Here is an 88,407-nt window from a genome sequence, read left to right on the forward strand (position 1 = left end):
ATCCAGTTCCCTCCCCTTTACAAGGGGAGGGTTAGGGTGGGGTAAAAAATATTTGATACATCAACCATAACTTTTCAAACACCCTCTTAGGATTGATAATAAAAACAAGTAGGGATATAGCATAACTGTATCCCTCATCAAAAATCGGATGGATAAGGATAGTCAAAATGTGATTATAATTATCTGCTTCTGATAAACCTGAAATCTCTCAAGTGATAAAAGAAGCAAATAGACTATTAATTTAACATCAATAATCCCAAAAATCATCAAAATCCTAAAAATCACAGTTTAGACATTTTATCTAACAAAACACTAACCTTTTTAGCCCTTTCTGGTTGACGCTGTTTTTGCAATAATTCCTTTGCTTGAACTAAATTACTTTTCGCTTCTACTTCCTGTTGTTCCTGCATGAGAATATTCGCTAAACGTAAATAAGCATCAGGATTTTTGGGACTACTATCAATTACTCCACAAAATAACGCTTTTGCTTCGGCAATTTGTCCCTTCTGATTTAAAATGTCTCCTAACAGCAAACGTACCATATCATTGGTAGAGTTGATAGCAATGACTTTCCTCAAAGCTATTTCAGCATTTTCAAAATCTTTAGCTTGATAAAAATTGATGCCTTTTTGAAATAAATTAGAAGTAATCAATGTTTTGATACTCAAATAACCAAGAATACTAAGACCAAAAATGACTACAGAAATAGCGATAATATTGGAAGTGGGAAATGTTTCTAACATGAGTTTAAGCTAATAAACAGGAAACAGGAAAAATTAGATATTCAATGAAAAACAATTTCCAGATAAATTGATAGAAATTAGTAATGGCTTGTTTGTCTTGTAAATCAACTCCAGCACCTTGCCACCACATCACAATTAAAGCTACTGTATGAGTGATTAAGATGAAGATAGTGTTAACTTCCGCAAGATTGAATAACGCTACTAAAATCATACCTCCATAACAGATTGTTAATACCCAAAGTGCGAGATTAAATACTTTTTGTTGTCCGAGTTGGAGGGTGAAAGTTGTGATATTATAAAATCTATCTCCTTCCATATCAGGAATATCTTTGAAAATAGCGATCGCAAATGTAAATACCAAGATAAACACCGTTAAAGCCCAAACTGCACCCGGAATCCCTTGGCTTCTTTGCAATACCCAACTAAAATGCAAAAATAAACCTAAATTAACAATCGTTCCCCGCACCGAAAAAATACACAAAGCAGCCCAAAATGGAAACTGTTTTAACCGAATTGGTGGTAAAGAATAAGCCGTACCAATTGCTAAACTTATCGTTACCATACCCATTAAAAATGGTCCCGTTAGCCATGCTAAAGCCAAAGCCACAATACCAGTAATAATAACAATTAATTGTCCTTGTCCTCTGGTAAATTCTCCCGACGCTAAAGGTAAATCTGGTTTATTGATTTTATCAATGTCAATATCTTCCAATTGATTCAAACCAACAATATAAATATTGCCACAGATACAAGCAATCCATGTTGCTAAAATTTGACTAATATGCAAACCAGAAAACTTTGTCGAAGTGACACCCAGGGTAATTAAATATAAACCCAAAACACTCAAAGTTGTTCCCATAATTGTATGGGGACGGGAAAACTTCCAAAAAGAATAAAACCAACTTCCTGGAAAAATAGCAGAACTTTGTTTATAAAATTGATTCATTTTTTGCTCTTTTTTGTTCGTAAGCACCTAAAGGAATTGAACTTATACCATTTCTTTATGAAACTGCGCCGAATTTCCTAACCTTATCTTTTTCTTCTCTGTGTCCTCTGTGCCTCTGTGGTTCGTTTATCCTTAAATTGAGTACATCTTTAAACAGAATTGGACTTATTTTGTCCCGCGTAATAATCCAAATCTAACTAATCCAGTTTCGTAACCTCGACGCATTAAGCCTAAAGATAATGCCCCCTGAATTGTAGTCCAACCAGCCATTAATAAACCGATAAATGCTTGGGGTGTAAACGCTGAATCAATGACAACATTCCAAAAAGGTGCAACTGCGGTTGACCAATCAGCCGTGCGAATATTATTTAATGGTAATTGCCAAGCGATCGCTTCATACTCCGCTAAAGAAATCACATAAGGTAAACAATAGACTCGATAAATATCCTCTAAGTGCTTTTGCTCATCCGTTGTTAGTGGTGACTTATCCGTATTCCGATGACACCATGTCACCATAATCAAAGTTCCACCGGGCTTTAACACGCGATAACACTCTTGTAAAAATTTAGTTTTATCTGGCATATGTTCACCGCTTTCCAGTGACCACACCAAATCAAAAGAATTATCATCAAAGGGCATTTCTTGGGCATTGGCAACCATGAACCTAGTCTTTTGACTCAAACTCATTGCCAAAGACCTTTCGGTGGCTCTAGCAGCTTGTACAGGACTCAATGTAATTCCCGTGGCATTGGACTCAAACTTATCAGCCAAGTATAAAGAACTACCACCAATTCCACAGCCGACATCAAGGATATTTTCAGCACCTTTAACATCTGCCCATTTTAGCAACTCTTCAATTAAATCAATTTGTGCCTGACGGCGTTCTTTTACCTGTTTACCATCTACACCATAATAACCGTGGTGCATATGTTCTCCCCAAATCTGTTCCCACAGACTGGAAGAAGCATCGTAAAATTCCTGAATTTGTTTGTAAAGTATTTGACTCATGAATTTAATAATTAAAAAATGACAGGAAATTGGAAAAAAACTTATTCTTAGGCTACCATCTATGTTTTTAATTAGATAGGGATATTTTTCTGCCTGGGAATAACTCATTAATTCTACCTTGGTAAGATGTCAAAATAGCCTAATTGCACAAAGTTTATTTATTTTTCATTTTTAATTACTTATGACTGTTGCGCGGACAATTTGTTTGGGCTTTGTCGCTGTCATTCTCTTGGGAGCAATTCTCTTGACAATGCCTTTCTCTACTGGTAATGGTAATTGGAATGACCCCATTGTTGCCCTATTTACTTCAACTTCGGCGGTTTGTGTCACAGGTTTAGCAGTGGTAGATACTGGCACTGAATTTTCCTTTTTAGGTCAGTTGTTTATTGCCTTATTAGCCCAAATTGGTGGTTTAGGTTATATGACAACTACCACATTTTTAATGTTATTAATTGGCAGAAAATTTGACCTGCGACAAAAAGTAGCAATTCAACAAGCTTTAGACCGTCCAGGCATGAGTGGTAGCAGTCAAATTATCCGTTCTATTATTGCGACTACCTTATTATTTGAACTCACGGGAGTATTTTTATTAATGATAGTCTTTGTTCCCGAAAAAGGTTGGCAAGAAGGAACTTGGTTAGCGATTTTTCATAGTGTTAGTGCTTGGAATAATGCTGGATTTAGTTTATTCAAAGATAATTTAATTGGTTATCAATCTTCTCCTTTAGTGATTATCACAATTGGCTGTTTAATTATCTTTGGAGGTATTGGTTATCAAGTAATTCTGGATATGTATTTGTGGTTACGTGACCGCATAGTCAAAAAAACAAGTTATTTAGTATTCTCTCTAGATTTCAAAGTTGCTACTAGCACAACTTTAATATTATTAGTGCTAGGAACAATTGCAATTCTCTTTGTAGAAATTAGAAACGATAGCGTCTTTGGACAATTAAGTTTATCTGATAAAATATTAGCCGCTTGGTTTCAGTCAGTTAGTACCAGAACCGCTGGTTTTAATAGCATTGACATTGGGAAAATGACTAATGCCGGATTATTCATTATGATTGCTTTGATGTTTATTGGTGCAAGTCCTGGAGGTACAGGAGGAGGAATCAAAACAACTACTTTACGAGTGCTTACCAGTTGTACAAATGCAATTCTTCAAGGCAAAGAAGAGGTATTATTATATAATCGCAAAATTGCCATCTCATTAATTTTAAAAGCTGTTGGAGTGGTGTTTGGTTCACTAGCAACAGTGATTGTAGCTACGGTTTTAATTAGTATTACCGACCCCAAATTGGCTTTTATTCAAATTCTTTTTGAAGTAGTATCAGCCTTTGGTACAGTCGGACTTTCTACAGGAATTACAGGGACTGTTTCTATTGCAGCAAAATTGATTTTAATTCTCACAATGTATATTGGTCGAGTTGGTGTTTTACTATTAATGTCATCTATATTAGGTGATCCTCGTCCTACCAGAATCCACTATCCCGAAGAAAATCTCCTTGTTGGATAATCACCAATTACCAATTAATATCGAATAATGTAGGGGCGAAGCATTCGGACAATTAATTATCGGTTTTTACCCAAGACTATCATCCGAATGCTTCGCCCTTACTGTGGTCTAAAGACATGAAAACTGCTGTAACGTCATCACAAAACCTTCAAAAACCTATTCAGGAAATATCATTTTTATGTCAGTGATTACCATTCGAGAACAACAGCAAATAGCAACAGGATTTGCAGCCAGTCTCAGTTTTGGTGACGGTGAATATGACATTACTATTACTGATCCTTTCACTCCCCAGGAAGAAGAGGATCTAGAATGGTACTTTGAAGAATGGCTGGTTTGTCCCATGATGAATACAGTCAAAGCCGAAAGGGCAAAAAACAGTGTTAAAACCTACGGTGAAAAGCTATTTGAACAAGTTTTTCAGGATAAGAAAGCATACAGCAAATATCAACAATTTAAAAATAATCTCGGTCAAGTACAAATAGAAATAGTTAGTAAAACGCCGGAATTTCAAGGACTGCATTGGGAAGCATTGCAAGACCCTGATTTTCCCCGACCTTTAGCCGTAGATTGTGTAATGCTGCGGAAAAGCGTTAACTCTGCTGTTGGGTCTGTAAATTTGCCACCTTCCCCAGTTATTAACTTGCTGGTAGTTGTAGCGCGTCCTGACGAAGAAAAGGATGTGGGTTATCGGACAATTTCCCGTCCTCTGTTGGAATTAATCGAAAATGGTCAATTGCGGGTAAAGGTGGAATTGCTGCGTCCAGGTACATATCAGGCATTATCCCAGCATTTGGAGGCAAAGGGCGCGAATTTTTATCATATTATCCATTTGGATATGCACGGGGCGTTATTGACTTGTGAACAGGTGCAAAAACCCAGTGCAGTCAATCGTTATTTGTTCAAAGGACGCTATGGACGGGATGACTTGCAGCCTTTTGAGGGTGTGAAGGCGTTTTTGGCCTTTGAGGGGGAGAATCAGGGGAAAGTTGATTTGGTGGAAGCGTCGGAATTAGCGGCTTTGCTGACTGGTAAGGGTATTCCTGTGTGTATTCTCAATGCTTGTCAGTCGGGTAAACAGGTGAAATCACCTCAAAATAATGTAGAGACGTTCCATGAAACGTCTTTACAAAACACAACAACATCTCTACAAAATACAGAGGAAGAGGTCAGAGAAACCAGTTTAGGAAGTCGGTTGATGAGTGCGGGAATGGAGATGGTGGTAGCAATGGGTTATTCTGTCACTGTGACTGCGGCTAAGTTGATGATGGAACATTTATATAAACATTTATTTGCTGATAAACCTATCACGGAAGCTATTAGATTAAGTCGGCGAGAATTGTTTAATGATAAGGAACGGAAAGCCTATTTTAATAAGTTAATTAAATTAGAAGATTGGTTATTACCTGTGGTTTATTATAACCAGTCGGTGAATTTTAATTTACGTCAGTTTACACCAGAAGAAGAAGAGAAATATTTTGAAACTGTTGGTAGTGAATATCGGTTTCCTTTACCGACTTATGGCTTTGTGGGGCGAGATTTGGAAATTCTCAAAATTGAGAAGGCGTTGTTAAAACACAATGTTTTACTGTTGCAGGGAATGGGAGGAACTGGAAAAACAACACTGTTAAATTATCTGCGGGAATGGTGGCAGAAAACCAACTTTGTTAAAAATGCCTTTTATTTTGGCTACGATGAAAAAGCCTGGACACTCGACCAAATTTTATTTTTTATTGGACAGCAAATATATGAAAAGTATGAATTTGCCAGATATCAAGTAATGAGTCAAAGGGCGCAAATAGAGAAATTAGTCGCCAAATTGCGGGCTGAAAAATACGCTGTGATTTTAGATAATTTAGAATCAGTTACAGGACAACAATTAGCAATACAAAATACATTACCAGAAGCAGAAGGTCATCAAATCCGCGATTTTATTGGGCGCTTGGTTGGTGGTCAAACTTTGGTGGTTTTGGGTTCACGCAGTCGGGAAGAATGGTTACAGCAGCAAACTTTTAAATTCAATCTTTATGAATTACAAGGATTAGATCGAGAAGCGCGGACGGAGTTAGCTGAGAAGATTTTAGAAACAAATATACCTACACACAAAATTGAGAAAATTCGCCAAGATGGGGATTTTCAGAAGTTAATGAAATTGTTAGCTGGTTATCCCTTAGCAATGGAAGTTGTGTTAGCAAATTTGCGAAAGCAAACACCACAGGAAATTTTACAGGGTTTGCAAGGGGCGGATGTAAATTTAGATGTTGCTAGTGAGGATAAGACTAAGAGTATTTTAAAATGTGTGGAATATTCCCACAGTAATTTATCACCAGAAGCACAAAAGTTGCTGATTTGTTTAGCTCCTTTTAGTGGGTTTATATTTCGTGAAAAGATGCCTGATTATATTAAGGAGTTGCAGAAATTAGAACCTTTTCAAAATTACCAGTTTGATAAATTTGATGATGCTATAAAAGAAGCAATTAACTGGGGTTTATTATCACCTCATTTACATTTACCTGGGTTGCTGACAATTCAACCTATTTTACCGTACTTTTTAAAGAGTAAGCTAAATATTGTTGATGAAAAAATTCGTTATTCTTTGTGCGAAGGATTTAAAAACTACTATCAAAATTTGGCTGAGAATTACGAGAAATTTTTGTCTTGCCATAACGCACAAGAGCAAGAATTAGCGAGGTTTTTCTGTAAAATAGAATATGAAAACCTTTATAATGCCTTAGAGATTTGTTTAAAAAATAAAGAAAGCATTAGTATATTTTTCTGCTTAGATAAATATTTAAATATTATCAATGATAATCAAAACAACCTTAAACTAGCAGATAAAGTGTTCCAGTGTTTGAACAAGTATCCATCTGAGTTTATAGAAACCGAATTGGGCTATCAGATATCAATGGCACTTGACAGACTAGCTAGATGCTACTTACAAACTAAACAGTATCAGCAAGCTAGATTAGCTTATCAACAAAAACTAGACATCTTTCCAAGACTGAGCTATTTAGATCAGAGAACAAAGCAGCTTGCAATTGCTGGCATTTACCATAATTTAGGATCTGTTTCCCACGGATTACGGGACTTTGCAAAGGCGAGGGATTATTATCAAAAAGCTTTAGCTATCAAAATCGAATATAGTGATCGCAATTCTCAAGCTGGGACTTATCACCAACTAGGATATGTTTATCAAGAATTACGGGACTTTGCAGAGGCGCGGCGTAACTATAAAATAGCTTTAGAAATTTTCGACGAATTTGGTGATCGCAATTCTCAAGCTGACACATACCATAATTTAGGAAATATTGCCTATCTATTGGAAGAATTCCCAAAGGCTAAGGATTATTATCAGCAAGCTTTGTACATATATATCGAGTTTAATAATCGTTATGAACAAGCTGGAACTTACCATCAATTGGGAAATATTGCCTATCTATTGGGAGAATTGTTACAAGCACGATGCAATTATCAAAAGGCTTTGGAAGTTTTTATCGAATATAAAGATAGCTCTGGACAAAGAAAAATATACCACGAGTTTGGAAGATTGTCAGAAGAATTGGGTGAATATAAGGAAGCACGCGGATATTATGAAAAAGCTTTAGTTATCACAATCAAAGATGAAGATAGATATTCTTTAGCTTTAACTTACCAGTGTTTAGCTATACTGGCAGAAGCACAGGAAGATTATACAGAAGCTAGAACAAATTTACAAAAAGCGTTAGAGATATATGTTGAATATAAAGAGGAATATTGGGGGAATATTGTGAGGGAGATTTTAGAGAGATTACCAGAGTGATGCTAAAAAATAGAGTTCTCAGATTCATTCAGACGCTATCTTTGTGGGATTAACAGCTATTATTTCCGAGTAACGAGCAAAATCCTTGGTGTTAAATGTCAGAATGTGAGTTATCCCATGAACAAGCATTGCAGCTACAAGTCTCGCATCATGCACATTGATACCAATAACAGAATGAGTAATAACAAGTCCTTCCCATTCGGAATAAACTGCTTCGGTGTCTAAAGAAAGATGAAAAATAGTTTTTAATCGTTTTATTTCTACTTCTGCTTCTATTGCTGTACGTCCTAATCCATTTCTCTCAATGGGACGAGTGTAAACATTCCAAAACTCAATTAAGTTTTGCGGGACGATATGTAATGTTTCGCCCTGACCTAACAATTTATTGATAGCATTGACAGCATCACTATTCATGGGATGAGATAACTCAACGCTACGTAATAATATGTTTGTATCTATAAGATAAGACATTTAACCCCTGTCACCATAAATACTTTCTCGGCTGATTGCTTCATCAGAAAGGTTTGGTAAATTAAGATTTCTGTGACTCTCTACCCATGCTTGAAATTCAGCTATCCGTTTTTCTGGAGTAGCATTTTCACCAACTGGTCGTTCTTGTTGAGGTTCTACCAATTGAGTCAGTATTATATTTAGGTAGGGTTGAATTTCTTCAGGATTACGGTTAGTTATATCAGCCAAAATTTGAGTGATTGTTTCCAAATCCTGTTTATGTGATTCTTGGAAAAAATGCAAAACTTCTGTATTCATAACTTCAGTTATTTGTTAGTAAATCTGTGAGGACGGGGAAACCCCGTCCCTACATCATAAACTATTTGGCTGGGGGTAAAGTTCCACCATTAGCAGCCGGGGGTTCAGTGTAATCACAAAAGATATTTACCCCTATTTTGAGGATATATAAAACTATCACAGTGGCGATCGCAGGATCAAGAGGTAAACCACTAGATGAAGCTAAACCCACTAAGGAAACTATAACACCAGTGAGTAAAGGAGAACTGCCCGGATTTCTGGTATATTCTCTAAGTTGACCACGAAACCCGTCATCACCACAAAGTTCATTTCGCAAGGCTTTGAGGGTGATTTGCAAAAATGACTTATCTCCCCCCATCATAGCTTGACCATTTTTTGCTTGCCATAAATCTTGAAAAGCCGTTTCCATGTCGCCATTGTGCTTTTCTAAATGATCCATTGCTTCCAGTCCGGGGGTATAATCAGGCATTAATTCCCGCATAGCTTTGATTTCGCTGTTAGTTATTTGCATAGCTAATTTAGGTGGTTTACTTAGTAGTATCAAAATCAACTACATTATGGACAGGGATTATTCATTCCGTATTTAGTGTACCAATTACCAATTACCAATTACCAATCACCAATTATGAATCTTTCATCATTAAAATTTCTTCGCAGTTTACGTAAAGATAACCACCAATTTGCTGTAATTGGGTTAGGTCGTTTTGGTCGTTCCGTTTGTTCAACACTGCATAATTTAGGTTATCAAGTGTTAGCTACAGATGTTGATGAAAAACGGGTTTCCGAAGCCTTAAATGAAGAAATAGTTGGTCATGCTTTACAACTTGATTCAACCGAACCAGCAGCACTAAAAGAAGCCGGAATTTTTGAATTTGATACCGTCATTGTTGCTATTGGTAATTACGTTCAGGAAAGTATTATTACTACTTTAAATGTCAAAGAAGGTGGTGTACCTCACGTAGTTGCAAAAGCCTCTAGCGAAGTTCACCGCAAATTATTAAACCGAGTAGGAGCAGATCATGTAGTGTTTCCTGAATACGAAGCTGGTTGTGCTTTAGCACGCACACTTACTAAACCGGGAATTTTAGAAAGATTTGATCTTGACCCAGATAATAGTATTGTTGAATTAATTGTTCCTGATGAATTTCATGGAAAAACCATTGCTGAACTTCAACTTCGTAACCGCTATGGTTTAAATATGTTAGCTGTGAGTCATGATAGTAAATTTATCATTAATCCCGAACCAACTAAACGTTTAGAAAAAGGTTCTGCAATGGTAGTAATTGGTTGCAATAAAGATATAAATCGTTTACCAATATAGGGAATAGGGAACAGGGAACAGGGAATAGGGAACAGGGAATAGGGAATAGGGAATAGGGAATAGGGAACAGGGAACAGGGAATAATAATTTGTTCAATTAAGTAGGTGAACGGAAAAAAACCGTAGACGCTCCGCGGCTTCTCGAAGAGTAATATGTAACGAAAAGTAAAAAGTCATACTGAATCTAATCTAAATTAGATGATCCATTACTTCATCAAAAATTCATAATTTAATGCTTTTCCCTTCTGGTAATATCAGCATGGCATCACCAAAAGAATAAAAGCGGTATTCAGAAGTAATTGCTTCTTGATAAAGATCCAACAATCTTTCTCTACCAATCAAAGCACTAACGAGCATCAATAAACTAGAACGGGGTAAATGGAAATTGGTGATTAAACCCTCCACAACCTGCCATTTATACCCAGGATAAATAAACAAATTTGTCTTCCCCACAAATGGCTGTAAATCTCCCAATTGTGCTGCACCCTCCAAAGCCCTTACCGCTGTTGTTCCCACCGCAATAATTCGCCCCCCAGCAGCCTGAGTAGCCCGAATTTGCTCAACGGTATCAGCAGGAACTTCAATCCATTCTTCGTGCATAGCATGGGTAGTAACATCTTTTACTTCTACTGGGCGAAAAGTACCGATACCCACATGAAGAGTAATAAAAGCCTGATTAATGCCACAACTACGCAATTTTTCTAGTAATTCCGGTGTAAAATGTAATCCTGCTGTTGGGGCGGCGATCGCTCCTTCTTCAGCCGCATACACTGTCTGATACTGTTCATCAGCAGCCGTAGAAGCCGTGATATAAGGTGGTAGAGGAATTTGTCCAAATGTCCCCAACACCTGCAATAAAGGAACTTGCTCCGGTAACTCAAACTGTAATAATCGCCCCCCAGTTTCCGAATCTGACTCAACCACTGTCGCCTTTAATGTTTGTTTATTTCCCTGTTCCCCCGATGTAAAAATAATCTCATTGCCTATCTTAAACTGCTTTCCTGGCTTCACCAAAGCCAACCAGCAATTATGTCGCCGTTCCTCTACCAGTAACACCTCCACACTCCCACTCGTAGACGTATAGCCATACAACCGAGCGGGAATAACTTTAGTATTATTCATCACTAGCAAATCTCCCGGCTTTAACAGTTCCGGCAAATTACGGAAAATGTGATGTAGTGGTGGTATAGTCTTAGCGGTTTCAGGAGAATTTACCACCAATAACTTAGAACTATCTCTAGGAACAGCAGGGTTTTGGGCAATTCGTCCCGGTGGAAGTTCGTATTCATAACCAGACAACGAACAATCTAAATTGATATCTTGTGATTCTGCTTGTAGTATTTTTTGCTTCATATTAATTGAGTAATTGAGTAATTGGTAATTGGGAAAATTATTTCTCCCTGCCCCCTGCCTTCTGCCTTCTGCCCAGATTGGGTAAATCTCCCCATAAAAGAACGGGTGCTTTTACCCTACCGGGAACTCCACCCCATTAACGAAGATAGATAGGTAGAACTAATTTTAATCCCATAACATGATGATGGAATACTTATACTATCTAGGCAATGCCACCCTCACCCTGAGAATCGTTCAATACCTACATGGTAGACCACAACTTCCCCTATCCTTTGTGAGCGTGATTCATCAAATTGATGGTTGGGTAGTCAGAATTAAATTCAAAGAAACAGTCTCAGATCAACAAGACGGCGATTTTCGAGCTTTCTTGAGTGAATTGGGAATTAGCTATCAACCACCAATGAGAGTCCAAATGGCGTTTTGGAGTTTAGAAGCCGGACAAACACCCGTAGACGTAATGCGTCGTTACCAAGTAGCAGTTGTTTCTCATGGTAGGCCGGAAAGGGAAGAAATTGAAGCATTTAGACAACAGTTTGTTCGAGGTTTAGGATATTGTCCAGAAACACTCGCTTAAACAGTTCTAAATTAAGTATCGCAAAGTAAAAATAATTTCGCCATAGCAGTTATTACTTATCAAAAGCTGCCTCAATGTATTGTTGCAGTTTAAACTCATATCCAGATATAGATAAACGCTCTAAAAATTTGTCCCCAATAATTTTTCTAGTTTCTGGTTGATAGTGAACCAGTGCTACATCAAAGCGACAAGCATAATCAGCTTTTTGTGGATATTCAGCTAAAAATATTTCCGCCGTCCGCCAAATTTTTGCTTGTTTTTGGGGAGTAATGGCATTTTTTCCCCCCTCATCCCAATTACCAGAACTGCGGGTTTTCACTTCAACAAACGCCACAATTGAGTCTTGATATTGAGCGATAATATCAATTTCTCCCCAAGGACACCAAAAGCGCCGCTGCAAAACTTCCCAACCTGTAGATTGTAACCATTTGGCTACCAGGTCTTCACCTATGTTACCAATATCTGCATAATTAAATGGAGAAGGATTAGCCATTAATTAACAATACCATGAATACTAAACATCGCAATTGGATAAGCATACTCAGTTTATTACTTTGGGCAATCATTTCCACCACAGCTTTAGCAAGTTTTGTCCCTACTGCTGTAGCACTGGAATATAACAAAGAAATTCTGATCAGTGCTGATTTTTCTGGACGTGATTTAACAGACTCCAGTTTTACTAAATCAAATCTTCGTTACAGTAATTTTAGTAACTCTAATTTAAGTGGTGTGAGTTTCTTCGCCGCCAATTTAGAATCAGCAAATTTACAGGGAGCAAACCTAACTAATACTACATTAGATTCAGCGCGATTGATTAACGCCGATTTAACCAACGCCATATTAGAAGGAGCATTTGCCGCTAACGCCAGATTTGATGGTGCTATAATAGATGGTGCAGATTTTACCGATGTACTACTGCGTCAAGATGAACAAAAGAAACTATGTAAGTTGGCAAAAGGTACTAATCCCGTGACAAAAAGGGATACAAGAGATACTTTATATTGTTCTTAGATCAGATCAGATCCCCGACTTCTCAAACAAGTCGGGGATCTGACGCTTACAGTATTTATATATTTTGTAAAATTTGTGAAAGTGTTAATTTGAGTTCTGGAAATAATGGCGATATAATTAAATCATTACCTCTAAATTGATTAACTATGTATTCATCATCAACTAAAGAATAAATAGAAATAGTCGGTTGTTTAGGATTACCAATAAATCTTTTACCACCGAAAGCACCATAATCAACTATCCAATATTCAGGAATACCCATTGATTCATAATCATTGGTTTTCTGAGTATAATCTGTTTGCCAATTACTGCTAACAATTTCTATCACTAAAGGAACTGAAGCAGCTTGAGTAATGGTTGATTCTTTTTTCCACAAAGGTTCATTAGGTAAGTTATTTCTATTCAATAATAATAAATCAGGTGCATAAGCTGATAAACTATTAGGTGTTTTAATTAAAGCTGTTTTGGGGATAAAATAAGGAAGTTTAAGTTTTTTATATTCTGTAACTATTTCTTCCAATAAAAATCCGATAATTTCTTCATGATCTCCTACTGGTGGGTTCATTTCTACAATTTCTCCATTGTGTAATTCATAACGTGATCCTGTTTCTGGATAGGATTGGATAAACTCCTCAAAGCTGACTGATTTGGTTAAGGTTTGAACCATGATTCACCTCTTGAATGGTGATAATTTGCTGATTTCAATTATACTATATAGAAATCTGATATTACCAAAAATTATTAATTTTACCCAACTAATTTATGATATAAAATTGTTAGTTATCTCCTATAAAATATGCACCAGCAAGAAATTCGACTGAAACCCGGTACATTATGGACAAGTCTTAAAAAAACCACCGAACTCGCTTTAAAATCTGGAGCTTTAAAATCTATTCCCACAGAGTTGGAAATTTTTGAAAAAGATGGAATCAAGTTTGTTATCAGAATTTTAGAAAATATCAACCGCAAAAACGCTGATAAGGCTAAAAAAGATCAAGAAGCGACTAAAACTGGTAAAGAATTTAATCCTTTTTTACCCTACGAAGAAGATTTATTTGTCACAGATATCTCTAATACTCATGTTTGTATTTTAAATAAATTCAATGTTGTTGATTATCACTTATTAATAATCACCCGCGCTTTTGAACCACAGGAAAGCCTACTTACCCTAGAAGACTTAACAGCAGTATGGGCTTGTTTAGCAGAATTTAATGGGTTAGTATTTTATAACGGTGGTAAACTTGCCGGTGCGAGTCAACCACATAAACATTTGCAAATTGTTCCTTTTGCAGAAACAGATATTCCCATTTCATCACTTTTGAAAACAGCAAAATTAGAAAATGATCTGGGAACTATTCCAGAATTTCCCTTTTTACACGCTTTCACTACGCTTAAAATGGGAGAAAGTGCAGAAGTAACCTTAGAAAAATATCATACTTTATTGCGAACTGTGGGAATTAAACCTCTAGAAAATAATATGCAATCAGGAGCATATAATCTTTTATTTACGCGAGAATGGATGTTAATTGTCCCCCGCAAACAAGAAGAATTTGAGAAAATTTCTGTCAACTCACTAGGATTTGCGGGGGCATTATTAGTTAAAAATCAACAACAAATGCAATTACTAAAAAATATCAACCCTATTAACCTTTTAAATAATGTTGCTTTTCCTAGACAACAGAATTGAATCTTAGACTACAATATGAGTTATTGTATTTCCTTTGCGTCTTTGCTCCTTAGCGTCTCTGCGCGAAACAAAAATCATAAAAAAGAGGAAAAATCATGGAATCTTTAGACATAAAATGGATTCGTTCCCAGTTTCCCGCACTCACACAAACAATCAACGGAAAACCAGCAATTTTCTTTGATGGACCCGGTGGCACACAAGTACCCGGTGGAGTATTAGACGCAATTAGTGATTATTTAGTCAGATCAAATGCCAATGCTCACGGGGCTTTTGCTACCAGTATGCGAACCGATGCCTTGATTATTTCTGCCAGGTCAGCGATCGCCGACTTCCTAGGATGCGATCATGATGAAGTAGTATTTGGCGCAAATATGACCACCCTCACCTTCTCCGTGAGTCGCGCTATTGGTAGAGAACTACAACCAGGTGATGAAATAATTGTTACAGACTTAGACCATGCTGCCAATATTTCTCCCTGGTATGCTTTAGAAGAAAAAGGTGTCATTATTCGGACTGTTGATATTAATATCGCCGACTGTACTTTAGATTTAAACGATTTAGAAAAAAAGATAAATTCCCGCACCAAACTAGTAGCAGTAACTTACGCTTCCAACGCCGTTGGCACAATTAATGATATTGCTAAAATAGTCAAACTCGCCCATAAATTCGGGGCTTTAGTATATGTTGATGCCGTTCATTATGCCCCCCATGCACCGATAAATGTTCATCATTTAGACTGTGATTTTCTCGCCTGTTCCGCCTATAAATTCTTTGCCCCCCATTTAGGAATCCTCTACGGAAAAAGAGAACATTTAACCAAATTTTCTCCCTATAAAGTTAAACCAGCATCAGAAGAAGTCCCTTCCAGATGGGAAACAGGAACATTAAATCATGAAGGTTTAGCCGGATTAGTAGCAGCAATTAATTATTTAACAAAATTAGGTTGTCATGTTTCCCCAATCTTAGATAACGAATTACTTTCATCCTTAATAGAAGCAGATAGAGAAGGCTTAATAACCTTCCATTGTCCTCGCTTTCTAACTGAACAAAAACAACCAAACCATGAATTAGCATCAGCTTATCATAGCCGACGAGCCGCATTATTAGTAGCAATGTCAGCCATCCAACAATATGAAAGAGAATTAAGCAAAAAGCTAATTTCCGGATTATTAAAAATCCCCGGTTTAAGCCTTTATGGTATTACCGAACCCAGCCAATTTACATGGCGGACACCAACCGTCTCTATTCGCATAGAAGGAAAAACACCAGAAACAATCGCCAAAATATTAGGAGAACAGGGAATATTTGCTTGGTACGGCAACTTCTACGCAGTTAACCTCACCAAAAAACTAGACGTAGAAACATCAGGTGGCTTATTACGCATAGGACTAGCCCACTACAACACAGCCGCAGAAATTGATCAACTGCTGCAAACCTTAAATGAAATCGTCTAAAACCTTTAAATTACAGCTATCTTCTTCCTTTGCGCCTTTGCTCCTTAGCGCCTTTGCGCGAAACAAAATTGAAAATAGCTGTAAACCCCACTAACCGCAGTCCTCAACCTCACAAACCCGACGAATATTGAGAATATCACTCATTTTCTTGAGTTGCACAAATAAATGTTCCAACTGAGAACAATCGCGGACATCAATACCCAAATTCATCAAAGCGGGTTGTCCCAAAGAAGTTTTCACTTGAGCATGACGGACATTGATCCCCTGGTCACTCAAGCGTGACAAAACATCTTTTAATACTCCCACCCTATCCATAGCCTCAATCTGTATATTAATAGGATAAGTATGAGTACGACTGCGGTTTTCCATAGCTAAATTCCAGCGGACTGGGACTAAACGCTCATACTCAACAGGATCTACATTATGACAGCCTTGGCGATGGATAGAAATTCCTCTTACTCGCGTCACCACACCCACAATCGCTTCCCCAGGAATGGGAGTACAACAGCCAGCGATATGATGAACCAAACCCTCCATACCAGTAATTGGGGAATCACTAGCACGGGAACTAGTGGTTAACATATCCCGTGAAGTTTTTGGCGTTGGTTCTTTGGGAATAAATGGAACAACATCACTTACAGGTTGTCTAGCTTTGACAATTTCCCGCCACCGGTTCAGTGCTAAGTTTGAGGTAATTTCCCCATAACCCAAACCGGCGAGTAAATCTTCCACACTGTGATAATTACATTTTTCCGCCACAGTTTGCATAGCGTCTGATTTGAGCAAATTCTCAAAACCAGTTTTCCCCAATTCCTTCTCTAATAAATCCCGTCCCCTAGCAACATTTTCTTCCCGGCGCGATCGCTTGTACCATTGTTTAATTCTATACTTCGCAGCCGAAGTGCTAACAAAATTTAACCAATCTAAGCTGGGATGACAATTCTTTTGGGTAATAATATCCACAATATCGCCATTATGGAGACGCGTGGATAAAGGAACAATCCGCCCATTGACTCGCGCCCCCGCACAGTGATTTCCGACTTCCGTATGAATCCGATAGGCAAAATCTATACTTGTAGAACCGGGACTTAAAGGAACAACATCCCCCTTTGGGGTGAAGACATAAACGTCATCTTCAAATAGATTGTCTTTAACACTATCTAAGTATTCCTGAGCATCCTTTAAATCACTTTGCCAATCTAGCAACTGCCGTAACCAAGTAAACTTTTCATCAGTGCTTGTCACAGGAGTATTTTCAGAACCCCCAGTTTCCTTATACTTCCAATGGGCAGCAATACCATATTCCGCGATATGGTGCATTTCCAAAGTCCGAATTTGCACTTCCAACGGGCGGCCAGTCAAGCCAATTACTCCAGTATGCAAAGACTGATAATGGTTTGGTTTAGGCAAGCCAATGTAATCTTTAAATCTACCAGGAATGGGACGAAAAGAATCATGAACCACTGCCAAAGCCCGATAACATTCTTCATTGGTTTGAACAATAATTCGTAGCGCTGCCAAATCGTAAATTTCATGAAATTCCTTTTGCTGCCGCTGCATTTTTTGATAAATGCTATAAAGGTGTTTAGGACGACCACTAATTTCCAGACAATTAACACCAGCTTTGAGTAATCGACGGCGCAAAGTATCCGTAGCTTTGAGTAATTTTTCTTCCCGTGCCGTGCGTTTTTCCGCGACACATTGCTGAGTTTCTCGATAAGCCTCTGGTTCTAAATATTTAAATGCTAAATCTTCTAATTCCCATTTAATTTGCCAAATCCCTAAGCGATTTGCCAAAGGTGCGAAAATATCTCGTGTTTCCTGGGCGCTGCGTTGACGACTAGCTTCGGACATATATTGAAGGGTTCGCATATTATGCAAACGGTCTGCCAGTTTTACCACAATTACGCGAATATCTTGCGCCATAGCCAAAAACATTCGCCGGAAATTTTCCGCTTGACTTTCGGTTTTGCTAGTAAAATTTATTTTCGACAGTTTGGTAACACCTTCTACCAATAGCCGCACTTCTGCTCCAAACCGGGCTTCTATATCTTCACTTGTAACTTCTGTATCTTCAACTACATCATGGAGTAAGCCTGCTGCTATCATAGCCGGACTACCACCTAATTCACGGAGTATTTCAGCTACGGCAACAGGATGGGCAATATACGGTTCTCCTGATTTCCGAATTTGACCCCCATGCAGTTCATATGCAAACTGAAAAGCCCGACAAATTAAGGCATTACCGTTATACGTTCGGTCTTCTTCTTCTGTAAGTATTGGCGCTGGTGGTGCAATTAAACATTTGTTAAGCCAATCTGGGAGAATGACATCAACAGGGGGTTTGACAGCTACACTACTCATAAAATAAACAGGTAATTTGTGGATAGGTTAAGAGAAAAGCAAAATTGACCAAAGATAACGGGATACAAGCCCCGTCCTGGAAGGACGGCTTTATGTTAAAATTTGGGCATAGTCGCCATAGGGCATTGGGAGACTTTAAACGGACATGGAGGGACGATAAGACCACTTGTGGCGTGTTCTGGCGAAGTGTCAAGGAATCCTCGCTTCTTGAGGACGAGGAGGTATGTCAAAGCACCCCTCTAGAATAGATGCTGTTGCCTGAAGGCTTAGAGATGATGCCCTAATTGCTTGTAGTCATCATCCATAGTAGCTTGCCTGCAAAGATCATAAAAAATACCTATTGACGGCAAACCAAGCCTTAAATCTGATTTTAAGGCTTGTAATTTTGATAATAAACAAAAGAAATTTCGGTTGTATGAGAAAATTTTCTTGACATTAATACTATCTTAACTAGCAACAGATGTCTTTTAATTGTGATAAATATCAGGAATTGGCAACATTTCTAGATGAGTTTCGAGCTAATGTAACGGCAGGTAAACTTAATTTACAGGAATTAAAGCAAAATTTAGCCCAGTTGCAGGGATTTTTTATCCAGCAAATTGTGCCTTTGGTTGATGCTAACTCGCGGGAACAATCCTATAAAACGGAAATAAATAAGCAGTTGCGACTATTGGAAGTAGATATGATGTTTCTCCAAGGGGCAAAGCAATTAACAACATTACAATCTAGGTTGAAAACTATTGAGGAGCGTATTGATACTTTAATTAGATATTGTCAAGCTATTATTCAGCCAATAGAAGAAAAGGAATAATTTAGCTACAAATATACTAAAATTCGATGATTTTTTTCACGCAGAGGCGCAGAGGCGCAGAGAAGAACGCAGAAGGTATTGTTTTTACAACATATTTATAAACCTCATTTATACAATTTGTCATAATTAAATTTACTTATTTGATAAATTTACAGAGGTAGATGGTAAAAAGCGAAGGCGGACTTCGTTTTTGTAGCCCCAGACTTATAGTCTGAGGGCTATCTGCCAAAAGTGGATGCTCCCGTCATTTATTTATACCACACTCTTGATTTCTCTCTGTGACTCTGCGCCTCTGCGTGAGACAAAAAAAGTGAAGTCAACTAAAAATGCTCTAAAATAAACAAGTAACCAGAAAATGGTAAATTAATTTCAGTTGTAACTATTCTGAATCCTGCTTATATGTTTACCAGAATACGCCGTCTTTCAAATCAATTTTTTAATAACTCTCGAACAGTCAATAATGAACCACTCAATAAAGTGAGTTTGATTGTCATTATTTTAGTTGATATTTTCATTTTAATTAACGTTTTTACAGGTTTAAATAATATTAGTGAATGGCATCTCAGCCCAACTCAAGCTTATCCATGTTATTCAGAATGGAACAATTACAAAACCCAAACTACAAAAAATAAAGATTATGAATTTTTGAGAAGTTCATTACCTTACGGTAGCAATCAGCAAAAAATTCGGCAAACATATCAAAACGCAGAAGTTGGACATTTGGGTAAAGTTTCGGAAATATGTTTGAACTACGGTGAATCTAAAGATAAACTGAATAATCCTCAAAATCAGAAAATTCTCACCACGATAAATCAGACTCAAGATAAAATTAGTCGTCTTGAACAAGCAAATGCTACCATTCGTCAACAATATGATTCAACCTTATTAGAAAAAATTGCTGGTCAGTCTTCAGGTAATTCCATTAATCAAGTTCGCGCAGAAAAAGCTAAACAAGAGTTAACGCAAAATAGCGAAAAGATTTCCACGTTGAAACAGGAAATTGCTAATCTACAAAATCAACTGCTGACAAAACCTGAAAGTATTAATTTCCTGTCTTTTATCAAAGAGGAAACTAAATTTAATCAAGTTAAAAAAGGTTATAAAGACGCATCATTTTGGTATCCTAGTATTCAACTGGTTTTTCAGGCTATCTTTTTACTCCCGTTAATTCTCATTGCCTTATTAGTTAATAACTTCAGCCAAGGCAAGGGATATGGATTAATAGCATTAATTAGCTGGCATTTGCTAGTTATATTTATCATTCCCCTAATTCTAAAAGTATTTGAATTTCTGCAAGTTGGTGCAATATTCCAATTCTTCTTTAATATCATTAGTTTCTTCTTTGGTGGTTTAGTTTTCCTCATTAGTTACGCTTATATTTTGCTAATTCCTTTAGTTGGTTTTGGCATGATTAAATTCTTTCAAACCGTTGTATTTAATCCTAAAATTCAAGCAGTTAACAGAATCCAAAAATCACAATGTATTCGGTGTGCCAAGAAAATTCGTCCTCAAGATAGCCACTGTCCCCACTGCGGTTATTATCAATATGTTGAATGCCATAACTGTCATAATTTGACTTATAAAGAATTACCTTATTGTCATCATTGTGGTGCTGATCAAAATCATGCTAGTTTAGGGCAAAATTAATAACTCAAATTGTGTTAAAATATCAATCAATTTAAGCAATTATCATAAATGTTGGGTTTCACTCTCGTTCAACCCAACCTACATTGCAATATAAGAAAATTAGGAAAATTAAACTTATCAACATATTTTTACGCCTATTGATTAGATATTATTGAATTATTGACTTTAAATCTAGGCAGACAATTTATGTCATCAATTACCAATGTCACTGAAGCCACATTTAAGCAAGAAGTATTAGAAAGTACAACTCCTGTTTTAGTTGATTTTTGGGCCCCTTGGTGTGGTCCTTGTAAAATGCTGACTCCTGTAGTGGAAGAAGTGGCTGCGGAATACGAAGGACAGGTAAAAGTGGTAAAGTTGAATACTGATCAAAATCCTACTGTTGCTAGTCATTACGGGATTCGCAGTATTCCTACTTTGATGATATTTAAGGGGGGACGACAAATTAAAACAGTTGTTGGTGCTGTTCCTAAAACTACATTATCTGCTACCTTAGACAAGTATATTGCTGCAAAATCATAGTTAAAAACACTGGGAATTTCTGTAATAAATCTGCCTACAAAGGATTAAAACTCCGTATTTACCTCCTCCGTGCCTCCGCGCCTCTGCGTGAGAAAAAAAATTAATCAATAACCAACGAACTGCGTACAAAAAAGCGTTACCCTAAGCGGATAGGATAAAACAGAGGAGAATAGCGTGACTGCAAACACCCAAATCCCAGCATTAGACGTACCCAGCGCCATAGTACAACGTCGTTCCATCAAAACCTTCAAACCAGACCCCATCTCCCCAGAATTGCTCAAGCAACTGGTAGAATTAACCGTAGCTGCACCCAGTAGTTTTAACGTCCAATCGTGGAGAATCGTTTTAGTTGAAGACGAAGCTCAAAAAGCAGCGTTATGTGCTGCTTCTTGGAATCAAAAGCAAATTATCCAAGCGCCTGTTACCTTTGTTTTTGCTGCTGACGCTGCTGCGGGAGAAAAAGATATCACACCCATTTTAGAACAAGGTGCAGCCACTGGGGCTTGGAATGAGGGGACAGTTAATTACTTTAGAGGTGCGATTCCGCAATTTCAAGCTAGTTTAGGAGACAAGCGCCGGGAATACGCTATTAAAGATGCGATGATAGCCGCTACAAATTTAGTATTAGCAGCTGAAAGCTTGGGTTTATCCACCTGCTTTATGAATGGTTGGATTGAAGAACAGGTTAAAGCTATAATTGGGGCTGAGAATGATCCTGATATCGCTATTGCTGTTTTAGTACCTGTAGGTTATGCGGCTGAACCCCGGTTAAATCCCGGTCGTTTACCATTGTCGGTTAATGTTTCTATTGATAGACTCGATAACCCCTATCAAGGTTAATTAGGGATTTGGGGATTTGGTGGGTATGAATGCAGATATCAGGTAAGTGAAATATATTTTTGTTTCGCGCAGAGGCGCTAAGGAGCAAAGACGCAAAGAAAAAATGTTGCACAGAATCATGAAATTCATTAATTCATCCGTCTTTATCTGCGTTTATCTGCGTTCATCTGCGTTCAATTATTCTTAAAATATTATTCTATCCAGCTTCATTTTCATCCTACCTACTATAAAAGTTATATATTTCGGTTTTTTAAATCACAAAGTGATAATTTTTTATTGTACATCAATAAACATAAAAATATTTGGTTTTGATTTAAAAATATTGTAATAGAGCCAAGATTAAAATCTGCTTTTGGCTCTGTAGATTAATTCTAGAAGTTCTGCTTTTAGTTTTTTTGACAATTCATAAAAATTTACGTCTAGTAAATTCAACCTCTAACAGTGATTTAGTTTAGCTACATCCATAATTACTGTTGTGACTATGAAGAAATCACTTGACGGTTATACATTGCAGCAAACTCACACCATATTTATCAAATAATTTTTTGGTATCAGTGAGTGAGTATCTAGCAATTATTTAAGTTTGGCTAAGGAGTAGTAAATCAGTCTAGGAGAATTTAATGCTGGATTTTTTCACTTCATTGAATGAGCATAATTTACCATATCCAGATCCTTTACATCCTATCGTGGTTCACTTTGTAATTGCGATGGTGCTATTTTCTGTTTTTTGTGATTTTGCTGGTTATGTAACTGGTAAAACTACTTTGTTTGAGGTGAGTTGGTGGAATATGTGTATTGCCACGGTAGCTATTTTTGTGGCAATTATTTTTGGTCAATTTGAGGCTGGTTTAGCAAAACCCTACGAACTCGCTAAATCAGTTTTAAATATTCATACTCTCATCGGTTGGTCACTTTCAGGTATTATTGCCGCTATTACTGCTTGGCGTTATGTTTTGCGGAGTCGTGATCCGAAAAAACTCCCTTTTCATTATATAGCTGTGGCAGTTTTATTAACAGCCTTGGTTGGTTTTCAAGTATATCTTGGTGATGAACTGGTATGGGTGTATGGCTTACATACCGTACCTGTTGTGGAAGCGGTAAAGGATGGAATCTTGCCATGAACTCAGAATTATTAGACCAAATTAGTCACATAATGGGTGAAAATGGTTTACCTTATGCCATTCCGATTCATCCTAATTTGGTACACCTCACATTAGGTTTATTCATCATTGCCATTATCTTTGATATTTTAGGTGTGTTCTTCCCTTTGGAAAAATGGCTATTCAATTTTTTGGGAATTAAGGTTGAACGTTCTCAATTATTTGATGTCGGTTGGTACAACATTTTTGCTGCATCTGTGATTACATTTTTCACGGTTGGTGCAGGTTTTTATGAAATGTTATTAGCAGCCCCACCAGCAGATATCAAAAGTCCTTGGGGAATGCTGGCAATGCCCACAATGATGTGGCATGGTGTGGGTGGTGTATTCCTATTAGCGATGATGGTTGGCATGACCTTTTGGCGAGGTTGGCAACGTTACGTTATCGGCAAACATGAAGAGAGAGAAGTGCAAATTTCTTATCTGGTTGTCGGTGTAATTATTATGTTGCTGATGTATTTTCATGGAACATTAGGAGCGCACCTAGCCGCAGATTTTGGTGTTCACAATACAGCCGATAAATTACTACGAGCAGGACAAGACATCAATCAAATATTTGGTAATAGGTAATAGGTAATTGGTGATTGGTGATTGGTAATTGGTAATTGGTGATTGGTGATTGGTGTAAAAATTCTTGTCTAACAATTCACAACTGACCATTAACAAATGACCACTGACCACTGACCACTGACAACTAACAACTGACCATTATGAAAATTCGGCACTTTCTCGACTTTTTGACCATAGTTACTGGGGCAGTTGCGGTAACTCTTACTAGTCTCTGGATTGGTAAACAGGCTTATTCTTGGCTTCCTCCCCAAGGGGCTGCTGAATCTCATCTGATTGATGATTTATTTAGCTTTTTGGTAACATTAGGATCTTTAATTTTCCTGGGAGTAACTGCTACTCTTTTCTATTCTATTTGTTTCCATCGGGCAAAAGCTACAGATTTAGGTGATGGGCCTCACATTGAAGGTAATGTAACTTTAGAAGTAATTTGGACAGCAATCCCAATTATGTTGGTGTTGTGGATTGCGGGTTATAGTTACCAAGTTTACGAAGAAATGGGTATCCAGGGACCATCTCACCAGATCCACTTACATAATCCGATGAAGATGGAAACTGCTGAAGCTGCGCCAGATCAGGCTTCAGAAGCCGCAGTAGCTGAGGATGTAGAACATATTGATGTATCCGCTAAACAGTGGGCTTGGGTGTTTCATTACCCCCAAAGCAATGTTACCAGTACAGAATTGCATTTACCAAGCGATCGCCGTGTCCGTCTAAATCTGCATTCGGAAGATGTACTTCACGGCTTTTTTATCCCCGCTTTCCGCCTCAAACAAGACATTATTCCTGGTAACGACCTCGACTTTGAATTTACTCCCATTCGCCCCGGTGCGTATGATTTAACCGACTCTCAGTATAGCGGTACATACTTTGCCACTATGCGAGCCAAGGTCATTGTGGAATCACCTAGCAACTATCAGCAGTGGTTAAGCAAAGCTGCCAGTCAAACACCCAGCCCAGCCCCTAACCAAGCGGCTTCCGAATATGCCCTGAAAATAGAAAACGGCATTGACAGCGGTTGGAAAACCGTTGAACCTGCTACACCTCCATTAGTCAATTTCCCAGGTTAACTTCGTTATTTTCATGACCACTGACAACTAACAACTGACAAATGACTAATATCCCCATTCATGTTGCTGGTGAATCACATCACCACGAACCACCCCAAACCTGGAAAACATACTTCAGCTTTAGTACAGATCATAAAGTTATCGGTATTCAATACCTCGTTACTTCCTTTATCTTCTTTCTCGTTGGCGGTATCTTCGCCATGATTCTGCGGGGAGAACTCATTACCCCTGAAGCTGATTTAATTGACCGCACAGTATACAACGGAATGTTCACTATGCACGGAACAGTGATGCTGTTTCTGTGGACATTTCCCTCTCTCGTTGGTATGGCTAATTACCTCGTTCCCTTGATGATTGGGGCGCGAGATATGGCATTCCCCCGCTTGAACGCCGTCGCTTTTTGGATGGTTCCTGTGGTGGGTATTCTCCTCATGTCCAGCTTCTTTGTCCCCGGTGGCCCTGCTCAATCTGGTTGGTGGGCATATCCCCCCGTCAGTACCCAAAACCCCACGGGAAACTTGATTAACGGTCAAGTTCTGTGGTTATTAGCGGTGGCTATTTCCGGTGTCTCTTCCATTATGGGTGCGGTGAATTTTGTCACCACCATTGTGAAAATGCGATCGCCGGGAATGGGTTTCTTTAGAATGCCTCTCTTTGTTTGGGCAGTATTTAGCGCTCAAATTATCCAATTATTTGGACTGCCAGCTTTAACAGCCGGGGCTGTAATGTTACTTCTTGATATTACAGTGGGAACTTCCTTTTTTGATCCTACTAAAGGCGGAAATCCGGTGATGTTCCAGCATTATTTCTGGTTCTATTCTCACCCTGCGGTATATGTCATCATTTTGCCTATCTTCGGGATTTTCTCGGAAATCTTTCCCGTTTATTCTCGCAAACCTTTATTTGGTTACAAAGTCGTTGCTGTTTCTTCCATGTTAATTGCTGTAGTTAGCGGCATTGTTTGGGTACACCATATGTATGTGAGTGGTACTCCTGGTTGGCTACGGTTATTTTTCATGGTGACAACCATGTTTGTATCTATTCCCACAGGGATTAAGGTATTTGCTTGGGTGGCAACTATTTGGGGCGGTAAAATTCGCTTAACTACACCCATGTTATTTGCTTTGGGTGGTTTGGTAATGTTTGTATTTGCTGGGATTACAGGAATTATGCTTTCTTCTGTTCCAGTGGATGTTCATGTTAACAATACTTATTTTGTTGTTGGTCATTTCCATTATGTTCTCTATGGAACTGTAACTATGGGAATGTATGCCGCTATCTATCATTGGTTTCCTAAAATGACGGGGAGAATGTTCCATGAAGGTTGGGGCAAAATCCATTTTTGGTTAGCATTTATCGGCACAAATTTGAATTTCTTACCCATGCACCCTTTAGGTTTGCAAGGGATGTTACGCCGTGCTGCTTCTTATGCACCTGAATTAGTTGGTTGGAATATTGTTGCTAGTTTGGGTTCTTTTCTGTTAGGAATGTCTACTCTTCCTTTCATCTTTAATATGTTGATTTCTTGGATGGATGGAGAAAAAGCTTCTGCTAATCCTTGGAGAGCAATTGGTTTGGAATGGACTGTTTCTTCTCCTCCTCCTGTTGAGAATTTTGAAGAAATTCCGATTGTCACTTGTGAGCCTTATGGTTATGGTAAGTCTGAATTAATTGCATCTTCTGAACATGAGTAATTTGTCAATATTTAGATCCCCGACTTCTTTTTGATTTTGTTAATAAGTTAGGAAGTTATAACAGAAGTCGGGGATCTTATTTCTCATTAATCTATTCAATTGGAAATTATGATGAATAGTTCTGTTTCTCCTGATCATTTAGATCATGTTAGTCATGAGCATGAACATGATGAAGAAGGCAATAAAATGTTTGGTTTTATTGTTTTTCTGTTATCGGAAAGTGTCATTTTCTTGAGTTTCTTTGCTGGCTATATTATCTACAAAACTTCTGCTGTTAATTGGTTGCCACCTGGTGTTTCTGGTTTAGAAATTAAAGAACCTAGCATTAATACTGTGGTTTTAGTTGCTAGTAGTTTTGTGATTTATTTTGCAGAAAAAGCTCTGGAAAGACATGATTTAAAGACTTATCGTCTATTGTTATTTTTAACAATGGCTATGGGTGGTTATTTCCTCTATGGACAAGCGGTGGAATGGAGTCAACTGGAATTTGGCTTTACTTCTGGTACTTTCGGAGGAATGTTTTATCTATTAACTGGTTTTCACGGTTTGCACGTTTTTACGGGTATTCTGTTACAGTTAATTGTCTTGTTGCGTTCTTTCATTCCTGGTAATTTTGATAATGGCCATTTTGGCATAAATGCCACTTCTTTGTTTTGGCACTTTGTTGATGTTATCTGGATTGTTTTATTTCTACTTATCTACGTTTGGCAGTAAGGATATTTTATTTTTCTGGTATAATACTGAGGGTGGGTTTTACTCACCCTTTTTCAATATCGTTGTTTAACTTGTAGGTTGAAATTCGGCTAATAGATCAATTACTTAATTAAAGCTAAAATCATGAATTTTACAATCAAAAACTCTTTAATTAGCGTTACAGGTAGTTACATAACTACAGATGTGCAGATTATAGATGGTAAAATCGCCGCGATTGCTCCTAATTTAGAGATAATTGGCACGGTAATTAATGGGGAAAATAAACTTTTATTACCTGGGTTTTTCAATGCCCATACCCATTCTTCAGAAATGTGGCAACGAGGAGTAATTCCACCTTTACCACTAGAATTATGGTTAGCACATCTCTATGATTTTACTCCTTTAGATACAGAACAAGTTTATCTCAGTGCCTTGGGAACAGCAGTAGAAACTTTACTTTCTGGGGGGACAAGCGTTGTTGATCATTTAGTATTAATTCCTGGACAAGAATTAGAAACTATTGCCACAGTAGTTCGGGCTTATCAAAGAGTAGGAATTCGCGCTTTTATTGCTCCTTTAATTCAAGATGAATCTTTGAGTGCGGGCATACCAAATGGAGAATCGCAACCAGATCATGAACTTTATTTTCGTTCTACTGGGGAAACTTTAGCCATTATTGAAGCGGCAGTTAAGCAATTTCATCAACCGGAAAAAGGAATTAATATTTTAGTTGCACCCACGGGAATTCAGTTATGCAGCGATGATTTATTCAGAGGATGTATTGAATTAAGTAATAAGTACAATCTTTGTCGTCATGCCCATTTATTAGAAACAAAAGCTCAAGAGAAACTTGCTGAAGAAAAATATGGTTGTACTGCGGTAAAACATTTACAGAAACTCGGTTTTTTGAACAGTTGTACAACTTTAGCACATTGTGTTTGGTTGAATGAATCTGATATTAATATTCTCGCTCAAACAAAATCTACAGTCGTTCATAATCCTTTGAGTAACCTCCGTTTAGGCAGTGGTATAGCCCCAATTATTAAATATATTCAAGCTGGAGTAAATGTGACTTTTGGTTGTGATGGAGCTTCTAGTAATGACTCTCAAGACTTGTTAGAAGCAATTAAAATTGGTTCGATTTTACATAATATTACAGAACCAGATTATCAACATTGGATTACCCCACTCCAAGCCGTAGAAATGGCATCTTTAGGAGGTGCAAAAGGGTTAAATGTAGAAAATTTACTTGGTTCTATTACTGTTGGTAAACAAGCTGATTTAGTTTTATATGATCTCAATAATTTATCATTACTTCCCTGTACAGATCCCATTGGTTTATTAGTTTTAGGTCGCCCTGTCAATGTTGTGCATAGTGCTTGGGTAAATGGTAAGCAAATTATTAATAATGGCAAAATTACCACAATCAATGTTGATGAATTGCAACAAGAATTGTTGAATCGTAGTCATTGGGAAACACCATCTCAATCAACAAATGTCGTTAAATTAGCTCCTCATTATCGGCAAGTAATGGGACTAGATTAAGTAAGTTTATGGAGGTTGGGTTGAGGAACAAAAACCAACATTTACCGATATTTGTTGGGTTTAACTTCGGTTTACCCAACCTACAATTTTCTCAACTAAGCTGCATTATATTATATAATATATTGATCATAATAATAAATTAGAAAAACAATAATGATCAATAATCAACCTATTTGCATTTCCCTATTTACAGGTGCTTATGGCTTAGATTTAGGACTAGAAAAAGCAGGATTTCATACTGTTAGTGTAGTTGAAAAAGATAAAGATGCAGTCAAAACAATTGCTCTGAATAGACCTTATCTCCAAGAAAGTGCTATTCCCAGAGAATTAGAAAAAGTTACTTCCCAAGAATTACTAGAAGAAGGAGGAAGAGTTTTAAATTTAGGTCGCGCTTTACTTCCAGGAGAAATAGATTTAGTCACGGGTGGTCCCCCTTGTCAGCCATTTAGTACCGCAGGAAAACGCGGTTCAGTTATGGACCCACGCGGGAGTTTATTTATGGATTTTATCCGCATTGTCAAAGAAGTCCAACCCCGATTTTTCTTAATGGAAAATGTTAGAGGTTTACTTTCTGCTTCTTTGCGTCATCGTCCTATTAATCAAAGAGGAAAAGATTATCCAGCTTTAGAACTTGATGAAATGAATGGTGCAGCTTTAAAAGTAGTTTTAGCGGAAATGAAGGAATTAGGATATAACGTAGTTTATAACCTATTAGAAGCCGCAGATTATGGTGTTCCTCAAAATAGATCACGTGTAGTTTTTATTGGTTCTAGAGATGGTGAAACTGCTACATTTCCTCTCGCTAAATATAGTAAAGATGGTAAATTTTTACCAAAGTGGAAAACTTTAAAAGATGCGTTAACAGATTTTGTGGATGTTCAACCAGAATTTATTAATTATTCAGAAAATAGGCTCAAGTTTTTAAGATTATTACAAGCGGGACAAAATTGGCGAAATTTACCAGAAGAATTACAAAGAGAAGCAATGGGAGGTGCTTATAATTCTGGTGGGGGAAAAGTTGGTTTTTACAGAAGACTATCTTGGGATAAACCTTCACCAACTATCACAACCAGTCCTCAACAAAAAGCTACAGATATGTGTCACCCTGTAGAACTTCGTCCTTTAACTGTGCGCGAGTCTGCTAAAATTCAAACTTTTCCTGATGATTGGATTTTTCATGGTTCGATAAGTTCTAAATACAAACAAATTGGTAATGCAGTTCCGGTATTACTTGCTAAAGAACTTGGTGAATATCTGATTAATTCAATGCAGGGAAATCAACCAAAAGGGAAAGAAGTTACTGAACAACTCTCTCTATTTTCTTTATAGAATTTATTTTGCAGCTAACTCAGCAAATTCATGATCAATTCTCTGTAACATATTTCTGATATGGTTCTCAATTAACTCATATTCAAGATGAATCATATCCCAAAATTCTTTACCAGCTATGCGAGGAATTTTAGAGTCGTTAAATGTCCATGAACCTAAATCAAAAGCAGATATAAATAAGGGATTTTCATGAATCCCTAATTCTTTTTTTGCTCTATTTGTTTGTGAACCAGTTAAAGTACCTTTTAAAGTTTTTAACTGTGCAAACCTAATTGTTGAGCCTGTTAGTATAACAATATCTATTCCCTTAATTTTGATGCCAAATTCAAATTCAGGTACAATTACATAAGGGCTAATATCAGCTATTTCTTCCCAAAGTTGCCCCATTTTTGTACTAAGGCTTCTTGTAACTGAGTTGCTAGTAACTAATAACTTTGCTCCACATAGTTCAAAAAGATTACGTGGATTAGGATGATGCTCAAGTATTGCACTTTTATTTTTAAAGTCTGCTCGTAACCATTCAATAAAATCATCTGCAAACTGCTCAGTTTTATTGCTAATTAAATTAGATTGAGTCTCTAATTCTAGAGCAGAGTAATTTCGATTATCTTTTTCAACTTGATATTCAAAATATGTTGATCCTATTGAGGAAATAATTTTCCCATATTGATATGCTATATGTAAATCTTCATCTATTATATTAGTACAATCTATCAATGAAGCATGATATAAAATTAATTCTTTTCGTTCTTTTGTAGAAAGTGGTATGAGAGTTTCAGCAGCTAAATTAATAAACATAAAATACTTGCATTAAACTATTTAAACAAAACTTAGCAAATAGATATATTTATAAACTTGATATTTTCAGTCAATATTCGTATACCTAATTTAAACACTAAATATATTCCGGTTACTATATCATAGAAGAGAAGCATAGATATTAAATTAATATGAAATCTGGTATTAATCCTAAACAACTGGAATTTTTTTAACCTATCACTATCATAGGCAACACAACCAAACTTAACTTCATAGATGTCTATAAAATCTATCATTTGGCTAAATCTGTACTGAAAATTATCCCAAAATGAAATATCTAACTCATCACAGCGATCGCCCAACTTGTACAATATAAAGATAGATTGTTGCGAATTGTATAGTTAAGGATTATAGCTGTTATGGCTGCTGCCGTTTTCATCGAAAATCTCAAAAAAAGCTACGGTAATGTAGTTGTAGTTCAGGATGTCTCCTTTCAAGTCCAACCTGGAGAAATATTTGGTTTACTAGGACCCAATGGGGCTGGAAAAACAACCACTCTCCGGGCTTTGTGTACCCTGACAACCCCTGATGCTGGCAAAATTGAAGTTTCCGGCATTTCGGTCTTAGATCACCCCAAATTAGCCCGACAAAAGCTAGGTTATGTCGCCCAGGAAGTAGCTTTAGATAAAGTCCTAACTGGCCGGGAGTTACTACAATTACAAGCCGCTCTTTATCATCTTCCCGGTGCGCTGATTAAACAGCGAATTAACACTATTTTGGATTTACTGGGTTTACAAGAATACGCAGATAAAAAAACTGGCACTTATTCCGGTGGTTTACGCAAGCGGCTAGATTTGGCTGCTGGTTTACTCCACGCGCCCGATGTTTTAGTATTAGATGAACCAACGGTAGGATTAGATATTGAAAGCCGGGTTGTGGTGTGGGATTTCTTGCGTCAATTACGCACTGCGGGAACTACCGTTGTGATTACCAGCCATTATTTAGAAGAAGTTGACGCTTTAGCCGATAGGGTGGCAATTATTGATAGAGGTTTGGTTATTGCTAATGGTACACCATCTCAGTTAAAAGATCAGGTAGGTGGCGATCGCATCACTTTAAGAATCCGCGAATTTTCCCCCAGTGAAGAGGCCGAAACCGCAAAAAACCTCTTAGCAGCCTTACCTTTTGTCCAAGAAATCATCATCAACAGCGCCCAAGGTAACTCCCTAAATTTAGTAGTCACCCCCCAAAATGACGTTTTAATCACGATTCAGCAAGCTTTAAATAATGCCAGTTTACCAATTTTTGGCATCGCCCAATCTCGTCCTAGTTTAGATGATGTTTACCTAGCAGCCACCGGAAAAACCTTAATGGATGCCGAATTAGCCGCTGTAGCCAATCGTGATCCTAAAGCTGAAAAGAAGCAAAATATGAGATAGAGGGAACAGGGATTTTCTCGTTCCCATACTCTGTATGGGAATGAATTCCAGAAGGCTCTGTCTTCCATATTTAGACGAAAAAGCCAAACAGCTAAATGCTAATTTTGAAGCAAGTGAGGTTATCGGCATCTGGTTTGTCATAGTCCTGAATTTGAGAAAGTTTATGTAAAATTAACTCTTCCTTATTCAAAACTTAACTTTTTCGCTGTTCACTGAAATTAAATTCACTTTTTGCTGCAACATTAAAATTCCCCCCATTACCTTGAAGTGAAAAGGCTTGGGGGATTATTTGTTAAAATATCCTAAATTTAGGAATAAATCCTTTGACCAGCAAAAATCCCCAACAATTAAGTAATATTAGTTACTCTCGCGTTATCCATCTCAGTCATCAAATTGATATAAGTATACCCACATGGACTGGTGATCCTTCCGTAGAATTTACCAGTGTTGCAAAAATTCAAGATGATGGTTATTATTTACGACGCTTTGCATTGGGAGAACATAGTGCCACTCATATTAATGCCCCCAATAGTTTTTATAGTAACGGTACAAGTATTGACCAGTATCCAGCATCATCCTTAATATTACCTGCTGTAGTTATCAATATTTGCGAACAAGCGGCAGTGAATGCTGATTATGTCTTGACTATTAGCGATATCCACACTTGGGAAACTGAATTTGGGGAAATTCCCCCAGGTAGTTTAGTGATACTATATACTGGTTGGCAAGAAAAATGGTTAAATCAAAAAGCGTTTTTTAACCAAGATAAATATGGCAAAATGCACTTTCCCGGTTTTAGCTATGATGCAACTGAGTTTTTAATTACACATAAGCAAATTACCGGAGTGGGCATTGATACTCACGGTGTAGATTCTGGGCAGGATACCAATTTTACTATTAATCGTTTGCTGTTGGAGCGATCGCTAATTGTGATCGAAAATCTCACCAATTTAGATCAGTTACCACCCCAAGGTACTACCTTAATCATTGGGATTCTTAGGTTGAGCGGAGGTTCTGGTTCTCCCGCTGGGATAATGGCATTATTTTAAATTTCTATGCACTTCTGAACAAATAAAGGGGATCTAGTTTTAGATCCCCTTTATTGTTTCTAACATAATGCAACTTATTACTAATTTTTAGCAATACTGCAAGTTAGATTTTGAACTGATTGAGAATTACTGAATGGGAAGTTGCTATTTTTTTAGTCAAGAGTAGAAATTTGATAAATCACACAACTACCCTTGCAACTAACTTTAGCTTGAGAACTGGAGGCTTGAGACTTTGAATTTTAGACTCTTGCCAGCAGTTTTAGATTTCACCATTAACCTGCATTTGATGAACTTGATCTGCCAATTCTTGACAATTTTGGTCATCTAACTTATCAATTGCCAACATTCCCATGAGAATAACTTCTTTTAAAGTTAAGCGAGTTGAATGTGCCTGTTTTTGCACAATCTCCTTAATGATGGGAGATACACCGATTGCTGTACTAGCTCTAGCCACGTTATAAAAGGAAACATTAAAGACTTCGGATAAATCTTAGCACTTTTTGCAAGGTTATTCTACATCCCCGGAATTGATCTACTTTAGTTTCGATAAATCTTTATATGTCTAATCCAGACTATAAATAGCAAACAGACTCAATAATTCTGCAAATCTAACTTTTAAACTACGAGCATAACCCTTATGTAGCAAGCATTTCACAGCTTACTTACTTTGCTGCACATAGTCATGTTACTAAAATCACGCAATAAAATTACGTATTTTTTATTTGTGTTAATAGTAAAATATTTTCATAAGTATGTATAAATAAACATATTTATGAAAAAAAATAATATGCTATTTTAATCTTATCCAGTAGACTTTCTAGCGTTTTACTTCTATTTTTTTATGAACAAAAATTGATGCTGATATAATTATTTATTAATTTTCCTTACAACTTACATCACAAACCATTCATAATTGTCATCTACCAAAAGTATGAGACTCAAAATTTAGTGGCTCATCAAGGGATAAGACATTGAAAAATGATGTTACAAAGGAATATGCAAAAAGCTGTAAAGCTTATACAGCAAGCTGTGTAAATTCAATAATCCCAAATTTTAGTGTTGATTAATCCTGACGGGAGAATATTTTTAACGATTAATAGGATTTAATAGCGTTGTATTGCTTAATAATATTAAATATTGTGAACTAGCAAAATAGACAGAAATCGAAATCTTCCTGAATTCACTTAGTTAACGCTGTCATCAGAAAAAGTAGTGAATACGCACAAGGAACAAAACAACGATAAGTGAAATTACGTATATTAATGGTAACTTGCATTCTGAATTAACTACAGATGGATTACATTTATCCCTAGCAGGATATCAAGTGTGGCAATTTGCACTTGAGCAAATAGAATATAGAGTTGGTCAAATTCACATTGATATATGCAAATTGAATGTATATTTAAATTGCTAGTTGGAAAAAGGCAAGAGGTAAAAGGGAAGAGAGAATAGGCAAAAAGGCAAAAGTAGTTACCAATTACCTTTTTCCCTGCCTAAAATTAGATAACTAGCAACTTGGGTTATGTTATTTCACAGGTCAGGGTGTAAGAGCTATCACTAAATATCAAATGGTAGATCGGATAAATGATATCGCTTGGCAAGCTCATCAGGGTAGCGTTGCGGCAATTATTCAAGTCTTGAATGAAAGGCTAGTTATGTCTAGTGTCAGAACTAGAGCAGTTTTTGTGAATGGTGTTTTACAACTTTTGTGCGAAGCAGCCACGGTAGAGCAACTGGAGCAATCTACCTTAGTGCCAAAAATTCAACAAATTTTGGACTCGCTTGCACCACGTCACATTCGCCGAGTTAACATCAATAGTCGCATTGTTAAAGAAGAACAATTGCTGTGGTTAGAGGAAATTCACCGTGATACTGATAACCAATTATTATGGTCACAGGAAATTACAGTATCCCAACCAGATTTGTTTAAGTGGTTAATTCCAGATTTAACTGAAGCTGATACCAAATCAAGAAAACCTATTTTAGCGAAACCCCAATCTTTACTCAAGAATCCAGATCAAGGGAAAATTTCGATCAAAACTTTAGTGATCGGGGTTTCTGGTTTATCTTCAGTAATTTTACTAGCTTGGCTGCTAGATTCTTGGTTAGGTAATCCGCTGAAAGATCTCTCACCATTCACAGGTTCTCAATCTTCCCAAACAGCAAACCAAAGTCCACCACAATTGTTGAATCGTCCTCCTAGCCAAAGTTTTTCTATTCCATCTGATGATCCATTTGTAGCCTCTGTGCGACTAGCTAACCAAGCTACTACGGCTGGTAAAACAGCAATAACTTCAACTCAGTGGTTGGAATTAGCTGCTAATTGGCAACGGGCTTCTGATTTAATGAGTCAGGTGTCACCTAGTCACAGCCGCTATCAAGAAGCACGGATTAGAACTAAGTTGTATAAAAAGTTTAGTGAAGCAGCCCAGAAGGCAGCGGAAAAGGGTAAATCGTAAGTTAAATTTTTAACTTCAACTACACACTCATTTCTAACATCCGTTGCATTGGTCCTAGTGCTGCTGTGCGGAGTTCTTCTGGTAAGGTAATTTCTGGGGTGCGATTTTTCATGGCTAAATACAGTTTTTCTAAAGTGTTTAGTCGCATAAATGGACATTCGTTACAGTTACAATCACTTTGCGGGGGTGCGGGAATAAAGTGTTTGCCAGGTGCTAATTTTTGCATCTGGTGAATGATTCCCGGCTCTGTAGCCACGATGAATTCCTGGCTAGGGCTGGTTTGACAATAACTAAGTAAGGCGGCTGTAGAGCCAATAAAGCTGGCGTGACGCAATACGCTGGTTTCACATTCGGGGTGGGCGATCGCTTCCGCGTGAGGATGTGTAATTTTTAACTGTACTATTTTCTTTTCCGAAAAAGTCTCATGGACAATACAGCTACCTTGCCATAACAGCATTTCCCGTCCGGTTTGTTCCATCACATACCGTCCCAAGTTCCGATCTGGGGCAAAAATAATCGGCTGTTCTTGGGGTATTTGCTGCACAATTTTCACAGCATTGGAACTGGTACAGATAATATCGCTCATGGCCTTGATTTCGGCAGAGCAATTAATATAGGAAATAACTAAATGATTTGGGTGTGCGTCTTTGAACTCCGCAAATTCTTGGGGAGGACAACTATCTGCTAAAGAACAACCTGCATTGATATCCGGTAACAACACCAATTTATCAGGGTTGAGGATTTTGGCGGTTTCGGCCATGAAGTGAACACCGGCAAAGACAATGACATCGGCTTTGGTATTGGCTGCGGCTTTAGCTAATTGTAAGGAATCACCAATAAAGTCTGCAATATCTTGAATATCGGGATCTTGATAGTAGTGGGCTAAGATCACGGCGTTGAGTTCTGTTTTCAGATCCGTAATAGCCGCAAATAAATCTAATGGTAGATTACCTGATTTTGGTTGAGTAAGTGTAGTTGTAAACACAATTAAAAACTGCTTTTAATTACAAATTATTACCTTGTGAATTTAATTATAGTAGTTTTTACCAAAAATAGTGAGGGATTGATCCTAGCAATTTATGTCCAAATCCGGTAGAGTTTCATAAAACCTCGCGGTAAGTGGCAAACGAGCGCGGCTTTAGCTCTGAGAGGCAAGCGACTCCGGCGATTTTAATCGTATTGGTTTTTTATAAGAGCATCCGGTAAGCGTAAAACGAGCGCGGCTTGGCTCCCTGAGATATAAGCGACACGAGGGATTTTAATCCCTGTGGTATGTTAGAATCAAATTGTGAGTAAGAACAAAAAACATCTATGTGTTGAAGCATCCTAGTACGGAGAAATCCCGGCTCCTATGAAACAACGGTTAGGTTCAAGTCCTAACGGCAGTATTGACAAGAAAGAGCGAGTAATGGCAGGGTGTGGAGCGTACCGAGTCTTGGCTTAGTCATGGATTCACAAAAACACTGAAAACAATAAAAGTAAGCGCAATTTCGACACCTTGATTGGCAGTTGTTTTGAGCGTCTAGGCGGCGTTTGGCGGTCGCAGCGAGATTGGATTGGGCTAAACCCTTCATCTAAATCTGTCCGCAAAATCTCAGTGGCTTTAGCCATGAAAGTGTCAAATCCTGGAGATATACGGCTTTTTAAAGTGGCATGACCAGTCAGAAAACTCCATCAAAACCTATCAAAATTGCTGTAATTGGCGATGTTCACGACCAATGGGAAGTGGAAGACGGCATAGCGCTCAAGCACCTGGGTGTGGACTTAGTGCTGTTTGTCGGAGATTTCGGGAATGAGTCAGTGGAAGTGGTAAAAGCGATCGCTTCCCTGGATCTTCCCAAAGCAGCGGTAATGGGCAATCACGATGCCTGGTACTCGGCCACTGAATGGGGACGCAAAAAATGTCCTTATGACCGCACCAAGGAAGACTGGGTACAGGAACAATTAGATTTATTGGGATCTGCCCAAGTCGGTTATGGTAAGTTGGATTTTCCGGCTTGGAATTTAACTGTGGTGGGTGGTCGTCCTTTTACCTGGGGAGGACCGGAATGGAGATTTGCCCAAATGTGTCAAGAACGGTATGGTGTCTCTAGTTTGGAGGAATCCGCAGATAAAATCGTCAAAGTAGTAAAAAGTGTTACTTGTGATCATATTATTTTTCTAGGACACAATGGACCAAGTGGTTTAGGCGATCGCGCTGAGGACCCTTGTGGCAAAGATTGGCATCCCATTGGCGGTGATTTTGGTGATCCTGATTTAGCGTCAGCAATTTCTCAAAGTCTCAACCTGAAGAAAACTGTTTCTTTAGTCGCTTTTGGTCATATGCACCGAACTCTGCGCCATACTAAAAAGCTGCAAAGGAAGGCTGTATTTAGAAGTCCAGAAGGAACTATTTACTTAAATGCTGCCACTGTCCCCCGGATTATTCAGCAAGATGGTGTGAAATTACGGAATTTTTCTCTAGTTTCTTTGGAGGGGGGTGTAGTAACAAAAGCTGCTCTGGTTTGGGTGGGTAAAGACTTCCAAATTGCTACTGAGGAAGTTTTTTATGATTCTTCAGTTTCAGTAGTGCAAATTTTGTAATTATAGGTTATAATGTTATTTGTCAGTTTTTGTATTCCACAATCCTGGCAAATAATTTGGAGAGGTGGCAGAGTGGTCGATTGCGCCTGACTTGAAATCAGGTGAAGTGAAAGCTTCCGGGAGTTCGAATCTCCCCCTCTCCGTTTTTTTTGGGAAAATAGAGACGTTTGATTAAACGTCCCTACATTTCGATTTTAATTTCTGATTAGGTTGCTTGAGGCTGAAGTAAATTTTCTATGCCTTGAACAACGGTTGCTGATTCAATTTTGTCACCAGCTTTAAGTTTATCTAAAATCTCTCTACCTTCAGTCAGATAACCAAAAACAGCATAACGACCATCTAAAAGATTCCGTCCCGCTGGAGTAAGTTCTGGTTCAAACAAAAAGAAAAAAACCTGGGAAGAACCACCATTAACTTCATTTTCTGGCCGGGCCATCACTAAAGCACCAAAAGACGAAAACGGTAAAACAGGCATATCTAAATAACGCCCAGCTTCTTCGAGAGTAGTGCCATAGGTTGGTTCTTTTTCACCTGCGACTAAAATTTCTAGGGGAACAGCCCGGTATTTGCCAGTTTGAGGATCAATAAAACCGACTTCCTTACCTACAGGATCTCCGGTTTGGAGAAAGTAAGATTCTTCCGAACGGGTGAATTCTAAACCATTATAAAAACCTCGTTGGACCAAATCTACAAAGTTACCAGCGGTTACAGGGGCGCTATAGCCATCTACAACTACAGTAAGATCGCCTTTATTGGTTTTAAAAGCAATCCTAGCTCGTCCTTTGAGTTGGGGTAAGTTACTGTATTCAGCCGGAACTTCAAAGGGGAATTTCGTCACCATTGATTCTTCTAACAAACTAACAAGATTCAGTAATTTAGCTCTGCCCTCAAGAATGGGTTCTTTTTGTTTAGTTTTAACAAGTTCTTGCAGTTCTATGATGCCAGATTTCAATTCAGTCATCCAAGCTTGGGCTTGAGGTTGGCGTTCTTCCGGAACGCTTGCTAATATTTGGGAAGGTTTATCGAGTATCCGCAATGCCTGTTTGAGGTCATTATTAACTGCACCCCATCGTTTATTTGCCCGCAGTTGGTTAGAAATGTCTTCTAAACTAGCTTGTAGTTTACGTACAGGTTGATTATCTATCGGCAGTGCATAGCGTAACAGAGCCTTCCCGTCGGTAATTGCGTTTCCCGCTGGTAGTCCAGCGTTACTAGTGGGAGTCCACCCAGCCGTACCTGTGCCTAAAAATATTGTTAATAGCAATATTACCTTTAGGCCGTTCTTCACCCAGGACTTAAATAAGTTCAACATGAAATTTCCCTTTCTTCAGCATCAAAGTGTTGACTGGAAGTAATTCATTGATTATCTTCCCATATTGCGGGACTGGGGATGGAGGAGGCAGGGGAAGTGGGAAGTAGGGGAAGTAGGGGAAGTAGGGGAGGCAGGGGAAGAAATATTAATTTTGCCTATTACCTGTTGCTTCTTTCCTGACAACTGACAACTGACCACTGACAATTAACAACTAACAACTTATGGCGCGGGAAGGGTACAATAAATGCCGATTGTCTTGCAAAATTTGAAAGTTTCATGATCTCTAGTAACGACTTTCGACCTGGTGTTTCAATTGTATTAGATGGTTCGGTTTGGCGCGTGATAGATTTTCTTCACGTTAAGCCAGGCAAGGGTTCTGCCTTCGTACGGACAACATTAAAAAGTGTTCAAACTGGGAAACAGTTAGAAAAAACTTTTCGGGCTGGGGAAAGCGTTCCTCAAGCGACTTTGGAAAAAGTGACGATGCAATATACCTATAAGGACGGTGATGAGTTTGTCTTTATGGATATGGAGACTTATGAAGAAGGTAAATTAACTACATTGCAAATTGGCGATCGCGTCAAGTACCTAAAGGAAGGTATGGAAGTTAACGTGATTCGCTGGGGCGAACAAGTTCTAGAAGTAGAACTACCTAATTCTGTAGTTTTGGAAATTGTGCAAACAGATCCTGGTGTTAAAGGTGATACTGCCACAGGTGGTACTAAACCCGCAATTCTCGAAACTGGTGCAACTATCATGGTTCCTTTGTTTATTGCCCAAGGGGAACGCATAAAAATTGATACCAGGGAAGATAAGTATTTAGGCAGGGAATAATTTTCCTATTTTTTTGATACCAACTGGGAATAGTCAGGAATAAAATCGTTCAACTGAGCGAAGTCCAAAATCTCAAGTTGGTGCTAATGATTTCAATCCCTTTTTTATAGAGGGATTAAATCCCTGCCTTAATTAGAATTTTAATTTAACAGTTAGGTGGAGGTAAAATAATTGTGACATTAGACTTTAATGAAATCCGTCAGCTATTAGTAACTATTGCCCAAACAGATATTGCGGAAGTTACTCTCAAAAATAATGAATTTGAGCTAACAGTCCGAAAAGCTGTCAGCTTTAGCAATAATGCCCAAGGAACGGTTAGTGCTGTAGGGAGTGCCAGTGTAACCCAGTTGCTATCTACAGCCTTACCAAGTTCAATGTCTGAGGGGGGTGTAATCAATAAAGTTATTGATAATTCATTAGCACAACCTCCTCATTCTTCTTCACCAATTAATCAAAAATTGGTTGAAGTCCCATCACCAATGGTAGGGACATTTTACCGCTCCCCAGCCCCAGGAGAAGCAGCGTTCGTGGAAGTAGGCGATCGCGTTAAAGCTGGTCAAAGTGTCTGTATAATTGAAGCAATGAAGTTGATGAACGAAATTGAAGCCGAAGTCTCTGGACAAGTAATGGAAATTTTAGTTCAAAATGGCGAACCCGTAGAATATGGTCAGCCTTTAATGAGAATTAACCCTGATTAAGTATTAAATAGGGAACAGGGAAATTGGGGAAGTTAGGGAAGTTAGGGAAGTTGGGGAAGTTGGGGAAGTTGGGGAAGTTGGGGAAGTTGGGGAAGAGAAAGAATTTTCCCAATGACAACTGACAACTGACAACTAACAACTGACAACTGACAACTGAGAACTGACAACTAACAACTGACAACTGACAACTAACAACTGACTAAAGCGGATAATTTTTCTGAAAACTTTCGCGGGTGAGTGGTTGTTGTAATTCCACACCTTCACCCCCTAAAACCTCTAAGGGTTTCCCATTGACTTCAATATATACTTTGGCTTTAGGGTTTAAACTAGTAGCAGTATATACAACTTGTCCCACACGCCCCATCATGGAAGTGCTACCTCCACCAGTGGTAAAGTTTGCGGATAAATTCACATGAATATCATTGTTTTCGGCTTTTAGTCCCAATAGTTGAGTCCCCTGGGGAATAGTAGTAGAATCTGTGCCTTCACCAGGACCTGCTAATAAGGTTTTAAATGCTGCCTCTAAAACTTGGTTGGGTTGGGTAGCTGCAACTTTAAAAGGTTGGGGAACTAAATCCAGCCGATTTTCCTGGGATCTGAGCCAATATATACTAGCAGTCTGTTCATTACCTTGTTGGGTTGTTGATTGCTTGACTGGCTGCTTAATAGTTTGCGAAGAATTGGTAGGTGTGGGAGTATCTGGAGTCTGTCCAGAAAACCAAGCCACACCACCGCTTACTGCTACTACGGCTGCGGAAATAGCTGCTACCGCACCGGCAGAAATACCGTTAGTTCTTTGTTGGTTATTCATATATAAAACCTACTGGATTCAGAATGGAAATAGTAGTAAGATAAGTAGCCTGTTTATAAAGGTTATATCTTAAATAGATGCTTTGATTTGTATATAAACTGCTATTGTTAATCACTCCCCCTTCTCACTCCAATTGTAGAGTTATCTTTTCAAGTCCGTCAGCTTTCCCTTTATCTAAATCCTATGGTTTCTGGAAAAACTTTCAACAAACCTCTGCATCCTTCCTATCTGCCCTGGAACGTGCCAGACTATCAATAGCATCCCCTAAGGCTGTAGTCAGACCTTTGCGGGTTTGAGCGTGATTTTCTTGCTCTAGTTTCAAAGCTTGTAATAAATAATCACGTTCTTGAATAACTTCTAATAATTGAGTTTGTAACTCTTCTATAGAATTAAATTGGGAAATTTGTTGCTGAATAGCTGTGGTGCTGTCAGTACCTATTTCAGTATTGACACCTAAAAATTTTTGTTCTTCAGCTTTTACAGATGCTATGGCTTCCTGGTGCATTTTCGTATCTGCACGTCGTTGCTCTGCTTCGGTATTATAAAGTTGTCGCCATTTTTGCGAACTTTCCCAAGCTTCATCTCGTTCACGCTGAAATTTCGTCATCTGTTGTGTCAGAGACTGAATTTCGGCTAACCATTTTTGTGTTAAATGGGTGGAGTTATCAATATTTTCGGTCATTATTTTAGTTAAGTGTAGTTAATACCTCAGGAGGATGAGCAGGACGGGAAGGAGTTGCTTTAGGAACAGTTGTTTATCAAAATACAGGCAAAATAATGTAGAATATACCCCATCTACCTATAAAAAATTATCTAATTCATGATTAAGGCACTAAAACTACCCCAAAAATTAATGCTGCTTGGTTCAGGTGAACTAGGAAAAGAATTTGTAATTGCTGCTCAACGTTTAGGCAATTATATCATTGCTGTGGACAGATATGCTGATGCTCCGGCGATGCAGGTGGCTGATTGTGCAGAAGTTATCTCTATGCTGAGTGCTGATGATTTAGAAGCAGTCGTAAATAAACATCAGCCCGATTTTATTATTCCTGAAATTGAAGCAATTAGAACTGAAAAATTACAAGAATTTGAGCAAAGAGGAATTACAGTTATTCCCACAGCAGCGGCGACTAACTACACAATGAACCGCGACAGAATTAGAGAATTAGCACATCAAGAATTAGGAATTAGAACTGCTAAATATGGTTATGCAGTTACTTTAGAAGAATTAATTATCATTTCCGAAGAAATTGGTTTTCCTAATGTTGTAAAACCTGTGATGTCATCTTCTGGAAAAGGTCAATCTGTAGTTAATGACAGCAGCGAAGTCGTAAAAGCTTGGAATTATGCTATTTCTAATTCTCGTGGTGATAGCCAAAAGGTAATTGTTGAAGAATTCATTAATTTTGAAATTGAAATTACTTTACTGACAATTAAACAATGGAACGCACCCACAATTTTTTGTAATCCCATTGGCCACCGTCAAGAAAGAGGAGATTATCAAGAATCTTGGCAACCCGCAGCTATTTCTGAAGATAAAATTTTAGCATCTCAAGAAATTGCCAAAAAAGTTACTGATGCTTTGGGTGGTGCGGGAATTTTTGGTGTTGAGTTTTTCATTACTAAAGATGAGGTGATTTTTTCGGAACTGTCTCCTCGACCCCATGATACAGGAATGGTGACATTAATTTCTCAGAATTTGAATGAATTTGAATTACATCTCCGAGCCATTTTAGGTTTACCAATTCCCCATATTGAACAGTTAGGATTTTCAGCAAGTGCGGTAATTTTAGCTTCCGAAAAGTCTGATTCTATTACTTTTACTGGTGTAGCTGAAGCTTTAGCCGAAAAAGATGTAGATATTAAGTTATTTGGTAAACCTACGGCTCATCCTTATCGTCGTATGGGGGTAGCTTTAGCAAAAGGTGGGGATATTTCCGAAGCTAGAGAAAAGGCTACAAAAGCAGCTAGTCAGGTGAAAATAAATTGATATATTTATTTTTAATATTTAAACTCTATCATGACAACAAACAAAACTTTCGTCCCTGTTGCTTTAACAATTGCCGGTTCTGATAGTGGTGGGGGTGCGGGAATTCAAACCGATTTACGGACTTTTGCTTTTCACTGCGTCCACGGAACAAGTGCTATTACCTGCATTACAGCCCAAAATACTGTAGGAGTCAGAAGGGTTGATGCGATCGCATCCGAAGTTGTTGTCGCCCAAATTCAGGCGGTTGTAGAGGACATTGGCGTACAAGCTGCAAAAACGGGAATGTTACTTAACCAAGAAATTATCTTGGCTGTAGCCCAGCAAATAGCAGCTTATAAAATTAATAATTTAGTAGTTGATCCTGTGATGGTATCACGCACAGGAGCGCAATTAATTGATGATAATGCCGTGCAAACTTTACGGAATACTCTGATTCCCTTAGCATCTATTATTACTCCAAATCGCTATGAAGCGCAGATTTTAAGCGGGTTAGAAATTACTTCCTTAGCAGATATGCAAGCAGCAGCGGCAATTATGCACAGGGAATTGGGAGTAAAGGCTGTTTTAGTCAAGGGTGGAGGAATGTCTGGAAATTTGCGGGGTGTTGATGTTTGGTTTAATGGAGAAAAATTGCAGATTTTGAGAACGAAACAGGTAGAGACAAAAAATACTCATGGCACAGGTTGTACTTTATCAGCGGCCATTGCTGCTAACCTAGCTTTAGGTAAAGACCTCTGGACAGCAGTACAAGCAGCAAAAGAATATGTGACAAATGCTCTTACCTATTCTCTAGATATTGGCAAAGGACAAGGACCAGTAGGCCACTTTTTCCCATTATTGATCAAATAAACCAATTTTTTTAAAAGTTGTATTAATCACATATAATTAGTTACTATACTGATAAGTTTAATTATTTAATCCCAGAAATACGCAGAAAAATAGTTACTGTCCAATCTTGGACTTTTGGGCATTTTTCCCTTATTTTTGGGCATAATTTCATAAATAACTATATTCTGCTCCTGATTATCCTTACTCTAACTACTGTATTTTGATACTAAAATATCCATGGAAACAACTACAGGATCTAATTATAGTCAACCACCTAACAACTACCCTCCCTCTGTTCCCCTTTGGGTTTACCGAGAATTGACAGCGGAGTTACAAGCAGTACAATCTAAACTAAATGTAGTTACCAGTCATAATCAAAAATTATCCCAGGAAAATCAACAACTGCGTCAAGAAATAACTAAAGTTATTGAATCTTGCTTAGAACTAAAAAAATTAGTTGAGACTTCAGCACCCAGCCCTCCCGCACCACCGTGTCCTCATAACGAGGAAGAATATCTACCTCAACCTACACCCCGTAATCATCAGGAGGTGAGATATACAAATAAGCCAACCGTGACAACAGCACCTCCACGACAACAGCCTATTACCCCTCGTCGAAAAGCAGTAATAAAAGCTACACCTCCCCAAAACGGTCGTCAGGAGTCTGTTACACCAACAAAAGATGTTAATTTTCCAGTATCAGAAAAAGTATTGATAGAAGAAAAGAAAGTCCGTTATTCTCCTAATCCTCAGTCTCAGACAAAAGGATTAAATGGGTTATGGCTAGTAATTACTATTATATTCATTATGCTAACTGGTTTTGGGGCTGGATATTTAATTGTCCGTCCTTTATTCCAAAATCAGATTCAACCTGCAACAATTAAAAATTAAAAAAAAATTAACTAGTTTAGTCATCTAAAGATGAATCAACCTATTAGTAAGAAACTTATATTTGTACCGAGATTTGAACTTTTACGAAATCACGAAAAACCTAGATGTGTAGGGGTTTAGCACTGCTAAACCCCTACCTATGAAAATTGACAGGTCTATTACCTATCAACAGAACCCATAATTACGTCAATACTACCAAGAATAACAACAATATCCGCAACCTTCATTCCCCGCAGTAAATGAGGAAGAATTTGCAAATTGTTGAAATCTGCGGCGCGGATTTTCCAGCGCCAAGGGAAAACATTATTATCACCTACTAAATAAATTCCCAATTCTCCCTTACCACTTTCAACGCGGGAGTAAATTTCACCTTGGGGAACTTTGAAAGTAGGAGAAACTTTTTTAGCAACGTATTGATAATCAAAAGCATCCCATTCGGATTTTTTCCCAGCCATTATCCGTTTTGCTTCCAGGTTTTCGTAGGGACCACCGGGTAAGCCAGCAATAGCTTGACGAATGATTTTTACAGATTCGCGCATTTCTCGCATCCGTACCATGTAACGAGCAAGACAATCACCAACGGTTTCCCACTGGACATCCCAATCGAAATCGTCGTAACATTCGTAGTGGTCAACTTTCCGTAAATCCCATTTCACCCCAGAAGCGCGTAACATTGGTCCAGAAAGTCCCCAGTTAATCGCTTCTTCACGGGTAATAGTTCCCAAACCCTCAATGCGGCGGCGGAAAATCGGGTTATTGGTAACTAAACGTTCATATTCATCAACTTTAGGGATAAAATAGTCGCAGAAATCTAAACACTTATCTACCCAACCATAGGGTAAATCAGCAGCAACACCACCCACGCGGAAATAGTTGTGATTTACCATGCGGTAGCCAGTGGCGGCTTCCCACAGATCATAAATCATTTCCCGTTCCCGGAATTGGTAGAAAAAGGGTGTTTGCGCCCCCACGTCAGCGAGGAATGGCCCAAACCATAATAGGTGGTTAGCAATGCGGTTTAGTTCCAGCATAATCACGCGGATATAGCTGGCGCGTTTGGGTACGGTGATACCTGCTAATTTTTCCGGTGCGTTGACTGTCACCGCCTCATTAAACATCCCCGCAGCGTAGTCCCAACGGCTGACGTAGGGGACGTACATGATTGTAGAACGGTTTTCGGCAATTTTCTCCATTCCCCGGTGTAGGTAGCCTATGACTGGTTCACAGTCAACGACATCTTCACCATCTAGTGTCATAATTAGACGTAAAACCCCGTGCATTGATGGGTGATGAGGTCCCATATTTAGCACCATTGGTTCGGTGCGGGTTTCTATTCTACTCATAGATTTGCTGTTCTCCTGTTGTGGATGTTGTAAATTGACCCGCTAAGATTAACCTGCTGCGATTGTTATTGTCTGCCAAAATTTAGCTTATAGGGATAATTTCTAGATTATCTCTACAGGGTGACGTTGGAGAGAGAATAGCAGAGTTGGTTTTGGACTTGATGTTTTATTTTGTGCCGCTACTTCAATTATTATAGGGAAGCTTGATATATCAGGGATTGAGAATCTGGATTTTTTTCATGTACCTGGGGGGTGTGGGAATGGGGAGAAATCTTCGCGGTTTGGATGACTAAACTAAAATTGTATCAAGGTCTTGGTGATTTTGCTGATTTTATCCTCGTAGCAACATAGATTTAATTTATAATTACCCTAATTAATATCTATGGCTAAAAAATTACTCATAGAAGTATTTTGTCAATTCAACTAACGATTCCTGAATAAATTGTCTAATATTCCAGCATCTAACCCCAATCAACCTAATGATGAAATTTATCTTACAGATAGATGGTCACATCTGAATAAACTTGAGAAAAAATATCTCAAAGAAGCTATGAAAGCTTATGATAGAATTATAGAATCAAAAGATGATATTCTCAAAATAGCCAATCGGTATCAATTAAATTTTGAGGATATTGAAAGAGCTAAACAGTATGCTTTTGGTAAGGGAGTATTACAAAATCAATTTATCCCTGATTTACGTATGGCTCAAAGTTGGGAAAGAATGACACTAGGAGAAGAAATTGATAGTGATGAGGTTTTACTAAAGCACGAAATTTTGGAATCTGACTTGGTAATGAATCAAGGTTTAAATCAATTAGACGCTCATAAAATAGCTCAAAATGAATACCCTTGGTCTATAATTATAACTAAAGGAGATAAGCAAAAATGAACAAAACATCTGAACAAAAGTTTGTTGAAGCCTTAGATATCTGTCAATCATTGATTGATTTTAAATATCGTCCTACAAATTTAACCTATCAAGCAATAGAGTTATTTTGTGAAATCGGTAAAAATCCTTTTGAATTATCAGAATTATGTCATAAATATTCTAGTAGAATTGAAAAAATCTGTGATATTATTCATGAATATGGAACAAGTATAGATAATTTGCGTGTTGATTGTCCACTTGGTTTTGGTGCAAAAGATCATTGTAGTTTTTTGAGTTTTTTTCTCAATCTTAATTTTGGCAAATTTGAATATTTCACAGATAATTTTACAACACCTGAACAAATTGCTGAATTATTTAAAGATTGGAAAGAAATTGATTTTAATCCTGTCATTGAAAAGCAAAAAGCACTTACATTTTAATTAATCAACTAATAATGCAATCAGATTTACAAACAACCCTAGATTTAGAAGAAGTTACATTTTCTCATATTCCCGTTCTCAGTCAAGAAGTGATTACAGGTTTAAATATCCAACCTGGTGGAAATTATTTAGATTTAACTGTTGGTGGTGGTGGTCACAGTCGCTTAATACTAGAAACTGCTGAAGATGTAAAAGTAACTTGTGTTGACCAAGATGAGGATGCTTTAAAAGCCGCAAAAGAGAATTTAGCAGAATTTGGAGATAGAGTCAAATTTATTCATAGCAACTTTGCCAATTACCAATTTATCGAAAATAGTTATGATGGAATTTTAGCCGATTTAGGAGTAAGTTCCTATCATTTAGATCATCCAGAACGAGGTTTTAGTTTTAGAAATACCGCAAACTTAGATATGCGAATGAACCAACAACAATCCCTCACCGCTGGAGATATTATAAATGAATGGGACGAAAAAGAATTAGCAGATATATTCTTTAAATATGGTGAAGAGAGACTTTCTCGCAGAATAGCCAGAAGAATTATTGAGAAACGCCCATTTGATACTACTACAGAATTAGCAAATGCGATCGCATACTCCGTCCCCCCTAAATACCGACATGGGAGAATTCACCCCGCAACTCGTGTTTTTCAAGCCTTACGAATTGCTGTCAACGACGAATTAAAAGCCCTAGAAACCCTCATAGAAAAAGCCCCAAACGCCCTGATTCCTGGGGGAAGAATCGCCATAATCAGCTTTCACAGCTTAGAAGACAGACCAGTTAAACATGGCTTGAGAAATTCGCCATTATTGAGGATATTGACAAAAAAACCCATAATGGCCACAGAAGAAGAAATAAAACAAAACCCCCGTTCCCGTTCTGCTAAATTAAGAATAGCAGAAAAGAAAAACATAGATAATTGACACCCTTAAACTCCTTCTTCCTTAGCGCCTTTGCTCCTTAGCGCCTTTGCGCGAAACCTTAATCTAGATTTCCCATGCAAACCACCCTCCGTCACCGTCGCCTAAAACTAGCAGAAATCATAGACTTTCCCGCCATTCTTTGGTCAGGTAGTAGCAGTCCCCGCAACTTCCCAGCCAATACCTTCCCCCACCGCGCTAACAGCCATTTCCTTTATTTCGCCGGAATTCCCCTCGAAAATGCCGCCATTCGCCTAGAAAGTGGCAAACTACAACTATTTATAGATGACCCCCACCCCAGTAGCGCCCTGTGGCATGGAGAAACCCCCAGCCGTGAAGAAATCGCCGCCAAAATAGGCGCTGATGAAGCCAAAACAATGACAGAATTAGGAAATTATTTAGAAAATGCGGCCACTCTTCACGTTCAAGATGCTACTACTTGGACACAGCAAACACAACTTTTAAATCGCCGGGTTTTACCAAAAAATCAACTAGAAGGAATTGATTTAGAACTAGCAAAAGCCATTGTTTCTCTGCGGCTTACCCATGACGCAGCAGCCTTAGTAGAATTACGTAAAGCAGCAGCAGTTAGTGTAACAACACACAAAGCAGGAATGGCGGCAACACCTTCAGCTAAACTCGAAGCCGAAGTCCGTGCCGCAATGGAAGCAGTAATTATGGGTGAGAATATGACCACTGCCTACACCAGTATTGTGACAGTTCATGGTGAAGTTTTACACAATAATCATTATTACCACTCTCTACAACCAGGAGATTTACTTTTAGCTGACGTGGGCGCGGAAACCCAGACAGGTTGGGCTGCGGATATTACTCGCACTTGGCCTGTTTCTGGTAAGTTTTCATCTACTCAAAGAGATATTTATGATATTGTTTTAGCTGCCCATGATGCTTGTATTCAAAACATAGCTCCTGGTGTAGAATATGCAGAAATTCATCTATTAGCAGCAACTGTAATTGCTCAAGGTTTGGTAGATTTAGGAATTTTACGAGGTAAACCAGAAGATTTAGTAAAAATGGATCTTCATGCTTTATTTTTTCCCCACGGAATTGGGCATCTTTTAGGTTTAGATGTTCATGATATGGAAGATTTGGGAGACATTGCCGGCTATGATCAAGGAAGAAGCCGAAGTAGTCGTTTTGGTTTAAGTTATTTACGGTTAAATCGTCCCTTGCGTGCAGGAATGTTAGTGACAATTGAACCAGGATTTTATCAAGTTCCCGCAATTTTAAATGATCCAAAAACTCGTTCTCAATATCAATATTTAGTCAATTGGGAACGATTAGCACAATTTTCAGATGTGCGGGGAATTCGCATTGAAGATGATGTATTAGTTACAGAATCAGGCAGTGAGGTTTTAACAGCCGCATTACCAAATCAAGCCAGTGCTATTGAAGATTTAGTTGCTTGTTAAATATGGTATGCTAAAAAACGTGAATTTATTAACTGACAATTCTTTGTAGGTTGGGTAAAGCCACAGCGCAACCCAATATTAGATTACATAAATTAAAAGTTATACTTTATTTAATTCACATTCCTAAATCTTGACATTTTCAATAATTTTAAAATCATGAACAAAAACCCGATAGCATTCATATTTAGCGGTATTATTATCAGCTTAGGATTTTTACCGTCCTTAGCACAAGCAAAACAGCCTGTTTCTGATACCCAAGTTGCAGCAATGGTAGAAGCTTTGCGACTAGCTGCACCCCAGACAAAAAAGCGCAATGATGGATATTACAGCGCATGGCAAGTTAAACCAGAAACTCTCAAAGGTTGGACGAAAACTTGTCTCAAGAAGGAATTAACACCAACTCAGTTTGAAAATGATCCCAAAATAGCTCGTCAAGTTATTTCTTGTATCACCAACCGAGAATTAAATAAGCAATTTCTAGCCACTAATAACAATGAAAATAGTGCTGTGCGTGGTGTTGCTTGTTGGTGGATGACTGGTAGCTATACAGGCTGTGAGAAAGGCTTTACTGCTGATTATGTGCTGAAGGTAGTTCGCTTTTATAAGCAAGAAATTGCCAAACCAGCAGCAGTAACTTCTCCCACAAAGAAAAGTAGCCATTGAAATCATTTAAAATGAGGGATTATGCTCATAATCCCAACATTTATTATCTCGCCAAACTTCATTTTTTGACTCACACTTTTCCTTCTCTTTAGTACCAGGAATTGAGGTAGTTTGAATCATGTTTAAGCTGGATATAAGATATGAAATCATGAACGAACCTGTAGAGAAACCACAAAAGATTAAAGTTCCAAAAAAAAACGTAACGCTGACAAATCTTACAGCAGGTATGACGGAAAAATTACGTTTTTTCCCATAGGGTTGATAGCGCATACATTTCCTCAAAATGGTGTTTATGGCAGATAACACCCTGGGAATGTTTACGCGCTGATAATATAATATCAACTTGCAAAATTATTTATAACAAAATATCACGCAGATTTCTGTTAGCTAATAGACTAAGCTAATTTTCGTTATATTAATGACGGAGTATCTTTTAGACTCATTCCCTGTGCCGATTTGTGACAACATCTGTATAATAATTTTTTAGTGGGAGTTGCAAAACTAACCAAGCCCTAGTTACAATAAGTAAGTGAACAAAATAAAAATGAGGGGTATTGCGTTTTGTAAAATGGCTGAAACTCAATCAGAATATCGCATTGAGACAACTTTACATATCGTTACATACCTTTAAATTTTCCTGTTCACCTACTTAATAGCTACAATAGTTACAACAGAACGCAATAAACAAAGGAAAAATCAATGGGTGTTAAAAGTTACCGTTACAAATCTGTCTACAACTCTGTCGTCGACTCCTCCCTTAACGATATTCAGTTTGTTAAGGATGTTTCTGATTATCTGCGTGTCGGACTAAACTACTACCAGACAAGGACATCCGACAACAAGCCGTCAACAGCAATATTACCCGGACCTCTCAACGCTGTGGGGGCGAAACCCACCAGCGGTTTCCGAAGCCTCAAAGCCAGTCTGCTTCCCTATGTGAGTTGGCGAGATTTTGACAACGACCTGCTACACCCCAACTCCCGTGACAGGATATTTGGCGAGACCGGCTCTGATGATATAAATGGCCAAGCTGGCAATGATCAGCTTTTTGGTGGGGACGACGTTGATACGCTCAAAGGTGGAGAGGGCAATGTTAAGCTTTACGGTGAAGCAGGATCTGACGTACTGACGGGTGGAATGGGCAATGACAGCTTCTACTTCGATCAGCTACTTGCAACAACTGGTATTGATAGAATCACTGATTTCTCGCCTGGCCTTGACAAGCTGGTTCTCAGCAGTGTCCTCTACTCTCAGCTTTCGATTGTCAACCAATTTGAATCTATTGCTGGTTCAAGCACGGCCAATGTTATTGCGGAGGCCACAAGGAGCAATACCAGAATTGTCTACAACAGCAACAATGGAGCGCTCTCGTACGATATAGATGGCACTGGCACGTCCCCAGGTGTACAAATTGCCACACTCAGCAAGTTGAACGCCTATTTTCCTTCCGACCCGCTCTCGCCCCAGGATCTTTTTCCCGCGTTAACCGCATCCGATTTCAACATCGGCTGATGGTTGATTGCACACTCACTTCGGACCCTCCATGGGAGCCGAACTTGACGTGAAACTGAGATAGGTGTAAAAAGCTGCAAGATGGCCTGAAAACCTTTGTCCTATATGGTTTTGATACTTTGATACATTAGTGCCAAAAAAGCCGTGTTAGGTAGGGAGAAATCAGGACTTTTGAGGTCATCTTGCAGGAAAAAACACATCGGCTCAATGCCTTGACGGAATTGCCAACAAAGTCAAAACAAGATATTTTTGGATTATTTTCTTACTGCCATACTTACTAAAAAACAAAAGTGGTTCAACTTGCGTTAAACCACTTGTTTGTAAATGCTGTTTAAAAAGCCCGTGACGAGGATTGAACTCGTGACCTCACCCTTACCAAGGGTGTGCTCTACCACTGAGCCACACGGGCGAAATAGAAACCAAAAATAAGACTTACAATGCTGTGCATTTATTTATAGCACAGCATTTATAATTCTTAATTTCTGTAGGATATGGGCCGAGCTGGATTTGAACCAGCGTAGGCGTAAACCAACGGATTTACAGTCCGTCTCCATTAACCACTCGGACATCGACCCGTTTGTGTCCCACGCTTAACTATAATAGCAGTAGTCTCTGGGTTTGGCAAGGGGTTGGAGAAAATATTTTTGGTAAAGTCTGAATCCTTTACTCCAAAGTAGTTTCCGAGATTTACACGATTAGTTCTCCATTTTTTTTGTAGAGAGTATAAGCGGGTTAGAAGTTCAGCTTGGGGGAAAAAATTCTAGCCGATACCGATATAAAGCCACTGGTTGAGAACCTGCGGTAAAATAATCAGGATCTTGGGGTGCAAGGTAGACAGCGGTTACTTGATTTGCTGTAATGGCTGGAGATGACGGAGAAAGTTTTTGATAAGCGGTAGTTGATTCTACAGTATTCAAATATGGACGAGAACTACCTTTAAATAATTGTTGGAAAACTTCAGAAGTAATGAATTGATCATCTGCTGTTGTTTCTGTGGCGCGATCGCTGATAATAGAAATTAATTGCCGTTCACCCCGCAAAAATGTAATTTGACGATTGGGAGATTGAGGATCTACTTTGGATGATAAAACAGCCTCATTCCCTAAATAAGCTCTGGATAGGTTTAAACTATTAAATTCTCTATCTGCAACTAATATTGATGCTTGCTTTTGGAAGTTAGCAAAAATTTTTAAACCCGAATTAGTTGGTTTAACTTTTATGAATTTAACTAAAAAACTAATTGGTTGATTTAATTGACTACGATTACCTTCAAATCCTGGTGTAACTATATCCGGTGCTAAAGGTGCGGCTAAATCTACTAATGTGCTGGTAACTTTCCAAGTCCCAGACATCCATTCAGGGTAAACTAAATCTCCTACTGCTGGTTTGACTGATGTTAATTTTTCCCATTGGGGGAATTTGGCTAAATGTTCTGCTAATTCTCCAGCTTGGGCTTGATTATTTCCTAAGAACAAAAAAAGCATTAAGCAAAAGCTAATAATTATTTTTATCACCATATTCAACAATTAATAATATTCATTTAGTTTAGATACCCGACTTCTTTGAGAAGTCGGGTATCTAGGGATTTCAAAATTATAAGGTTTCTAGGGCTAAAGGTTGCCAAATTTCCCCATACTTTTCTTTTAAAGTTTGCCAAGCTTCTACTTGTCCTAGTTCGTATTCTCCTGGTTTACCCCATTGCAAAAAGAGGCTTAATGCAGGTTTTTCTTCTGCATCTAAAAACCGAATTGCATAGGTTGTAAAATTCCCTCTTTTAGCTTCACCTGTTTCAAATTTTACTTGTTGAATCATATCCATATTCAAATGAAATTCAAAGCCTTCGGTGTGCATATTCGCATATTTACCTTTTGGTAATTCGGCGTAATATAGCTTTTCTATTTTTCCTCTAGCTTCTAAAACAGCGGCGCTACTGGTGACAATTAGGCGCAAAGTTCCCAAGGTTTCACAAGCTTCTAAAAATTCTTTCAATGTTGTTGTCATATTTGTTGATTGTTTAGTTGTTAGTGTTTCATTTCAGATTTATGACCAATTTAAATGTACTACGTTTCGTATTTCTCATAAGCAGCAACAATTCGTTGCACTAAAGGATGACGCACCACATCTTTTTGGGAAAATTCGCAAATCGCAATTCCTTCCACGTTTCTAAGAATTTGCAAAGCTACATCTAAACCTGATTTTTGATAATGTGGTAAATCAGTTTGGGTAACATCACCTGTAATCACCATGCGGGAGTTAAAACCCAATCGGGTTAAAACCATTTTCATTTGCGCTGGTGTGGTATTTTGAGCTTCGTCAACGATGATAAAGGCGTTATTTAATGTCCGTCCTCGCATATAAGCTAGTGGTGCGACTTCGATGATTTCCCGTTCAATTAAATTGGGGACTTTTTCGGGATCTATGAATTCATTAATGGCATCATAAAGAGGACGTAAATAGGGATTGACTTTTTGCTGTAAGTCTCCTGGTAAAAAGCCGAGTTTTTCCCCTGCTTCCACTGCGGGACGGGTTAAAATCAGCCGTTCAAATTGATTACTGAGTAGGGATTGAACGGCGATAACTACCGCGAGATAGGTTTTTCCTGTTCCCGCAGGACCAATACAAAAGGTTAAATCCCGTCTGCGGAGTGCGTCTATATATTGGCGTTGGTGAAAGGTTTTAGCGCGAATTTCAAAACCTCGGCGAGTTTTGGCGAGGATATCGCGCTGTAGGTCTTGTAATTGGTCTTCTGTATTTGTGTCCAGGGCTTGACGGGCTGTGAGAATATCAGCACTAGAGATATTATTACCTTTACTCCACAAATTTTCTAGCGATCGCACTAATCGCTTTACTAATTCTACCTGTTTAGGTGTTCCCGAAATTAATAGTTCTTGTCCCCGCAGAACTAAGTTAGCTCCTGTTTGTTGGCATAATAGCTTGATATTTGCCTCACCATATCCAGCTAGAGCGATCGCACTGGACATATTCGGCAGTTCAATTATGGAATCATCTGCCATATTATTGCTGAATTGGGTAAAAAGTAGCTGTTAACAAAATTAATATTTTCCGATTAAGTAGGTTGGCGTTAAAAATTGTCGTTGGGGCAAGGGAACTCTTAACTGGGAACAGGGAACAGGAAGAGAGTTTTGGGCGATTTTACTTAAATTTTTCAGTTCACCTACTTAAATGTAAATTGAGAATTCTATAATTTTCTGTTAATTAGTATTTGTTTGACACTCTCAGGGCTGAAGCCTCTTACCAAATCACTAATTAAATTATTTATGCAATTTAGACTCTGACTATCTTACTTAATTTTTGCAAAATTGCCTACAAATTTAGACTTTATTTGTGATTATTTCTCGTTTTATAGATTTTACGAATCTCTGAGTACGTAACCTACACCGCGTATAGTTTGAATTAAGCGTTTTTGACCTTCTTCTTCAATTTTGAGCCGGAGGTAACGAATATATACTTCAATGACATTGGACTCACCCGTAAAGTCGTAACCCCAAACATTTTCTAAAATCTGTTCACGAGTTAATACTTCACGGGGATGTTCCATTAGGAACTTTAAGAGTTCAAATTCCTTCATGGTTAAGTCAATGGCCTTACTCTTGTAAAAAGCCCGACGGGTTCCTATATCTAAAATCAGATCCCCAAAGCGTAATTGCTCTGCGGTATCAATATCAGGTTTGAGATACAGACGAATCAGCCTTAAAAAATCTTCCGAACGGTAAGGCTTGAGGATGTAATCATCAGCACCAGCGTCTAAACAAGCTATCCGATCATCTACTGTGTCTCTGGCCATCAGAACCAGTATAGGAGAACGATTGCCGATATTTCTGAGATTTTTACACAAAGATAGTCCTGATTCACCGACGAGCATTCGGTCTACAACAATTAAAGCAGGTTGGCGATGACTTTGATTGCTGGAAGCATCACTACAGTATTTTAATCCATTGGCTGCATCATGGGTCACAATGGCATCATAGCCAGCTTCTTGCAAATCAAAAGCTAATTGATTAGCCAAGGTTTCATCTGGTTCAATCACCAAAACAAAAACAGCGGGATTGTGGGTACCTATCATAGCAGTTGGAGATTGGTAATTGGTAATTGCTAATATGAGTTATGAGTAAATACGGAAAATCAATCTACTGAGGTAATTAAGATATGGGCGCTCGTTTAAGGGTATTTTTAACTCGTGAGCAAGATAAAACCCTGTTGAACCTAAGAACAAGGGATTTACCACAAAAAGTCAATGATTGGTATGTAGAAAAAATAGCTGCTCATTATTCATCATTCCAAATTTCTTCCTTAACTCTCACAGGCAGTTTTGCCAAATCAGGCAACTCTATCGCTTCCACATCCGTTATTTTATCTTTAATATTAATGGGTATATTAACTGGTTGACGTTCTTCCAGCCAGCAACTAGCCACAGGCAAAGTTTCCTCCAACTCATCTAATGGCCGAGGAATCACCATAACTGCATTTAACTCACCAATGCGTTCCGCTTCAAACATACCTGCTTCCACAGCTACAGCCACATTAGCCACCGAACCGCGAATAATTGCCGTACACAAACCAGCACCAATCTTTTCATAGGATGCTAATTGCACATCAGCAGCTTTAAGCATAGCATCACAAGCGCCAACCATAGCGGGAAATCCGCGAGTTTCCACCAACCCAATGGCTTGATTACTCAAACGGCTGTATCCACCACCATCTCCCATAAATCGAGTCAGACGGTTAATAGGTAGAATTATATCTAAATTAGGATAAGGACGCGCAATCACCAAACTAGAAACCAACTGGCCAAACTGTTCAGCCGTTTGTACACCAGCTTCCACAGCCAAGCGGACATCAGCAATGCCACCTCGGACAATTGCTGTACAATGACCACTACCAATTTTTTCATAACCAACCAAGTGGACTCCAGCCGACTTTAACATCATGTCAGCCGTGCCAACTATAGCGGGGAAACTGAGGGTTGACACCATACCCAAAGCAGTATCTCTGAGGCTATCACGGCGACTTGCTGCGTGAATCGTACTCAAAGCGTTTTGATTATATGTTTCCATTTAAATTTTCCAGGATAAGGTTCATATAGCGTCTTCAATCATAGAAGAATGAAAACTAGCATTTCAATATGGACTTAAGTTCACACTTCATACTTAACACTTAACCTGAAGAATTGTTAGAGTTTTCGTTGCCCAAAGATTGTCTATGGGGAAATAATGTACTCAGCAGCCTATTTATGCTACCTTGTCCATAAATTTGCGTGCCAAAAATATTGTGAGTTTCCAGATCAGACTCGCTGGGTTCTATGTCCTCAGTGGTAGTTTCTGTAGACTCTGGGAGCGTAGTTTCAACCGACGTAGCATCACCCACCACAGCCGTTTCTGACTCTGGTGGAGACTGGCTTTTCGGTGTAGGTGAAGGTGGAGATACAGGCGTAGATTGATGTTTAAACTCCAGACAAGCCGCAACCGAGAGTTGAGTTGAGGAAAATACTTTTTCCTGTTTCTCTGGTTTCTCTGGTTGAGAATGAGGAGATTCAAGTTTTTCGGCTGATTCCTCTGGTTTGTCTGGGGGAGGATTGGTAGATTCTAGTTGTACCGCTGAAGGTTCAACAATCTGCCGACTATTATCTCCCAAAATTGAACCAGAGGGAATAACTTGACCTGGTGCTACGGAACAGTTAAAAACCGTTGTCGCTGCACCAATACAAGCATTAGCCCCAATTTTGCCTTCACCAACCATCAAGAAACCGGCTCCCAGGTTTGCTCCTGCTTCTATTTCTAGAATACCCTCACTTACTTGGAGAATTGACCCCATACCCAGGCATACACCAGCACCAATCACAATTTTACTATTAGTAGCTGCTTGCAAAACTACCCCAGGAGCTATGACCGCACTGGGATGAATAATCACATCGCCATGAATATGAGCATCAAATCTATCGCCCAGGCGTAGCAGCGATACAGACATGGAATTTATTACCTCGGAAGCCGGAAGTGGTCAGTTGTCAGTAGGGGCGAAGCATTTGGAAGATAAATTATCGCTCATTGCCAAAAATAGTTCTCCAAATGCTTCGCCCGTACAGTGAAGGAAAAAAATGTTCTCCCCTACTCTCTGCACCCTGCACCCTGCCTCTTTATGGACGTTGGATAATTGCTTCTAATACGCGGCGTTTGGCTTTGGGGTCAGTACCAACTAAACGCACATATTCGCCTGGATATTCAGAAACATATCCTTCTAAAGCAGCGATCGCTTCTCTTTCAGATGTAGCCTGAATTTGACCCGCAACTGTCCAAGTACCTGTGCGGAAGCGGCGTTGATCTACGTGTTCAATTGCAATTTTTGCCCCACTGGACAACAGTTGACGCAATTGATCTACTATTTCGGTACTTAAACGGGTGCTGGTAGCTGTTGCGGTTGCGGTTGCAGTTCCAGAACTGGTACTGGTAAATGATTTGGTGCTACCAGAAGATGCTACTTGTCCGTTTGGTCTTTGGATAATTGCTTCTAATACGCGGCGTTTAGCTTTGGTATCAATACCAATCAAACGTACATACTCACCTTGATGTGTTTCAATACATTCTTCCAAAGCAGCTACAACTGCTTGAGCCGAATTAGATTGAATTGGTTCACAACTGTTCCAAGAACCAGTTCGGAAGCGGCGCTCGTCTACGTGTTCTGTCCCAATTTTGTAACCACCAGCCAAAAGTTGCCGGATTTGTTCTACAGTTTCCGCACTCAGTTTGGCACTACCAACTGCATTACCGTTACCATTACCATTACCGTTGTAACTGCCAGCAGATGCAGCAGCAGGGGCTTTAAAGATAGATGTACCAGCAACAACACCTTCAGGACGTTGAACAATAGTTTCTAATACTCGTCTTCTGCCGTTATCAATACCAAATAAACGCACATATTCGCCGCTGTGATCTCTCAAACAAGACTCTACAGCAGAAACAGCTTCACCTAAAGACCGAGTTGCAATGGCTTGACAACTTTGCCAAGAACCTGTCCGAAACCGTCTTTGGTCTACGTGTTCTGTACCAATTTTAAATCCTTGTTCTAGTAGATAACGTAATTGATCTACTGTTTCTGCACCTAAGCTATAGCTCGCCACGTCACTGCTCCTTTCTAACTCTTCGACTTCAATGCTTGTATAAGATTTAGCTACGGAAAGATTTAGTTCATCCCGAATGGGTGCAATACACTTGCTATCCGCAGCACAGTGATAACCAGCCCGCAAAGCCTGATTAATCCCGACTACATGGTGAGCAAATTCTTGATCCTGCACTTGGACATCTGGCAATCTATCCGCTTGCTGCTGGGTCGTAATTACTGATCCAGAAGCTACGTATTTACCCGGTGGAATTTCTACATCTTGAATTAAGGCGTGCATCATGACAATGCAACCTGCACCCACCTTGGCATTAAATACCGTAGAACGAAAGCCAATAAAACAACTATCGCCAACGTAAGCAGGTCCATGAATCAGTGCCATGTGGGTAATGGAGGCACTTTTCCCAACCCATACTGAGTATTCCTTGCCATCGTCACCAATGACTCGGCCTTGCTCTAACCCATGAATAACGACACCATCTTGAATATTGGTATTTTCACCAACACTAAAAGGTGTTCCTTCATCTGCTCTAATTGCAGTCCCCGGAGCAACAATTACATTTGCACCTATATTGACATCACCAATGAGGTTACAAGAAGAGTGGACAAATGCAGTTTCATGGATCTTTGGTTCTGCTAAACTCCTTGACCACGGGGTTGGGGGTGCCGCCGTGCTGCGGACTACCATTGCGAGATTCCTCCTGAAATAAGCTTTTTGTCAGTGGTCATTGGTCATTGGTCATTGGTCATTGGTCATTGGTCATTGGTAAGTTTTCACCTATCACCCATTACCCATCACCTATTACCCATTACCTCTTCACTGACTATCTATACTGGTCTTTTTTGCTGTAAATTACACGATCTTCAACGTAAATGGTGTCTATAATTGCCACTACTGCTGCGTCTAACGGTCGTTGTTCATTACCTGATAATTGACGAGCAGCACTGCCACGACTGACAAGTACCCACTCATCCACTCCTGCCCCTACACTGTTATCGGCTGCTACCTCGTATACTGGCAGGAGATTGCCATTTTCATCTATTAATTGCAACATTAGTAGCTTTACACCCCGCAGACTGGGATCTTTTTGGGTGCTAGTTACTGTGCCACGAACTCTGGCAATTTGCATTATTAATTATGGTCTTCTACCGAAAGGACGAATTGTGTTAACACCTTCCCGGAATTGTTCTACATCTTCGGTATAGCGAATGGGGAGGACATATTCCAAGTTTTCGTGGGGACGAGCAATGATGTGGGTAGATAGCACTTGTCCACCATTGACGCGCTTGACTGATTCCACTCCCGCACCTACGGAAGCTTGAACTTCGGAAACGTCACCACGCACGATAACTGTTACCCGACCACTACCGATTTTTTCATAGCCCACCAAGGTAACACGAGCAGCTTTTACCATGGCATCAGCAGCTTCGACTACGGCTGGAAAGCCTAGAGTTTCTACCATTCCTACAGCAATTGACATTTGTTTTTGTCCTTAAATTAAATTTTTACTTGTACCAGATTTAAACTAAGCGCGGAACTGTTCTACTGCTTCTGTATAACGAATTGGCAAAACGTATTCTAAGTTTTCGTGGGGACGAGCAATGATGTGGGTAGATACCACTTCACCACCGTTGACTCTTTTAACTGCTTCAACGCCAGCAGCCACTGAAGCTTGGACTTCAGAAACATCTCCCCTGACAATCACTGTAACGCGAGCGCTACCAATTTTTTCATATCCTACTAAAGTCACACGGGCGGCTTTGACCATCGCGTCAGCAGCTTCTACTATTGCGGGAAAGCCTTTAGTTTCAATCATTCCAACTGCAATTGGCATCGCAGATACTCCTAAAAAATTAATCGAATTAGAACTATGGGTGGAAATTTTGGACGGGGATGCTCATCCTACATCCCAAAATACCGCCACATTTAAGCATAGGAAAGATTGGCATTCCTGGCAACATAAATTACTATAATAGTTTGTAATAAAATATATTAAAAAAAGTTAACAAAACTTTATAGGGTCTTTTGTGACATTAAAGTTTACTGATCCCTACAGTGACAACTTATGCTTTATAATTTCTTTATCAGTTTGAGAATTACTATAGTTCATAGCCCAAGCTAATTCTTTGATGAGGAGGATTGGTGAGTGCTATATATGGGATAGACGAGCTACTGGCTATATCTTTCCTGTGATTAGCTATTACCATAAACAGTGGGTAAAAATCTGCAAATTTTACCAATGTATCTAAAAAACAAATTTAAAAAAAGCAGAAAAATAAAAAATGTTGTTCAACAATTATTAGAATATCTAAAATGTTAAATTATATTTAATAGCTCAACAATAGGCTAATCTAAAGTAAATGTGCTTAGGCATATTGAGCTAAGAAAAGTTAAGAAAACATAGATTTTCTCAAAGATATTGTTTTTTGAGCAAATGATTATTTAAAGGCTGTTTAAGAGAATCGGAAATGAGTTGTCAAGGAAAATATTAGATGAATGAGTTTCTATTTTTAACAAGTTGGTTCGTGCCTCTTTATAGCTTACTAGGGGCAATTTTAACTTTGCCTTGGAGCATAGGAATCATCCAACGTACAGGACCAAGACCTGCGGCCTACTTGAACTTATTGACTACCATCTTAGGTTTTGTCCATAGTTTATTAGTATTTAAAGATATCTGGAATCGGGATCAAGAAAATTTAGTAATTACTTGGTTTCAAGCTGCTGATTTTCAATTATCTTTTGCTTTAGAAATTTCCGTAGTCAGTGTGGGGGCGACAGTTTTAATTACTGGATTAAGTCTGTTGGCGCAAATTTACGCACTAGGCTACATGGAAAAAGATTGGTCCTTAGCCCGGTTTTTTGGTCTGGTGGGATTTTTTGAAGCCGCCCTCAGTGGTCTAGCAATTAGTGATTCCTTGTTTCTCAGCTATGCTTTACTGGAAGTTCTCACCCTTTCTACTTATTTACTGGTCGGATTTTGGTATGCTCAACCCTTGGTAGTGACCGCAGCGCGAGATGCCTTTTTAACGAAGCGGGTAGGAGATTTGTTGCTATTGATGGCTGTAGTGACTCTTTCTACTTTAGCCGGCAGCTTAAATTTTTCGGATTTGTATGAGTGGGCGCAAACTGCTGATTTAAATCCAGTCACATCAACTTTACTCTGTTTAGGTTTAATTGCTGGTCCTGCGGGTAAGTGCGCCCAATTTCCCCTGCACCTGTGGTTAGACGAAGCGATGGAAGGACCGAACCCAGCTTCGGTGATGCGAAACTCTCTAGTGGTAGGTGGGGGTGCTTATTTTCTCTACAAAGTTCAACCATTATTATCTTTGTCCCCCATTGCCTTAAATACTTTAGTGGTGCTGGGGATAATGACAGCATTGGGAGCAACATTGGTATCTATTGCCCAAATTGATATTAAGCGATCGCTCTCCCATTCCACCAGTGCTTACATGGGATTGGTATTTTTAGCGGTAGGCTTGGAACAGGGTGGAGTGGCGTTAATGTTACTTCTGAGTCATGCTATTGCCAAAGCCTTGTTATTCATGAGTTCTGGTTCAGTTATCTACACTACCCAAACTCAAGACTTGACAGAAATGGGGGGTTTGTGGTCAAAAATGCCAGCCACAACCACGGCTTTTGTCGTCGGTTCAGCAGGTATGGTAACACTACTACCACTCGGCAGTTTTTGGGCAATGATAGCATGGGCTGATGGCTTAGTCAAAATTAGCCCTTGGGTAATTGTGGTTTTAATCTTAGTTAATGGCTTAACGGCTTTGAATTTAACTAGGGTATTCCGGTTAGTTTTTTGGGGACAACCCCAACCAAAAACCCGTCGCGCTCCAGAAGTTGCCTGGCCAATGGCATTACCAATGGTGACTTTAACTATACTCACTCTATTATTACCGCTGATGCTACAGCAATGGTATTTATTACCTAGTTGGGAAAGCCTCGATTGGTATATAGTTGGATCTTTAGTCGCTTCTACGGTTGCTGGAGTAACTATTGGCGCAACAATTCATCTCCACAAAGCCTGGTCAAGGTCGAGAATTTTGGTTTGGAGATTTATCCAAGATTTATTAGGCTATGATTTTTACATAGACCGCATTTATCGCTTAACGATTGTAAGTGCTGTGGCGTTGTTATCGAGGATATCCGCGTGGAGCGATCGCTTTTTGGTAGATGGTCTAGTCAACTTAATCGGCTTTGCTGCGATTTTTAGCGGACAAAGTTTGAAATACAGCATTTCTGGTCAATCCCAAGGCTATATGCTAACAATCCTCATTGTCATTAGCATCCTCGGTTTTGCCATTAGTTTCTCATTAGGTTTATTCGACAAATTGCCTTTTTAGGTAATGGGTAATTGGTAATGGGTAATTGGTAATGGGTAATTGGTAATGGGTAATTGGTAATATTCTTCCCCAACCTCCCCAACCTCCCCAACCTCCCCAACCTCCCCAACCTCCCCAACCTCCCCAACCTCCCCAACCTCCCCAACCTCTCCAACCTCCCCAACCTCCCCAACCTCTATGCTGAGTACATTGATTTTACTGCCGTTAATTGGTGCGGCTTTTATTGGTTTCTATCCTTTTACCATCTCTGGTAAACTATCCCGAATCATTGCTTTCTTCTTTAGCGGGATTATTTTCGCATGGAGTATTTTCCTAGCAACTCAGTTTAACCCTGGAGAAATTGGTCAACAATTTGCTGAATCCTTACCTTGGGTAGATGCTATTGGCTTAAACTACAATCTGGGGATAGATGGTTTATCACTACCTTTATTAATCCTCAATGGATTATTAACCTGTATTGCTATTTATAGCAGCGATGAATCCCAACAACGTCCGAGATTTTACTACTCTCTAATTCTGCTATTAAATGCTGGGGTGATAGGAGCATTTTTAGCACAGGATTTATTATTATTCTTCCTGTTTTATGAATTGGAATTAATACCTCTATATCTGCTAATTGCGATTTGGGGAGGTGAAAAACGAGGTTATGCAGCCACAAAATTTCTGATTTATACAGCTTTTTCAGGAATCGTTATTTTAGCCAGTTTCTTAGGAATGGTTTGGTTGAGTGGTTCTCCCAGTTTTGGACTAGCAACCTTAAATTGCCAATCTCTACCCTTAGCAACGCAAATTTTACTCCTTGTCGGCATTTTAGTAGGATTTGGCATTAAAATCCCCCTCGTTCCCTTCCATACTTGGCTACCAGATGCCCACGTGGAAGCCTCCACACCCATATCTGTGCTGTTGGCTGGGATATTATTAAAATTAGGGACTTATGGCTTACTGCGATTTGGCATGAATTTATTACCAGATGCTTGGGCTTATGCAGCACCTTGGTTAGCCACATGGGCAGTAATTAGCGTCTTGTTTGGGGCATCATGTGCGATCGCACAAACAGACATGAAAAAAATGGTGGCTTATAGTTCTATCGGCCACATGGGCTATGTCTTGTTAGCAGCAGCCGCATCCACACCCCTCAGCGTCTTGGGGGCAGTTATGCAAATGATTAGTCACGGATTAATATCCGCTATGTTATTCCTGTTGGTGGGAGTTGTCTATAAAAAAGCTGGTAGTCGAGATTTAAATGTGATTCGGGGACTACTTAACCCAGAACGAGGTTTACCAGTTATTGGTAGTTTAATGATTTTTGCCGTCATGGCCAGTGCAGGTATACCGGGAATGGTGGGATTTATTTCCGAATTTATTGTTTTTCGGGGCAGTTTTGCAGTTTTTCCGGTACAAACATTGTTAGCAATGCTCGGAAATGGTTTAACTGCGGTTTACTTCCTAATTCTCCTGAATCGTGCCTTTTTTGGGCGGTTATCAGCAGCAGTGATGAACTTACCTCGTGTGTATTGGAGCGATCGCATCCCTGCCATCATTCTAGCAGTAGCGATCGTTATTTTCGGCATTCAACCTAATTGGTTAGTCCATTATACCCAAGCCACAATTACTACAATGGTAAAAACGAATAATCATCATCTAGTAGCAAGTCGGGAACTATTGGATTCTTAACTTTCCGAGAAAAATAATCACCACAACCAGATCATCAACCAAATCAAAAAAATCCCAAAAATCATAGTTAAGACAGTTGAATTCCAGGAGAATTGACATCATGAAAACTCAAAAAAATCCCCCTTACAACCCCCTAGCTGAATATATTCAACGCTTACAAACTGGAGAAGCATTACTCAAAGATAGTCCCGAAAACGTTTTAGAAGTTGTTGGCATTCTTAAAAGTTATGGAGTGGTTTTAGATGCTTATTCTAAAAATCTTATCTACATTGCTGAACATCAATTTTTAGTATTTTTTCCCTTCTTTAAATATTTTGATGGTGATATTTCCTTTGCTAAATTAATCCGTCATTTATGGCATGATCGGATTAATTTTGAATATGCCGAATATTGCATGAAAACCATGATGTGGCATGGTGGTGGTGGTTTAGACGCATATTTAGATACTAAAGAATTTCAAGATAGATCTAAAGCTGTTATTGCTGCTAAATTTAAATATAATCCCCTGATTTTGGGACTTAATGAACTGTTTCCCGAATTCTTAATAGAACAGTTACGAGTTTCGGCTTATTACACTGGATTAGGTCAATTTTGGCGAGTCATGGCGGATATGTTTTTGAGTCTATCAGATCGCTATGACAACGGACAAATTAAATCAATTCCCCAAGTTGTAGAACATATTAAACTGGCTTTAGTTGCAGATGCAATGACACCAATTACATACAGTGTCAAAATTGGCGATAAAGTCTATGATCTGATTCCCAAATCAGTTGGTTTAACCTTCCTTGCAGATACCGCAGTTCCTTATGTAGAAGCCGTATTTTTTAGAGGAACACCATTTTTAGGAACAGTGTCTTTAAACGCTCAAGCATATCAAGTTCCTCCAGATCAATCTCGATTCCAATATGGTGCATTATACGCAGATCCTTTACCTATTGGTGGTGCAGGAATTCCTCCCACATTATTAATGCAAGATATGCGTCATTATTTGCCAGAATACTTACATAATATTTATCGTCGCAGTCTCAGAAGTGAAGATGATTTGCGAATACAAATTTGTATGAGTTTCCAAAAGTCGATGTTTTGTGTAACCACAGCCGCGATTTTAGGACTTTTACCTTATCCATTGGATACTCAAGATTCATCTGAGAAAAAAAATAATCAAATTTATTTAGAAAAGTGGCTGTCAAGATTAGAAAACTCCCAGTTATTAGCAGTAAATAAATAGGATAATATGGCTTCGCCACATGATCAGATTTCAAAAACATTATTTTTTCGCGTTCAAAAGAAGGAAATCTATTGACACGAACTGAAAACCGTGTTATCATAGTTTTGACGAGGAAGAACTATCTTCACTGCATAAGCAATTTTAAATCCTATTAAATAAAACAAGACTAATTGAAAATTAGTTATAGATGACTCTTCTGGTTTCTGTGTTGTCTGTGTCTGGAGTGGTTAGTTAAAAACCCCTTCAAGACTAAAATTGGTGTAGTATCAGCAGTTGCCACAAATACGTAGTATGAGTTATCATACTAATATTGTCTTTAAAAGTATTATTACCAGCTTGGATTTTTAAATTCCAGATTGGATCTGAATAACACTATATTTTCGGAAATACCATCAATATTCAGTCAATTAATTTTAATTCTTGTTAAGGAGCTTGCTTTTTTTTTCAATTGGTAGTATAATTTTGGTTATTACTCCTTCCTAACTTGTCGTTAAGGAATCAACATATATAACCAAATGTAAATTCAACAAATAGCTTATAAATAGGTTATTTCAGTGTTTTTACAGAAGCATTTATGTTGATTTTATCGTGAAGACTTGCTGATTCATGATAATTAGTTTTTCAGCCAACCCCAAATAGTGTTCATCTAAGTAACGCCCGCTACAACTAACTTACATTCATAATTACAATGAAAACATTTCCCATTAAACTGTTTCAGATTGTTACTCTAGCTGGTTTCTCTGCTTCTTTTTTATTAGCGGCCAATCCTGCCTCAGCCATCAATTTGATCAAAAATGGTAGCTTTGAAAATTCATCATTAGGTAGTAATTTTAGTTTTACCAACGTACCTACTAATTCGACTGCCATTGGTTATTGGACAGTTGCCCGTGGAAATATTGATTATATCAACAAACTTTGGAAGAGTTCCGACGGTAGTTTTAGTGTAGATTTAAGTGGTTCGCAAGCTGGGAGTATCGAGCAAACTTTTGCGACTCGGACGGGAAATCCGTATTCAGTTAGCTTCGATTTGGCTGGTAATGTGGAAGGTGGTCCAACAGTTAAAATATTAAGGCTGTCGGCTGGGGGAAGTTCTCGGGATTTTACCTTTGATGTTACGGGGCAAAGTTCCACGAATATGGGATGGTCGTCCCAAACCTTTGATTTTGTAGCCACTAGTAATATTACTACCCTTTCCTTTGCCAGTCTCGATCAAACCATCTTTGGTTCTGCTTTGGATAATGTCGTTGTTACAGAAGTTCCCTGGGAAACCGACGCGCTCCCTGTTGTTGGTAGCACTGTTCTCTTCGGGTTTGGCTTGTGGTGGAAAAACAAGCTTTCTCAAAACAGATGCAAAAGCCTTTAATTGCTGTTCTCGATTCAACAATTCATCTCTCTGAACAATAAAACAGAGATTTTATCTTGAATCTTTTACCAAATGATTGTTTAGGTTACTATCAATTAGTAACCTAATTTTTATCTCTATTAATTTAATTTTTATCAGATAATGAGCTAATTTAATATGAAGATCAAAAAGCAAGTTAACCATTTTGCGATCGCCAGGCTAAGTCCGCAGGTATCGCCAACTACCTCAAAAACAATATGAATACACCACCAGTAGATAGATTAGACCGGATAGAAGCAATATTAGAGCGCGTGGCAGTTCAACAGGAAACTACGGCGGTTAACCTGACGGAACTGATATATAAGGTTGATGACTTTATAGGAACTGCTACCAGCGTTTTGGGTAGAAATGCCATCCTTAACGATGTGGTAGTAGGACTAAATGACACGGTAGGAAGATTAGATACTAACCTTGCTACTCTCCAAAGCAATTTTGAAGAGAATCAAAAATCAACTAATGCTGCTTTAGAAAGATTAGAAGCGATTTTGATAAAGCTGATGGATAGTTAGTTGATTGTGTTGTTTATTGTCAGGAGTATTTGCTGGTAGTGACGTGACCAATAAAGTGTTTATTCCGCACTTCGTGCCGCTTCGCTAACACCGACCAACATTGTTTTTCAAATCACCGACTTCTAATATTGATTATTTGTTGAATAGAAAAATCGTAGGTAGTTTACAAGATAGCACTTGTTGATACCCAGATCCCCGACTTCTTAAAGAAGTCGGGGATCTTATATTTACTAAACTTCCACAAAGCTGGGAATATTTACCGTCATATCCTCTGCTTTCTCCCGAATTTCCTCAGAAAAATGCTTATCTATCAAAGTAGGAACTTGTTCAGCTTGAATTTTACTATAACGAGTTTTATCGGGCATCACTAAATTAGGACCGGCTTTACAGTTCTTCATACAGCCAGTACCTTTAATAGTGACTGAATTTTCTAAACCGTTATTTATTAACTCCGACTCCAAAGCTTGACACAAAGTTTTACCACCACGCTTCATACAATCAGATTTTTGACAAACTAGAATTGTTTGGGATTTAGCTGGTTTCGTCTTAGCTGGACTTTGCGCTGCAACTGTTCCCATATCAGCACTTGCAGCCATAACTCGTTCTGCTACCAGAGTTACCTGATCTTTTTTCGCATTGTATTGTTTTGTCCCCACAACTTGCAGCCAAGTCCCTTGAGGTAAACGCAAATCAAAAGCACTCCGTAAATGCTTGGCTAATTTTATATAACATTCACCCTCAGAAGTTCCCAATAACAAACCTTTCAGCTTATATCCATCCTTGATCACAAAATCCAGAAATCTGCCTTCAAAACAAAATTCTGTCACTGCTGAATTAGTAGATATACTCATTTTTTTAACCTATTTGTCTAACTAAAATCTTTGGTAACGACAACGCCAACAATTTTCAATATTTCCAATCAAGTCTTGACGAGAAGCAGTGAATTGTTGAATTACACTCCAAAGTTGTATAGCTGCGGTGGGGTTATTTATTTCTACAGTTAAAGGCTGGTTAGTCTCACAAACACAAATTATATCTAATTCTTGTAAGCGTTGATAAACCTGCCAACGATCTGCCCAACTTATATCAATAACGTGCTTTTTATCTGTGTCCGAGCTAGAAGATTTCAAGCGAGTAGCCCTCAAAATGCCATAAAATTGCAGTAAAACTAGAAACCCACAGCCTAAATTTGCGAGTCAGTCGGAGTTTAGCTTCTTTCTTTAGAATACACTAACTGCAAAATATTGTCATTAATTTTGAGAAAAAATCTCATATTTTATTTATAGAGAGATATGCACACTTTGAGAATCAAGTCAAGATAAATACCAAATATATATCTTTAAGCACAGATATAGGCAAGAAATTAATACTTATGATTGGTAATAATGCCAAAATTTTTTAGATTTAGTAGCCTTGATTTTATTTTGAAAATGCTAAGATGTTAAAAGTAAGCAGTTAAAAATTATAACTGTTAAAAAGAGAGAAAAACCATGTCTGATACGCAAACTATATTACACAATTTTGGTCAGGTTTACGACAATCCTGTATTACTAGATCACAGTGTTACCGCCCCAGTTGTTGAAGGATTTAATGTCGTATTAGCTAGTTTTCAGGCATTGTACTTACAATACCAAAAACATCATTTTGTAGTTGAAGGTGCAGAATTCAATTCACTGCATGAATTCTTTAACGCCAGCTACAGAGAAGTACAAGATCACATCCATGAAATCGGCGAGCGCTTAAATGGTTTGGGCGGAATACCCGCAGCAAGTTTTAGTAAATTAGCTGAATTATGCTGTTTTGAACCAGAAGCAGATGGCGTGTTTTCTGCTCGGAAGATGGTAGAAAATAACCTAATTGCCGAACAAGCATTAATTGGAGTAATTCGCCGTCAAGCCGCACAGGCAGAGAGTTTAGGTGATAGAGGCACACGCTACTTATACGAAAAAATCCTCTTAAAAACTGAAGAAAGAGCTTATCACTTAGCTCATTTCCTAGCTAAAGATAGCTTAACCTTGGGTTTTGTGCAACTTGCTCAAAATTAAACTTCTCATAATCTCAATTTAACAAAATCAAGACAGAGAAAATTTTAGTAATTGAGAATTTTACAAAATTAATCCTTTTGGCAGAAAAGAGTAAATTACCATTTCTGCCATTTTCTATATCAGGCATTTAAAAGCAATTATTTTTATTGCCTATTTTATATATCTAACAATAAATAATTGAACGCAGATGAACGGAGATAAACGCAGATAAAGAAAGATGAATTAATTATCTGTGCAGCTTTATTGTCATAATCCATAACGAATAAATAAACAATTAGATTCTCTGGAGTGCCTCTGCGCCTCTGCGTGAGAAAAAAAACGTAAAAACCATTACGAAAAATCCCCCATTCCCATAAATTCTTCCCCTTAACGCAACCGCTACCCGGAAAAGTTGATAATGAGGACATAAAGACCCTTAAAATAGTCAAGATTTGTATTTTTGTAATCTAAGGTAAAAACTATGCCCCGTCGTCAAGACCTCAAAAAAATACTCCTGTTAGGTTCAGGTCCAATAGTGATTGGCCAAGCCTGTGAATTTGACTACTCTGGAACTCAAGCCTGTAAAGCCTTGCGAGAAGAAGGCTATGAAGTCGTGCTGGTAAACTCTAACCCAGCGACAATCATGACCGACCCGGAAACAGCCGACCGCACCTATATTGAACCGCTGACACCGGAAATAGTCGAAAAAGTTATTGCCAAAGAACGACCAGATGCTTTATTGCCAACAATGGGAGGACAAACCGCCCTTAACTTGGCTGTAGCGTTAGCCAAAAATGGCGTTTTAGACAAATATAATGTCGAGTTAATTGGTGCAAAATTACCCGCAATTGAAAAAGCCGAAGACAGAAAACTGTTTAACGAAGCAATGGCTAAAATTGGGGTTGCAGTATGTCCCAGTGGTACAGCTTCAACTTTAGATGAATCAAAAGCGATCGCTCTCCAAATTGGTACATATCCCCTAATTATCCGTCCAGCCTTTACAATGGGGGGGACTGGTGGGGGTATCGCCTATAATCAAGAAGAATTTGAAGAAATGGCGCAAGTAGGGATTGACGCTAGTCCCGTTTCCCAAATTCTCATTGACCAATCTTTATTGGGTTGGAAAGAGTATGAACTAGAAGTCATGCGGGATTTAGCCGATAACGTCGTGATTATCTGTTCTATCGAAAATCTCGACCCTATGGGGATTCATACCGGAGATTCTATCACCGTTGCCCCAGCCCAAACCCTCACCGATAAAGAATATCAACGGTTACGGGATATGGCCATTAAAATTATCCGCGAAATTGGTGTCGAAACCGGCGGTTCTAATATCCAGTTTGCCGTAAATCCCGTTAATGGTGACGTGGTGGTAATTGAAATGAATCCTCGTGTATCTCGTAGTTCGGCTTTATCTTCTAAAGCGACAGGTTTTCCCATTGCGAAAATCGCGGCTAAGTTAGCTGTAGGTTACACTTTGGATGAATTGCAAAACGATATCACCAAAAAAACTCCCGCTTGCTTTGAACCAACAATTGACTATGTTGTTACGAAAATTCCCCGGTTTGCGTTTGAAAAATTCCCTGGTTCAGAAGCGGTTTTAACTACCCAAATGAAGTCAGTGGGAGAAGCAATGGCTATTGGACGGACATTTAATGAGTCTTTTCAAAAGGCTTTGCGTTCCCTAGAAACCGGTCGTGCTGGTTGGGGTTGTGATAAAGCCGAAAAATTGCCCAGTGGGGAACAAATTCGCGCTCAATTACGGACTCCTAACCCAGAACGCATCTTTTCTGTGCGTCATGCTATGCAGTTGGGAATGAGTAATGAGGAAATTTATGAACTAACGGCAATTGACCCTTGGTTTTTAGATAAATTACAAGAACTGCTAGAAATAGAAAAGTTTCTCAAGCGGACTCCTCTAAAGCAGTTGACAAAAGCGCAAATGTATGATGTCAAAAGAAATGGTTTTAGCGATCGCCAAATAGCCTATGCTACAAAAACCAAAGAAGATGAAGTTCGCACCTATCGCAAACAGCTAGAAGTTATCCCCGTTTACAAAACCGTTGATACCTGTGCGGCTGAATTTGAGGCGCTGACTCCCTACTACTATTCTACCTACGAAGAAGAAACGGAAGTATTACCAACAGATAAACCCAAGGTGATGATTTTGGGTGGTGGACCAAACCGTATTGGTCAAGGAATTGAGTTCGATTATTGTTGTTGTCATGCTGCGTATTCTTTACATGATGCCGGGTATGAAACAATTATGGTCAATTCTAACCCAGAAACTGTTTCTACAGATTACGATACCAGCGATCGCCTGTATTTTGAACCATTAACTAAAGAAGACGTTCTCAACATCATCGAAGCCGAAAACCCCGTGGGGATAATTGTCCAATTCGGTGGACAAACACCATTAAAATTAGCCATTCCCCTGCAAGAATATTTACAAAACTCCAATAGTATCACCAAGATTTGGGGAACATCTCCCGATTCTATAGATATGGCGGAAAATCGGGAACGCTTTGAAAAGATTCTTCAAGAATTGAATATCGCTCAACCGCCTAATGGTATGGCGAGAAGTTATGAAGATGCTTTGATTGTTGCCAAGCGCATTGGTTATCCTGTGGTAGTGCGTCCTAGCTATGTATTGGGAGGACGAGCGATGGAAATCGTTTATTCTGATACTGAGTTAGAACGCTACATGAACTTTGCTGTGCAAGTAGAACCAGATCACCCGATTTTAATTGATAAGTTCTTAGAAAACGCCATTGAAGTGGATGTAGATGCGATCGCCGATCATACTGGTAATGTTGTCATCGGTGGCATCATGGAACACATTGAACAGGCGGGAATTCACTCCGGTGACTCAGCTTGTTCCTTACCTTCCATTTCCCTTTCTCCCGCAGTCCTCAACCAAATCCGGTTATGGACAGTTCAACTAGCACAAGCTCTATCTGTAGTGGGATTAATGAATATTCAATTTGCTGTAGTTGGTGCAAATGGTTATTCTCCCCAAGTGTATATTTTGGAAGCTAACCCCAGAGCATCACGGACAGTTCCCTTTGTATCTAAAGCTACGGGCGTACAATTAGCCAAACTCGCATCCTTAATTATGTCGGGGAAAACCTTAGAGGAAGTGAAATTTACAAAAGAAGTCATTCCCTCTCATATTGCCGTCAAAGAAGCGGTTTTACCATTTAGTAAGTTCCCCGGTACAGATACCATTTTGGGTCCCGAAATGCGCTCAACTGGCGAAGTTATGGGTATTGATAGCGATTTCGGTCGCGCCTTTGCTAAAGCAGAATTAGGTGCTGGAGAAAAATTACCGCTTGAGGGGACTGTATTTGTGTCTATGAGTGACAGAGACAAACCTCTCGCAGCAGATGTAGTCAAGGAGTTTATTAAGTTAGGCTTTACAATCATGGCTACCCAAGGAACGCGTCAAGTTCTTCAGGAACAAGGGTTAGAAATTCAATCTGTCCTCAAACTCCATGAAGGTCGTCCCCACGTCCTGGATGCGATTAAAAATCAAAAAATTCAACTCATCATCAATACACCCTCTGGAGAAGAAGCTCATACCGATTCTAAGCTAATTCGTCGCACGGCTTTAGGCTACAAAATCCCCATTATTACCACTATTGCAGGTGCTAGAGCCACAGCCGCTGCTATCTATTCTCTACAAAACACAACTTTGGATGTCAAGGTAATCCAAGAATACTGTCCCATGAGTTAATTGTCCTTTGTCAGTTGTCAATGGTCAGTAGTCAGTGGCTAGGAAAAACAAAGAACAACTGACAACTGACAACTGACAAAACGTTAAGCAATTGTTACAAAAGAATAATTATGGTTATCATTGAGATATTTTAACAAATATGAGGAAGCTATTTCCGCGCTAGAGAATTGATCGTTATCCCAGTAAATGTATGCTATTCAGTAATTTCAGCGTCTGAGGTGATCTCAAATTACGGCCAAAGTGCGGGTTTCCCTATAGTCAAATTATTCTCATAAATGTTACAATTATTAATATTCCCGAAAACACAAAAAATGTTTGACTTGCTACTGTGTATCTAACTATAGATACTTGTGGAAACAACGAGATAAGTGTAACCTTTAGCAGTAAAGTACCTAATTTCCCAAATAAGAGTAACCTGAGTTGATCGGGTGTGACCAACTCAAAACATTATTCCGTTAACGACCCTATCAGCAAACCCACCATTACCCAAGAGTAGCGCCATGAAAACCGCTCAATCAGCCACCGACCTCGTGCGTACTTACCTGCGTGAGATTGGCCGTGTGCCACTCCTCACCCACGAAGAAGAGATTTTTTATGGCAAACAGGTGCAACGATCTACTGCTTTGCATGAGATCAAGGAAGGTCTTGCTACCCGGTTAGGTCATGAACCCAGTGTAGAAGAATGGGCAACAGCCGCCGATATAGAAGTATCAGAATTAAATCAGGCGATCGCTGTTGGTGAAATAGCCAAACGGAAAATGGTAGAAGCCAATCTCCGTTTAGTCGTGTCCGTTGCCAAAAAGTACATTAAACGCAATGTTGATTTACTTGACCTCATTCAAGAAGGCAGCATCGGAATGCAACGAGGTGTAGAAAAATTTGACCCCACCAAAGGGTACAGATTTTCTACCTATGCCTATTGGTGGATACGTCAAGCTATTACTCGGGCGATCGCCGAAAAAGCCCGGACTATTCGCTTGCCCATTCATATTACGGAAAAACTCAACAAAATTAAAAAAGCCCAGCGGCAACTGTCCCAAGGTCTAGGACGTGCGCCCACAGTAGCGGAATTATCCCAAGAGTTAGATTTAACACCTAAACAGGTGCGAGAATACTTAGAAAAAGCCCGTCTGCCATTATCTCTAGACTTGCGGTTAGGAGATAACTATGACACCGAACTGGGAGAAATGTTAGAAGACACAGGGGCAACACCGGAAGATTTTGTCATGCAAACTTCCCTCTCCTATGACTTAGAACGGATCATGTCAGAACTCACTCCCCAACAAAAGGAAGTCATTACCCTGCGTTTTGGGTTAGTAGATGGACAATCTTTAACTCTGGCTAAAATTGGTGAAGTCTTGAATATTAGCCGGGAAAGAGTCCGCCAAATTGAACGCGAAGCTTTAAACAAACTTCGCAAATCTAAAGCCACTATGAATGAGTACCTTGCCAGTTAGTCGGTTGTTATTACTCAATGGTCAGTTATTTTTTGCTTTGTGGGTGGAGTTTCCCCACCCATACTCACTAAATAGGTGAAAAACACTCCCATTTTAGTACGGTTAAACCGACTCCCTCGAAAGGAATAAACTGTTAGATTGGTTGACATGAATTATATAATAGTTAGCTAAATAGAATCAGCAATAACTACCAGTTATTCCAGTCACAAACACCGTCGTTAGTAGTGGCAGTACAGGAGGTCAAAGGTGAGTAACAAATCTAATCGAGTATCAGAATTTTTTAATAGTGAGTCGGAAACAAGTAATTTATTATGGCAATACGTTAAATCATTAAGTCCAGAAACAGTTAACCAATTATCTAAACCTACTTCTACGGAAGTTTTGCAGGTAATGGAACGGAATATCATCGGACTTTTAGGAAATTTACCTTCTGAACAGTTCGGGATTACTATTTCTACTAATCGGGAAAATTTAGGTCGCTTATTGGCATCTGCGATGATTAGTGGTTATTTTTTGCGAAATGCAGAACAAAGAATGGGTTTTGATACGGTTATGCAAAGCACAGAAACTAATAATAGCGAAGTTGATTAACACTTTCAGGGCTGAAGTCACTGGGTTTTTCGCTTACCAAGTGTTTCTCTAAAAATTTTGTAAATAAATTTATATTTACTTTACAAAATAGCTAATAAACGAAAATCTGGCTGTTTATTTTCGATAGAATCTCTGTAAATAGTTTGTAGATAAGAATTTCAGCCTCTTATCCCCAAACTTTATTCTCGCTGGTAAGTTGAATTATCTCTGACTCTATCTCTAGAATTACAACTAAAAATCATCGCTAAATTTATAAACTCGATGTTATGGTAAATGTATATGAAAATTTTGTTCATAATATCTCGCGGTAAGTGAGAAACTCAGGGGCTTGGCTCCCTGAAAGGGATGGTTCGACATGGCTCACCAGCCGCGACAGGAGGGATTTTAATCCCCGTGGTATAAACCCCATCCACATAATATAAAAAGCAAATTTTATGCAGTGCAGTTTTCGCTTTCAATCTGATTGCTAACGGCAAAAATTTTTGCACACCACAAAACAACTGAAATGTCAGAGATAATGCTGGTATAACTCTCTTTTCCTCAACTACGGCAAGCATTACAGTTTAAATACGTATGAACGCAAATAAAATCCTCTACGTTCGCCTTCCCTGTAACCCCATCTTTCCCATTGGTGTTGTCTATCTTGCAGATCATGTTCACAAGCTATTTCCCCATGCAGAACAGCGGATTTTTGACTTAGGCACAATCCCCCCACTAGATTATACTTCTGCCTTAGACAGATCTATTGACGAGTTTCAACCCACATTGCTCGTCTTTTCTTGGCGGGATATTCAAATTTATGCGCCAGTAGGTGGACGGGGCGGTAATCCTCTCCAAAACGCCTTTGAATTTTACTACGCAAAAAATCCCTTGATTAAATTGCGTGGTGCTTTTGGCGGATTACGAATTTTTATTGCTTATTATGTAGAATTATGGCGTAATTTAGGATTAGTTAAACGGGGTTTAAAACGCGCCCAAAAATATCAATCTCAAGCCCGTGTAGTCTTAGGTGGCGGTGCAGTTAGCGTCTTTTATGAACAGTTGGGTAAAAGCTCACCGCCCGGAACGATTATTTCTGTAGGTGAAGGAGAAACCCTGCTGACAAAACTACTTAATGGTGAAGATTTTAGAGATGAGCGCTGTTATGTAGTGGGAGAAAATCAACCCCGTCAACGCCTAATTCACGAACAACCTACACCCCTAGAAAAAACAGTTTGTAATTACGATTACATCGAAACCATTTGGCCAGAATTTAATTATTACCTGCAAGAACAGGATTTTTATATTGGTGTCCAAACCAAACGTGGTTGTCCTCATAATTGCTGTTATTGTGTTTATACAGTAGTCGAGGGTAAACAAGTCCGCATTAACCCTAGTGACGAAGTTGTTGCGGAAATTCGAGAATTATACAATCGAGGAATTCGTAACTTTTGGTTTACAGATGCTCAATTTATTCCCGCCCGTAAATTCATTGATGATGCTGTAGAACTTCTCCAGAAAATCGTTGATTCGGGAATGTCAGATATTCATTGGGCAGCATACATTAGAGCCGACAACTTAACACCCGAATTGTGTGAGTTGATGGTAAAAACAGGCATGAATTATTTTGAAATCGGCATTACAAGCGGTTCTCAAGAACTGGTTCGCAAAATGCGAATGGGTTATAACTTACGAACTGTTTTACAAAATTGTCGTGATTTAAAATCCGCCGGTTTCAATGATGTAGTTTCTGTTAACTACTCCTTTAATGTAATAGATGAACGTCCTGAAACTATTCGCCAAACTATTGCTTATCACCGCGAACTCGAACGGATTTTTGGGGCTGATAAAGTTGAACCTGCTATTTTCTTTATTGGACTCCAACCCCATACCCATTTAGAAGAATATGCCTTTAAAGAGGGGATTCTCAAACCTGGTTATGATCCCATGAGTTTAATGCCTTGGACAGCAAAAAAACTCCTTTGGAATCCTGAACCATTAGGTTCTTTCTTTGGTGAAGTTTGCTTACAAGCTTGGCGACAAAATCCCAATGACTTCGGACGGGAAGTGATGAATATTTTGGAAGTCAAATTGGGTTGCGCTGATTTGGAAGATGCACTTTCTGCACCCATAGAAAAACCAGAAAAACAATTGGCTGGCGTATTATAGAAAACATAAGCCCAGGTGATCAGAAAGATGCCTCTCGCTTCCGTTAGGGATACGCGGCTACACAAACGAAGTCCGCCTGTGCGGACTAATTAAAACTTAAGATATTGAACCCACGAAGGTGGGTTTTGCCTGTGTAGACGCGGTTTCTAACCGCCCTATTATCCGAAATCCCCAATTAATTCCATGTTACAAGGTTCAATTCTTCAACAGTTAGAAGCATCTCACCGCCATAGTGCTAGACCTATTCATTTTGGCGTGTACTATAAAAATACCTTAGTGTCTCTCTGCCATGCCTTGGAAGATCATATTTTAACGAAAGATAATGATCCTTTGGTGATTACGGCTTTCCAGCAGGGTAAATGGTATCTGGAAGAGGCTCAAAGATACGCAGATATCGCGCAACACAGCCGGGCAATTGTGATTATGGCGGCGGCTGATGCTGGTTTTGCCGAACATCCTACTGGTCAATTACCTAACATTGATTTAGTGGGATTAGCTGCTGATGATCCTGTGGCGCAGGAGTGGCATTTGATGATTTTAGCTCCTGACTACACAGCTATGGTAATTTGTCAAGAGTTATCTGAAGCTGACTATGGGAAGGATGGTTTGCCAACTTGCGATTTAGAGCGTAAATTCTACGGTTTATGGACATTTGAACCGGAATTAGTGGAAGAAACCGCAGAGTTAGCGATCGCTCATATCAAAGACTATCATCCTGAACTAGCACTCAAACTAAGTCAATATAAACAAGCAATTCACCCAGCTATCTGTCCAGGAGAAGAAGTAGCTACCGTTGTCTCTCGTGTTGTTGATTACCTCAAAACCGGACAAGGTAACTTACCTATTCTCACAGCATCTCACCAAAAATTTCTAGATCGTAACTTGGTATCTAACGAAATTCAGGCATTTTTGCGGATGGCACAGTTGATTGATCTAGCAGATAGCCGCAATCCTGTAGCCGCATCAGAAGTAGCATCTGTTGTTGAAACAATGGGGCAATTATTAGATTTACCCGCATGGCAAATTAAAAGATTACGCATAGCTGCTTTGTTGCATCGCTTAGACCCAATGCAAAAAGCCGAAAGCCTGATTAGTCCCAGTCATATAACAACAGCTTATCAAGATGAAGCTCCCAGTTGTCCCCTGGCTTGTCCTCTCGTACCAGCAGCGCAAGCACTACGAATAATGCCACGACTACGGGCTATAGCTCAAATTATCACCCACCAAAGCGAATGGTGGAATGGTACAGGCGAACCCGCCGGTTTAGCTGGTGATGATATTCCTTTAGAATCACGAATTTTGTCATTGGTTGCAGAATTTCAGCTACAAGTTAACCAGTATAAATACTCTAGCAAAGGGGGAGCAGAGATATTTTCTCAAGCCTTAGATCAGTGCCGAAAACAACAATCTACCCGCTTTGATCCTAAACTTGTAGATACATTAGCTTTATTAGTAATGGGTTTACAACAGGGGCTTGATTTACCGATAATGACACCCAAGGTCAGCAGCGGTTTATGGTTACTTGACTCCCGTTGGGATGCCGACAGCAAAAGTAGTGAGCAGATTTCAGTGTACAGCAAATGAATATAGAAACCATTAGATTAGGACAAAACAAACAACTCCCCGGGGCAAATTTAGAAGACGAGGATCTATCTCACCTAGATTTAAGGAAGATAAATTTAGCAGGGGCTACTTTGGTGGGAACTGACTTCAGCGGTTCTAAACTAGAAGGTGGCCATTTTCAAGGTGCAAATTTAATGGGGGCTAATCTGCAAGAAACCGACTTGCGGGCTAACCTCATGGGTGCAAACTTGATGCAGGCTAACTTGACGAGTGCGGACTTACGTGGTAGCAATTTGCGTGGTAGTAACTTGATGGGAGCAATTCTTAACGATGCGTCTTTAGCAGGGGCTTTTTTAAGTGGTGCTAATTTAATGAGTGTAAATTTGCAGGGTGTTGACTTGCGAGGTGCAGATTTACGAGGTGCTAATTTAACCGGGGCTAATCTCAAAGGTGCAGATTTAAGCGGTGCAGATTTGCAAGGGGCTGTACTAATTGAAGCGAATCTTGAAGAAGTAGATTTAAGAGCAGCAAATTTAGCAGGAGCTAATTTAACTGGAGCTAATTTACTCTGTGCTGAATTAGATGCAGTGAGGTTAAATGGGGCAAATTTAGATCGGGTGTGTTTGCGGGGAACAGTTTTGGAAGCTAGTACCGCAGGGCGGAATTAAAAATTAACAATTAAAAATTAAAAAAGCAGATTACACAAGCTTTTTAGTAATTTTTAATGGTTGGTTGATTTACGCCGTTGTGTACTAGTACCGCAGGACGGAATGAATAATTAGCTTGAATACTAGGAGTCAGGAGGAATAAAGAAAGAAGAATTATGTAGAACTTGATGGCTTATGAAATGGAAGGTTAAATTAGCTTGGTTTGTTTTCGGGATCATATTGGTGTTAGTGGGCATAATTCCTGTGAAGATAGCGATAGCCTTTCACCAAGTTCCTGTACCCCAAGCAATTCTTGTATTGGGTGGTAATGGTAGTCGGATGGAATTTGCTGCCCAGTTCTGGCAATCTCACAGAAATTTAGATATTTGGATTTCTGATTTTGACTCTGAATTAAATTATAATCGTCCGATTTTTCAAAGGGCTGGTGTTCCGAATAGTAAATTACGGTTTGATGGCAGGGCGACAGATACAGTAACTAATTTTACAACACTGGTAGAAAAATTTGCTGACAGTAAGTTACAGCATCTTTATTTAATTACATCGGATTATCATATCCGAAGATCAAGAGCTATCGCTACTATTGTCCTTGGTAGTCAAGGGATTGTGGTTACACCTATTGCTGTACCTTCTTCGGTGTACAAATCAGAATCTCTGCTGCGAGTCATGCGAGATTGTGGGCGATCTTTTTTGTGGATTGTGACTAATCGAACTGGAGCTAGTTTTAATCCTCGCATTAAAGCAACTACATTTATTCATAAACAAATTATATAGTCAAATTGAAATAGTGATATTGTTTTAAGTGTTCTTTGAAATATTCAACCATTCAATGAATATTATCCCCACCTCTATTCCTGATATTCTCCTCCTAGAACCCAAAGTATTCCAAGACTCGCGGGGCTTTTTCTTGGAATCCTACAATCAAAAAACATTCACAGAGAAACTGGGAATTACAGCCAACTTTGTCCAGGATAATCACTCAAAATCTGAATACAATGTGCTGCGAGGATTGCATTATCAAATCATCCAACCTCAAGGTAAATTAGTCCGCGCCATTGTTGGGACAATTTTTGATGTTGCAGTAGACATTAGAAAAAATTCCTCTACCTTTGGACAATGGGTAGGTTACGAACTCAGTGCCGAAAACAAACGCCAATTGTGGATACCAGCAGGTTTTGCCCATGGCTTTCTCGTGCTTTCAGAAATTGCCGAAGTTATCTATAAAGCTACAGATTATTATACACCAGGAGGCGATCGCGCTATCCTTTGGAATGATCCAGATTTAGCCATAGATTGGCCTCTAGAAACACCCCCAATTTTATCAGCTAAAGATAGCAACGCTCCAACTTTCAAAAACGCCGAAGTTTATGAATAAATCAATATTATTAATAGGTAGTAACGGACAAGTTGGAACAGAACTACAACATACCCTAGCATCCAACTACAGAGTTATTGCCCTTGCCCGTCCAGAAATAGACTTAACTCACCCTGACAAATTACGCCAAATTATCAGAGAAACCCAACCCGAAATAATTATCAATGCTGCTGCTTATACCGCAGTAGATAAAGCCGAAAGTGAACCAGAAAATGCTCACCTGATCAATACTGTCGCCCCGCAAATTATCGCTGAAGAAAGTCAAAAATTAGGAAGTTTCTTAATTCATCTTTCCACCGATTACGTATTTAATGGTAATAGTCATTATCCCTATCGAGAAACAGATAGTACCAATCCATTGAGTGTATATGGACAAACAAAATTAGCGGGAGAGATAGCAATTCAACAAAATTGTCCCCACCATATAATTTTGCGGACAGCTTGGGTTTATGGAACTTATGGAAAAAGTAACTTCGTAAAAACCATGTTACGAGTTGGTCATGAAAGATCAGAAGTTAGAGTAGTTACCGATCAAATTGGTAGTCCTACTTGGGCGCAAGATATAGCTTCAACAATTACCCAAATTATCCCCCAATTAACCTCAGAAAATGCGGGAATTTATCACTATACAAATAGTGGTGTAGCGAGTTGGTATGACTTTGCCATAGCAATCTTTGAAGAAGCAGAAAAACTCGGTTTCCCCCTGAAAATTGCCAATATTATTCCCATTACTACCCCCGAATATCCCACACCCGCAAAACGTCCTGCTTATTCTGTCTTAGCTTGTGAGAAAATATCTCAAATCTTAGGAACTTATCCTCCTCATTGGCGACAAGAACTAAGATTAATGTTAAAAGAATTACAAGGAAAATCTCTATGAAAGCACTGATTTTATCCGGTGGAAAAGGGACAAGATTACGCCCCTTAACTTATACAGGAGCAAAACAACTTGTTCCAATTGCCAACAAACCAATTTTATGGTATGGCATTGAAGAAATGGCTGCTGCGGGGATTACTGACATTGGTATTATTATCAGCCCAGAAACAGGGGCAGAAGTCAAGAATAAAACTGGAAATGGCGAAAAATTCGGTGTTAATATCACCTATATTTTACAAGAAAAGCCAGCAGGATTAGCTCAAGCTGTCCAAGTTGCCCAGACTTTTTTAGGAGATTCCCCATTTGCCATGTATTTGGGAGATAACCTGATTCAACAAGGAGATTTAAGTTCATTTTTAGATAAATTTACTCAACAACAACCAGATGCTTTGATTCTGTTACGTGAAGTCACAAATCCTAGTGCTTTTGGTGTGGCAAAGGTAGACGAAAAAGGCAAAGTATTACAGTTAATTGAAAAGCCAAAAGTTCCCCCGTCAAATTTAGCATTGGTAGGGGTTTATTTTTTTTCACCAGTTATTCATGATGCGATTTCTCTGATTAAACCTTCAGCTAGAGGAGAATTAGAAATTACTGATGCAATTCAATGTTTAATAGATCAAGAAAAAGAAGTTTTAGCTTGTAATCTTGACGGTTGGTGGTTAGACACAGGTAAAAAAGATGATTTATTAGAAGCTAACCGTCTCATTCTTGATACCTATTTGAAAAAATCAATTTTAGGCGATATTGATCCGAAAACTCAAATTACTGGCAGAGTGCAAATTGGGACTGAATCTAAAATCATCAACTGTACAATTCGCGGACCCGTGGTAATTGGTAATAATTGCTATTTAGAAAACTGTTTTATCGGTCCATATAGTAGTATTGCCGATAATTCAACACTCATAGAAACAGATTTAGAACACAGCGTGGTTTTAGAAGGTGCTAAAATTACTGGAATTCAGCAACGAATTATTGATAGTTTAATTGGACAACGCGCCCAGTTAAGTATTGCCCCCCGTCGTCCTAAAGCATTACGCTTTTTAATTGGTGATGATTCTCAAATTGAACTGACTTGACGCTTTAATCTCGCTTTTTAACGGGGTTCTCCACTCACCCATCAAAACTTTTTGGCTTTTGATGGGTTCTCTATGACTAAAGTCATCCTAAACTATCGGAGTTTTCACCCAATTTCGTTATCAGTTTTACTTGTCTTATCAGAGAATTTATGGTTTAATTCGTATTAAGTCATGGAAGGATACACTCATCAAATCAAGGATGTACTTATGAGCAGCCAGTTTAGATCAAAAACCTCTGTTTTATTGGCGAACTTAGCTATATCTAGTTCCTTAATCTTCACTTTTCCAGTCCAGGCGCAATTGCCGACCGTTGCACAGGTAATTTATGTTGATCCAGTTACTGGTGTAAATACTGCTGAGGCTGGCACATCTGCAACAACTCCTTACAAAACCAGTGGATAATACAGATGATAATAGTAACAGTACTGCCATGCCCGATGTAGACCCATCGGAGGAAGCCAACACTGGAACTCAATTTACCTGTGTATCCCAAGGTGATGGTAACGTAGCTACAGTTGGTCAGCGACCCGGTGGAGAACCAATCCCTGTAATTATTTGGACTTCAGCATCTTTAAAATACTTTGGTGAGAAATTTACTCCTCAAAGCCGTTGCCAAATCGTCACACCGAAATTAAATGCGGCTGTAGCTGAAAGTGGCGGTAGCCTCAAAGATGTCGTGTTGATGAGCGGTAGAGTCCGCAATAAAACTGTCATTTGCGTGGTTTCTGTCAATGACACCGGTTGTGATGGTAATAATACTCTATTTACTTTAAACCCGGACAACGCCAAAAAGCCAGAGGAAATTCTTACCCAAATGATGCAAATCAGTCGTGAGGGTTCTAGTGCTGGCGTAATTCGGGAAACAAAAGGTCGTGTACAGGTAACATTGAGCGATTTACTACCCAGAAAGAATAAGAATAATCGCGTACCTCGGCAAATCAGAAAAAAACCTGCTATTAGAAATAAGTCTGGTGGTTTGTAATTATCTAAAATAAAATTCTGATTCTAGAAGTGTCTCTACACTGGCATTATGATCTAAGAAGGAAAATAAATGTCTGTAGAGCAGTTTGCCATCTTTATCTAAGATAAATTGTGCTGGTAATGGCGCTCCTAATGCCTGTCCAGTTCTATAAGTACGAAATGTATGGCAACTGGAATCACTCAATAATGGCATTTTTAAGCCCAAGTCTTGAACTATTATTTGACTTTGCTTTTTGTCGGTGCTAGTAATTAATAAAACTTCAATTCCCCGATTTTTAAACTGTTCATAATTTTCATTTAAGGCTTGAATATGGGGATAACAAAATGGACAATATTGCTTTTCGGTAAAAATTCTGGTAAAGGCAATTATTACAGGTTGTTTACCTCGAAAATCAGATAGCTTAACAACAGTATTGTTAGTAATATCTGATAATTTAAAATCTGGTGTGCCTATACCCAATCTGAAATTATCTAACGCGGGTATAGGGAGAAAATTATGGAAAAATCGCTCGTTAAATAAGCCAGTAAAATCAGTTGAAGTCAGCATAAGATATTCAAAATTAAAAGTTTAATTACCAAATTCCCAATTCTCTAAATATCAGCAAAGTAAATTTTAGACTTCACGGGATCAGGATTCATGGTTTTGTCCCCAGGTTGCCAATTAACAGGACAAACTTCATCGCTATGGGACTGAACGTGCTGAATTGCTTGTAATGTTCGCAGGGTTTCATCTACATTCCGACCAAAGGCTAGATTATTAATAGTGGAGTGTTGTAGAATGCCATATTTATCTATGATAAATAAACCGCGTAAAGCAATACCAGCGGTGGGGTCGAGAACGTTATAAGCGGCACTAATTTCTTTTTTGATGTCAGAAACTAGGGGATAATTTATGTCACCGACTCCACCAGATTTACGATCTGTTTGAATCCAAGCGAGGTGAGAAAATTCACTATCAACGGAAATACCCAAAATTTCTGTATTTAGTTGGCTAAATTCTGCGTAGCGATCGCTAAATGCTGTAACTTCAGTGGGACAAACAAAGGTAAAATTCAAGGGGTAGAACATCAGAACAACATATCTACCACGATAGTCAGACAATTTAATTGACTTAAACTCCTGATCTACTACGGTTGTTGCTGTAAAATCGGGAGCCTGCTGACCAATCCGGAGACATCCCTCTGTTTCATAGGTAAGTGTCATTAATCTAATTCCTATTCTTTGCTCCTTTAACTTTATATCATAGTTGGATTTATTTTTGAGCGCAGGCACATCGGTTAGATTGACACTTTTAGAGTCTTTAAAAACTCATGTTTTCGGCTCAATTAGGGACTTTTTAACTCAATATCCTCAGCAGCCGATTATATCAAGAAGGAATATATCAGCAAATCGGCTTTTGGTGATATGCGCTCCCATTATTTATGTGGAAGCGCATCTGAAGACTTAAAAACTAACTTCTATTTTTCAGCTAGTTATTAACATACTTACCAATCACCTGAGCAAAATCTGGTACTGCCTCTTGCACGTGTTTTTCTGCGGAATTACGGAATTTTTCGTAAGTTCCTCGCACAAGTTGGCGTTTGGTATTTTTAACCCTGGCATCAGTTACACCTAGCAGCGCATTTGCGGTCTGATTACTATTGGCTGTGAGGTATTCCACCGGTTCACCCTGTTGCACTCCTTCACTCCAAATGGGATCAATTGCAGTTAAGCAAACTGGTAGGAGGGACTCAACCACATTGGTGATATAACCCGGTTGAATTCCCTTGAGTGCAGCAAAGGCGGCTTTCATGGCCATACCGCTTATGCCTGATTTAGATGCCAGTTGTGCGTCTATCATGGTGCAGCAGTCTTGGACAATCAAGTCCTTATGACCAGAATTCATTAATTCTTCATTCAGTCCCATTTTAATACTCCTAAGTATCAAATTGCTTGATTTATTATCATATAAGTAGTTGAATAAAATTAAATTCATTCATGGAGTCAGGGAACAGGGAAAAGTATAGCATTCGGAGAATTTTGATGTTGATTGCACCCCATTATTCCCAAGATGCTTCAGCGTAGCTTGTCCTAGACATCATTCAGACTTAGTCTGTTGCTAAGGTTATGTGTCATATTCAGATCACGGGAACATAAAAACTGAAGATATCATTAATTCCCCTGTTGAACTTATCCCCTTGGGAAGTTATTATGTATGGGAGTAAGGTGCTTCTTGGCAATGACAAAATAGCCTAAAAGATCAAAAATAATTGAGAAGACACAAATTTCAGGAGTTAATCAATTTTACAAGAAAGACTGGGAAGTTTGAAAGCCCCTGAGTAAGCATTGCGTAGCAATGCCTTAGGTGCTTTTAGACAGGGGATGAAAAGCGACT

Annotated in this window: 85 protein-coding genes, 3 tRNA genes and 1 pseudogene; 53 read left to right on the forward strand and 36 right to left on the reverse strand. The window is 38.9% G+C overall.

Annotation, left to right across the window (positions count from 1 at the left end; all coding sequences use genetic code 11):
• Positions 1 to 281: 281 nt before the first annotated feature.
• The 3 genes from AN490_RS10945 to AN490_RS10955 form a co-directional block, all read right to left on the reverse strand.
• On the reverse strand, positions 282 to 743 hold the full coding sequence (locus AN490_RS10945) for a tetratricopeptide repeat protein (protein WP_300003014.1): 462 nt from the start codon (positions 741 to 743) through the stop codon (positions 282 to 284).
• A gap of 4 nt (positions 744 to 747) precedes the next feature.
• Positions 748 to 1,689, reverse strand: coding sequence for a homogentisate phytyltransferase (locus AN490_RS10950; protein ID WP_300003017.1), 942 nt, complete (start codon positions 1,687 to 1,689; stop codon positions 748 to 750).
• Between the two features lie 165 nt (positions 1,690 to 1,854).
• Entirely contained in the window at positions 1,855 to 2,697 is an 843-nt protein-coding gene (locus AN490_RS10955) for a methyltransferase domain-containing protein (protein ID WP_300003020.1), read from the reverse strand.
• A 181-nt stretch (positions 2,698 to 2,878) separates the two neighbouring features.
• On the opposite strand from AN490_RS10955, the gene AN490_RS10960 reads away from it, so the two are divergent.
• Together AN490_RS10960 and AN490_RS10965 are read left to right on the forward strand one after the other, a co-directional pair.
• A complete protein-coding gene (locus AN490_RS10960; RefSeq protein ID WP_300003023.1) occupies positions 2,879 to 4,213 on the forward strand; it encodes a TrkH family potassium uptake protein in 1,335 nt (444 codons plus the stop codon).
• A gap of 178 nt (positions 4,214 to 4,391) precedes the next feature.
• Positions 4,392 to 8,009, forward strand: a complete 3,618-nt coding sequence (locus AN490_RS10965) for a DUF2225 domain-containing protein (protein ID WP_300003026.1) — start codon at positions 4,392 to 4,394, stop codon at positions 8,007 to 8,009.
• A gap of 24 nt (positions 8,010 to 8,033) precedes the next feature.
• Here AN490_RS10965 and AN490_RS10970 read toward each other — a convergent pair whose 3' ends face one another.
• The 3 genes from AN490_RS10970 to AN490_RS10980 all read right to left on the reverse strand — a co-directional run bounded on the left by AN490_RS10970 (position 8,034) and on the right by AN490_RS10980 (position 9,288).
• Positions 8,034 to 8,480: a PIN domain-containing protein gene (locus tag AN490_RS10970; RefSeq protein ID WP_300003029.1), complete on the reverse strand. Its 447-nt coding sequence runs from the start codon at positions 8,478 to 8,480 to the stop codon at positions 8,034 to 8,036.
• Positions 8,481 to 8,777 carry a hypothetical protein gene (locus AN490_RS10975; RefSeq protein ID WP_300003032.1) on the reverse strand — a complete coding sequence of 99 codons (297 nt, stop codon included), beginning with the start codon at positions 8,775 to 8,777 and terminating at the stop codon, positions 8,481 to 8,483. It lies immediately after the preceding gene.
• 61 nt (positions 8,778 to 8,838) lie between these two features.
• Positions 8,839 to 9,288 (reverse strand): hypothetical protein, encoded by a 450-nt coding sequence (locus AN490_RS10980; protein ID WP_300003035.1) that lies wholly within the window; start codon positions 9,286 to 9,288, stop codon positions 8,839 to 8,841.
• 114 nt (positions 9,289 to 9,402) lie between these two features.
• Between AN490_RS10980 and AN490_RS10985 the strand changes: the two genes are divergently transcribed.
• On the forward strand, positions 9,403 to 10,098 hold the full coding sequence (locus tag AN490_RS10985; RefSeq protein ID WP_168697468.1) for a TrkA family potassium uptake protein: 696 nt from the start codon (positions 9,403 to 9,405) through the stop codon (positions 10,096 to 10,098).
• A gap of 221 nt (positions 10,099 to 10,319) precedes the next feature.
• Here the strand turns inward: AN490_RS10985 and queA are convergent, their stop codons facing one another.
• Positions 10,320 to 11,450: a tRNA preQ1(34) S-adenosylmethionine ribosyltransferase-isomerase QueA gene (queA, locus tag AN490_RS10990; RefSeq protein WP_300003044.1), complete on the reverse strand. Its 1,131-nt coding sequence runs from the start codon at positions 11,448 to 11,450 to the stop codon at positions 10,320 to 10,322.
• 184 nt (positions 11,451 to 11,634) lie between these two features.
• Here queA and AN490_RS10995 point away from each other — a divergent pair, with 184 nt between their 5' ends.
• Positions 11,635 to 12,024 carry a hypothetical protein gene (locus AN490_RS10995; protein WP_300003274.1) on the forward strand — a complete coding sequence of 130 codons (390 nt, stop codon included), beginning with the start codon at positions 11,635 to 11,637 and terminating at the stop codon, positions 12,022 to 12,024.
• A 52-nt stretch (positions 12,025 to 12,076) separates the two neighbouring features.
• Here the strand turns inward: AN490_RS10995 and AN490_RS11000 are convergent, their stop codons facing one another.
• Positions 12,077 to 12,517: a YraN family protein gene (locus AN490_RS11000; protein WP_015083648.1), complete on the reverse strand. Its 441-nt coding sequence runs from the start codon at positions 12,515 to 12,517 to the stop codon at positions 12,077 to 12,079.
• A gap of 14 nt (positions 12,518 to 12,531) precedes the next feature.
• On the opposite strand from AN490_RS11000, the gene AN490_RS11005 reads away from it, so the two are divergent.
• Entirely contained in the window at positions 12,532 to 13,035 is a 504-nt protein-coding gene (locus AN490_RS11005; RefSeq protein ID WP_300003047.1) for a pentapeptide repeat-containing protein, read from the forward strand.
• A gap of 55 nt (positions 13,036 to 13,090) precedes the next feature.
• On the opposite strand, the gene AN490_RS11010 is transcribed toward AN490_RS11005, so the two are convergent.
• A complete protein-coding gene (locus AN490_RS11010) occupies positions 13,091 to 13,702 on the reverse strand; it encodes a Uma2 family endonuclease (protein ID WP_300003075.1) in 612 nt (203 codons plus the stop codon).
• A 129-nt stretch (positions 13,703 to 13,831) separates the two neighbouring features.
• On the opposite strand from AN490_RS11010, the gene AN490_RS11015 reads away from it, so the two are divergent.
• Positions 13,832 to 14,722 carry a DUF4922 domain-containing protein gene (locus AN490_RS11015; protein ID WP_300003078.1) on the forward strand — a complete coding sequence of 297 codons (891 nt, stop codon included), beginning with the start codon at positions 13,832 to 13,834 and terminating at the stop codon, positions 14,720 to 14,722.
• 95 nt (positions 14,723 to 14,817) lie between these two features.
• Positions 14,818 to 16,176, forward strand: a complete 1,359-nt coding sequence (locus tag AN490_RS11020) for a cysteine desulfurase-like protein (protein ID WP_300003081.1) — start codon at positions 14,818 to 14,820, stop codon at positions 16,174 to 16,176.
• Positions 16,177 to 16,266: 90 nt separating this feature from the next.
• Here the strand turns inward: AN490_RS11020 and AN490_RS11025 are convergent, their stop codons facing one another.
• Positions 16,267 to 18,540, reverse strand: coding sequence for a bifunctional (p)ppGpp synthetase/guanosine-3',5'-bis(diphosphate) 3'-pyrophosphohydrolase (locus tag AN490_RS11025; RefSeq protein WP_300003084.1), 2,274 nt, complete (start codon positions 18,538 to 18,540; stop codon positions 16,267 to 16,269).
• A 460-nt stretch (positions 18,541 to 19,000) separates the two neighbouring features.
• On the opposite strand from AN490_RS11025, the gene patD reads away from it, so the two are divergent.
• From patD to AN490_RS11080, 11 genes are all read left to right on the forward strand, one after another.
• Complete coding sequence (patD, locus tag AN490_RS11030; RefSeq protein ID WP_300003087.1) at positions 19,001 to 19,351, forward strand: heterocyst frequency control protein PatD; 351 nt, start codon at positions 19,001 to 19,003, stop codon at positions 19,349 to 19,351.
• A 399-nt stretch (positions 19,352 to 19,750) separates the two neighbouring features.
• Complete coding sequence (locus AN490_RS11035; protein ID WP_300003090.1) at positions 19,751 to 20,998, forward strand: hypothetical protein; 1,248 nt, start codon at positions 19,751 to 19,753, stop codon at positions 20,996 to 20,998.
• A 186-nt stretch (positions 20,999 to 21,184) separates the two neighbouring features.
• The gene (gene trxA, locus AN490_RS11040) at positions 21,185 to 21,520 is read left to right on the forward strand and encodes a thioredoxin (protein WP_300003093.1); all 336 of its coding nucleotides are present in this window, start codon (positions 21,185 to 21,187) and stop codon (positions 21,518 to 21,520) included.
• A 174-nt stretch (positions 21,521 to 21,694) separates the two neighbouring features.
• On the forward strand, positions 21,695 to 22,360 hold the full coding sequence (locus tag AN490_RS11045; RefSeq protein ID WP_300003096.1) for a nitroreductase family protein: 666 nt from the start codon (positions 21,695 to 21,697) through the stop codon (positions 22,358 to 22,360).
• Positions 22,361 to 22,980: 620 nt separating this feature from the next.
• The gene (locus tag AN490_RS11050; RefSeq protein ID WP_148761008.1) at positions 22,981 to 23,481 is read left to right on the forward strand and encodes a DUF2231 domain-containing protein; all 501 of its coding nucleotides are present in this window, start codon (positions 22,981 to 22,983) and stop codon (positions 23,479 to 23,481) included.
• Positions 23,478 to 24,089 carry a DUF2231 domain-containing protein gene (locus AN490_RS11055; RefSeq protein WP_300003099.1) on the forward strand — a complete coding sequence of 204 codons (612 nt, stop codon included), beginning with the start codon at positions 23,478 to 23,480 and terminating at the stop codon, positions 24,087 to 24,089. Before AN490_RS11050 ends, AN490_RS11055 begins: the two co-directional genes overlap by 4 nt.
• Positions 24,090 to 24,229: 140 nt before the next feature.
• Entirely contained in the window at positions 24,230 to 25,156 is a 927-nt protein-coding gene (locus AN490_RS11060) for a cytochrome c oxidase subunit II (protein WP_300003102.1), read from the forward strand.
• Between the two features lie 41 nt (positions 25,157 to 25,197).
• Positions 25,198 to 26,850, forward strand: a complete 1,653-nt coding sequence (ctaD, locus tag AN490_RS11065) for a cytochrome c oxidase subunit I (RefSeq protein ID WP_300003105.1) — start codon at positions 25,198 to 25,200, stop codon at positions 26,848 to 26,850.
• Between the two features lie 111 nt (positions 26,851 to 26,961).
• Positions 26,962 to 27,564, forward strand: coding sequence for a heme-copper oxidase subunit III (locus tag AN490_RS11070; protein WP_300003277.1), 603 nt, complete (start codon positions 26,962 to 26,964; stop codon positions 27,562 to 27,564).
• A gap of 123 nt (positions 27,565 to 27,687) precedes the next feature.
• Entirely contained in the window at positions 27,688 to 29,088 is a 1,401-nt protein-coding gene (locus AN490_RS11075; protein WP_213718335.1) for an amidohydrolase, read from the forward strand.
• Between the two features lie 153 nt (positions 29,089 to 29,241).
• Positions 29,242 to 30,417, forward strand: coding sequence for a DNA cytosine methyltransferase (locus AN490_RS11080; protein ID WP_300003109.1), 1,176 nt, complete (start codon positions 29,242 to 29,244; stop codon positions 30,415 to 30,417).
• Between the two features lie 3 nt (positions 30,418 to 30,420).
• Here the strand turns inward: AN490_RS11080 and AN490_RS11085 are convergent, their stop codons facing one another.
• Positions 30,421 to 31,215 carry a hypothetical protein gene (locus tag AN490_RS11085; protein ID WP_300003112.1) on the reverse strand — a complete coding sequence of 265 codons (795 nt, stop codon included), beginning with the start codon at positions 31,213 to 31,215 and terminating at the stop codon, positions 30,421 to 30,423.
• A gap of 380 nt (positions 31,216 to 31,595) precedes the next feature.
• On the opposite strand from AN490_RS11085, the gene AN490_RS11090 reads away from it, so the two are divergent.
• Together AN490_RS11090 and AN490_RS11095 are read left to right on the forward strand one after the other, a co-directional pair.
• The gene (locus tag AN490_RS11090) at positions 31,596 to 32,615 is read left to right on the forward strand and encodes an ABC transporter ATP-binding protein (protein WP_300003114.1); all 1,020 of its coding nucleotides are present in this window, start codon (positions 31,596 to 31,598) and stop codon (positions 32,613 to 32,615) included.
• 323 nt (positions 32,616 to 32,938) lie between these two features.
• On the forward strand, positions 32,939 to 33,664 hold the full coding sequence (locus AN490_RS11095) for a cyclase family protein (protein WP_300003117.1): 726 nt from the start codon (positions 32,939 to 32,941) through the stop codon (positions 33,662 to 33,664).
• A gap of 259 nt (positions 33,665 to 33,923) precedes the next feature.
• Here the strand turns inward: AN490_RS11095 and AN490_RS11100 are convergent, their stop codons facing one another.
• Complete coding sequence (locus AN490_RS11100) at positions 33,924 to 34,118, reverse strand: hypothetical protein (protein WP_015083627.1); 195 nt, start codon at positions 34,116 to 34,118, stop codon at positions 33,924 to 33,926.
• A gap of 1,114 nt (positions 34,119 to 35,232) precedes the next feature.
• On the opposite strand from AN490_RS11100, the gene AN490_RS11105 reads away from it, so the two are divergent.
• On the forward strand, positions 35,233 to 36,123 hold the full coding sequence (locus AN490_RS11105) for a hypothetical protein (protein ID WP_300003127.1): 891 nt from the start codon (positions 35,233 to 35,235) through the stop codon (positions 36,121 to 36,123).
• A 19-nt stretch (positions 36,124 to 36,142) separates the two neighbouring features.
• Here the strand turns inward: AN490_RS11105 and nadA are convergent, their stop codons facing one another.
• The gene (gene nadA, locus AN490_RS11110; protein ID WP_300003130.1) at positions 36,143 to 37,108 is read right to left on the reverse strand and encodes a quinolinate synthase NadA; all 966 of its coding nucleotides are present in this window, start codon (positions 37,106 to 37,108) and stop codon (positions 36,143 to 36,145) included.
• A gap of 668 nt (positions 37,109 to 37,776) precedes the next feature.
• Between nadA and AN490_RS11115 the strand changes: the two genes are divergently transcribed.
• The gene (locus AN490_RS11115; RefSeq protein ID WP_168696319.1) at positions 37,777 to 38,706 is read left to right on the forward strand and encodes a TIGR04168 family protein; all 930 of its coding nucleotides are present in this window, start codon (positions 37,777 to 37,779) and stop codon (positions 38,704 to 38,706) included.
• A gap of 58 nt (positions 38,707 to 38,764) precedes the next feature.
• Positions 38,765 to 38,849, forward strand: a tRNA-Ser gene (locus AN490_RS11120).
• Between the two features lie 62 nt (positions 38,850 to 38,911).
• Here the strand turns inward: AN490_RS11120 and AN490_RS11125 are convergent.
• Positions 38,912 to 40,018, reverse strand: a complete 1,107-nt coding sequence (locus AN490_RS11125) for a peptidylprolyl isomerase (protein ID WP_300003135.1) — start codon at positions 40,016 to 40,018, stop codon at positions 38,912 to 38,914.
• Positions 40,019 to 40,294: 276 nt separating this feature from the next.
• On the opposite strand from AN490_RS11125, the gene efp reads away from it, so the two are divergent.
• The gene (gene efp / locus AN490_RS11130) at positions 40,295 to 40,852 is read left to right on the forward strand and encodes an elongation factor P (RefSeq protein ID WP_213718342.1); all 558 of its coding nucleotides are present in this window, start codon (positions 40,295 to 40,297) and stop codon (positions 40,850 to 40,852) included.
• Between the two features lie 173 nt (positions 40,853 to 41,025).
• Positions 41,026 to 41,550: an acetyl-CoA carboxylase biotin carboxyl carrier protein gene (gene accB / locus AN490_RS11135; protein WP_300003140.1), complete on the forward strand. Its 525-nt coding sequence runs from the start codon at positions 41,026 to 41,028 to the stop codon at positions 41,548 to 41,550.
• 41 nt (positions 41,551 to 41,591) lie between these two features.
• Here the strand turns inward: accB and AN490_RS11140 are convergent, their stop codons facing one another.
• From AN490_RS11140 to AN490_RS11150, 3 genes are all read right to left on the reverse strand, one after another.
• Positions 41,592 to 41,717, reverse strand: coding sequence for a hypothetical protein (locus tag AN490_RS11140; protein WP_300003143.1), 126 nt, complete (start codon positions 41,715 to 41,717; stop codon positions 41,592 to 41,594).
• 32 nt (positions 41,718 to 41,749) lie between these two features.
• Positions 41,750 to 42,361, reverse strand: coding sequence for a GerMN domain-containing protein (locus tag AN490_RS11145; RefSeq protein WP_300003146.1), 612 nt, complete (start codon positions 42,359 to 42,361; stop codon positions 41,750 to 41,752).
• A gap of 202 nt (positions 42,362 to 42,563) precedes the next feature.
• The gene (locus AN490_RS11150) at positions 42,564 to 43,043 is read right to left on the reverse strand and encodes a hypothetical protein (protein WP_300003149.1); all 480 of its coding nucleotides are present in this window, start codon (positions 43,041 to 43,043) and stop codon (positions 42,564 to 42,566) included.
• 138 nt (positions 43,044 to 43,181) lie between these two features.
• Here AN490_RS11150 and purT point away from each other — a divergent pair, with 138 nt between their 5' ends.
• The 3 genes from purT to AN490_RS11165 all read left to right on the forward strand — a co-directional run bounded on the left by purT (position 43,182) and on the right by AN490_RS11165 (position 46,070).
• Positions 43,182 to 44,351 (forward strand): formate-dependent phosphoribosylglycinamide formyltransferase, encoded by a 1,170-nt coding sequence (purT, locus tag AN490_RS11155; RefSeq protein WP_300003152.1) that lies wholly within the window; start codon positions 43,182 to 43,184, stop codon positions 44,349 to 44,351.
• A 30-nt stretch (positions 44,352 to 44,381) separates the two neighbouring features.
• Positions 44,382 to 45,200 carry a bifunctional hydroxymethylpyrimidine kinase/phosphomethylpyrimidine kinase gene (gene thiD / locus AN490_RS11160; RefSeq protein WP_300003155.1) on the forward strand — a complete coding sequence of 273 codons (819 nt, stop codon included), beginning with the start codon at positions 44,382 to 44,384 and terminating at the stop codon, positions 45,198 to 45,200.
• Between the two features lie 216 nt (positions 45,201 to 45,416).
• A complete protein-coding gene (locus AN490_RS11165; RefSeq protein ID WP_300003158.1) occupies positions 45,417 to 46,070 on the forward strand; it encodes a hypothetical protein in 654 nt (217 codons plus the stop codon).
• 158 nt (positions 46,071 to 46,228) lie between these two features.
• Here the strand turns inward: AN490_RS11165 and AN490_RS11170 are convergent, their stop codons facing one another.
• Positions 46,229 to 47,413 (reverse strand): NAD(P)H-quinone oxidoreductase subunit H, encoded by a 1,185-nt coding sequence (locus AN490_RS11170; RefSeq protein ID WP_300003161.1) that lies wholly within the window; start codon positions 47,411 to 47,413, stop codon positions 46,229 to 46,231.
• A 442-nt stretch (positions 47,414 to 47,855) separates the two neighbouring features.
• Here AN490_RS11170 and AN490_RS11175 point away from each other — a divergent pair, with 442 nt between their 5' ends.
• The 7 genes from AN490_RS11175 to AN490_RS11205 all read left to right on the forward strand — a co-directional run bounded on the left by AN490_RS11175 (position 47,856) and on the right by AN490_RS11205 (position 53,246).
• Positions 47,856 to 48,302, forward strand: coding sequence for a hypothetical protein (locus AN490_RS11175; protein ID WP_300003164.1), 447 nt, complete (start codon positions 47,856 to 47,858; stop codon positions 48,300 to 48,302).
• Positions 48,299 to 48,721, forward strand: a complete 423-nt coding sequence (locus AN490_RS11180) for a hypothetical protein (RefSeq protein WP_300003167.1) — start codon at positions 48,299 to 48,301, stop codon at positions 48,719 to 48,721. Before AN490_RS11175 ends, AN490_RS11180 begins: the two co-directional genes overlap by 4 nt.
• A 14-nt stretch (positions 48,722 to 48,735) precedes the next feature.
• A complete protein-coding gene (gene rsmH, locus AN490_RS11185; protein WP_300003170.1) occupies positions 48,736 to 49,641 on the forward strand; it encodes a 16S rRNA (cytosine(1402)-N(4))-methyltransferase RsmH in 906 nt (301 codons plus the stop codon).
• A 74-nt stretch (positions 49,642 to 49,715) separates the two neighbouring features.
• Positions 49,716 to 51,071 carry an aminopeptidase P family protein gene (locus tag AN490_RS11190; RefSeq protein WP_300003173.1) on the forward strand — a complete coding sequence of 452 codons (1,356 nt, stop codon included), beginning with the start codon at positions 49,716 to 49,718 and terminating at the stop codon, positions 51,069 to 51,071.
• A gap of 156 nt (positions 51,072 to 51,227) precedes the next feature.
• Complete coding sequence (locus AN490_RS11195) at positions 51,228 to 51,734, forward strand: hypothetical protein (RefSeq protein ID WP_300003176.1); 507 nt, start codon at positions 51,228 to 51,230, stop codon at positions 51,732 to 51,734.
• Positions 51,735 to 51,852: 118 nt separating this feature from the next.
• On the forward strand, positions 51,853 to 51,990 hold the full coding sequence (locus AN490_RS11200; protein ID WP_300003179.1) for a hypothetical protein: 138 nt from the start codon (positions 51,853 to 51,855) through the stop codon (positions 51,988 to 51,990).
• Between the two features lie 443 nt (positions 51,991 to 52,433).
• Complete coding sequence (locus AN490_RS11205; protein WP_300003181.1) at positions 52,434 to 53,246, forward strand: hypothetical protein; 813 nt, start codon at positions 52,434 to 52,436, stop codon at positions 53,244 to 53,246.
• A gap of 337 nt (positions 53,247 to 53,583) precedes the next feature.
• Here AN490_RS11205 and AN490_RS11210 read toward each other — a convergent pair.
• From AN490_RS11210 to AN490_RS11265, 12 genes and pseudogenes are all read right to left on the reverse strand, one after another.
• Positions 53,584 to 53,655, reverse strand: a tRNA-Thr gene (locus tag AN490_RS11210).
• Positions 53,656 to 53,738: 83 nt separating this feature from the next.
• A tRNA-Tyr gene (locus tag AN490_RS11215) sits at positions 53,739 to 53,821 on the reverse strand.
• A 165-nt stretch (positions 53,822 to 53,986) separates the two neighbouring features.
• Complete coding sequence (locus tag AN490_RS11220; RefSeq protein ID WP_366925032.1) at positions 53,987 to 54,763, reverse strand: DUF6816 family protein; 777 nt, start codon at positions 54,761 to 54,763, stop codon at positions 53,987 to 53,989.
• Positions 54,764 to 54,839: 76 nt separating this feature from the next.
• A pseudogene (locus AN490_RS11225) lies at positions 54,840 to 55,253 on the reverse strand (ChuX/HutX family heme-like substrate-binding protein); the annotation flags it as partial.
• A 53-nt stretch (positions 55,254 to 55,306) separates the two neighbouring features.
• Positions 55,307 to 56,260, reverse strand: coding sequence for a PhoH family protein (locus tag AN490_RS11230; RefSeq protein ID WP_300003187.1), 954 nt, complete (start codon positions 56,258 to 56,260; stop codon positions 55,307 to 55,309).
• Positions 56,261 to 56,616: 356 nt separating this feature from the next.
• Complete coding sequence (gene nblR, locus AN490_RS11235) at positions 56,617 to 57,330, reverse strand: response regulator transcription factor NblR (protein WP_300003190.1); 714 nt, start codon at positions 57,328 to 57,330, stop codon at positions 56,617 to 56,619.
• Positions 57,331 to 57,532: 202 nt separating this feature from the next.
• On the reverse strand, positions 57,533 to 58,321 hold the full coding sequence (locus tag AN490_RS11240; protein WP_300003193.1) for a BMC domain-containing protein: 789 nt from the start codon (positions 58,319 to 58,321) through the stop codon (positions 57,533 to 57,535).
• A gap of 100 nt (positions 58,322 to 58,421) precedes the next feature.
• Positions 58,422 to 59,231, reverse strand: a complete 810-nt coding sequence (locus AN490_RS11245; protein WP_300003196.1) for a transferase — start codon at positions 59,229 to 59,231, stop codon at positions 58,422 to 58,424.
• A 166-nt stretch (positions 59,232 to 59,397) separates the two neighbouring features.
• Positions 59,398 to 61,065, reverse strand: a complete 1,668-nt coding sequence (locus AN490_RS11250; RefSeq protein WP_300003199.1) for a ribulose bisphosphate carboxylase small subunit — start codon at positions 61,063 to 61,065, stop codon at positions 59,398 to 59,400.
• A gap of 136 nt (positions 61,066 to 61,201) precedes the next feature.
• Complete coding sequence (locus AN490_RS11255) at positions 61,202 to 61,507, reverse strand: EutN/CcmL family microcompartment protein (protein WP_015080436.1); 306 nt, start codon at positions 61,505 to 61,507, stop codon at positions 61,202 to 61,204.
• A 6-nt stretch (positions 61,508 to 61,513) separates the two neighbouring features.
• Positions 61,514 to 61,858, reverse strand: a complete 345-nt coding sequence (locus AN490_RS11260; RefSeq protein ID WP_015080435.1) for a carbon dioxide-concentrating mechanism protein CcmK — start codon at positions 61,856 to 61,858, stop codon at positions 61,514 to 61,516.
• A 45-nt stretch (positions 61,859 to 61,903) separates the two neighbouring features.
• Positions 61,904 to 62,212 carry a carbon dioxide-concentrating mechanism protein CcmK gene (locus AN490_RS11265; protein ID WP_213710164.1) on the reverse strand — a complete coding sequence of 103 codons (309 nt, stop codon included), beginning with the start codon at positions 62,210 to 62,212 and terminating at the stop codon, positions 61,904 to 61,906.
• Positions 62,213 to 62,870: 658 nt separating this feature from the next.
• On the opposite strand from AN490_RS11265, the gene AN490_RS11270 reads away from it, so the two are divergent.
• The 5 genes from AN490_RS11270 (at position 62,871) to AN490_RS11290 (ending at position 69,540) form a co-directional block, all read left to right on the forward strand.
• Positions 62,871 to 64,727 carry an NAD(P)H-quinone oxidoreductase subunit F gene (locus AN490_RS11270; protein ID WP_213718359.1) on the forward strand — a complete coding sequence of 619 codons (1,857 nt, stop codon included), beginning with the start codon at positions 62,871 to 62,873 and terminating at the stop codon, positions 64,725 to 64,727.
• A gap of 177 nt (positions 64,728 to 64,904) precedes the next feature.
• A complete protein-coding gene (locus AN490_RS11275) occupies positions 64,905 to 66,401 on the forward strand; it encodes an NADH-quinone oxidoreductase subunit M (protein WP_300003211.1) in 1,497 nt (498 codons plus the stop codon).
• 100 nt (positions 66,402 to 66,501) lie between these two features.
• Positions 66,502 to 67,629: a CO2 hydration protein gene (locus AN490_RS11280; RefSeq protein WP_300003214.1), complete on the forward strand. Its 1,128-nt coding sequence runs from the start codon at positions 66,502 to 66,504 to the stop codon at positions 67,627 to 67,629.
• A gap of 688 nt (positions 67,630 to 68,317) precedes the next feature.
• A complete protein-coding gene (locus AN490_RS11285; protein ID WP_300003217.1) occupies positions 68,318 to 68,992 on the forward strand; it encodes a choice-of-anchor C family protein in 675 nt (224 codons plus the stop codon).
• Positions 68,993 to 69,228: 236 nt separating this feature from the next.
• Positions 69,229 to 69,540 carry a hypothetical protein gene (locus AN490_RS11290; protein WP_300003220.1) on the forward strand — a complete coding sequence of 104 codons (312 nt, stop codon included), beginning with the start codon at positions 69,229 to 69,231 and terminating at the stop codon, positions 69,538 to 69,540.
• A gap of 230 nt (positions 69,541 to 69,770) precedes the next feature.
• On the opposite strand, the gene AN490_RS11295 is transcribed toward AN490_RS11290, so the two are convergent.
• Both AN490_RS11295 and AN490_RS11300 read right to left on the reverse strand, forming a co-directional pair.
• Complete coding sequence (locus AN490_RS11295; protein ID WP_300003223.1) at positions 69,771 to 70,391, reverse strand: (2Fe-2S) ferredoxin domain-containing protein; 621 nt, start codon at positions 70,389 to 70,391, stop codon at positions 69,771 to 69,773.
• A 21-nt stretch (positions 70,392 to 70,412) separates the two neighbouring features.
• A complete protein-coding gene (locus AN490_RS11300) occupies positions 70,413 to 70,670 on the reverse strand; it encodes an Asr1405/Asl0597 family protein (protein WP_300003226.1) in 258 nt (85 codons plus the stop codon).
• 360 nt (positions 70,671 to 71,030) lie between these two features.
• Here AN490_RS11300 and AN490_RS11305 point away from each other — a divergent pair, with 360 nt between their 5' ends.
• The 3 genes from AN490_RS11305 (at position 71,031) to AN490_RS11315 (ending at position 76,757) form a co-directional block, all read left to right on the forward strand.
• Positions 71,031 to 71,585, forward strand: coding sequence for a Dps family protein (locus tag AN490_RS11305; protein WP_300003229.1), 555 nt, complete (start codon positions 71,031 to 71,033; stop codon positions 71,583 to 71,585).
• Between the two features lie 460 nt (positions 71,586 to 72,045).
• Complete coding sequence (gene carB / locus AN490_RS11310) at positions 72,046 to 75,300, forward strand: carbamoyl-phosphate synthase large subunit (RefSeq protein ID WP_300003232.1); 3,255 nt, start codon at positions 72,046 to 72,048, stop codon at positions 75,298 to 75,300.
• A gap of 500 nt (positions 75,301 to 75,800) precedes the next feature.
• The gene (locus AN490_RS11315) at positions 75,801 to 76,757 is read left to right on the forward strand and encodes an RNA polymerase sigma factor, RpoD/SigA family (RefSeq protein WP_300003236.1); all 957 of its coding nucleotides are present in this window, start codon (positions 75,801 to 75,803) and stop codon (positions 76,755 to 76,757) included.
• Between the two features lie 14 nt (positions 76,758 to 76,771).
• Here the strand turns inward: AN490_RS11315 and AN490_RS11320 are convergent, their stop codons facing one another.
• Positions 76,772 to 76,906, reverse strand: coding sequence for a hypothetical protein (locus AN490_RS11320; protein ID WP_256369473.1), 135 nt, complete (start codon positions 76,904 to 76,906; stop codon positions 76,772 to 76,774).
• Positions 76,907 to 77,003: 97 nt separating this feature from the next.
• Here AN490_RS11320 and AN490_RS11325 point away from each other — a divergent pair, with 97 nt between their 5' ends.
• From AN490_RS11325 to AN490_RS11370, 10 genes are all read left to right on the forward strand, one after another.
• Entirely contained in the window at positions 77,004 to 77,348 is a 345-nt protein-coding gene (locus AN490_RS11325; RefSeq protein WP_015080421.1) for a DUF760 domain-containing protein, read from the forward strand.
• Between the two features lie 573 nt (positions 77,349 to 77,921).
• Complete coding sequence (locus AN490_RS11330) at positions 77,922 to 79,496, forward strand: photosystem II high light acclimation radical SAM protein (protein WP_300003242.1); 1,575 nt, start codon at positions 77,922 to 77,924, stop codon at positions 79,494 to 79,496.
• Between the two features lie 183 nt (positions 79,497 to 79,679).
• Positions 79,680 to 81,080 carry a DICT sensory domain-containing protein gene (locus AN490_RS11335; RefSeq protein ID WP_300003245.1) on the forward strand — a complete coding sequence of 467 codons (1,401 nt, stop codon included), beginning with the start codon at positions 79,680 to 79,682 and terminating at the stop codon, positions 81,078 to 81,080.
• A complete protein-coding gene (locus tag AN490_RS11340; RefSeq protein WP_300003248.1) occupies positions 81,077 to 81,727 on the forward strand; it encodes a pentapeptide repeat-containing protein in 651 nt (216 codons plus the stop codon). Before AN490_RS11335 ends, AN490_RS11340 begins: the two co-directional genes overlap by 4 nt.
• Before the next feature lie 174 nt (positions 81,728 to 81,901).
• A complete protein-coding gene (locus AN490_RS11345) occupies positions 81,902 to 82,498 on the forward strand; it encodes a YdcF family protein (RefSeq protein WP_300003251.1) in 597 nt (198 codons plus the stop codon).
• Positions 82,499 to 82,553: 55 nt separating this feature from the next.
• Entirely contained in the window at positions 82,554 to 83,099 is a 546-nt protein-coding gene (gene rfbC / locus AN490_RS11350) for a dTDP-4-dehydrorhamnose 3,5-epimerase (protein ID WP_300003256.1), read from the forward strand.
• Positions 83,092 to 83,979, forward strand: a complete 888-nt coding sequence (gene rfbD, locus AN490_RS11355; RefSeq protein ID WP_300003258.1) for a dTDP-4-dehydrorhamnose reductase — start codon at positions 83,092 to 83,094, stop codon at positions 83,977 to 83,979. The genes rfbC and rfbD overlap by 8 nt, the downstream gene beginning before the upstream one ends.
• Positions 83,976 to 85,052 carry a glucose-1-phosphate thymidylyltransferase gene (locus tag AN490_RS11360; RefSeq protein ID WP_271822135.1) on the forward strand — a complete coding sequence of 359 codons (1,077 nt, stop codon included), beginning with the start codon at positions 83,976 to 83,978 and terminating at the stop codon, positions 85,050 to 85,052. The genes rfbD and AN490_RS11360 overlap by 4 nt, the downstream gene beginning before the upstream one ends.
• Before the next feature lie 207 nt (positions 85,053 to 85,259).
• Positions 85,260 to 85,454, forward strand: coding sequence for a hypothetical protein (locus AN490_RS11365; protein WP_300003264.1), 195 nt, complete (start codon positions 85,260 to 85,262; stop codon positions 85,452 to 85,454).
• 28 nt (positions 85,455 to 85,482) lie between these two features.
• Positions 85,483 to 86,034 (forward strand): COP23 domain-containing protein, encoded by a 552-nt coding sequence (locus AN490_RS11370; RefSeq protein WP_300003267.1) that lies wholly within the window; start codon positions 85,483 to 85,485, stop codon positions 86,032 to 86,034.
• On the opposite strand, the gene AN490_RS11375 is transcribed toward AN490_RS11370, so the two are convergent.
• The 3 genes from AN490_RS11375 to AN490_RS11385 form a co-directional block, all read right to left on the reverse strand.
• Positions 86,035 to 86,580, reverse strand: coding sequence for a peroxiredoxin (locus tag AN490_RS11375; protein ID WP_300003270.1), 546 nt, complete (start codon positions 86,578 to 86,580; stop codon positions 86,035 to 86,037). It abuts the gene before it with no gap.
• Positions 86,581 to 86,624: 44 nt separating this feature from the next.
• A complete protein-coding gene (locus AN490_RS11380) occupies positions 86,625 to 87,236 on the reverse strand; it encodes a peroxiredoxin (protein ID WP_300003272.1) in 612 nt (203 codons plus the stop codon).
• A 265-nt stretch (positions 87,237 to 87,501) separates the two neighbouring features.
• Positions 87,502 to 87,939, reverse strand: coding sequence for a hypothetical protein (locus AN490_RS11385; protein WP_015080405.1), 438 nt, complete (start codon positions 87,937 to 87,939; stop codon positions 87,502 to 87,504).
• Between the last annotated feature and the right edge of the window lie 468 nt (positions 87,940 to 88,407).

The sequence above is a fragment of the Anabaena sp. AL09 genome (assembly GCF_001672255.1).
Taxonomy (GTDB): Bacteria; Cyanobacteriota; Cyanobacteriia; order Cyanobacteriales; family Nostocaceae; genus Dolichospermum; species Dolichospermum lemmermannii.

Coding starts and splice junctions, on each gene's coding strand:
- AN490_RS11050 (WP_148761008.1), top strand. CDS start 22,981: ATGCTGGATTTTTTCACTTCATTGAATGAGCATAATTTACCATATCCA.
- AN490_RS11010 (WP_300003075.1), bottom strand. CDS start 13,702: ATGGTTCAAACCTTAACCAAATCAGTCAGCTTTGAGGAGTTTATCCAA.
- patD (WP_300003087.1), top strand. CDS start 19,001: ATGTCTTTTAATTGTGATAAATATCAGGAATTGGCAACATTTCTAGAT.
- AN490_RS10960 (WP_300003023.1), top strand. CDS start 2,879: ATGACTGTTGCGCGGACAATTTGTTTGGGCTTTGTCGCTGTCATTCTC.
- AN490_RS11375 (WP_300003270.1), bottom strand. CDS start 86,580: ATGCTGACTTCAACTGATTTTACTGGCTTATTTAACGAGCGATTTTTC.
- AN490_RS10970 (WP_300003029.1), bottom strand. CDS start 8,480: ATGTCTTATCTTATAGATACAAACATATTATTACGTAGCGTTGAGTTA.
- rfbC (WP_300003256.1), top strand. CDS start 82,554: ATGAATATTATCCCCACCTCTATTCCTGATATTCTCCTCCTAGAACCC.
- AN490_RS11070 (WP_300003277.1), top strand. CDS start 26,962: ATGAATAGTTCTGTTTCTCCTGATCATTTAGATCATGTTAGTCATGAG.
- AN490_RS11170 (WP_300003161.1), bottom strand. CDS start 47,413: ATGAGTAGAATAGAAACCCGCACCGAACCAATGGTGCTAAATATGGGA.
- AN490_RS11275 (WP_300003211.1), top strand. CDS start 64,905: ATGCTGAGTACATTGATTTTACTGCCGTTAATTGGTGCGGCTTTTATT.
- AN490_RS11025 (WP_300003084.1), bottom strand. CDS start 18,540: ATGAGTAGTGTAGCTGTCAAACCCCCTGTTGATGTCATTCTCCCAGAT.
- AN490_RS11035 (WP_300003090.1), top strand. CDS start 19,751: ATGTTTACCAGAATACGCCGTCTTTCAAATCAATTTTTTAATAACTCT.
- AN490_RS11370 (WP_300003267.1), top strand. CDS start 85,483: ATGCCCGATGTAGACCCATCGGAGGAAGCCAACACTGGAACTCAATTT.
- AN490_RS11385 (WP_015080405.1), bottom strand. CDS start 87,939: ATGGGACTGAATGAAGAATTAATGAATTCTGGTCATAAGGACTTGATT.
- AN490_RS11000 (WP_015083648.1), bottom strand. CDS start 12,517: ATGGCTAATCCTTCTCCATTTAATTATGCAGATATTGGTAACATAGGT.
- AN490_RS11260 (WP_015080435.1), bottom strand. CDS start 61,858: ATGTCAATTGCTGTAGGAATGGTAGAAACTCTAGGCTTTCCAGCCGTA.
- AN490_RS11085 (WP_300003112.1), bottom strand. CDS start 31,215: ATGTTTATTAATTTAGCTGCTGAAACTCTCATACCACTTTCTACAAAA.
- AN490_RS11365 (WP_300003264.1), top strand. CDS start 85,260: ATGAGCAGCCAGTTTAGATCAAAAACCTCTGTTTTATTGGCGAACTTA.
- AN490_RS11265 (WP_213710164.1), bottom strand. CDS start 62,212: ATGCCAATTGCAGTTGGAATGATTGAAACTAAAGGCTTTCCCGCAATA.
- AN490_RS11220 (WP_366925032.1), bottom strand. CDS start 54,763: ATGGTGATAAAAATAATTATTAGCTTTTGCTTAATGCTTTTTTTGTTC.
- AN490_RS10975 (WP_300003032.1), bottom strand. CDS start 8,777: ATGAATACAGAAGTTTTGCATTTTTTCCAAGAATCACATAAACAGGAT.
- nblR (WP_300003190.1), bottom strand. CDS start 57,330: ATGATAGGTACCCACAATCCCGCTGTTTTTGTTTTGGTGATTGAACCA.
- AN490_RS11340 (WP_300003248.1), top strand. CDS start 81,077: ATGAATATAGAAACCATTAGATTAGGACAAAACAAACAACTCCCCGGG.
- AN490_RS11020 (WP_300003081.1), top strand. CDS start 14,818: ATGGAATCTTTAGACATAAAATGGATTCGTTCCCAGTTTCCCGCACTC.
- ctaD (WP_300003105.1), top strand. CDS start 25,198: ATGACTAATATCCCCATTCATGTTGCTGGTGAATCACATCACCACGAA.
- AN490_RS11165 (WP_300003158.1), top strand. CDS start 45,417: ATGGAAACAACTACAGGATCTAATTATAGTCAACCACCTAACAACTAC.
- AN490_RS11090 (WP_300003114.1), top strand. CDS start 31,596: ATGGCTGCTGCCGTTTTCATCGAAAATCTCAAAAAAAGCTACGGTAAT.
- AN490_RS11330 (WP_300003242.1), top strand. CDS start 77,922: ATGAACGCAAATAAAATCCTCTACGTTCGCCTTCCCTGTAACCCCATC.
- AN490_RS10995 (WP_300003274.1), top strand. CDS start 11,635: ATGGAATACTTATACTATCTAGGCAATGCCACCCTCACCCTGAGAATC.
- AN490_RS11205 (WP_300003181.1), top strand. CDS start 52,434: ATGGGTGTTAAAAGTTACCGTTACAAATCTGTCTACAACTCTGTCGTC.
- AN490_RS11200 (WP_300003179.1), top strand. CDS start 51,853: ATGTTTAAGCTGGATATAAGATATGAAATCATGAACGAACCTGTAGAG.
- trxA (WP_300003093.1), top strand. CDS start 21,185: ATGTCATCAATTACCAATGTCACTGAAGCCACATTTAAGCAAGAAGTA.
- AN490_RS11305 (WP_300003229.1), top strand. CDS start 71,031: ATGTCTGATACGCAAACTATATTACACAATTTTGGTCAGGTTTACGAC.
- AN490_RS11290 (WP_300003220.1), top strand. CDS start 69,229: ATGAATACACCACCAGTAGATAGATTAGACCGGATAGAAGCAATATTA.
- AN490_RS11195 (WP_300003176.1), top strand. CDS start 51,228: ATGAACAAAAACCCGATAGCATTCATATTTAGCGGTATTATTATCAGC.
- AN490_RS11125 (WP_300003135.1), bottom strand. CDS start 40,018: ATGTTGAACTTATTTAAGTCCTGGGTGAAGAACGGCCTAAAGGTAATA.
- AN490_RS11320 (WP_256369473.1), bottom strand. CDS start 76,906: ATGTCAACCAATCTAACAGTTTATTCCTTTCGAGGGAGTCGGTTTAAC.
- AN490_RS11295 (WP_300003223.1), bottom strand. CDS start 70,391: ATGAGTATATCTACTAATTCAGCAGTGACAGAATTTTGTTTTGAAGGC.
- AN490_RS11345 (WP_300003251.1), top strand. CDS start 81,902: ATGAAATGGAAGGTTAAATTAGCTTGGTTTGTTTTCGGGATCATATTG.
- AN490_RS11105 (WP_300003127.1), top strand. CDS start 35,233: ATGGTAGATCGGATAAATGATATCGCTTGGCAAGCTCATCAGGGTAGC.
- AN490_RS11075 (WP_213718335.1), top strand. CDS start 27,688: ATGAATTTTACAATCAAAAACTCTTTAATTAGCGTTACAGGTAGTTAC.
- AN490_RS11315 (WP_300003236.1), top strand. CDS start 75,801: ATGAAAACCGCTCAATCAGCCACCGACCTCGTGCGTACTTACCTGCGT.
- AN490_RS11145 (WP_300003146.1), bottom strand. CDS start 42,361: ATGAATAACCAACAAAGAACTAACGGTATTTCTGCCGGTGCGGTAGCA.
- AN490_RS11190 (WP_300003173.1), top strand. CDS start 49,716: ATGCAAACCACCCTCCGTCACCGTCGCCTAAAACTAGCAGAAATCATA.
- AN490_RS10980 (WP_300003035.1), bottom strand. CDS start 9,288: ATGCAAATAACTAACAGCGAAATCAAAGCTATGCGGGAATTAATGCCT.
- AN490_RS11360 (WP_271822135.1), top strand. CDS start 83,976: ATGAAAGCACTGATTTTATCCGGTGGAAAAGGGACAAGATTACGCCCC.
- AN490_RS10945 (WP_300003014.1), bottom strand. CDS start 743: ATGTTAGAAACATTTCCCACTTCCAATATTATCGCTATTTCTGTAGTC.
- AN490_RS11270 (WP_213718359.1), top strand. CDS start 62,871: ATGAATGAGTTTCTATTTTTAACAAGTTGGTTCGTGCCTCTTTATAGC.
- AN490_RS11180 (WP_300003167.1), top strand. CDS start 48,299: ATGAACAAAACATCTGAACAAAAGTTTGTTGAAGCCTTAGATATCTGT.
- purT (WP_300003152.1), top strand. CDS start 43,182: ATGATTAAGGCACTAAAACTACCCCAAAAATTAATGCTGCTTGGTTCA.
- AN490_RS11230 (WP_300003187.1), bottom strand. CDS start 56,260: ATGGCAGATGATTCCATAATTGAACTGCCGAATATGTCCAGTGCGATC.
- AN490_RS10950 (WP_300003017.1), bottom strand. CDS start 1,689: ATGAATCAATTTTATAAACAAAGTTCTGCTATTTTTCCAGGAAGTTGG.
- AN490_RS11055 (WP_300003099.1), top strand. CDS start 23,478: ATGAACTCAGAATTATTAGACCAAATTAGTCACATAATGGGTGAAAAT.
- AN490_RS11285 (WP_300003217.1), top strand. CDS start 68,318: ATGAAAACATTTCCCATTAAACTGTTTCAGATTGTTACTCTAGCTGGT.
- efp (WP_213718342.1), top strand. CDS start 40,295: ATGATCTCTAGTAACGACTTTCGACCTGGTGTTTCAATTGTATTAGAT.
- AN490_RS11245 (WP_300003196.1), bottom strand. CDS start 59,231: ATGTCTGTATCGCTGCTACGCCTGGGCGATAGATTTGATGCTCATATT.
- AN490_RS11150 (WP_300003149.1), bottom strand. CDS start 43,043: ATGACCGAAAATATTGATAACTCCACCCATTTAACACAAAAATGGTTA.
- AN490_RS11250 (WP_300003199.1), bottom strand. CDS start 61,065: ATGGTAGTCCGCAGCACGGCGGCACCCCCAACCCCGTGGTCAAGGAGT.
- AN490_RS11280 (WP_300003214.1), top strand. CDS start 66,502: ATGAAAACTCAAAAAAATCCCCCTTACAACCCCCTAGCTGAATATATT.
- AN490_RS11060 (WP_300003102.1), top strand. CDS start 24,230: ATGAAAATTCGGCACTTTCTCGACTTTTTGACCATAGTTACTGGGGCA.
- AN490_RS10955 (WP_300003020.1), bottom strand. CDS start 2,697: ATGAGTCAAATACTTTACAAACAAATTCAGGAATTTTACGATGCTTCT.
- AN490_RS10965 (WP_300003026.1), top strand. CDS start 4,392: ATGTCAGTGATTACCATTCGAGAACAACAGCAAATAGCAACAGGATTT.
- carB (WP_300003232.1), top strand. CDS start 72,046: ATGCCCCGTCGTCAAGACCTCAAAAAAATACTCCTGTTAGGTTCAGGT.
- rfbD (WP_300003258.1), top strand. CDS start 83,092: ATGAATAAATCAATATTATTAATAGGTAGTAACGGACAAGTTGGAACA.
- AN490_RS11335 (WP_300003245.1), top strand. CDS start 79,680: ATGTTACAAGGTTCAATTCTTCAACAGTTAGAAGCATCTCACCGCCAT.
- AN490_RS11015 (WP_300003078.1), top strand. CDS start 13,832: ATGCACCAGCAAGAAATTCGACTGAAACCCGGTACATTATGGACAAGT.
- AN490_RS11080 (WP_300003109.1), top strand. CDS start 29,242: ATGATCAATAATCAACCTATTTGCATTTCCCTATTTACAGGTGCTTAT.
- AN490_RS11240 (WP_300003193.1), bottom strand. CDS start 58,321: ATGGAAACATATAATCAAAACGCTTTGAGTACGATTCACGCAGCAAGT.
- AN490_RS11255 (WP_015080436.1), bottom strand. CDS start 61,507: ATGCAAATTGCCAGAGTTCGTGGCACAGTAACTAGCACCCAAAAAGAT.
- AN490_RS10985 (WP_168697468.1), top strand. CDS start 9,403: ATGAATCTTTCATCATTAAAATTTCTTCGCAGTTTACGTAAAGATAAC.
- thiD (WP_300003155.1), top strand. CDS start 44,382: ATGACAACAAACAAAACTTTCGTCCCTGTTGCTTTAACAATTGCCGGT.
- AN490_RS11380 (WP_300003272.1), bottom strand. CDS start 87,236: ATGACACTTACCTATGAAACAGAGGGATGTCTCCGGATTGGTCAGCAG.
- AN490_RS11005 (WP_300003047.1), top strand. CDS start 12,532: ATGAATACTAAACATCGCAATTGGATAAGCATACTCAGTTTATTACTT.
- rsmH (WP_300003170.1), top strand. CDS start 48,736: ATGCAATCAGATTTACAAACAACCCTAGATTTAGAAGAAGTTACATTT.
- queA (WP_300003044.1), bottom strand. CDS start 11,450: ATGAAGCAAAAAATACTACAAGCAGAATCACAAGATATCAATTTAGAT.
- AN490_RS11115 (WP_168696319.1), top strand. CDS start 37,777: ATGACCAGTCAGAAAACTCCATCAAAACCTATCAAAATTGCTGTAATT.